The organism is Streptomyces sp. NPDC058663, from assembly GCF_042716745.1.
In the GTDB taxonomy this organism is placed as follows: Bacteria; Actinomycetota; Actinomycetes; order Streptomycetales; family Streptomycetaceae; genus Streptomyces.
On record NZ_JBHXRV010000030.1, the window covers coordinates 1 to 93053 of the forward strand.

Here is a 93053-nt window from a genome sequence, read left to right on the forward strand (position 1 = left end):
CGGTCGGCCTCGCGCACGCGGCGCGGCTCAAGCGCGACGACGTGGTGACGACCGTCGACAGCTCGACGCCTTCGCGCCGGGTCAGATGGGGGAGCAGCATCGACGTCGCGTAGTTCCCGGCGCCGACGAACGCCAGGCGCACCGGCGTACCCGCGGGCCTGCCCGCGGCCGGCGCCGTGCCGCCGCGGCGCACGGTGGGCACGGCCACCGCAGGGGCCTTGGCCTCCGCCGTGGGTGCGGGGTACTGGAACAGCACCGCGACGGCCTTCAGCTCACCCTCCTTCAGACGCCGGTAGGTCTCGGCCGCGTCGTCGAAATCGGCGATGTGGGAGATGAGCGGCTCCACGTCGACGCTGCCGCGGGCGGCGAGGTCCAGGAAGCACGCAAGGTTGCGGCGCTCCGTCCAGCGCACGTAGCCGATCGGATAGTCCCGCCCCTGGAGCTCGTACTCCGGGTCGTAGCGCCCGGGGCCGTAACTGCGGGAGAACCGGACGTCGAGCTCCTTCTCGTAGTACGCGTTCCACGGCAGGTCCAGCCTGCACTTGCCGATGTCGACGACCCGGCCCCGGTCCCGGCTCAGCCGGGCGGCCAGTTCGACGGGCTGGTTGCTGTCGCCGCCCGCCGCCAGGTACACCTGATCGGCGCCGTGCCCGCCGGTGAGCTCGGCGACGGCGGCCTCCACGGTCGAGGACCCGGGATCGCCGCAGGCAGCGGCGCCCAGCCGCTCGGCGAGCGCACAGCGCACCGGGTCGGGATCGGCCCCCACGACCCGTACGCCCGACGCGGTCAGGAGCTGCACCACCAATTGCCCGACCAGCCCGAGGCCGACGACCAGTGCCACCTCGCCGAGCTGCGGTCCGCCCTGGCGCACGCCCTGCAGCGCGATCGACCCCACGGTGGCGAAGGCCGCGTGCCGGGGGGCGAGGCCGTCGGGCACCGGGGCGTAGAGGTTCTTCGGCACCCAGTTCAGCTCGGCGTGCAGTGCGTGCTCGTTGCCCGCGCAGGCCACCAGGTCGCCGGCCTTGACGTCGTCGACCCCGGCGCCGGCCTGCTCGACCACCCCGCACAGCGAATAGCCCAGCGGCGTGTACGAGTCCAGCTTGCCCATCACCTTGCGGTACGTGGCGGGCACCCCGCCGGCGGCCACGCTCTGCACCACCTTGGCCACCTGGTCGGGGCGGGAGCGGGCCTTGCCCAGCATCGACATCCCGGCCTCGGACACCTTCATCAGCTCGGTCCCCGTGGAGATCAGCGAGAAGGCGCTGCGGACCAGCACCCCGCCCGGCTTGCACGCCGGTTCCGGCACGTCGAGCACGGCCAGCTCGCCGCTCTTGTAGTTCTGTACAACCTGCTTCACCCGAACTCCTCAGATTTCCCGCGCCGTTGTCCGCGTGCTCCGACCGGAGGTCGCGTCGCGGTACCAGTACTCAAGGGTCAGTACGTGCCACAGATGCTTGGAGAAGTCCCGCTGCCCGGCGGCGTCCTGGGCGACCATCCGCGCCAGCGCGTCGCGCCGCAGGAATCCCGAACGCACCAGCACCCCGTCGTTCACCACCTCGCGCACCAGCGGCGCCAGGTCCCGGCTCATCCAGGCCCGCAGCGGCGCGCTGAACAGGCCCTTGGGCCGGTACACGATCTCCCGGGGCAGGACCGAGGAGGCCGCCTCCTTGAGGACGGCCTTGCCCTGCCGCCCGGCGATCTTGCGGCTCCCGGGCACCGCGAACGCCGCCCTCACCACCTCGACGTCCACGTACGGGACCCGCACCTCGGTCGACGCCGCCATGCTGGCGCGGTCCGTGTAGGCGAGGTTCAGGCCCGGCAGGAACATCCGGGCATCGGCCAGACACATGCGGTTGACGAAGTCGTCGAGGTCGTTGTCCTCGTAGACGTCGGCGTGCTCGGTCAGCACGTCGTCGACCGTGACCGCCAGGTCCGGGTTGATCAGGGCGAGCAGTTCCTGCCGGTCGTACATGGTGTAACTGCGCCGGAACGCCGTCTCCTGCGGCAGTTCGGCGAAGGACAGGAACCGCTTCGCGAAGCGCACCGACCGCAGCCCCCTGCGCGACGTGGCGACCGGCAGCCGGTCCACGACCCCCGACACGCCCCGCCGCAGCGGGCGCGGGACGCGCTGGTAGCGCAGGGCCAGCAGATTGGCCAGGTGCTTGCGGTACCCGGCGAACAGCTCGTCGGCGCCCATCCCCGACAGCATCACCTTGACCCCGGCCTCCCGGGCCGCCTGACAGATCAGGAAGGTGTTGATGGCCGCGGGGTCGCCGATCGGCTCGTCCAGGTGGTACGTCATCTGCGGCAGCAGGTCCAGGACGTCCGGGGCGATCTCGATCTCGTGCAGGTCGACGCCGAAGCGCGCCGCCACCTGCCGGGCGTGGCGCAGGTCGTCCGGCATCGCCTCGAACCTGGCGTCCTCGGCGCGGAACCCGATCGTGTAGGCGGAGATTCCCGGCCGGTCCCGGGCCGCCAGCGCGGTCAGATAACTGGAGTCGAGACCGCCGGAGAGGAACGTCGCCACGGGGACGTCGGAGAGCAGGTGGCGGCGGGTGGAATCCTCCACCACGGCGGCCAGGTCCGGCACTTCTCCGCTGAGGGCCCGCTCCCGGCCCTCGGCCGCCACGTCCTTCAGCTGCCAGTAACGGCCCCGCTCCACCCGGCCGTCCGGCCGGCACCGCAGCCAGCTCCCGGGCGGCAGTTTCTCCGCCTCACGGAACGCGCACCGTGAGTCCGGCACCCAGTAGTAGAGGAGCGAGGCCACCAGCGCCGCATGGTCCACCTGGAGCGGCTCCCCGGTGGCGGCGGAGAGCGCCTTGAGCTCGGAGGCGAACACCAGCCCCTCGCCGCGCCGGATCAGGAACAGTGGCTTGACGCCCAACTGGTCGCGCGCCAGGACCAGTTCGCCGGTTCGCTCGTCGAAGATCCCGAACGCGAACATGCCGCGCAGCCGGGGCAGGCAGTCGGTGCCCCAGCGCCGCCAGGCCTCCAGGAGCACCTCGGTGTCGGAGGTACCGCGAAAGCGCACCCCGGCGCCGGCCAGTTCGGCGCGCAGCTCGGGCGCGTTGTACAGCTCGCCGTTGTACGTGAGGGCGAGACCGCCGGAGACCATCGGCTGGGCGCCGGTCTCCGACAGGTCGACGACCGACAACCGGCGGTGCCCGAGCTGTACTTCGCCGGCATCGAAGGAGTGCCCGTACCGGCCCGCTCCGTCCGGCCCGCGATGCGCGAGGGTGTCGGTGAGCCGGTCGGTCACGGCCTTCCCGTCCGGCCACCGGTATGTACCCGCTATGCCGCACATGTCCTACCGCACCTCCTGCTCGTTGTCCGGGACCTGTGTGCCCGGGGCCCGTGCGTCCGGGACCCGCGCGGTCCGGTCCTGCCGACGCTCCGTCCGGTGCGGGCTCGTCCCGTTCAGCCGGGACGGCCGCTTGTTCCTGCCGCGCGGCGCCAAGTGCGCCCCGTCCCACAGCGTGCCGTCCGTCCTGTCGCCCGGGTCGGGGTCGATCAGCACCACACCGATCACCGCAATGCGCTGGTCGGCGAGCTGCCGTGCCACGGTGTGCAGCCATGCGGCGCTGCCGTGCCCGGCCCGCACCACGAGCACGGCCCGGGAGCCCAGGTGGCGCAGGTCGGTCCACGCCGTGCCGGGCGCCACCGAGCCGGCACCGATCCACAGTCCCTCCCGCGCCGGGGCGGGGGTGCTCGTACCGTCGACCACCGCCGGGTCGCCCGGCTTCGGCCTGCGGCCCGCGAGCTGCCGGCCGGGCAGTCCGTCGACGACGGTCACCGGCCCCTCCGCCGCCAGTGCCCCGGCGAGGCCGAGGGCGAGCTCGCCCGTGCTGCGGGCGCAGCCGAGTTCCAGCAGCGCCACCGGTTCGGCGGAGCCGCGTACGGTACGGGCGAGCGTCGCGGTCAGGCGGGCCCGTGCCGCCCGCTTCCTGCGTCGCCGCCACAAGCCGGGCCCGCGGGGCAGCTCGGCGAGGACCGAGGCGCCCAGGTTCGCCGCGATGTCCCGGCGCAGTACGGGGCGGTCCGCCACCACCGCGCCGACCGCGGCCAGCGCGAGCCCCAGGAACAGCCCGAGGGCGAGTCCGATGCCGGCGTGGGTGAGAGCGGCCCTGGGCACGGAGTGGCGCACCGGGCGCGCGGCGTCGACGACCTGCGTCCCGGCGACGACCGCGGGCCTGCCGGTGCGCGCCTCGGCGGCGCGCTGGTCGAAGTCGGCGATGCGCGAAGTGAGTTCGGCCCGGCGGGCGTAGAGGGTCTCCACCTCCGCAGAGTCCTCCGGATCGGTCCGCGGCGGCCGGCCCGCGATCGACTTGTTGACCCGGGCGAGCTCCTCCCGCATGCGGTCCCGCTGTGCGAGCAGGGCGTCCGCCTCGGCGTCCGCCGACTCCCGCATCCGCCGCACGTGGTCCGCGACGAACGCCTCGGCCAGCGCCTTCGCCCGCGCCACCGCCTCCACGTCGCTGCTGCCCGTCACCTCGATCCGGAGCAGGTTGTTGGTCAGGCCGGTACCCAGGTAGTCCTTGAGGAAGTCCTCCGGCTTCTCCGCGGAGCCGAGCGCCTTCAGGGCCGCATCCGCGATCCGGGTGGTCCCCAGGAGCTCGACGTCGGTACGGATCAGCGTCCCGGTGTCGTTCGGCTGGTCCTCCCGGTGCGCCACGAGGACCGTGGTCGTCGCGGTCGGCGGCTTCGGCATCAGGACCGCGAGCGCGGCACCTGCCAGCAGCCCCAGGAGGGCCGTGGAGTACCACAGGCGGCGACGCCTGCGCACCGCCACCAGCAGCGCCTGGAGGTCGAAGAGCGGTACGGCCGCCGGCGGTTCCTCCGTCGTGCGCGTCGTCACGCCGTACCTCCCGCCGCGTGGCTGCCGACCGTGAGCGCCGGCTTGCCGTCGTCGCCCGGGGGAGTGCCGGCCGGCTGGGCCGCAGGGGCCCGGACCGGGCCGGCGACGACGACGCCCACGACCTCGTGCCCGCCGTCCGCACACGCTCCGGCGATGCCGGTGAGCTCGTCGGCGCTCCAGCTGCCCGCACTGAGGACGACCAGGGCACCCGACTCGGAGTCGCGGTCCGGCACCAGCGGCCGGTCCACCGCGACCTCCACCACCCGCAGTCCGGGCAACCCCCCTCGCACGGAGCCGTCGGCTCCGGTGACGAGCTGTCCCGCTGCCCGGCGGGCGGCCTCGTCCCCGCCCGGTACGACGACCAGCAGCCGCCCGGCGTCCGGGACCAGGTCCCGGAGACGGGAGCACACCCGCTGGAGGCGGAGCCTGCGGCCGGCCTCGTCGCCGGAGCTCCACGGACCGGGCACGTCCCACCGGGTGTCGACGCCGAGCAGCCGCTTGATCCGGGCCCGCTTCCCGGAACTCTCCGGCCGGAGCGCGCCCTGCTCCTCCGGCACGTCGACAGTGCCCAGGAGCGCCGTGCCCAGCGCCGCGGCGGCCTCCGGTCCGGTACGCAGCCGGCGGTCGACCCGGGCGGCGGTGAGATGCCCGACGACCGTGAGCAGGAAGAAGAGCAGCGCCCCGGCCGCGACGAGCTGCCCCCGCGTCGGCGGCGTCTCACCGGTCGGCCGGGCGGCCGGTCCCATGACGACCATGGCGACCCTGTCGTTCGCAGGGCCGGCCTCCTCCAGCTTCGTCATGGCCTCTTCCAGCGACGTACGCAGTTTTTCCAGTGCGGTGCGGGCCTGCACGCTCTCCACCGTCTGCCCCTGTCCGGCCCCGCCGGCCAGGTCGGTGATGCGGCGGTTGGTCTCCTCCACCCGCTGCCGCAGCGCGTCGAGCCCGGAGGGCGCCTCGGTGCTGCCCCCCGCGATCCGTACCGCGAACGCGACGAACTGCTGGGCCAGTTGATCGGCGAGCCGCTGTGCCCGCTCCGGGGTCCCGGCCGTTCCCAGGAGCGCGATGATGTTCCCGTCGGCGGCCTTGGCGCTCACCTGCTCGCGCAGCGCCTCACCGTCGACCCCCTCCCAGCGGAGCTCGGCGGCCACCCGGTCGACCACCGACGAACTGGTCGCGATGTCCACCTGTGTCAGCAGCTCGCGCTGCTCCCACTGCCCCGGCAGCAGGATCGACGCCGAGGCGGTGTAGCGCGGCGGGAACAACACCACCGAGACGCCGTGGCCGACGAGCGCTCCCACGACGGTGAGAACCGCCAGCAGCCGCCACCGCATGCGGAGAATCCGCCCGACCGTGGCCAGACGTATCGTGTCCTCGCTCAAGGGCGCGGCCTCCCCGGGGCCCGTGTCCGACGGCTCTTCGGCACCGGAGCGCGGTCGCGGCACGCGGCGGCGTAGGCGGCGAGCAGCGACGCCTGGGAGTTTTGCCAGGAGAGCTCACCGTTGATCCGCTCCTGGCCGGCCCTGCCCATCCGGGCCCGCCGTTGCGGATCGTCGAGGAGCAGCGCGATCAGCTTCGCGAACGCGGCCTCGTCGTTGGCGGGCGCGTAGAGAGCGGCGTCACCGGCGGAGACCCGTGCCTCCCGGAGGTCGAAGGAGACGACGGGCCGGCCCATCGCCATGTACTCCAGGACCTTGTTCATCGTCGACACGTCGTTGAGCGGATTGCGCGGGTCGGGGGAGAGGCACACGTCCGCCGTGGACAGGTACCGCACCAGGCCGTCGTCCGGAATCCGCCCGGTGAACTCCACCTGCCCGGTGAGCCCGAGCTCCCCGGACAGCTCCACCATCGCGTCGAACGCGTCACCGGAGCCGACGAACACCGCGTGCCAGTCGGTCCTCCCGAGCTCGTCGCGCAGCCGCGCGAGGGCCCGCAGCGCGTAGTCGACACCGTCCTGGGGCCCCATCACACCGAGGTAGCACAGCAGATGGGGCTTGCCACGCTTCAACTCCGGCTCGGGCGGCACCGGTCGGAACCGGTCGGTCGCGGGCGCGCTGCGCACCACGAAGACGTCCGCAGGGCGCATGCCACCGCGCCGCACCGCGACGTCCCGGTAACTCTCGTTGGTGGCGAGCACGATGTCGGCAGCCCGGTAGGTGAGCCTCTCCAGCGCGCACACCCCGCGGTAGAGCAGGTCCTCACCGCGGCCGAACCGGGAGAGGTACAGCTCGGGCACCAGGTCGTGCTGGTCGAAGACGAACCGGGTGCCATGCCGCTTCAGCCACAGGGCGGGCAGGAACAGCAGGTCGGGCGGGTTGCAGGCGTGGACCACGTCGACCGGTCCGACCCTGCGGGCCAGCCGCGCCGTGTGCCACAGCGCCGTGCCGTACTCCCGCAGGTAGCCGGCCGGCCCGCCGGTGGCCGCGCGCAACGGGTAGCGGTGGATGTGCACCCCGTCGATCACCGCCTCCGGTTCCGTGTCCCGCTTGCTTCCCCGGGGGCAGATGACGTGCACCTCCCAGCCCGCGTCGCGCAGGGTCGTGCACTCCTGCCACACCCGCCGGTCGAAGGGCACCGACAGGTTCTCCACCAGGATCAGCGCGCGCCTGCCGGGCCGGCCGCCGCTGTTCACGTCCTGGGACGAGGTGTCACCAAGCAAGGCCCACGTACCCCGGTTCGGTCCGGCGCGCGTCGGCGTCGGGAAGGTGGATGAGGTCGACGATCAGCGGTTTCCCGCCGTGGGGGAGTGCCGAGAGCACCGCAGGGTCCCTGGTTCCCACCAGGCACACCTCGGCGTGCTCCAGCACCTCGTCGACGGAGTCCGCGAGCAGCTGCGCGAGGTGCGGCAGCCGGGTCTCGATGTACTCGCGGTTCGCCCCCATCAGCCGGGACAGGCTCACATGGGCGTCGTGGATCTTCAGGTCGTACCCCTTGCCGAAGAGCGTCTCCGCCAGCTCCACCAGCGGGCTCTCGCGCAGGTCGTCGGTGCCGGGCTTGAAGGAGAGACCGAACAGGCCCACCCGGCGCTTGCCGGTGCGCTCGACCAGCTCCACCGCGCGCTGCAAGTGCGCGGAGTTGGAGGGCAGTACGTGCGCGAGGATGGGCACCGAGACGTCGGCCCGCTGGGCCGCGTGGACCAGGCTGCGCAGGTCCTTGGGCAGGCAGGAGCCGCCGAAGGCGAAGCCGGGCCGCAGATAGGCGGGGCTGATGTTCAGCTTGCGGTCGGCCAGGAACACGTCCATCACCTGGTGGGAGTCCACGCCGAGCGCCTGGCACACCGCGCCGAGCTCGTTGGCGAACCCGATCTTGAGTCCGTGGAAGGCGTTGTCCGCGTACTTGATCGCCTCGGCCGTCGGGACGGGTACCAGGAACACCTCGCCGGGCAGGGCCTCGTAGAGCGCCGCCACCACGTCGCCGCTCGCCCGGTCGAACTCGCCGACGACGGTCTTGGGCGGGTCGAAGAAGTCCCGCACGCTCGTGCCCTCGCGCAGGAACTCCGGGTTGACCGCGACGCCGAAGTCCACCCCCGCGGTACCGCCGACGGCCTTCTCCAGGATCGGCACCAGCAGGTTCAGGCAGGTGCCGGGGAGCATGGTGCTGCGGAACACGACGGTGTGCCGCCCGTCCCGCCCGGCCAGTACCGCACCGATCTGCTCGGTGACCCGCTCCAGATACGTGGTGCACAGACTGCCGTTGGGCTCCGAGGGCGTACCCACGCAGACCAGCGACACCTCGCTGCCGACGACCGCCTCGCGGACGTCGGCAGTGGCGCGCAGGGCTCCCGTCCGCACGACCTCGGCGATGAGCTCACCGATCCGTTCCTCGACCACCGGGGCCCTGCCGTCGTTGACCAGGTCGACCTTCACCTGGTTCACATCCACTCCGATGACCTCGTGACCCATGCTGGCCAGGCACGCGGCCGAAACGCAGCCCACATAGCCGAGCCCGAAAACGCTGATCCTCATGACCCCTCCGTCCCCTCGGGCAGGCCTTCCCGGCCTGTGAGCCCCACGCCGGGCGTCCGGCGGACTGTGCGCATCAGTACGCCCCGTGCCCGTGCAGCACCGCACGCAGGGTCTTCCACAAGATCACCGCGTCCAGCGCGAGCGACCAGTCCTCCACGTACCGCAGGTCGAGGCGGACCGCCTCCTCCCAGGGCAGGTCGCTGCGGCCGCTGATCTGCCACAGGCCGGTGAGCCCGGGCTTGACCAGCAGCCGCCGGCGGATGTCCGGGCCGTACGCGGCGGACTCCTCCGGCAGCGGGGGCCGCGGCCCCACGAGCGACATCGAGCCGCCGAGTACGTTGAAGAGCTGCGGGAGTTCATCGAGCGAATAGCGGCGCAGCACCGCTCCCACCCGGGTCACCCGCGGATCGCGGCGGAGCTTGAACAGCAACCCCGCGCCCTCGTTGCGGCCTGCCAGACCGGCGCGCTCCCCGTGGGCCCCGGTGACCATGGTGCGGAACTTGAAGATGGTGAACTCGTGGCCGCCCTTGCCGACCCTGCGCTGGCGGTAGACCGCCCCGCCCCGGCTGTCCGCCAGGACGAGCAGCGCGACGACGACCATCAGCGGCGCGAACAGCAGCAGCAGGATCGCCGCACCCGTCCGGTCGACGACCTCCTTGACGACCCGGTGGCCGCCGGTGAAGGCCGGCATGCTGACCCGCAGCAGCGGAATCCCGAGCACCGCGTCGATGTGCAGCCGCGGACCCGCCACCTCCATCAGCACGGGCGCCACGATCATCTCGGCGTCGCTGCCTTCGAGGTTCCAGGCCAGCCGCTGCAGCCGGTCGGGCGACCAGTGCGCGTCCGGGGTGACCGCGACGACCCGGTAGCCGTCCCGCCGGACGTGGCCCGCGACGTCCGCAAGCCGGCCGACGACCGGCACCCCGTCGAGGTGGGCGCCTTCGAGCCCGAGACCGTCCGTGGTGCACACCGCGTCCACCCGCCAGCCGAGGTGCGGGAACCTGCGGGTCCGGGAGATCAGGTCGCGCACGGTGGCCGGGCTCCCGGCGGCGAGCACCGGACGCAGACAGCGGCCTTCCTTGCGCTGCTTGTGCAGCCACAGGCGCAGCAGGTAGCGCGCAGTCATGGTGACGAGCGCGATCGCGGGGATCGCGACGAAGATCCAGAGCTTGATGTTGCGCGAGGTGAGGGCGATCCCTCCGAGCGCCAGGACGACGGTCGCCGCGAACAGTGACCGGCCGAGCCGCCGGAACTCCTCGGCCCCCTGGCCGAGTACGACAGGCGCCCACGAGCGGCCCACCGCGAGCGCTCCCAGCACCAGGAGCTCGGTGCCGAAGGCGAGAATCACCCATTTCTCGTGCCAGTCGGCCGCGTCCCTGGCTCCGAAGAAGTTGCCGATCGCCATGGTGACGGTGGCGGTGGCCACGGTGTCGCTGGCGATCACGGTCCGGCGGTACCGCTGCTCCCAGTCGGTCGCCGGTCTGCTGATGGTCCCGTTCGCCAGGCGTCTGTGCGCCGACGCAAACGGGCTGACTAAATCCCCCTGTTGCACGGATCCCCCCAGGTCGACAGCGGTTCGACGCGTGCGCCCAGCACTGGTCCTCCCCCTCCGGAAGCCCCCCGGCCCCGGCCCTCCCCACGGGTGGCCCCCCGGCCCCCGCGCCGCGCTGTTCTCCCGTACGAAGAGGGCTCCGCGCCTCCCCGTACGCGTGCTCGCACCACTTCAGCGCTAGGGGAACAATCCACCCCGGCGACAGCGGACCCGGAGGCACTGCACGGGTCCCGAGGTACGCGGGGGCCCGTGGAAACGCCGGCTCCGTGTGCGGTTCTGCTGCCGAGAATCCCTGACGGGATCCAAGAATCGATTCCCCCCGAAGTCTGACGCCGATGACGCGATGTACGGCAGTCCGTGGCGCCGGACCTATTGATCATTAACTGGTCGCTTCCTGCCTCAACAGCCGAAGCAGGGTCAATCTAGACCATGGGGACGAGGATGAAGAGGGGATGTGTGAAATTCGTGACCAACCTTTGAGGGTGGGTGCACCAGTCGTCGAGGACCTGCGGGTACGGGACACGGATCACGTCGCCGCACCCGCGATTTCCGGCCGGTTGGCCGTGCGGCACCCCCCTGGGAGGCACGCCCGCAGGCCCCTTCGGGGACCACTTCACCGCCCCGGGGATCACTCCTCCTTGGCGAAGACGAGCACCTCGGTGGAGGCGACGCCCATCGGGGCCGTGAAGCCGGCCTCCAGGGAGCAGCCGAGCGTCTCGAAGAGGTCCTCGACGGTCCGGCGCGGCATGGCGGCGGGGTAGGAACCGTGACCCGGACCGCCCTGCGTCGCCCAGGCCCGTACCGCTTCCGGGGCCAGGCAGTTCTCCGTCATGACATCGAAGACGATCCGGCCGCCGGGCCGCACGACACGTGCCATCTCCAAGAAGTAGCGGCAGGCGCAGAGGAAGGTCACGGTGTTGAAGACCTTGTGTGCCTGTACGAGGTCGATGCTGGCGTCGGGAGTCGGGGCGAGACTGGCCCCCGCGGTCGGCCTGGCCACCACGCCGTAGGTGTCCACCAGGTAGCCGGCCCACGGCGCCGCCGTCTCGTAGATCTCGTAGCGCTCCGGCGCACACTCCTTCAGCGTCTTCTCCAGGTACCGCCCGGACCCGGGGCCGATCTCCAGCACCGTCCGCGGCCGGCCGGCGTAGACACCCAGAGCGCTCAGCTTGTCGATGGTGGACTGCGTGGCCCCCGGCGTCCCGTTCATCACCTCGTCGATGTGGTCACCCACCGACAGGCCGGCCGCCCGGGCGGCCCGCATCGTGGCCTCGAACGGAAGGAAGTCGTCCACGCCCGCACGGTTGTTGGTGCTGCGCACGATGTCGAACCCCGTACGTCCCAGGAGCCGCTTGACTCCCGTCTTCACCACGGACGTTCCCCTGCTCATTGCCCTCATCAGGAATGACCCCCCAGGTCGTCTCCAGCGTCGGCGTCAGCATAGGTACGCGGATGCCGGGGCGCAGTGGGACGCCGATTTCGTTACGAGGCCGCCGGGGCCTCTCCGGCTGCCCTTGGGCGGGGGAGCCGAGCCAGGTGCGGACCGCGTCCGCGGCCGTGTCCGCGTGCTCCTCGGTGCTGCTCCGGTGGTTCACCCCGCCCGGGCCATCGGCTACGGTCCTTGGCTGTGAACCGTACCGAGCGTCTGTACGCACTGGTGGAGGAGTTACGGGCGGTCTCGCCCCGGCCGCGCAGCGCCCGCTGGCTCGCGACGCGCTTCGGCGTCAGCACCCGCACCGTCGAGCGCGACCTCAGCGCCCTGCAGCAGTCCGGTGTGCCGCTCTACGCCGAACCGGGCCGCAGCGGCGGGTACGTGGTGGACAAGGACCACACCCTGCCGCCCCTGACCCTCACCCCTGCCGAGGCGGCATCGCTGGCCGTCGCTCTGCACCGGCTCTCCGGGACACCGTTCGCGGCGGACGCCCACGCGGCACTGCGCAAGGTGTGCGCCGTCATGCCGCAGCGCGAACGCCAGGCAGCGGGCGAACTCGCCGCCCGGATACGGCTGGCCGGACCCCCCGACCCGCCGTCCGCGCTCCCGCACACCCTGTGCGAGGCGCTCTCCGCCCGCCGAGTGCTGCACCTGCGCTTCGCCGACGAGCAGGGAGAGGTCACCGACCGCACCGTCGAACCCCTGGGCCTCATCGAAGGCGACCCCTGGCATCTCGTCGGCTGGTGCCGGCTGCGCTCCGCCGTGCGGGCCTTCCGCCTCGACCGCATCCATGAGGCGCGGGCACTGGAGGAGACCGCGGAACCACGCCCGGCGGACCTTTCCGCCCTGGATGCCTACGGCGGCGATCTCGTACCGCTCGACGAGCTCTACGGTTTCGCTCGAGCCGCCGCAGGGAGGCCCAAACACCGACAGGGGGGTGTCGCCCCCGGCCCGGAGGGTGGGTGACCACGTACCGACCCTGGAAGGCACCCATGTCTGAGACGACGATCCCCCTCACCGACAACGCGCCCCTGACCCGGGACGCCGGCACCCGGCTGGTGGAGAGCTGGGCGGCGCTCTGGAACGGAGAGGTCGCCCTCGCCGAGAAGATCCTCGCCCCCGGCTTCCGGCTGTACTTCGCGGACGACTTCGACGGCAAGGGCTCCGCCCACACCTTCGGCAAGGACGAACTGACCGGGTTCATCTCGGTCAACACCCAAGCCCTCACCGGCCTGACGTTCGCCGCCGAAGCCGCACCGCTGGTCGACACCGAACGCGGTGAGATGGCCTGCCGGTGGAGCGAGAGCCACACCGATGGCAAGGACATCGTCGTCAAGAGCGGCATCGACATGTTCGCGGTCACCGAAGGACGGATCTCCGCCGTGTGGTCCCTCACCGGCAACCACCGCTTCGCGTCCTGACGCCGACCGGCTGCCACGGAACTCCGACCCGGCGGCGACGGCCCGCACCTGCCCGCAGGAGAGTGCGGGCCGCCGGCCGGCCCAGCGGGTACGCATCCCTCAGACTCCCGGGGCGCGTACGGGAACCACCGTGACGCACGGCTGTGTGCCGACGTCACCGACCTGCTCAAGGCCCGCGCCTTCTCGGCGCGGCTGTCCCTGACCCGTGCCGAGGCGTTCGGCGCATGAGATCGCGGAGCTGTTCACGGTGGGCGCCTTCGCCACACCGGGTCCTGGGACGACGCCCAGGCACTGGCCGGCGCAGGGGCCCACCTCGCGGCGGAGACCGGACAGTTGGACCTGCGGGCCTCGCGCTCTCTACGCCGGCCCGCACGGAGGCCGCCCGACAACGGGCCCGGGAGTGCGCCGAGCACGCCCGCCGATTCGGCCGGCACATCGTAGGACGCGGTGCGGGGCTCGTCAGCCCCTCCGTCGAAGCCGCACTCGGTCTCCTCGAACTGGGACTCGGGAAGAGGTGCCCGCGCCGCCGCCACCGTGCCGTGCTGCATGCGGTCAGCTGCTGGTGCCGAGAGCTGCTGCGGGCGTTCCGTGGGGCACGGGCGGCGTGCTGGCGGGCCGCCGGGATCAGCGAATTCCCGCGTTCGCCGGGATCAGCGAATTCCCGCGCGGCGCAGGCGTTGCCCGAGCTCCGCGGTGGCCCGGGTGAGCAGGTCGCCGACGCGCTCGACGTCGTCGTCGGTGACCTGGTCGACGGGCATGGAGCAGCTCATCGCGTCGGTGGCCGGGATCCGGTACGGGATCGCCGCGGCGACGCACCGCACCCCGAGGCCGCCCTCCTCGGTCTCTGCGCCGTAACCGCGCTCGCGGGTCAGGGCGCACTCGGCCTGGAGGGCTTCGACCGAGGTGATCGTGTTCGGGGTCAGTGCGCTCAACGGATCGCGCAGTACGGTTTCGATCTCGTCCTGCGTCAGCTCGGCGAGCAGCGCCTTCCCGAGGGCGGTGGCGTGCGCGGGCAGGGTCCGGCCGACACGTGAGACCAGATGCGTGGACCTGACCGACTCGCGGGTCTCCAGATACACCACCTCCGCGCCGATGCGACGGGCATAGTGCGCGGTGAACCCGGTTTTCTCCCGGACGAGTTCGAGCGCCTCCGTCGCGTAGGGGACCACGGGGTCGCGATCGAGATACGCCGTGCCACAGATCAGCGCCCGGACCCCCAGGCGGTATCGCCCGGTGGTGGAGTCGACCTCCAGCCACCCGGCGTCGAGCAGCGTGCGCAGCAGCCCGTGCAGGCTCGACCTGGGGAAACCGGTGCTCGCCTGCAGTTCGGACAGTGACAGCCAGACACCGTTGGCCGCGAAGGTCTCCAGCAGGTCGATGGCGCGACGCGCCGATTTGACTCCTGCCGGCTCGACGCCGTTCTCGCTTGCCGGGGTTCCCACCTTCTGCGGCACGGGGCGCTTCTCCATCCAGCCGTTGACACGTACGTCACACCACATTAACGTCCCGGGACAGCATTCCCAAGCATGAACATGTATCACAGTCATGAATATAGTTCATATACGTGAACAAGGTGAGTGGTGCGCTCATGACCCTTCAAGAACGAGAGAGAGCGACAAGTTGATGGCACTGCCCGACACAGAGCTCGACGGTTTGCTCGCGTTTCCGCTCACCCCCTTCACCGACGACCTCGCCCTGGACCTGGCCGCCTTCTCCGAAACGGTCGAGCGGCACGTCGCAGCCGGTGCCGGAGCGCTGTTCATCGCCTGCGGGACAGGCGAGTTCAGCGCGCTGGCGGCCGACGAGCAGGCCGCCCTGCTGCGCAGGGCGCGCGACGTGGTCGCCGGCCGGGTGCCGGTCTGGGTGGGTGCGGGAGGCGGCGCGGCGACGGCACGGGCCGGGGTCGCGGCGGCACAGGAAGGAAACGCCGACGGCGTTCTCCTCCTGCCTCCTTACCTCGTGTCCGGGCCGCCGTCGGGCCTCGTCGACCACGTGCGTCACGCGGTGCACGACACCACCGTCCCGGTCGTCGTCTACCACCGCTCCAACGGCGCGTTCACCCCGGAATCCGCGGTCGCGCTGCTCGACATCCCGTCCGTGGCCGGCCTCAAGGACGGTGTCGGCGACGTCGAGCTGATGACCAGGATCGTCACCTCGATCCGGGGCTCGCAGGCCCCACGGGCCGAGAACTTCCTGTTCTTCAACGGCCTGCCGACGGCCGAGGTCTCGGCCCGCGCGTACCGGGCGATCGGGGTTCCCCGCTATTCGTCGGCGGTCCACTGCTTCGCACCGGAGATCGCGGTCCGCTTCCATGGCGCGCTCGCGGCGGGGGACGACAAGACCGTCGACGCGCTGCTGGCGGGGTTCTACGTGCCGCTGGTGGCGCTGCGGGACGAAACCCCCGGTTTCGCGGTCTCGTTGGTGAAGAGCGGCGCACGGCTGCGGGGCGACAGGGTCGGTGGTGTCCGGCCCCCGCTCGTCGAGCCCACGGCGGAACAGGCCGACCGCCTGGAGAAGATAGTCAAGGACGGCTACGCGCTGCTGTCCGCACTGGACGGGGTGCGCTGATGAAGGTGCTCGATGCCGTCCTGACCCCGGTCGCGTTCCGCGATCCGCCGCTGCTCAACGCGATGGGCGTGCACGAACCGTTCGCGCTGCGCGGTGTGGTCGAACTGCGCTGCGAGGACGGAGTGGTCGGTCTGGGCGAGTCCTACGGCGACCTGGCCTTCCTGGACCAGGTGCACAAGGTGCTGCCGGAACTGACCGGCCTCGACGTGTTCGACCTGCCGGCACTGCGCCGCACCGTGACGCGGGCACTGGGCGGGGCCGTCTTCTCCGACGAGCACGGCCTCACCGGCGGCTTCTCGGTGAGCAAGACCGTCGCCGGCGTCTACTCGCTGTTCGAGGTCGCCTGCCTGGACGCCCAGGGGCACCGACTGGGCCGCCCGGTGGTCGACCTCCTCGGCGGACGCGCGCGCGACGCGGTCGACTTCTCCGCGTACCTCTTCTACAAGTACGGGGCCCACCTGGACGCGGAACAGGACGTCTGGGGCGAGGTGCTCACCCCGGACGCGCTGGTCGGCGAGGCGAAGCGGATGATCGGCCAGTACGGCTTCCGGTCGATCAAGCTCAAGGGCGGCGTGCTCGACCCCGGCCAGGAGACGGACGCGATCCGCGCGCTGGCCGACGCCTTCCCCGGCCACCCGCTGCGCATCGACCCGAACGCGGCCTGGACGGTGGAGACCTCGGTCCGGGTCGCGCGGGAACTGGACGGCGTCCTCGAATACCTGGAGGACCCGACCCCGGGCATCGAGGGCATGGCGAAGGTCGCCGAGCAGGCGGGCATGCCGCTGGCCACCAACATGTGCGTGGTGCGCTTCGAGGACATCCAGCCGGCGTTCCGGGCCGGCGCCGTCGGTGTCGTCCTCTCCGACCACCACTTCTGGGGCGGTCTGCGCGACACCCAGGCGCTGTCGAAGACCTGCGAGGCCTTCGGCGTCGGACTGTCGATGCACTCCAACAGTCACCTCGGCATCAGCCTCGCGGCGATGGTGCATGTCGCTGCGGCGACCCCGCACTTGACGTACGCCTGCGACACCCACTGGCCGTGGCGCGGCGTCGACGTCGTCGTGCCGGGCGCCCTGGAGTTCCGCGACGGCGCGGTGACCGTGCCCGACACGCCGGGCCTGGGCATCGAGCTGGACCGGGACGCGCTGGCCAGGGCCCACGAGGACTACGTCCGGTGCGGGCAGACCAAGCGGGACGACGTGACGTACATGCGCAGGTTCGTCCCCTCGTTCGACCCCCGCCCGGCCCGGTGGTGAAGCGGTGCGTGTAGTCGGTTACGCCTATCCGTGGGACGTCATCGACGCACCCGGTTTCGTGGACAGGGCGCGGGAACTCGGGGTCGACGAAGTGGCCGTCGCCGTGTCCTACCACAGTGCCCGCGCCGCCACTCCCTGGTCGCCCGCGGGCACTTCGGTCCTCGCCCGGCACGCGGCGCTCTACCGCCCGGTGCGCCAGGAGGCCTGGCAGGACGCCGCGCTGCGTCCGGCGGCAGCGGGCTGGGCGTCGGTTCCCGACAGTGCGGGAGACGCCGTCCGCGTGCTGAACGCGGCCGGACTGCCCGCCGCCGCGTGGCTCGTGCTCACCCACGACTCCCGGCTGGGCACGCGGTTCCCCCAGTACGCCGTACGCAACTGTTTCGGCGAGAGCTACCCCTGGGCGCTGTGCCCGTCGCAGCCGGAGGTCCGGGCCTACGCGGCGACACTGACCGCGCAGTGCCTGGAAGGGCTCGACCTCGCATCGGTGGTACTCGAAGCCTGCGGCCGGCTCGGCGCGGTCCACCAGCACCAGCACGAGAAGACCGACGGCGTCTGGTCCCCCGCTGCCGCCCGGCTGCTCTCGGTGTGCTGCTGCACGGCCTGCGCCGACGGCTGGGCCGAGTCCGGTGCGAGACCCGAAGACTTCCGCGACGCCCTGCGGACCGAAGTCCGCCGCCTGGTGGACGGCGCCGATCTCTCCGCCACCGCGGACGAGCTGCCCGCCGAGCTGAGGGCCACGCTCCTGCACACCCGGCAGCGGGGCACCGACCGGCTCAGGCGCGGTGTGCTCGCCGCGGTCCCGCCCGGCACCAGGGTCGTCCTGCACGGCTCGCTCGACCCCTGGGCGACCGGGGCACTTCCCGGCCTGACTCCCGACGCGGCCGCTGACGCCGACGCCGTGGTGCTGCAGAACTGGACACCCGGCCGGGCCGGCTCCGACGCCGTCGCGCAGGCCCGACGACAGCTCCCGCCCACCGTGGACGTCGGCAGCTACGTGACCGCGGTGTCGGCCGACCCTGTTCCCGACATGCAGGCGTACGTCACGGAACTGGCCGCGGCCGGTGCCCGCGAGCTGCACCTCTACCACCTCGGGCTGGCGGGCCCCGGCCGCAGGCCGGACATGCTCGCCGCCACGAACGCCGCGTACGCGTCACGAAGGAACGGCTCATGACCCAGGACACCGATTCCGCCACCTTGGCGCGCGCGTTGCTGCCGGACGCCCTGCGCGACGACAACCCGTGGCGTCGCCCGCGCCGCACGGACGGTCGGCGCCGGGCCGCAGGCCGAGGCCGGTAGGGCCGGCCCGGACGGGCCTCGGCCCAAGTCGGCCCCAACGGAGTGCCATGTCAGGCCAGGGAAGCGGCGTGGGCGGGGTTGATGGCGTGCTGGAGCGGCAGGCCCTGGGTGAGGCGGCGGAGTTCGTCGAGCACCAGCAGCCCGAGGCGGTGGCGTTCGGCGCCCATCGCACCACCGATATGGGGCGTCAGGACAACGTTGGGAAGGTCGAAGAGTGGCGAGTCGTGGGCCGGGGGTTCCGGGTGGGTGACATCGAGCACGGCGGTGAGGTCGGGCCGGGCCCGCAGCACCCGCGCCGCGGCCGTCTCGTCGACCAGCGCGCCCCGCGCGGTGTTGATCAGCGTCGCGCCCTCGCCCATGGAGTTCAGCAGCCGGGCACCGACCGTGCCGCGGGTCTCGGCCAGCAGCGGTGCGTGGAGGCTGACGACGTGGCAGGTGCCGAAGAGCTCCTCGATGCCCACGAGCCGCGCGCCCGCCCGCCGGGCCGTCTCCGGGGAGGCGACGGGGTCCGTGGCGACGACGTCGACCTCGAAGCGGCGGAGGTGGTCCGCGACGAGCCGTCCGATGTGCCCGAGCCCCAGCAGGCCCACCCGCGACCGGTAGGCGCCCGGCACCGCGATGTCGCGCGGGAACCGGCGGCTGCTCGCCACGTCCCGCGCGACGCGGTGCACCTGCTTCAGCCCGAGGAGAACCTGGGCGAGGGTGTACTCCGCCACCGGGACGGCATTGGCCGCGGCCGCGGAGACGATCGGTATGCCACGCTCCCAGAAGGCGGGCGTGGTCAGGTGCCGGACGGATCCCGCCGCGACGAGGACGGCCCGCAGCCGAGGGGCATGCCCCAGGAGGGCGGCGTCGAGTACGGGCGCGCCCCACCCGGTGAGCAGGACGTCGACGTCTCCCAGTACGGAGGGGTCCTCGGCGAGCTGTTCCCGGGTGAGAGGCGGTCCCTGCCGGTCGACCAGCCGGTCGATCCCGGCCATCGCCTCGGGCGGATAGACGTCGGCCCGGCGTTCCTCCTCCATGACCAGAAGGGCTGTCGGTGCGGTGGCCGGCTCGTTCATGTCGGTTCTCTCCTCTGCCTGTCCACTGATGGCCGATCGACCCGCCCGGCCCACGGCCCCTGGTCGGACGCGTGGGTAAACGTCCGGCCTGATGTCGCGTTCCGGCGTGGCTTGTTGACCACTACGGCCAGGCGGTTCGCAGGGACCATACATCGGATCACTGAAATGTCATTGCCCGAATACTTGGTGATCTGTCCTCGTCGTCGACGGGAATCTTCATATATTCATCGGACTGTTGACCGCTGATACGGGCCCCGTTACCGTCCCAGCAAGCGCTTTCCAGGCCAACTGTGCAGCCGCGAAACAGGAGTTGTCATGCAGAGATCGCGATGGATCGGTGCGGGTGTTCTCGCCTCGTCATTGGTCCTCACCAGCTGTACCTCCGGGCCCGCGGGAGTGGATGCCAAGCAGAACTCCCGCGCGACCCTGGAACTGTGGACCAGGACGACACCGGGCGGACCGGGGGAGAAGGGGGCGCTCAAGCTCGCCAAGGCCTTCGAGAAGGCCACCGGCCACAAGGTCGAGGTCACGGCCATCTTCGACGACTTCGAGACCAAGCTGCAGCAGCGGGCCGCACAGAAGAACCTGCCCGACCTCGTCATGAACGACGTCACGCAGCTCGGGGCGATGCACACCCAGGGCCTGCTCAGGGAGATAGACCTGGGGAGGATAAAGAACAGCAAGGACGTCATCGGGCAGGGCCTGGACTCCGGCAAGAGCGTGGACGGCAAGCAGTACGCCCTGCCGTACTCGGCACAGGCGTCCGCACTGCTCATCCGCAAGGACTGGCGACAGAAACTGAAGCTCGAAGCACCCCGGAGCTGGGACGACTTCGCCGCGATGGCCAAGGCCTTCACCACCCGGGACCCCGACGGCAACGGCAAGCAGGACACCTCCGGCCTCGCCGCCCCGCTCTCCACCAAACGCGGCTACGCCTCCTGGTACTTCTCCAACTTCCTGTGGGCCGCGGGCGGGGACTTCATCACCGAGGCCGGCAAGGGCACGTACAAGCCGGCGATGACCGCCAAGGCGTCCGTCGAGGCCATGCGGTGGTTCCGGGACCTCGGCTGCAAGGACAAGTCCGTCCAGCCGGGTTCCGTGACCATGGACACCCCGCCGACGAACGAGACCTTCGAGGCGGGCAGGACCGGCATGTTCGTCGTCGGGCCGTACATGCTGCCCCGATTCGACGAGACCCTCGGCAAGGACAAGTACGAGGTCGTACCGATGCCCAAGGGACCCAAGGACGCCACGGTCCTCGCCGAGGGCGGTTCCGTCTACCTGATGGCCGGCTCCGAGAACCGCGCCGGACAGGACGCCTTCGTCGACTTCGCCATCTCCGCCCAGGGCCAGAAGATCGGGATGGAGGGCGACACCGGCTTCGTCGTACAACTCCCCGTCAACAAGACGGTGAACATCTCCCAGGTCCGTCCCGACCCCCGCTGGAAGACCTACTCCGAGGTGTATCAGGACACCGGCCGCTACGCGCCCTCCATCCCGAACTGGACCCCGGTGCGGCAGGCGACGGCGGACGCCGTGAACGCCCTGATGGCCGACTGCGGACTGGATCTCACGGCCAAGCTGGGTGAGCTCGACAAGCAGCTCGCCGGCATTCTCAAGGAGCAGGGGATCGCCGCGTCATGAGCCTCGACCAGGCTGATCCGGCCGCCCCTGCGGCGGCCGGCCCCGGCCCCCGCACGGCGGGCGGGCGGGGCGCGGCGGCCGCCCTCCGCCGGAGGAACGGCCGCAGAGCGGGCCGGTGGTGGACACCGTGGCTGTTCCTCGCTCCCGCTCTGCTGCTCTTCCTGTACTTCAAGTTCATCCCCATGATCAGCGCGCTGACCATGTCCTTCCAGGAGGTCCAGCCCTACCTGGGAAACAAGTGGGTCGGCGCCGAGAACTACGTCACGGTGCTCCAGTCCCACGGCTTCCGTGACGCCGCGTGGCACACCGTCGTCCTCGCCGCCGGACAGACGGCCGGCTCGATGGCTCTCGGCCTCGCCCTCGCGCTGCTGATGGAAGGGCAGAGCCGCCGTCTGGGATTCGTGCGCTCCGCCGTGTTCCTCCCGGTGGTGGTGCCCATCGCGGTCGTCGCCGAACTCTGGCGGATCATGTACCACCCGACCGAGGACGGGATGCTCAACTCCCTTCTCGGCCTGGTGGGGTTCGGCCCCTCGGGGTTCATCAACGACCCCGACACCTCGATTGCCTCCCTCATGCTCACCGGCATCTGGCGGGGCGCCCCCTACGACATGATGATCTTCCTCGCCGGTCTGGCGAGCGTGGACCGCGGTCTGTACGAGGCCGCCAAGGTCGACGGCGCGTCCCGGCTGCAGCGGGTGTGGTACGTCACGGTTCCCGGGCTGCGCTCGGTGTTCTCGATCCTGTTCATCCTCGCCGCGATCCGCGGACTGCGGGTGTTCACCGAGGTGTTCCTGCTGACCAACGGTGGGCCCGACGGATCCACCGAGGTCGTCATGACCCTCATCTACAAGCTCGGACTGGAACAGAACCGGCTCGGCGTCGGCGCGGCGGGGGCCGTCCTGCTGTTCGGCGCGACCCTGATCCTGACCGTCGTTGTCCAACTGCTGCGGCGGAGGGAAAGCAAATGACCGTGCCGACCGAGACCGCGCTGGGCCTGACCGAGAGCCGCAGCGCCGGCGGGCGGGTCCTGAAGGCCGTCCTCTACCTGCTGGTCCTGATCGTCTTCGGCGGGCCGCTGCTGGCCCTGCTCGTCAGCGCCTTCGGCCACGTCAAGGATCCGACACAGCTGAGCGTCGTCCCGTCGGGAATCACGCTGGACAACTTCCAGGTCGCCTTCGACCAGGGCGTGCTCGGCTACCTGCTGAACTCGTTCTTCGTGGTCGGCTTCGGACTGCTGCTCCAGGTGGCCGTGTCCGTCCTGGCCGGATACGCCCTGGCCAGGAAGGTCTTTCCCGGCATGACGCTGGTGCTCGTCGCCATCCTCGCAACGCTGATGCTGCCCGAGGAGATCCTGGCCCTGCCGCTGTCCCTGATCCTCGCCGACCTGCCGGTATTCCACTTCAACCTCATCGGCACACTGGCCGGAATGATCGTCCCGCTGGGCGCCTGGGGATTCTCCATCCTGGTGATGACCGAGTTCATGAAGGACGTGCCACGGGAGCTGGAGGAGGCCGCCCGCATCGACGGTGCCGGCGACCTGCGGATCTTCTTCCAGATCATCCTGCCGATGTGCAAGCCGGCCCTGGGCGTCATCGGGGTCTTCGGCTTCACCATGATCTGGGACCAGTACCTGCTGCCCCTCCTCGTCTCCACGGACGCCTCGTCCTACACGCTCCCGCTGGCACTGCGGACCCTGCGGATCGACCCCGACGTCACCCCCGGCGTGGTGCTGGCCGCAGCCCTGCTGGCCCTGCTGCCGTCCGTGATCGTCTTCCTCTTCTTCCAGCGCTCCTTCGTCAGCGGCCTCTCCTCCGGCGCTCTGAAGGGCTGACCCTGTCTTCTGTCCTGCGGCCCCCGAAGGGCCGGCCCCGCACTCCGTCCTCCGGTCCCTGAAGGGCCGGGCCCGCAGCCGCAGCGTTCCCCGCGCCACGGCCCGGCCGGACCGTCGCCGCACATCCGGTACCCGTAACGCGTCCCCCGATCCCACCCCCCCGTACCACCGGCAGCTTTCCGGCGCACCCCACCGGCACCGGACGGCGACCACAAGGAGCGATACCCGATGACCCCGCACACCGACTCTCCTCCGGCGCCCCTGCCCGGGGCCCCGGCCACCGGAGAAGCGCCGGAGACCACCTGGTTCACCACCGCCCGGTTCGGCATGTTCGTCCACTGGGGCCTCTACTCCCTCGCAGCCCGGCACGAATGGGTCAAGAACCGGGAGAAGCTGACCGACGAGCAGTACCAGGTCTACTTCGACCACTTCGACCCCGACCGCTACGACCCGGTCCAGTGGGCCAGGTCGGCCAGGGCCGCGGGCATGCGGTACGTCGTCCTGACCGCCAAGCACCACGACGGTTTCTGCCTCTGGGACAGCGACCTCACTGCATACAAGGTCACCAACACCCCGTACGGCCGCGACCTCGTCGGCCCGTTCGTCGAGGCGTGCCGCGCCGAAGGGCTCAAGGTCGGCCTCTACTACTCGCTGATCGACTGGCACCATCCGTCGTTCCCCGTGGACGGCACCCATCCGCAACGCGACGACGAGGAGTTCAAGGCCGCTCACGCCGACCGGGACATCCGCGACTACCAGCGCTACCTGCACGGCCAGGTCCGCGAACTGCTGACCTCGTTCGGGCGCGTCGACTACCTGTTCTTCGACTTCTCCTACGCCGGGCGCAGCTGGTGGGGCGGCAAGGGGCCCGACGACTGGGACTCCCCGAAGCTCCTGGAGACGATCCGTGAACTCCAGCCGCACGTACTCGTCAACGACAGGACCGGTCTGCCCGGCGACTTCGTCACCCCCGAGCAGTACCAGCCCTCGGGCCCGATGACCCAGGACGGGCGCCCGGTGCTCTGGGAGGCCTGCCAGACCCTCAACGGGAGCTGGGGCTACGACCGCGACAACCTCGACCACAAGAGTGCCGACCTGCTGATCCGCATGCTCGTCGACGGGGTGTCCAAGGGCGGCAATCTCCTGCTCAACGTGGGCCCCACCGGCCGCGGTGAGCTCGACCCGCGCGACGCCGCGGTCCTCACGGAGGTCGGCCGGTGGACGGAGCTGCACGAGAGGTCGGTCCGCGGCTGCGGCCCGTCCCCGTACACCGCCCCTGCCGACTGCCGGTACACCCAGCGCGGCGACCGGCTCTACGTCCACCTGTTCGCCTGGCCGCCGCGTCATCTGCACCTGCCCGGCCTCGCAGGCAGGGTGCGCTACGCCCAGCTTCTCAACGACGCGTCCGAGATCGTCCGGATCCACATCGACCCGGACCGGCCCGCCGTCAACACCGAGATGGGCGGACAGCCCGCCGGGACGCTCACCCTCCAGGTCCCGGTCCGGCGCCCCGACACCCCCGTACCCGTCATCGAACTGTTCCTGGACACCTCGGCCGACCGCGCCGACGGCTGAGCCCGACCCCGATCCACCAGCTCACGGAGGCACCATGCAACGACGCACGTTCCTCAGAGGCACCGCGGCCGGAGTCGCACTGGCCGCCGCCCCCGTCGGAGGACCGGCGGCCGTCGGCGCGACGGCGGCCCCGGCGGCGGTCGGCTCACTGGACGAACTCCAGGCCGCGATCGACCGGGCCCGCCCGGGAGACCGGATAGTCGTGGCCGACGGCACCTACACCGTCCCGCCGGACCGGCCCCTCACCATCCGCAACAAGCGGGGCACCCGGCGCGCGCCCGTGACCATCGCCGCCCGCACCCGCGGCGGAGTCGTGCTGAACGGCGCGCAGAGCTTCGTCCTCGCGGCGTCCCGGCACATCACCCTCAGCGGCTTCTCCTTCCGGCAGAGCAGCACCCTGGACGTCCCCCCGGACTGCTCGCACATCAGGCTCACCCGCAACGACTTCCAGCTGGCCGACATCGAGGGCCTGCACTGGGTGATGGTGCGCGCGGACGACAGCGTGGTCGACCACAACCACTTCCACGGCAAGAGCACACTCGGCATCTACCTGGGCATCGAGGGCGCGGGCGAGGACGGGATGGCCCAGCGCGTCCACGTGTACCGCAACCACTTCTCCGACCACAGCTTCGCCGGGTCCAACGGCGGCGAGCCGATCCGGCTCGGGGTCAGCCCCCGCGCGCTGTCCAGCGCCCACGCAGTCGTGGAGTACAACCTGTTCGAGCGGGCGAACGGCGACCCGGAAGCGATCTCGGTGAAGTCCTCGGACAACACCATCCGCTACAACACCATCCGTGACAGCCTCGGCGGGATCGTGCTGCGGCACGGCAACCGCAACCGGGTGGAGGGCAACCATCTCGTCGACGGTACGGAAGGCGTGCGGATCTACGGCAACGACCAGGTGATCGTCAACAACTACCTCGCGGGCCTGTCCGGTCGTGCCATGGTGATCGGCAGCGGCTCCCGGCGCGACCACGTGCCCGGCGAGACGCCCGCCGAGCGCCGCGGCAACGACGCCCCCGACCGGATCCTCATCGCGTACAACACCCTGGTGAACAACCAGGGCACGCTCTCCGGCGAGAGCCACCGCCCGCACGAGCCACGGGACGTCACCGTTGCCGACAACCTGCTGGTCGCGGACTCGGGCCAGCTGGTCGCGATGGCGAACACCGTGCGCTTCACCTGGTCGGGCAACCTCCTGTGGGGCGGCGCCGACGACGGCAACATCCCCGCCGGCGGCGGTACCCGTACCGACCCGAAGCTGGTCGCCGGCCCGGACGGCATCCTGCGGCCGGCCGCCGACAGCCCGGCGATCAACGCCGGCACGCTCCGGTGGCCGCCCGTCACCCGCGACATCGACGGGCAGCCGCGCGGCTGGGCCCGGGACGTGGGCGCGGACGAGTACTCCCGCCGGGCCCCGAGGCGCAGGCCGCTGACCGCGGCAGACGTCGGCCCGCAGGCCGGCTGAACAGGCCGGCCGGTCCACCGGCTGACCACGCCGGTCGGTCCACCGGCCGAGTACGCCGGTCCGTCCACCGGCCGCGCCGTCCACCGGCCGCGCACGCCGGTCCGTCCACCGGCCGCGCCGTCCACCGGCCGCGCACGCCGCTCCGTCCACCGACCGCGCACGCCGCGCCGTCCACCGGCCGCGCACGCCGCTCCGTCCACCGACCGCGCACGTCCGTTCGCACCCCGGAGGGCCAGGACCCGCTGACCCGCCGGTACCTTCCCGTCCCCACAGGAGGCACCATGCAACGACGCACGTTCCTCAAAAGCTCCGCCGTGGCCGCACTCGCCGCCGTCCCCCTCACCACCTCGCTGTCCGGGAGCGCATCAGCGGCCGACATACCGGTCTCTTCCCTGGCCCAACTGCAGAGCGCGATCAATGCCGCCGTACCGGGGGATCGGATCGTCGTCGCCGACGGCACATACACCGTGCCATCGGGGGGCGCCATCACCATCTCCGGCAAGCACGGCACCGCGGCGCAGATCACCATCGTCTCGAAGACCCGCGGCGGCGCCGTGCTCCGCGGCGCACGCGGCTTCGTCCTCAGCAATTCGAGCAACATCACCCTCAGCGGCTTCTCCCTGCGTCAGAGCACCACGATGGAGATACCGGCGAGCTGCTCGTCGATCCGGCTGACCCGCAACGACTTCCAGTTCGCAGACACCGGCGACAAGTACTGGGTCCTCGTGCGGGCGAACGACTCGAAGATCGACAGGAACCACTTCCACAACAAGACCACCCTCGGTGTCTTCCTCGTCCTCGACGGCCCCGGCTCGGACGATCCCCGCACGGGAGTCATGGCGCAGAACCTGCACGTCTTCAAGAACCACTTCTCCGACCACAGGTTCTCGGGGGACAACGGCGGAGAGGCGATCCGGCTCGGAGTCAGTGGCCGTGCACTGTCCGACGCCAAGGCGAAGGTGGAGTACAACCTGTTCGAGCGGTGCGACGGAGACCCCGAGGCCATCTCGGTGAAGTCCTCGGGCAACACCATCCAGTACAACACCATCCGTGACAGCCGCGGCGGGATCGTGCTGAGACACGGCAACCGCTCGACGGTGCAGGGCAATTACCTGATCGACGGCGAAGACGGAATACGGGTCTACGGCAACAACCACCTGATCGTCAACAACTACCTCAGCGGGCTGTCGGGCAATGCTCTGGTGATCGGCAGCGGATCCACCCGTGACCACCATCCGGACGAATCGGAGGAGGAAAGGAGGGGCAACGACGCCTGCGACGGTGCGGTGATCGTCCACAACTCCCTGCTGAACAACACCAAGACGCTCTCCGGCGAGAGCAGGGCCTACGAGCCGCGGAACGTCGTCGTCGCCGACAACCTGCTGGTCGCCAACTCCGGCAGCCTCGTCGCGATGGGAGCCACAGCGGGTTTCACCTGGCGGAGCAACCTGCTGTGGGGTGATGCCGCCAACGGCAACATCCCCTCCGGCGGCTTCACCCGGGCCGACCCCCGGCTGGCCGCGGGCCAGGACGGTGTTCTGCGACTGACATCCGCAAGCCCGGCGATCGGCGCCGCCACCCTGGGCAACCCGGCGGTGGCCGACGACATCGACGGGGATCCGCGCGGAAGTGCACGCGACATCGGCGCCGACGAGTACGCGACAACACCCGCGCTCCGGCGCCCGCTCACCGCCGCGGACGTGGGCCCGAACGCGGCATGACCGGCCACCGGTGAAGGGGCGGGCGTCCGGATACGGACGCCCGCCGACGGGCCCCGGAGGATGCACGTGTGCACGACAACGGCAGGAAGGCAGTGGAGTGACCGAGGAGAAGAATTACGGTGTTGCGGACGGGTCCCCGAGCCAGCCGCCGGAAGTCGGCCCCGACGTCGGCGCGATCCGACTCGGCCTGTGCTCGGTCACCTTCCGCCGGCTGCCCGCCGCCGAGGTCGCGCGGTGCGCGGCGGACGCGGGCCTGGAGGTGGTCGAGTGGGGAGCGGACGTGCACGCGCCGCCCGGGGAACCGGACTCCGTCCGCGCGGTCCGTGACGTTTCCGACCGGCACGGGCTCGCCTGTTGCTCGTACGGTTCGTACTTCCGGGCCACCCCGGGCGAAATGACCCACTTCCCGGCCGTCGCCCGGGCCGCGGTGCTTCTCGGTGCGCCGCGGGTACGGGTCTGGGCGGGCGGAACCGGATCGGCGGCCACCCCGCCGGACGAGCGGCACCGCGCCGTGACCTGTCTGCGGGAGGCGGGCCGGATCGCCGCGGACCACGGACTGGAGCTGGCAACGGAGTTCCACCAGGGGACGCTCACCGACACCGTCGCGTCGACCCTGCGACTGCTGGAGGAGGTGGGCATGGACAACGTCCGTACCTACTGGCAACCGCCGCTCGACGCACCCGACGAGGAGGCGCTGGCGGGGCTCGCCGAGTTGGGCGACCGGGTCACCGCCGTGCACGCCTTCTCGTGGTGGCCGGGCAACACCCGGCTGCGGCTGGCCGAACGGGAGAACTTGTGGGCCGCCGCGCTCCGCCGGCTCGCCGGTCGCCGCGTCGAGGCGTTGCTGGAGTTCGTGCCCGGCGACGATCCCACCGTGCTGGGGCGCGAGGCCGGGACGCTGCGCCGCGCCGCAGCACAACGACCGCTTCCACAGCCGTAGTCGACCGGCAAGCGGGAGAGCGATGATCTTCTCGCCCCCAGTCCTTTCACACGACGCCAGGACGGCAGACATGCCCCTCAACGAAGACGACACGCTCCTGTTCATCGGAGACTCCATCACCGACGCGGGCCGCGACCGGGCAGATGCCGTGTCGCTCGGCAACGGATACGTCCACGAGATCGCGCGGACCCTGCGCGACCGGACGCACGCCGGGCCCGGACCCACCCGAAGCCGGTCACCCCGGATCATCAACAAGGGACTCAACGGCAACCGCGTGTACGACCTCGCATCCCGCTGGGCCACCGACGTCACCGACCTCCGGCCCACCGTTGTCACGGTCAAGATCGGCATCAACGACACCTGGCGGCACTACGACAGCGGACTCCCCAGCCCGGTCGACGAGTTCGAAGCATGCCTCGACCGCCTCCTGGCGGGCACCGCGCAGACCATCGCCGCACGGCTGATCGTCATCACCCCCTTCCTGCTGCCCGTCACCCCGGAGCAGGAAGGCTGGTTCGAGGACCTGCTGCCCCGCACCGAGGCCGTCCTGCGCGCCGCCCTGGGGAACGGAGCCCAGGTGGTCCGCGCGGACCGTGTCCTGAACCGCGCGGCACAGGAACACACCGCGACGGAACTGGCCCCGGACGGCGTCCACCCGAGCCCCCTCGGCCACCGGCTGATCGCCGACGCCTGGCTCGCCGCGTTCGAGGGGCGCACTCCCGGCCCGCGCCGGTAGCGCCCCGGCGCCCTCGGAGGATGCTCCGCCCTCCCGGCCGGCCCGAAGGGGGCAGGGCCGGCCGGGGTCACCGCTCCCTGCTCCACCCGGCGGTGCGGGAATACGCGTCGAGCAGGTCCACCACGAACACCAGGGTCGAGCCCGCCGGGATCAACGCCGTGGGCGACTGGTTGCCGTAGCCGAGACGAGGAGGAACGACGATCTCGCGCCGACCGCCGACCCTCATCCCCCGCACCCCCCGGTCCCAGCCCTTGATGACCTTGCCGCCGCCCAGGGCGAACTTGTACGGCTCGCCCCGGTCCCAGGAGGCATCGAACTCCCTCCCGGACTCGAAGGTCACCCCGACGTAGTGGACCCTGACCACCATGCCGGACTTCACCTCGGCCCCGTCCCCGACGACCAGGTCCCGCACGGTCAGCTCGCCAGGAGCCTCACCCTCCGGAACGCGCACCTCGGGCTTCGCCAGCTCACCCATCGCAACCTCATCACTCCCGTCCGGAACCCCCGCACGGACCAGCCGGCCCCATGGACTCCCCATGCGGCAGCTGGCCACGCTACCGAGAGCGCCGTTCGAGACGTTAAAGGAGGCCCATCTTCCTGGTGGAGTAGCTGACCAAAACGTTCTTCGTCTGCTGGTAGTACAGCAGCTGCACTCGGGTTGACCTGCGGAAATGGAACCCTGCAAGGCTTTGGGGCGGGGACTGGTCCGGGGATGGTCCGGATCTTGGTAGCTACTGGCCCGTGCGGCAGGGGCGGTTCGGAGGGGGAAAGTCCGTGGGAGCGATCGGGAGAGTGGAGGACGCTCTCACGGGTGGCCCGTTCTACCGACTCCAGTCGGTGGGCGCCGCAGAGCCACACGGCGAGATAGAACCGCGCGGGCGTCACGCATGGCGATCCCCGACAGCGAACGCGAAGAGCTGCAACGGCGCCACCACGCCGCCTTAGAAGTTGCTACCGCACCAATGCGCACCGTGGCTGGTAGTCCTTCTTCCCGCGCACCGGCGTCCTGAGGACACTGCTGCATTTGTCCGTCGGAGGAAGTGGCGCCATGGCCCGACGTAGAACACATCGCTCCGCGCCTGCCCGGCCTGTCGGTCGGCGGGAGCGGGCCGGTGCGAGGTGGGGGGCCTGGGGTCCGGCCTGCCGTCGAGCTATCGGCTCGCCTGCGCCGTCATCCGGCCCCCCGGCCGGCGCCTGTTCATGGCAGGGGGCGGGAGCAGGTGGAGGTGTTGACATAGGCGAGGCCGTCGTAGTCCTGAGTGGGCGCGGTCGGGGCGTGGTGCAGCCGGTAGGTGAAGCGTGGCACGTTGGCGCCGAAGCTGCGATGCCTGTGCTGCTTGCCCAGCCAGTCCCGTACCTCGGCGGTGGCGGTCCGCGCGGCGCGCAGGTCGATGAGGTGGTCGCCCGGAACAGCCTGAGCGAGCTCGGCCTCCAGCGAGCCTGCTCCCAGCCTGCTGATCCGGTGCGGTACGGCGGGCCGGTGCATGTTGCGGCCGCGGCGGGCCCGGAACGCGCCCGCGCCGAAGAGCATGCCCAGGGCGTAGTAGGCGTCGCCGTAGCGCTGGTGCAGGTGGTAGCCGAGGGCGGGCACGCCGGGCATGTAGTGGCCCCGGGAGATATGGCCGTTGTGCGCCCAGACCACGACCTTCTCCTCGCTGCTGTCGGCCGGATCGGCCGCTTGGGCGCCGTCGGCGACGGCGCTCACGGCTTCGGCCAGGTACCGGTCGCGGGCGGTGAACAGGCGTGCGTCGAAGGGGAGAGTGACCAGGTCCGCAGACCTGACCAGCACGCGGGCGTGGTCGATCGCCACCTCGGTCTCCGCGGCGCCCACCTTCGCGGTGAACTCCGCCTGCCGGTCGGTCAACAGGCCCAGCAGGCGCTCGGCCGAGCCGCGGAGCGCCTGCTGCGGGTCGGGGCGGCTCCCCGGCCGGGCGGTGCTGAGCGGTGCGAGCGCGGACTGCGTGGCCGCCGCCTCCGTCGGCGCGACCCGGCGGAGGAAGTCGGTGACGTACGCGACGGAGGCCCCGGAACGCTGTGGGTCGATGCCGACGAATCGCACCCGACGGCCGGGCGCGGCACTCTGGTTGTGCGCACGCATCCAGACCACCAGCGCGCGCATCTCCTCGGTGTGCCAGGTCCAGAACCCGAGACGCCCGATCAGCTCCGCAGGGTCGCCGTCACCGCCCTGGACGTAGCCGTCCACGGCCCGGGCGGCGGATTCGCTCGCCTCCAGCGCCAGTGTGGTGAAGCCGACTTCTGTGACGAGGAACTCCACGATCCGGTGCTTGAGCTGGAAGAACTCACGGGTTCCGTGCGTGGCTTCGCCGAGGCCGACGATGCGCGCCTCGGACAGGGCGGCACCGAAGGGCACCAGGTCCTGGCATTGCCCGCCCGCGGTGAGGCGCTCCAGCCGCCAGGCGTGCTCCGCCAGCCATTTCGTCACGCCCTGCGGCGTCGGTGACTTCCCATGGCGAGTTCCCACGGTGACTTTCCCCTCTCCCCGTCACTCCGTCCGGTCAGCGGTGTCGCATCCCGACCTCGGTCAGGATGCGGCGTAGATCCTCCGCCGCCGCACCGTAGCCGTATGTCGCGGCCACACCGGAGAGATTCAGGACGACTTCGTCGACCCCGGCATCCTCGTACGCGCGGAGTCCGTCGCGGATCTCCTCGGCCGAACCATGGAGAAATGTGCCCGAATCAACCAGGGCACGCGCGCCGAGATACGGCTGAGAAGCATGCATCCGCAGACCGGCCTGCCGCAGCATGTCGGTGTAGTGCGCGGTGCTGAGATGAGCCTTCGCTGCGGAGAGCGCAAGCTGATAGGGGTTCCGGCCGCGCCCCGCCAGGGCCGCGTGCACCACGGTGGTCATCCGGGGCACGGCTCGGCCGCGCTGCGCCGCGCCCTTGGCCATGGCGGGCAGCAGTACGTCCCGGACGTAGGCCGGGGGCGTCATCCAGCTGATCGCCACGTCGGCGGCCATCCCCGCGGCCCGCGCCAGTACCGGCCGCAGCACGCCAAGACCGAGCTCCACGCCGGGGTGGTCGAGGGGGGGGAGCAGGGGTGCGGTGCCCGGTTCCGTACCTGCGGGGGAGGCGTCCTCGTCGCCGAGGAACCGTCGCATCGCGTCCAGGTAGTCGACACACGCGGCGCGCGGGCTCGGGTAGGGCTCGCCCCGCAGCTCGGCGGTGAAGTCCGGAGCTCCGGGCCCGACGCCCAGCACGGTGCGGTGGCTGGTCAGGCGCGATAGCGAGCGTGCCTGTACGGCGGCTTCGAAGGCGTGCCGCATCGGCATCAGCACGACGCTCGTCCCGACGGGGATGTCGAAGCCGCGGCCGGCCAGGTAGGCGAACATCTGGTGCGTTTCCAGACTCAGCGACTGTCCCTGCCACAGCCGCGCGGCGTGCCCTTCCTTGACCAGCTCCGCGAAGGGAACAAGGCTCAGCGGGTCTTTCGCCATAGTGGGAAAGATGATGGAACAGCGCATGTCGTCATCCCTGTCCGGCGGCCCGAGGCTCGGCCTCGGGGGTCGCGGTCTCGGTCGCGGTCTCGGGAGTGTCGTCGGCTCCGGGCCGGCCCTCGGAGGTGTAGCCGGCGGCCTGGAGGTTGAAGAGGTAGGCGTAGGTACCGCCGAGCTTCATGAGCTTCTTGTGCGAGCCCTCCTCGATCAGCTTGCCGTTCTCGATGACGATGATCTTGTCTGCGATGCGTACGGTCGAGAAGCGGTGCGCTATGAGGAGTGAGGTTGCGCCCTCTGCGACGGTGCGTAGCCGGCCGAAGATCTCGGCCTCGGCGGCCGCGTCGATGGCGGCGGTCGGTTCGTCGAGTACCACGATCGGGGCTTTGCGCATGAACGCACGGCTGAGTGCGATCTTCTGCCACTGGCCGCCGGAGAGCTGGTGCCCTTCCTCGAAGTGGCGGCCGAGCATGGTGTCGTAGCGGTGGGGGAGAGTGTCGACGGCCGGTGCGATACCGCCGGCCTGCGCGGCGCTGTGAATGCGTGCGTCGTCCGTCAGGGAGTCGACGTCGCCGAATCCGATGTTCTCCCGGACCCGCATCTCGTACCGGATGAAGTCCTGGAAGATCACGCCCATGTTCCGCTGGAGCTGCTCGATGTCGTACTCCTCGATGGGTACGCCGTCGATCAGGATCTGTCCGCTGGTCGGCTCGTAGAGACGGGTGAGCAGCTTGACGATGCTCGTCTTCCCGGCGCCGTTCCGGCCGACGAGCGCCATGCACTCACCCGCCGCCAGCCGAAAGCTCACATCGTCCAGGACGAGTTTGTCCGTACCCGGATAGGCGAAGCTGATGTGGCGGAACTCGATGCCCTTGGTCAGCTTCGTGGGGAAGTCCCGGCTGCCACCGGTGATGTCGTGCTCCGGCATGTCGAAGAAGTCGAAGAGGTTGCCGAGAAAGAGGGTGTCTTTGTAGAGCGTAGAGAAGCCGAGCAGCATGCTGATGGCGGTCACCTGGATCGTGCCGATCGCCTGGAGATAGCCGGCGAGCTGGCCGATCTGGCCGGAGCTGATCGAGCTGTGGATGGCCCAGATGATCGCTCCGGAGGATGCGCCGACGCTCAGGGTGCCGAGCAACCCGGAGAGTAGCGACTGCCGACGGGCCAGTCCCCTGTCCACCCGGAAGAACTTCTGCACGAGCTCGCGGTACCGGTCGACGAGCGTGGGCGCCAGCTGGAAGAGACGGACCTCCTTGAAGGAGTGGTCGGTGGTGGTCAGGTACTGGTAGTAGAAGAGGCGCCGCCGCTCGGGTGCCCGGGCAAACTCAATCTCGAACGCCTTGTGTGCGTAGACCATGTGGGAGATGGCCGCGGGTATGGGGGCGAGCAGGATGAGCAGTGCCACCCAGGGACTCCAGATGAACAGGACCGAGCTCACCGAAACGATGGTGATCAGGTCGCGTCCGGCGTCCAGGAGCTGGGAGAACAGCTGATAGATCCGGCCTCCGTTGCTCTCCTGAAAGGCGCGCTGAAGCTTGTCGTAGGAGTCGGCGCTCTCGTACTGCTGTAGCTCCAGGCGCGTCCCCTTGCGCATCACGCGCTCACCGATCTTCGTGGTGAGCTCCAGCCTGAGCAGGGAGTCCAGGTACTGGACACAGGTGCCGAGCAGATGGCTGGTGACCGACAGCACCAGCAGCAGCACGGCGTACCGGAGCGCTTGGTCCCGTGCTGCCTCCGCCCCGCCGATCGCGTCCGCGACGGCCTGCACGGCCGCTGCGGTCAACGCGATCTGGATGCCGGGCACGGCGGCGGACAGGATCGTCACGACGGTGTACGCCGTGACCCGTACACGACTCAGCTGCCAGAAGAGCCGCATCACGCGGAGCCAGATCATCGCTGCCCCCCTGCCGCCAGTCGGCCGCGGATGGCGCGAAGGGTCTGGCCCCAGAGCCGATGGCAGTGTGTCTCACGCTCGAGATCTACTGGGAGGAGCCGGTTGATCTGCATATGGGCCAGACTGCCGAGCACCTCGTCCGCGGTGCCGACCAGAGTGCCGCTTGCGGTTGCCGCGCGTACGGCATCGGCGACCTCGGTGACGGCGGCGGCCTGGGGGGCGAGAAGCTCGGCGAGTCGGGTACGGTGCCGTGCTCCCTCGGGGTGGGTGAACCGCTCCCAGGGGCTGAGGAGTTCACACAGGTAGTCGCGGTTGTCCCGGAACTGCCTACGGGCGGCCTGGTCCTCCTTGACGTGGCTGATCCGGGTGGACCGCTCCATGAGGGGCATACCCCATTGGTCGTGGAGCATGTCCAGCACGGCGACGCCGAGAAACTCCGGTTCGAGGCCGAGTTTCGCAGCGATGATCCCCGCGGTCACCTCGCTGTTGGCGGTGAAGAGCCGCTCCACGGCGTCGAACGTCTCCACGCCGCCGTACCGGGCCACCTCGGGGGCGTAGCTGGACACCGCGAGGTCCCGTGCGAGGCCCTGCGTGACGATGTCGCGGCCCCAGCCGGCGAGTGCGGCGAGGAGCTCTGCCGCGGCCGAACTCCGCGCGCGGATACGCAGATGCGGGAACGGGTCGGCGTAGCGCAGGTAGAACCAGCGGTCCAGCAGGCCGTGTGCGCGTAGCTCGGCCATGACCGCGCGCAGCGGACCCGTGATGATCTCGTCATGGCGCTCGGGCGCGGCGTAGAGCTTCAGGAACGTCCATTCACCTCCTGGCAGGTGGCGTTGGACCGGCACTTGGGGGGCGCGGGAGACGGCGTCGCGCGTCACTCGTCCGGCGTCCTTGGCGATGACCGGAACGACGAGCTCCTCAAGGTAGGTTCGGCCGTCCTCGTCGCTCAGCCAGGTGTGGTCCGGGCCCGGCAGCATCTCGTGCAGCACGGCCGCCGGCTTGGTGCGGAGTTCGGCGCGCAGCTCCTCGACACAGCGGGGGTTGTCGAGGTCGAGCAGCAGTCGGTTGTCCCCGTCCACCAGGAAGACGTAACGCGGCACCTGCCAGCGGGCGAACCAGCCGTCCAGGTCGTCGCGTTCCTGCTTCGTGATCTGCCACTGGGCGCCACGCAGCACGATCCGGCCGCGTGTGACCCGGGGCAGGAAGGGGGACGATTCAAGCACTCCCCAGTAGAAGCCGGTCGGCAGCACATAGCCGTCCAGTGACACCTCGATCAGGAACCGCGCCACGTTCGGCGCCAGCGCCGGACTCAGCATGTGGTGCTGCGCGACCACGACCTCCCGGTCGAGCCGCTGGGACCACAGGTAGAAGCGGCGGTTCGTGGTTCCGACGAGAATGTCGTCGAGCGGGATCGTCCGGTCCTCGGCGACGGAGGGAGCGGTGTTGATCGGAATCTCGTGCGGCCGGACGCTCGGTCGGACCGCGACGTTCGCGGCCCTGCCGTACGACGGGAGATAGGCGAGCTCCGCGTACGCCACCTCGGGGCTCAGCCGCTCCTCCTGCTGGGCGAAGTCGTGAAGCAGCCGTAGCGAGGGTTCGTCGATGAGATCGTGGAAGCGGCCGAAGGTCCGGCCGCCATGCGCAAGCCCGTCGGAGCGCAGGACCGCACGCCACTCCCCGGCGTCGACCGCCCCCCGGTTGGCGGCGGCGATCTGTAGATAGGCGTCCATGACCGGCGGCCAGACCCCACTGTCCGAGCGCGGCGCGATCCGGTCGAGCCAGGAGTCGGTGAGCTCGACCTCCTGCGCGCGCTGCCACCACGCCTCCTGGGCGAAGCCGAGCAGCGCCTGGTCCCTGCGGCTGGCGTCCGGCTGCGGTGCGGATGGCAGCTCGATGCTGCGTTGGGGCATGGTGTAAGTGGGCGGGGCGTCGAGACCCTGGTCGGCGCTGAGGAGTTCGAGCACCGGCACGCGCGTACCGGCCCCGTAGGTCTCGTCGAACTCCTCGCGGTAGCGCGTGAGATGGTGCGCGCCCCCCAGCGTCGTGGACAGCCGCATCAGTACGTCCACGGCATCTGCTGCGGCTTCCCCGACGGACGCGTTCAGGTGGGGGGCGCGCAGGTCGAGTGAGGCGTCGGCCTGATAAGGCTGGCCCCGGTGCTCCGGCAGCAGTGCGTCTTGGGCGGCCTTGAGCCGGCGTAGCGAGGCGACATCGTCGGCGCGCTCGGCCAGTTCGGCGACGCCGCGCAGCCGGTCCGCAGCCTCGGTGGCATGCGGTACGTCGGCCAGGGCCTTCAACACATCCTGCTCCGGGCGGGCCGCAGTCTGCGACGGTCGTAGATCGCCAACCAGGAACCCGAGGTCCCAGAGCTGGCGGACCAGACCTTCGACTGTGTCGATGCTTTCCTGCGGGAAGGCGGCGGCGAGTTCGTCGACTATCCGCTGGTACGGGAGGGAGCCGACCGCGGCGGCCCGTACCGCGTCGACGGCCGGGGTCGCCCGGATGCGCACTGCCCTGTTATCGCCCTGACCGTACTTGTCCGCCTGCGGCAGGACGATCCGGTCACCGGCCCGGTGGGCCATCGGGTTCAGGCGGACCGGGAGGTGCCGCAGCAGCTCTGGGTCCTCTTCGACCTCCTTGAGCCACGACAGCAGCCAACTCATGTCGGTACGCACCCGCAGCCGCTTGAGCGCCGGGCTGCCGAGGCGCAGCGTGCTGCTGGGGCCGAAGGTGCCGATCGCCACACCGGAGAACGCGCCGAACGGCGTGGGCCTGGTGGCCATTCTGATGAGATAGCGAAGCAGCCGCGAGCGCACCTTGGCCGCCCGCTTCGGGCTGAGTTCGTCCAGGCCACGGTCCAGGGTTGCGGTCAGGTCCTCGCTCGCCACGAGCAGGGCACGTCGTACATCCGGCCGCTGCGCGAGTCGTAGCACCTTCTCGTCAGTCTGGTGCGGGTCCTCCATCAGGTCGAGGAACTCGGCGAACGGCAGTGCGGGAGTGCGCAGCATGAAGAAGCCTGCGGGTGTGTAGGTGGTCATGTTTCACCTCGCGAGGAAGAGGCGGAACCAGCTGGGCCGCTCAGCACCCAGCGCGGCCAGCAGCGTCAGCGCCACGCCGGTGGCACCGGTGAGCAGGGTGGGATCGTCCACCAGGACACCCGGCTCGTCCTGGTCGGCGAAGAGCAGGGGCCGCTGCGGGTCGGCATAGTCCAGCAACTCCTCGGTGAGTCGTGGCAGCGCCGCTCGGGCCGCGGCGCTCCACGGCGCCAACTCGAGGCACATCATGAGGAGTCCGGCGTGTCCGTGGCAGAGAGTGGGCGACAGCGGGCGCGTCTGGGCGGTGCGCTGCAGTACGGCCTCGAACGCCTCGACGGCCAGCTTGCGCAGACTGTCGTCGCCCAGGCTCTCGGCGACGGTCAGCAGGGCACCGGCGACCCCCGCGGTGCCGTAGCACCAGGCGAGCTGGTCGCCCGCGCACGAGAAGGTGAGTTCCGCACCCTCCGCGCTGACGCCGGTGCCGTCCGGCCAGACCGGGCCGTACTCGTCGGAGTGTGGCTGGGCGACGATCCAGGTGGTCAGGGTGTCGATGGCGGCCCGGTGTCCCGGCCTGCGCAGACCCGCGCGCCAGGCCACAGCCAGCGCGGCGGCGACCCCTGGCATGCCGTGTGAGAGCCCCAGGTTCAGATAGCCGTGGGGCCACTTCTCCCGGTAACTGGGCAGGGGTGGGTAGACCTCGGGGGTGAGCAGCCAGCGGTGGGGGGTGGCAGGGGTCCGGGCCGGGCCGGTGAGCCAGATCAGGTAATCGAGCAGCCGCTCGGCCGCCTCGCGAATCCGGTCCGTCGGCTCCTCGACGGAGCTCAGATAGGCCAGTATCCCGGCCGCTCCGGTGATGAGGTCGTAGTCGAGGTCGCTGACCGCTCGCTCGACCCTCGGGTAATCGGTCTCGAGCACCTGGTCGGCCAGTTGCTCGTGCAGTCGGTCGAGGCTGGGGCGGAAGCGTGGTTCCAGCCGCACGCATTCGGCCACCGTGAGCGCGAGACCACTGGTGCCGGCGAAGAGCCCCGGACCGCTCAGCGGTTCGATGGAGGTGGCAGCCACCGCTTCACGGATGTGGTGGAACGCTGTGTCCAGGCTGCTCAGGCCGGCCGAAGCAGCGTAAAGGTGCAGCAGAGTGGCGCCGGCCTGTCCACTGCTGACACTGGGTGGGTACCAGGCAGTTGGCTGGGGAGACTGCTCAGAGCTCCGCAGCACGAGCTCGGTGAGCTGCGTGGTATCCGAGGTTAATTCCGTCACGTGAGTGACCGTGCGCCGAACTCGTTCCGCCAGTAGGCCGTCTTCCAGCCCGATCCAGCTGTCAGTAGTGTCAGGGACGCGTGGCATCTTTCTTCCTTGTCTCATGACGGGGCTCGGAGGCCATGGCGGTGGACGGGTGCTGCCGTGTCAGCATCACGGCAGCACCCGTCGCATTGCTCCGCGCCCTGGATTACCGCGGATTACTGCGGATTACTGCTCGGCGCGGCACAGGGCAGTGCAGACAGTGGTGCAGTTGCAGGTGCAGGTCGGCTTGCAGGTGACGCGGGTGCAGACCAGCCGGGTCGCGACGGTCGAGATAGACGGCGGACCGAGCTCCGGGTTACCGGCCTTCGGCGTGTTGACCTGAGCGTCCAGGTCGAATGCGTCCGACATGTTCATTCCTTTCGATCATTGTGGGAGAACCCGCACAGCATCGGCGCGGGTGCGTGAAGGTTGTGCTCCACGCTCGAAAGAAATGCTCACTCAGGCGGCGGCGGAGCGCCATTGTCGTCTGCGACAGTCTTTCCCACGGCTGCCGACGCATGGTGCTGCTCGGATGGAATCGAGTGGTGGGTGCTTAGTTCGGTATGGAAGTAATAAGCTGCCAGGCAGGCCGCCATCCTGGAGTCGGTTTCGAGTTTCTCCATGATGGCGGTGAGATGTGCGCGGACCGTGCGTTCGGTAACTTTGAGCTGGTCGGCCATCCACTGGTTGGACGAGCCCTCGGACAACAGCGTGAACACCTCGCGCTCCCGCGGGGTCAGCCTGTTGACTCTCTTCAGCGCATGCTTCCACTTCGGCTCATCAATGGCCGTGGAGTGCCCGCACCCACAACAGTCCTTCGATTGGTGCACGGCCGCCTGCCCGAGTATGACTTGATCTGCTCGCATAATTCCCCCTGAATTTCCATGCGAAGTGCTGCGACCGGGACTGAGGGCCAGGAGGGTCTGTCCTGGTGTTGCCCCGGTTCGGAGGTTCCCGAGATACGGGAAATGCCGACAAAGGGTCAGATGGTTCTCATGAGAGGAATACCGATCACGGTTGCTCCCAGGGAAAGGGGCATTCAGTGCGCTGCAGGGCCAGTGGATGACCGATCAGTCCGTGTGCTTCTTTGAGCGGCAGGACAGCGCACTCCAGGCCTAGGTCTTCGCCGTGATCGCCCAGGGCCGTCGTGACACGTACGACACCGCAGCGGCGCAGACTCGGCAGTACCGCGGAGGCGACCCGTGAGGCGGACAGCCCAAGCCATCGTCCGAGTTCGCCAGTCCTGATCTCGACTCTTCCCGTGGTCGCTGGCGGTACGCGCAGCCAGCATGACCGCGGCAGCCGGACCGCATCGGGTGCCCGCGTCGATTCGGGTCCGTTCAACCACGTACGCACGGTCCCCGCCAGGCGCGCGGGCATCCCGGCCTAGCCAGCAACAGCCGTGTGTCCAGGGCGACCGTGGCTCTCCCACACCGCCCGGCGTCACCGTGGCCGGTTGACACAGGGCACAAGGCTCGCTGCTGCCACGGTGGTGGGACGGCTTCGCAGGTGTTCTGGCTCCGTCTCCAGGACGGCTGACTCTCCGGAGGACGGCAGCCGGTTGGCGAGTTCGTGACCAGGGCAGGGCTGACAAACGGCAGCACCGTACTGCACCATGTGTATGCCTTCCTAAGTAATCGTGTGCGGGAAGGAAAAGCCCTTGAGGGCTGGCTCGGTTCGCGAGAACCGATGTGTCCGATCTTTGCGATCGGGCTTCGTCCGGCGACACACGCCGGGCGGTGATGCTGGGGCCGCATGTGATCAGGTGTTGGCGCACTTGGTCCACGGCCGGGTGGCAGCAGTCTCTCGACGGGACTGCTGCCGCGCTTTCATCAGTCCATGATGCGGGGCCTCCTGCGGGTACCGGGAAGGCTCATGGCTGCCGCCTGGAGTCGGATGCGATGACCGAGTGGGTATCGGGGGGAATCAACCCGCCGACAGCCCCTTGAGCACACGGCGTCGGGAATCCCTTCCGCGGCCAGGCGGGCCGGGCCAGGCGGGCCTTCACCGGGCGTTCCAGCAAGTAGAAGAGCAGAGCGGATAGTTACCGAGGCATCGGAGGAGGTTCGCCCTCACCCGGATACCTCGTGCCACCTGTGGGTCGGTACGGCACACGGTCGGCGGTTCAGTTCCACGGTTCCCCCGTCGTTTTGGTGTTCGCGTGTTCCTGTGGGTAGCGGTCCCGTCCGCTTACTCGTCGATCCGAAGGTCCGGGAGCGCCTCGCTGCGGATGAGATCCTCCACGATGCCGAGCACGGCGCTGCGGGCCTCCGGCGAGAGCTGCCCGGCACGCAGCGCGATCTGCTGGACCCCGTGGCCTTCCCTGAGGTGGAGCCACCGTTCCTCATCCACTGGTGCACTGTCCCCGGTCGTCTGCGCGCCCTCGAATGTGCGCAGACGGCGCTCCGTGGCGAGCACAGCAGGATCGTCGTCCGGTTTGAGGAAGTAGTCCGCGTGGTCGACCCCGAAGAACTCCGCCAGGCGCTGTGCCTTCTCCACCGACGGCATTGACTTCCCACTGCGCAGGTTTCGGATGTACTGCCCGCTGACCCCGACGTACGCAGCGATCTCCGTATCGGTGAACCTGCCCTTGTCCTCCAGGCGAGCCGCTTCGACCAGGCGCTGCAGGCGGCGTCCGAACAGACACGCGGCATCAGTGCTTGGGAGAGGGCGTCTTGGTGCCTTCGGTCGATACAGGGACATGACAATGGATCGTAGGCGGAGTTGGTCAAGCTGCGGAACCCGGCATCAACAATAGTTTTGCCAGCGCGTTGACAATGGCAAGAAACCATCGCCTCCCGGGGAGGAGCTCCTGCCATTCGTGCCTCGAAATACCCGAGGGCAACTGGGCCGTGGCTGAGATCCGTGCCCGGCCCTGCGTTTCATTGAAGCGTGTACTGATGGATCCGTGATGCGACCGACTGGTGCAGCGCATGTACCGACTTGCCCGAACTGGGCCACGGTCCTAGTCCAGTGATCCTCTGCGCCCCCCTCCGGGTCGCGCCGCCAAGTCGCGCGAGGCCATTGCTGGTTGCCCATCGAGTCGACCAACGTACTGTCGAGGTCACTACCTTGAGGCAGCGAGGTCGGGAGCGCTTACCAGCTTGCGGCTCCTTCCTGTGCGCGGCGCAAAGGGAGTGTCAGGACTCCATCTCCGTGATCCGTTGCTCAAGAAGCGCGATCTTTCCGTCCAGCGGGTTCGCCATGCCCGGCCAGAGGTCGGCCTTGAGGATGAGCTGGACTCGGGGGGCTTTGGCGGCGACGGCTTCAGTGGCCCGTTTGACGACGTCCATGAACTCGTCCCACTCGCCTTCCACCATGGTGTACATCGAGTCTGATCGGGTCCGAAGCCCCGATTCCCTGATGATCTTGACTGCGTCGGCGATGTAGTCGGCAACGTTCTCCTCGACTCCCATCGGGGTCAGAGCAAATGCGATGAGCACGGCACTCCCATCTGGTACTAGGCCGGACCGGCCAGCGATGTGTGATAGGCACGGACAGCCGGCGATTGATATGCGGCGGCGATGTGCAGCAAGTGGCCGATTTCCTCGGCAAGGTCCTGTGCTCCGTCCCCAGCGAGGTTTGCTTTCTGGGCCTGCGGCGTCTGGCCCACGCGCCGAGCATGCACGGCGGCAACCAGCCAGTAGGCGGAGACGTATGCGTCGACCAGATGCGCCTGCACATCAGCGTCCTCATCGGCACGTCGCCGGATCTGGTCGAGAGTGGCCGAGGAGACGTAGGAGCGCAGCACGATCATCGCGTCTCTGATCTCGATCACTCGTCGGTAAAGCCGCAGTTGCAGCGGTACAGCCGCGGCACGCAGCCGAGGTCCCCCAACGAAGACCACATCCGGGGTTGTGCCGGTCAGGTCCCGCCACAGCAGTTCAAGACCGCGATGCGCGCTGCGGTACCGCCACCACTGACGCAGGTGAGCGAGGAGGGGCAAGGCAGCCCCGGCTGCCATGAACAGCGCTTCGATGCCCGTGACGGGTGAGAAAATGGGCGCAAAGACCGTCGAACGGGTCACCAGATAGGCAAGCTTGAGCACCCACAGCAGTGACGCCAGGAGGATGCCGGTGCCGAACAGGCGTAGCGCGCAACGCAGGAGTCGGGGAATGTCACGGCGGCCGTAACTCCAGCATACGAACCCACAGGTGGTGTCCGCGAGCAGGTGGAAGGCAAAGAAGACCCACCAATACGCATCGGGCACACTCGGGATATCACTGGAAGGCGCTATCTGGTTTCGGGCGTGCGGTGGCCCGCCAAGATCCAGCAGGACCAGCGTGCCCATAACCAGGACGGCGATACCGAACACAGGGATCGTGTGGCGCCGGCGTCCGGCTGCCTGAAGGATGAACCACAGAACAGCGGCAGCATCGAGGATGCTCACCAAGTGCTTGGTCAGGTCGATCCAGTGGGCGTTGGGCACGAGCCGTGCCAGGACTTCGGTGACGGGTTCGAGGTGCATCGACATCGCCACCGCAATCATGACGATCGCGAACCACAGCGGCCGCTGCTCGCTTCTGCGCAGGGCCTGCGGTGTCCGGGCGATCGCCACACTCCACAGCGCGCCGATGCCGATGTTCTCTAACCACGCGAGCATGGCGTCCCTGCACGACGCACACCACTCAGCCCCATCGCGGACTCCAACCCGGCCAGCATCCCGGACAGCAGCGTCGGGGCGGGGATGCGACCGATGCTCTCCAATACCAGGGTGGCGATCATCTCTGCCTCCTGTTCCTGGAGATCGGAGTACCGCGAGCGGGGAAGCACCTGCCGGATCGACTTCGAATCCGCCAGATTGATCCGGCGGTACAGTCGCTGGTCTCCGCCGCCTGAGCGGTGGCCACACACCAGGTGCCCGATCTCGTGCAGGATGATGTGTTCTTGATGCAGCGGGCTTGTCTGGGCGTCGTACAGGACGTAGTCACCGCTGTCGGTAGCCAGCCAGATACCTGTCGGCATCTCGGGGACTGTCGGTGTGGGCAAGGGGCGCAGCTCCAGCGGGCGGCCTCGGTCCGTGGCCAGCCGGGTACACAGTTCCGTGACGGAAAATGGATCAGGTAATGGGAGACCGTCGATCACATGCTTGCACCGACGGTGCAGACGTCTCCAGTACATCTTTGTCCGCTCTTCCAGGATCGTCGGGGCTGAAGGACACATGACCCAATACCCGCGGTCTCTTGCGGTACCCAGAAGCCGCTAGCCCTACCACATCCCACTCGCCTCAGCCACGAGTGAGCCTAGAGCGTCGTAGGATCCACCGCTAGAGATCATTAATGGTTGGGGTTACGGGGGTTCGAGACCCGTCAGCAGGGCCAGAACCCCCAACATGAAAGATCTCTGGCTAAGCGTCCGTACGATCTCCGGCACGCGGGGATCTCGTTCTGGCTGTACTCCGGTGTCGACCCGGCTGAGTGTGCGCGGCGTGCCGGTCAGACCATCGAGGTTCTCTTCCGCCACTACGCCAAGTTCCTGGAGGGCGTTCGGGAACAGGCCAACCGGCTCATCGAGCAGTCGATGCAGGAATGGGACCGCGTCAATCAGGGCGGCACGCCTGAGGCGTGTGATTTTGGTCCGTGACTGGTCCGGAAGGGCTGGTCAGAGGTGGGATGCCAGTGGGAGGAACTGGGAGTTACGCCTCAAACCGATACTAGTGTATAGAGGGTCGACAGAGGGGCGCCTGACGGGGAAAACCCCAGGTCAGGCGCCCCGTTTCGCGCGTTTAGAAGAAACCGAGCTTCTTCGGCGAGTACGACACGAGAAGGTTCTTGGTCTGCTGATAGTGCTCCAGCATCATCTTGTGCGTCTCACGACCGATGCCCGACTGCTTGTAGCCGCCGAACGCCGCGTGTGCCGGGTACGCGTGGTAGCAGTTGGTCCAGACGCGGCCCGCCTGGATCGCGCGTCCCGCGCGGTACGCCGTGTTCATGTCGCGGGTCCATATGCCGGCCCCGAGGCCGTACAGCGTGTCGTTGGCCGTGGCGATCGCGTCGTCGAAGTCGGTGAAGGAAGTGACCGCGACGACCGGGCCGAAGATCTCCTCCTGGAAGACACGCATCCGGTTGTCGCCCTCGAAGATCGTCGGCTGGACGTAGTAGCCACCCGCCAGCTCTCCCTCGTACTCGATCCGATGGCCGCCGGTCAGAACCTTGGCACCCTCCTGCTGGCCGATGTCCAGATAGGAGAGGATCTTCTGGAGCTGGTCGTGGGAGGCCTGGGCGCCGATCATCGTGTCCGTGTCGAGGGGGTGGCCCGGCTTGATGAGTTCCGTGCGGGCGATCGCCGCCTCCAGGAACTCGCTGTAATGGCCACGCTGGACCAGCGCCCGCGACGGGCAGGTGCACACCTCGCCCTGGTTGAGCGCGAACATGGTGAAGCCTTCGAGGGCCTTGTCGCGGAAGTCGTCGTCCGCACTCCAGACGTCGTCGAAGAAGATGTTGGGGCTCTTGCCGCCGAGTTCGAGGGTGACGGGCTTGATGTTCTCGGAGGCGTACTGCATGATCAGCCGCCCCGTGGTGGTCTCTCCGGTGAAGGCGATCTTCGCCACGCGCGGACTGGATGCCAGAGGCTTGCCCGCTTCCACGCCGAAGCCGTTGACGATGTTGACCACGCCGGGCGGCAGCAGATCCGCGATCAGACTCATCAGGAAGTGGATGGAGGCAGGCGTCTGCTCGGCGGGCTTGAGGACCACGGTGTTTCCCGCGGCGAGTGCCGGCGCCAGTTTCCAGGTCGCCATGAGGAGGGGGAAGTTCCAGGGGATGATCTGCGCGACGACGCCGAGCGGCTCGTGGAAGTGGTAGGCGACGGTGTCCTCGTCGAGCTCGCTGAGCGTTCCCTCCTGTCCGCGCAGGACCCCCGCGAAGTAGCGGAAGTGGTCGATGGCGAGGGGGATGTCGGCGGCCAGCGTCTCGCGGACCGGTTTGCCGTTCTCCCAGGTCTCCGCGACCGCCAGTTCCTCCAGGTGCGCCTCCATCCGGTCGGCGATCCTCAGCAGGACGTTCGCGCGCTCGCCCGGCGCGGTGCGCCCCCAGCCGGGAGCCGCCGCGTGCGCCGCGTCCAGGGCGAGTTCCACGTCCTCGGCGGTGCCGCGAGCGATCTCGGTGAAGGTGCGGCCGTTGACCGGGCTCGGATTCTCGAAGTATCCGCCGCGCACCGGGGCCACGTACGCGCCGCCGATCCAGTGGTCGTAGCGCTCCTGGTACGAGACGATCGCGCCGCCGCTGCCGGGTGCGGAGTATCGGGTCATCGCATGGCCTCCCTCGGACGTGCCGCCCCTCGTCGGACGTCACCCCGGGGACGCTAGAGCGGCCGACGTTGCAACCCCGTTGCAGGTGCCGCGGCCCGCAGTTCCCCGTCGAGTGCGCGCACGCGCGCGTGCACCGAGGGCCGCTGGGCCGCCGACGTGACGGAGGCGAGCGCCCGCCACGCCGGCAGGTCCTCCTCGCCCCACGGACTGGACACCCAGTCCGCGAGCAGCCCGGGGTCCGCCCGCGTCACCAGCGCCGCCCGCAGCTCCCCCTCCAGCCTGCGCCGCAGCCGTACGACAGCGGGCGCCTGCGAACCCGGCAGCAACGGCCCCCGGTACGCCCCCATGGCCGCCGCCACCGCACCGGAACCCAGGCGGCGGGCGACCGTCGTGAAGTCCGCGTCCACGGGCACGGTCAGCCGGTACGGACGCGAGCAGAGCAGGCCTGTCCCCAACAGGCGGCGCAGCCGCGACAGTTCGGCCCGCAGCGTCACCGGTCTCGCCGCCGCGTCCTCGTACAGCCCGCACAGCAACTCGTCCCCCGAGAGGCCCTCGGGGTGGCGGGCGAGCAGTACCACGATCTCGCTGTGCCTCCGGCTGAGGCGCACCCGCGATCCGCCCGCCACCAGAACCGCCTCGTCGCGCCCCAGTGCGAACAGTGCCGCGGCGCCGCCCCCGGCGGGAGGCGGGGGCGCGAGCAACGCCAGTTGGGATTCGGCAGCGCGGGCCACTGCCTGCACGAACGCCAGACTGTGCGGATGCGCGAGGTTGTCCCCGCCGGTGATGTCCAGAGCGCCGAGCAGCTGCCCCGAACGCGGATCGTGCAGGGGGGCGGCGGCGCACGTCCACGGGTGCACCGGCCGCAGGAAGTGTTCGGCGGCGAACACCTGGACCGGGCGGTCCAGGGCGAGTGCGGTGCCCGGGGCGTTCGTGCCGACGGCGTTCTCGGACCAGCGGGCACCCGGTACGAAGTTCATCCTGCCCGCACGCTGCCGTGAGCGTGCGGGCCCCTCCACCCAAAGCAGCCGCCCCTGTGCGTCGCAGACCGCCACGAGGTGCTCGCCGTCCCGCGCGTACGTCCCCGTCAGTTCGCGTACGAGAGGCATCGCACGGGCCAGCGGATGGCTCTCGCGGTACGCCGCCAGGTCGTCGTCCGCCAGCTCCACGCACGCGTGCCCGTCCGGGCTGACCCGGGCGCGGGCCGAACGGCGCCAGGAATCGGCCACCACCGGGCGCACCGGCCGCTCGACCCTTCCCGCCGAGGCGAACACCTCGTGCGCCCGCCGCAGAGCGCCCAGCCGTCGCCGCGGGTCGGCTCCCGGCTCCAGCGCCACTTCTGTGTCGGTCAACTCGGCCTCCCCGGCGAAGACTTCGGTCGGCTGCGGCCGGGCGGCAGCTCGTCGGGAGCGGGTGACCTCGGGACTGCCCGGCGTGTACGGTCTGCCCGCCCGGCCCATCGTCGTGGCGCGGGGGAGCGGCGGCAAGCGTTTCGCCGGCCGCTGGGTGGCGGACGTAGGCGTCCGGGCAGCCTCGGAGCGGCAACCGGATGCGTGCCCGGCCGTCTCGGAATGGCAGCCGGTTGCGTGCCCGGCCGCCGGTACGAGCGCCTCATCCGGACGCAGGGCTGCCCCTCCCCGTCCGGCACGATCCGTCGGACAGTCCCTGGCCCGCCGACTCAGCCGTCCGTCTGGGCCGCGATGATCAACTCTTTCATCAGCTCCCGGCTCAGCTCGGGGTCGTCCTCGAAGGGAAGCCAGTCACGCCCGCACCGGCACCGCATCCGCACCGGGTCGCCCCACCTGCCCCCGGCGGAGAACCCGGTGACGGCCGCGCAACCGGGGCAGGCCATCGGTCCTTCCCCCGCCACCACGATCGGTGCGAGCATTTCGATCGACCACGGGTCCAGCAGCTCGAACTCGTCCACAACGGCGCGCCTACCGGGGCGGGATCTCGCCGAGATCGGCGCTCAGCGTGCGCAGATCGCCGGGGGAGATCCCGCTGAGCCCGGACACCTCCTCGAGGTCGGCTCCGGCTCGTGCGGACGCCACCGCTTCGGTCTCGACGTCGGTGCGGGCCGCGGCGAGCGCGGCCTCGGCCTCGCGCAGCCGCTGCACGGCGAGTTCCAGCGACGCCAGGTTCTTCTCGGTTTCCATGAGGCGGATAGTGGCACGGGAGCGCAGCGAACGGCCAACCGGCGGCCACCCGCCCACCGCTGCTCAGCGGCCTGCCGGGGTGCTGCCGCGACAACCGTCGGACGGCGGCCCGCACCAGCCCGCGCGGGTGCCGGCCCGCACATCCGGAATGTTGCGCTCTGACGTGGGGCGCGAACCAACTCGCGTACAGGGGTCGCGGACTGCCCCCGTACGGCCGACCCTGGAGGGTATGGCCACGCCGCCCGTACCACCGCAACAGCCGCCCGTACCACCGCAACAGCCATCCGGAAACCCGCCCCCAGGGGGCTACGGCCCGCCTCAAGGACCACCCCCCGGGCCGCCCGGCGGCTACGGGCCGCCGACCGCGGGCGGCGGAGCCGGCGGTCCATGGGGAGACCCGCCGTCGGGCGGACCGCCACAGGGTCCCGGCGGCCGTCGCCCCCTGGTCCTCGTGCTCGCCGTCGTCCTCGCCGTCGCAGCCGTCGTGGCGGTCGTCCTCGTCGTGACCCAGGACGGAGGGCCGGGAAAGCCGGGCCGGCCCGCACCCAGCAGCTCCAAGCCGGGACCCTCCTTCGGTCTGCCGAGCGAGTTCCCCACCGGTTTCCCCACCCTGCCGTCGGACTTCCCGACTTCCCTGCCCTCAGGCTTCCCGACGAAGCTTCCCAGCGGCTTCCCGACGGACCTCCCCGGCCTGCCGTCCGATTTTCCGTCCGACTTCCCCTCCGGCCTTCCGTCCGACCTGGAGTCCTTCCTGCCCTGACCGCAGGGCCCGGCCCCCCGGCCCCTGCCAGTGCGCCCTCCGGGCCCGTCCCCGTACACGTCCCGGTCCCGTCCCGGTATCCGCATCCGGTCGACGGGCCGCCCCCGACGCCGGGCAGAAGACGAAGCGGAGGTGTACCCAGCACCCCCGCCGCAAGGGGGCCGGCCCCCCAGGACCCGGGGGTTAGCTCCATTACCCCGGGCACATCACGTTCCGTAGCCTCGTGAGGAGACGGGTGCCGCGATCGCCGCATGCGCTTTCCAGAGACCGGAGTCCAGCCATGCCCCATGCCGTGCCCGCCGCCCCCGTGCGGCCCGCCGCGACCGCGTCGGGAAGCGACTTCGCCCCGCTCCTGCAGGCGGTCCGAAGCCAAGGGCTGCTGGAGCGCCGTCACGGCTGGTACGTCGCACGTATCGCGGTCGGCCTCCTCTCGCTCGCGGCCGTGGCCACCGGCCTCGTGCTGCTCGGCCACACCTGGTGGGTGCTCCTGCTCGCCGTTCCGTTCTCCGTGGTGTGGACCCGCACCGCCTACCTCGCCCATGACGCCTGCCACGCCCAGATATCGAGCAGCCGGCGCACCAGCAGGTTGCTCGCCCTGACCCACGCCAACCTTCTGCTCGGTATGAGCCAGGCCTGGTGGCACGAGAAGCACTCCCGGCACCACGCGAACCCCAACCACGTCGACAAGGACCCGGACGTCGGTGTCGGCGCCCTCGTGTGGACCCAGCAACAGGCCGCGGGCCGCGAGGGGTTCGCCCGCTGGCTCGCCCGCCATCAGGCCGGGCTGTTCTTCCCCATGCTGCTGCTCGAAGGCTTCGCCCTGAAGCTGTACGGGTTCCAGGACCTGCGCCGCCAGGGCCCGCGCGAGCGCAGGACCGAGGGTGCCCTGCTGGTCGCCCACCTCGCCCTGTACGCCACACTGCTGCTGACCACCATGGCCCCGCTGACGGCACTCGTCTTCGCCCTCCTGCACCACGCGCTCTTCGGCCTCCAGCTCGGCATGGCCTTCGCCCCCAACCACAAGGGCATGGAAATGGTCGACTCCGACGGCGAACGCTGGGGCCACCTGCGCCGCCAGGTCGTCACCTCGCGCAACGTGCGCGGCGGGCCGCTCACCGACTGGTTCCTCGGCGGCCTCAACTACCAGATCGAACACCACCTGTTCCCGAACATGCCGCGCGCCCACCTGCGCCTCGCCCAGCCCCTGGTCCGCGCCCACTGCGCAGCGGTCGGCCTGCCGTACGCGGAGACCGGACTCATCGCCTCCTACCGGCAGGCACTGAGCCACATGCACGAGGTCGGCGAGCCCCTGCGCACCGGAGACGGCACCGGGCCCCGCAGTGCGGATTCGCGTACGGGCTCGAGTACGGCCGGTACGGAAAAGTCCCCGGCCACCCCGCAGGGGTGAACCGGCGGCGCCGGGAACCGTGACGGCCCGGCGGGCGTTGTCAGAAGCAGGAGCGGCAGCTGCCGCGGAGGAGGCGTCGAAGATGTCGAAGAGCGCAAAGGTCGCAACCGGCGGTGTCGTGATCGGCATCGCCCTCATCTGGATCATCGGATTCTGGCCCGCGCTGCTGGTCATGGTGGGTGTCCCGGCCGCCGCCTACCTGATGCTGGACAAGACCCAGCGCCGCAGGCTGCAGAGGATCAGGCGCAAGGAACTGGGCCGCTGACCCCCGGTACGCCCCGCTGACCCCGGGTACGACCCGCCGGCCCTCTGGGAGCGCCCCCGTATACGCTCGGACGTGATCACTCGTACGGGAGTAAAGGGGAGCTTTCGCGTGGGAGCGACAGTCACGGCGGTCAGCAGCAACGGCACCTACTCGTTCACCAAACCCAACCGCGACAGCATCACCCTGCTGGCCGGCCTCGGCGTCGAGGGTGACGTCCACGCGGGAGTGACGGTCAAGCACCGCTCCCGCGTGGCCCAGGACCCCACGCAGCCCAACCTGCGCCAGGTCCACTTCATTCACCAGGAACTCTTCGCCGAGGTGCGGGAAGAGGGCTTCGAGGTGGCCCCCGGCCAGCTCGGCGAGAACGTCACCACCCGCGGCCTCGACCTGCTCGCACTGCCCGTGGGCACCCTCCTTCGCCTGGGTGGTGAAGCGGTCGTGGAGATCACCGGTCTGCGCAACCCGTGTGTGCAGATCGACGGCTTCCAGCACGGCCTGCTCAAGCAGGTCACCGGCCGGGACGCCGAGGGCAACATCGTCCGGAAGGCCGGAGTCATGGGTGTCGTGCGCACCGGAGGACCGGTCCGCCCCGGGGACCCCATCACCGTCGAGCTTCCGGCCGAACCGCACAGGCCGCTCGAACGCGTCTGACGCGACAGGCCCGCCCAGGTAGCGGCCGTCTCCGACAGGGCCGACTCGTCGGAGGCGGCCGAGGGTATACCGGTCACAGCCAGCGGGCCGGCCCGCCAGCGAGCCCGCCAGCCGACCCGCCCGCCGTGCCCCGGGCCGCGCCCGGGGCCGAAGCCCGCCGCCGCGCCCCTACGGCTTCGGCCCACCTCACCGCCTCGCCCCTGGCTGCGGCCCGCCCCGGAGCCGGACGCTCCGCCCGTCAGGCCGGCCGTACCGCCATCCTGTCCAGTGACTCCAGCAGCCCGGGCAGCTCCCGGCCCCGGCCCACCGGCAGGACCTCTCCCGGCTCCTCGTCCAGCAGCAGGAAGGCGAGGTCGTCGGTCCTGGCGACGAAGGACCACCCGGGGCCATCGGCCCGCAGCGTACGGGCCTCGCTGCTGGCGAACGCGGACCGCACCCGGCCCACCGGTGGCGGCTCGGCGACGTATCCGTGCAGCTCGTCCATCACCCGGCGCACCCCCGGATGCAGCTCCCCCTCGGCGCCCTCGAACGCAGAGGTTCCGCTCTCCTCGTCGAGCTGCCCGCGCCACGTGGCCCACTGCCGGGCTATCTCGTCCGCACCCAGCCGACGCTGCGCAGGACCCCACTGCCCGGTGTCCGGCGCCGTCAGGACCGGACCGGCCCCGTCCGGATCGTCGACATCCGGTACGGGGTCGTGCGGGGCCGGGACGCCGGGCGCGGCCACCGAGAGGGCCAGCGGCCAGCCGGGCAGGGCCGCCACGACCGACCGCTCCGGCGGTGACAGGTCGTACTCCATTCCGCAGTCCCAGGATGCGACGGCCACCGCGACGAGCGACACATCGTCCACGGCCACGGTCCAGCGTGCACCGGTCGAGTCCTGGCCGAGCACCAGCCCGTACCCCTCGCCGAGCGGCTCCAGGCCGAGGGCGGCACACGCCGCGGGAAAGTCGTCCCCGAGGACGCTCGGGAACTGGGCGGGTGTCAGCAGCACCGCCGTGAGCACAAACAGCTCGTCGTCCCCGTCGGCGTCCTGCTCCCCGGGAGCACCCTCATCGCCGACAGCTTCGTTCCCCCTCACCGCACCCTCCCCAGATGATCGGCCGTCGGCGCAACTTAACCTGCGAGTAACCGGCGCGTCGAGACCCGTGGACGGGAAGCAGGGGCCGCCGCGTCGGCACAGGGCCGAGGCCCGGCCGGACGAAGCGGGGGAGCGGCTCAGACGGCGGGCAGACCCAGCAGGCTCCGTGCCACCTGCTGCGGGCTCTCGTCCCGCTCGCGCGCGAGGGCGATGACCGCCCGGCAGGCCAGCTCGGTCACTCCGAACGACAGAGCCTCCGGGGACACCCACCCGGCCGCCTCGTCGCTGAGCTGCTCGTCGTCCTCCGCGCAAGCCGCCACATACACGGCGGCCGCCTCGAAGAGGTTGTGCCCCCGTCCGGCTCTCGGTGCCACCGGGGATCCCGGCCGCAGCGGCTCCTCGAGCGAACGGAAGAATCCCTTGATCCTGTCGAGCACGCGGACCACATCCCCGTGAGCAGTAGATCGGCGGACAACTCAAGTGTGCCCCCGGCCAGTAGAGTTGAGCCTCCGTCAACAGTGCGTAACTGACGGGAGGCAGCAACGCGACGGCAGAGGGGTGGTACGTGGTGAAGCGATACGACCGGCTCAAGCAGATCCAGCAGCTCGATCCGGAGCGGGACTTCCTGCGGATCTACCGGATGACCGCCACCTGTGAATTCCCCTGGGACTTCGCGAGAGCGCTTGAGCTCGCGCTCTACCGCACCTACGCGGTCCCCAGCATCGGCCGGCTGCTCGCCGAGACCACGGAGTTCACCGCACGCACGCAGAAGCGCTACGACGACACCGCCCTCCTGCTGGACGCGATCGTGGAACACGGCTTCACCAGCGAGCAGGGCCGTACCGCCGTCCGCCGCATCAACGCGATGCACCGCAGCTACGACATCAGCAACGACGACATGCGCTACGTCCTGTGCACGTTCGTCGTCGTACCCAAGCGCTGGCTCGACAGCTACGGCTGGCGCAGGCTGTCCAACCACGAGCTGCGCGCCTCGGCCGCGTACTACCGCACCCTCGGCGGCCACTTGGGAATCCGCGACATCCCGAGGACCTTCGAAGAGTTCGAGCACTTCCTCGATACGTACGAGACGGACCGCTTCGGCTGGGACGAGGGCGGACGCAAGGTCTCCGACGCGACGCTCGACCTGATGGGCTCCTGGTACGGGCCACTGGCACCGCTCGTCCGCGGTGCCGCCCTCGCCCTCCTGGACGACCCGCTGCTGCATGCCTTCCGCTACGACCGGCCGCACCCGGCGGCCCGTACCGCGGCCCGGGGCGCACTGCGGCTGCGTGCGCGTGCCGTACGTCTGCTGCCGCCCCGCCGTTCCCCGCACTACGCCCGCCAGAACCCCGAGATCAAGGGGTACCGCACCGGCTACGAGGTCGCCGGTCTCGGCACCTTCCCCGGGGCGGGCGGGGGCGGCTGCCCCGTGCCGCACGCGCACCGCACCCCGTAATCCCGGGCGCTCAGGGACGGGGGTGTCACTGCGCGCGGGACGCCAGCGCCAGGAAGCGACTGTCCTCGTCGGCGTAGGAGAGCAGGCGCCAGCCCGAACCGGCGAGCAGCGGGCGCAGATTGGGCTCCGCGCGCAGGTCGTCGGCGGTCAGCCGGCGCCCCTGCTGGGCCGCGAGGGCGGCGCGGCCGATCGGGTGGAACAGGGCGAGCAGCCCGCCGGGACGCACGGTCCTGGCCAGTTCGCGCAGGCCGTGCCCCGGATGCGGAAGGTGCGCGATCAGCCCGGCGGCGAACACGCCGTCCAGAACCTCCGCCCCGAGCGGCAGCCGCGTCACGTCGGCCCGCAGGAGCAGGGCGTGGCGGTCCCGCCCCGCCGAAACCGCCTCGTCGAGCATCTCCCGCGTCAGGTCCGCCCCCAGCACCGTCCCCGCACTCCCCACGGCGGCGCGCAGGTGGGGCAGGGCCCGCCCGGTGCCGCAGCCCGCGTCGAGCACCGTCCCGCCCGGGGGCAGGCCCATGGCGGCGACGGCCGCCTCGAACGCGGGCCCGTCGTCGGGAAAGCGCATGTCCCACCGGGCGGCGCGGGCACCGAAGAACTCCTGAACCTGTGTGTGGTCATCAGCCATGGCCCCATGATCCCCCGCTGGTGCGCACGATCGGGCCCACTTCGATCGGCGCCGACAAGGTTCCCGCCACAATCCGTCTGCTTTCGAAACCCAGCCGGGTGCCGCGCAGCGCCGGGACTACCGTCCGGACTCCACGGGGCACCACGCGCCTCCGCCGGAGCCGGAGAGAGCCACGGATGATCGAGCATCAGAGGGCCGCCGAAGGAAGCACCCAGTGGTACGACGCAGAGGCGGGGCCCCTCGTACGGCCCTACGCGCGGACCGGCGTACGCGAGGCCGGGCCGGGCACGGCAAGCGGGGCGCAGCCCGGGGCGAGTGCCCCCGGCGACCCGGCCGGCGCCTCCCTCCCCCCGGCGTCCGATGCCCCGCCCGGCACACGCCTCGACCTCGTCGCACAGATCTCCGCGACTGCCGGCGCGGGAGAGCCCGACCCCGCCCTGCTGAGCCATGTGCACCACACCCTGCTCGGCCACTGCCGCGCCGCGACGCAGACCCTCGCGGACCTCGCAGCGGCCACCGGTCTTCCCACCGGCGTCGTACGCGAACTGGTGGACGACCTGGCCGGGGCCGGTCTGGTGACGTGGCCCGGACCCGTCCGCCCCACCCAGCTGCCCGCGGAACTTCCGCTCCAGGAAGTCATCGACGGCCTGCGAGCCCTGTGACGCCGGCTCAGGGCCGGACCGCGCGCACCTCGCCCCGAACGACGAAGGAAGCAGCCCCATGTCCACAGAGCACACCCCCGGCACGCACACCGCCCGTCCACAGGTCCCAGCCGAAGAGGCCGACGGCGCGGACGTTCCCGAGCCGGAAGGCGCACCCCTCGCGCTGAAAATACTGGTCGCGGGCGGTTTCGGCGTGGGCAAGACCACGCTGGTCGGATCCGTGAGCGAGATACGCCCGTTGCGCACCGAGGAGATCCTCACCGAGGCGGGCGCAGGCGTGGACGACACCACCGGTCTCGACCACAAGGCGGCGACGACCGTCGCCATGGACTTCGGGCGGATCACCATCCGGACCGGACTCTCCCTGTACCTGTTCGGTACTCCGGGACAGGACCGTTTCTGGTTCCTCTGGGACGACCTCTCGCAGGGCGCACTGGGTGCCGTGGTGATCGCCGACACCCGCAGACTGGCCGACAGCTTCTTCGCGGTGGACTATTTCGAGGACCGCCGCATCCCCTTCGTGGTGGCGGTCAACTGCTTCGCGGGGGCCCAGGCCTACGGTGCGCGCGAGGTCTCCCGGGCACTCGACCTCGACCGCGGCACGCCCGTGGTGCTGTGCGACGCACGCGACCGCGACTCCGGCAAGGAAGTGCTGATCCGGCTCGTCGAGTACGCGGGGCGCGTGCACACCACCCGCATGCTGGAAGCGATGGCCTGAGAGGCCTGCACCGCCCCGCACAGGACACCCCGTACTCCCTCAAGTCCGCCGTGATCCGGATCTGCTTGCCGCTGCGCCAACTGTGGGTAAGGCTTGCGGACGACCAGGGGAACACGGGGAACAAGGAATCGGGGAGAGCCGAAACATGGCGCTGAACAAGGGACTTGACTGGCTGCTCGACGACCTGACCAAGCGGATCCACCACATCCGGCACGCACTGGTCCTGTCCAATGACGGGCTGGTGACGGGCGCCAGTGCGGGACTGGCACGGCCGGACGCCGAACACCTCGCCGCCGTCGCTTCGGGGCTGCACAGCCTGGCCAAGGGATCGGGACGGCACTTCGGCGCGGGAAAGGTGCGCCAGACCATGATCGAATTCGACGAGGGCGTTCTCTTCGTCACCGCGGCGGGGGACGGTAGCTGTCTGTGCGTACTGAGCGCGGCAGAGGCCGACTTCGGGCAGGTGGCGTACGAAATGACCCTGCTGGTCAATCGGGTGGGGGAGCACCTCGGGGTGGCGGCCCGGCAGCCGGGAATCTGACCTGTCCAAGGGTGGGGCGGGTGTACCGGTGTGCCCTGCCGGTGAGCCCGCCCTGCGCGAACGGGGCCCGCCGGGAGTTGTCCACAGGGGGTTGTCCACAGGCCGGGCGTGATCTGACACACAGAGCTACCGTCGTCACTGAGAGTATTCACATCTCCCGGGGAGGACTGTCATGGCCGTCAAGGAAACGCCACAGGCCGTGGTGAAGGAAGCGCGGCAGGTCGTCGTGAAGGAAGCGCGGCAGGCACACGGTACCGTCACCGCGGTCCGCGCGGCGCAGGAACTCGGCCTGGACCGCAGCGAGTTCGGACTCGCGGTGCAACTCGGCCGTATCCGGACCGTTCCGGACTGCGGGGGCGGACGGCGCCGAGTCACCTGCGAGGAGATCGACCGGCTGAAGGAACTGGAAAAGGGGGCCACGCCACTGAAGGTGCGGCTGAGGACCGCCGGAACCACCGAGGCAGCCGCGCTGATGGGCATCGGCGCGTTCCGCTTCACGGCGCTCGCCCGGACCGGATACCTCAGCCCGGCCAGGTTCTACCTCAACCGGTACAGGGCCGTCGTCTGGCTCTATCTGGCCGAGGAGCTGTCCGACTTCAAGGCGCGCCATCCCGAGCTGCTGACAGGGAAGTACCCGGATGCCATGCGCACGTCCCTCGACGCGGGTGCTGACCTGAGACCGCGGAACTGGCGCAGCAGGCGTCTCGGGCAGCTGCTCAGCCGGACCGACGATCCCTGGGAGCAGGCCGCGATCTTCAGCTCCTTGCTGGCTCCGGAGGAGCTGGCGAAGGTGGTGCGGGACCCCTCCGAGACCGCCCACCTGGCCGGACTGCGGTCCGGGCTCACGATGGCCGAACCCACCGGTGTCGCCGCCAGGGAGGTCGCTCGGCGGCTCTTCGTGGCGCAGGACCGCGACGAGATCGAATGGGTAGGGGCGGGTCTGACCCTGTCGCTGCAGGAGGCACGGGCACACCGGCCGCTGCCCGGCCCGGCCGGTGCGCCCCCGCCCGGTGAGAACCTCGGGCCTCGCGCGTCCGCCGGGCTCGCCCGTGCGAGCGGCGTCCCCTCCTGGTGGTGCCGGGGCATCGGGCGGACGGTGCTCAGGAGCTGCGGCGACCTCGGGCGTACGGTGCGCAGGAGTTGCCGCGGTCGGCGGGGCCGGGGGAGCGGAGTCGCAGCCGGAGCGGGCCGGGGATGAGGCAAACTGGGGAGCGTGTCGTCTCCTCGCCGTGTCTGCCCCGTGTGCCGTCGTGAAATCGCGGTCGTCGCCGCCCGCTTCGCCCGCCACGACCCACCCGGGGCGCGCGGCACGACCGAGTTGATCTCCTGCCCGGGGTCGCGGACCACAGCGCCCCTCGGAGCGGCCGTGCAGCCGTCCCTCGACGGCTACGCGCCGCCCGACTTCCCGGGTCAGCTGCCGCTGTTCTGACCGTCGAGATAGACCCACTGCCCGTCCACGCGCACGAAGCGGCTCAGTTCGCGCTGGCTGTCCGCCTGCCCTTCGTGGACGTAATGGGCGCGGAACTCCACGGTCCCCTCCTGGTGGAAGGCGCTGCCGCCCACGGCGCCCAGGATGTCGAGCCCGGTCCACCGCTGGTCCGGGTCCAGGTCAAGGGTGGCGGGGCGGGTCGAGGGGTGCCAGGTCCGCAGCAGGTAGCCCGCGTCGAGCACGACGAACGCGCTGTAGCGCGAGCGCATCAGCCGCTCGGCTGTCGGCGCGCCGGCCTCCCCGCGGTGGAATCGGGCGCAGCACTCGCCATAGGACTGCTCACGCCCGCAGGGGCAGGGCGCGGCGGGGTCGGACTTCGTACGGGAACGAGGCATCTTGGACATGCCCCCATCCTCTCCGACGGCCGGCCGGTGCTCGGGCTCCGCCCTGACCCGGGCCCCGGCATGGGCCCACCCCTGACGCGGGCCGCTGCTTCGGGTCCTTGCTGCGGCCCCGCCCTGATCCCGGCCCTCTGCCCCGGCTCCCTCTCATGATCAGGGCGAGGCGCCTGTTCCGGCCCACCCTCTCCCGCGGCCTCCGGGGCGTGCCCCGGTGTCGCAAGGCCCTCAGAGCCCGCCCCGCAACTGTTCCCACTCCCGCCGTTCGCGCTTTGTGGGCCGTCCCGCCCCCCGCTCGCGCACGCCTGCCCCCAGTGCTTCCTTCGGCGGGCGCGGTGCGCTCTTGTCCACGTACGCCTCGGCCGCAGGCACCGGGCCGACCCGCTTGCGCACGAGCTGGGACACGAGGACGACGCGCTCCCAGCCCTCCTGGCGCACCCGGATCTCGTCGCCGACCTTCACGGACTGCGCGGGCTTGGCCCGCTCTCCGTTGACCCGCACGTGCCCGGCCCTGCACGCGGCGGCAGCCGTCGACCGTGTCTTCATGAGCCGCACGGACCAGATCCAGCTGTCGACCCGTACGGTTCCCGCATCCGAAGCCATACGGCCACCCTAATGCCGTACCGCAAGCGCCTGCCGCAGGGCCTCCAGTGACGGCTGTGCCGCGGTGCGGCAGGAAGGCACCAGGTGCGCGAAGCTCAGGAAGCCGTGCACCATGTCCTCCTGGAGATCCAGCTGCGCGGGTACGCCCGCGTCGCGCAACTGCTGAACGTACGCCGTCCCCTCGTCGAGCAGCGGGTCGTTGCCCGCGACGAGGACGTACGCCGGGGCCAGCCCCGACAGATCAGCGGCCAGCGAGACCGCGCCGTAGGGGACGGCGTCCTCGCGGGAGATGACCCGGTAGTGGTGCCGGTGGAAGAACGCCATCGCTTCGGTGCCCAGCATCGGCGCCGTGGCGAACCGCCTGCGTGAAGGCGTGACGTCCAGCCCCGTCGCCGGATACCAGAGCAGCTGGAAGACCGGCTGGGGCAGGCCCCGGTCGCGGGCCATCAGGCACACGGCTGCCGAGATGGAGGCGCCCGCACTGTCCCCGGCGACTGCGACCCGGGCCGGGTCTCCGCCCCACTCCTGCGCGTGCTGCCGCACCCACGCGTACGCGGCGCAGCCGTCCTCCAGCGCGGCCGGGAAGGGATGCTCGGGCGACAGCCGGTAGTCGACCGACACCACGATCGACCCGCTCTCCTCGGCCGTCGTACGGCACAGCGCGTCGTGGGTGTCCAGGTCACCGACGACGAATCCGCCGCCGTGGCAGAAGACGGTGACCGGCAGTCCCGCGTCGGCCGACGGGTAATAGACGCGCACTGGGATCTCACCCGCGGGCCCGGGAACGCTCCGGTTCACGACCCGCGGCAGCGGGGTCACGACCGGCAACATGGCGAGCGCGGCTGCCGACTGCTTGCGGAACGTGCTCGGATCGAGAGACCAGTCGACCGGCGGGATCTGCTCGAGGAACTGCTGGAGTGCGGGTTCGATCGGCATACGTCGCTCCCTGTCGGCCCGTCATGGAGGAGCCGAATGTACGTGCGTCATGCACCAGGGGGAAGGGGCGTACGCCGTGGCCTCCCGCCCGCAGGAATCCCGGGGAGCGGCTACGCGGGCAGCCGGTTGGGGTGGGACATCCTGCGTGCCGCGCGCAGCAGGCCCTGGATCTGCGGCCCCGCCTGGTCGGCGTCGGTCACCGGGGTCGGGAATGCCAGCCGTACGTCGGTGTGCGAGCGCGGGCACTCCAGCCGCAGCGTGATGCCGTACCGGTCCATGGCAAGCGGCATGACCCGGGTCGGCTTGGCCGTCCTCGGCGTGCGGACGAGCCGCAGCAGCAGCGGAATCAATTCGGCGTGCGCATCGAGGAGATGGGTCAGCATCCCCGCCTCGCAGGCTGCCAGCGGGTCCGGAGCGAGAGCTTCCAGCTCCTCCAGGGTGACGAAGTCCCGCCCGTCGGCATCCTCGATGACGGCCTGCCCGAACTCCATGCAGGTGCTCTCGTCGGAATCGGTCACGCGGTACGGGCCGGCGAGCAGACCGGTGACGGTCACCCGTGCCCGGACCCGGTCCCGTACCGGCGTGGGAGCGATGTCGGTGAACTCCAGCCGGACCGGGATGCGTTCGCTGCCCGGCCCGGGAGGGAGGTGCGGCGTGGGGGCGTGGATGTGGATGCGGCTCATGACTCCCGCTCCGTCGAGCCTGCGCACTTCGGTGGACAGGCCCTCGCTGACGACGGTCATCGAATGCGCGGCGGCCAGTACGGACCGGACGCGTTCGGCACTGGTCGGCTGCGGGGTGCGGGAGCGGGGCAGGCGCATGCGGAATCTCCAGGAGGGCAGCGGTGGGGAACACCAGGCTGGGCTACTTAGGTAAGCCTAACCTAATGTGATCGCGGATGGGAGGACCCGCCGACGACCCGAACCGAGGAGTCCCTAACCCGCCCCCGCGCTCCCGGGTCCCGCACCGAGGAACCCGCACCGAGGAGCCCCGCCCCCAGGAGCCCGCACCGACGAACCCCGCACCCAGGAGCCCGCACCGAGGAACCCCGCCCCCAGGAATCCGAGGCCGCCTCGCTCTTACTCGAAACGCGAGGTGTCACCCGCCCCGCGGCGGACGATCTCGGCCTCGCCGTCGGAGAAGTCCACGACAGTGGTCGGAACCGTGCCGCAGTCCCCGGAGTCGATCACCGCGTCCACCACATGGTCGAGACGCTCCTTGATCTCCCACCCCTGTGTCATCGGCTCTTCCTGGTCGGGCAGGAGCAGCGTGCTGGACAGCAGCGGCTCGCCGAGTTCGGCCAGCAGTGCCTGCGCGACGACGTGCTCGGGGATCCGCACGCCCACGGTCTTCTTCTTCGGGTGCAGCAGCTGGCGGGGCACCTCCTTCGTTGCCGGGAGGATGAAGGTGTAACTGCCTGGTGTGGCTGCCTTGATGCTGCGGAATACCTTGTTGTCGAGCTGCACGAACTGGCCGAGCTGCGCGAAGTCATGGCACACGAGAGTGAAGTGATGACGGTCGTCGAGATTGCGGATCGACCGGATCCGGTTGATGCCGTCGCGGTTGCCGAGCTGGCTTCCCAGCGCGTAACACGAGTCCGTCGGATACGCGACGAGCGCGCCGGACCGGATGCTGTCCGCCACGCTCTTGATCGTGCGCGGCTGGGGGTTTTCAGGGTGTACGTCGAAATACTTCGCCATTGGCCGAGTCTAGGCGATCACCGTACGAAGGCGGTCGACGGCCCGGCCCGACGCCGCCGGAAACTGGTTTTCGGGCGCCGGACCGCCTGTTGAGAGTGCGGCTCATGCCCCTCAGTTACCGGCGGTTCGCCGCACCGGCCGACACGGACGCCCTCGTCGGCTTCCTGACCGGAGAGACCTGGCCCTTTCACAGCACGCCGGTGCTGGACGCGGACTCTGTACGGCGGCGCTGTGCGGAAGAGGGCCCCACCGCCCGGGACAGCAGGGTGTTCCTGGTGAGGGACAGCGGCCCGGCCGACGCAGCGGGCAAGGAAGGGGGGAGTGCGGAACTCGTCGGACTGATCCGGCTGTTCGACCTTGCCGACCCCGCACCGATGTTCGATCTGCGGGTCGGGGCCGCGTACCGGGGGCGCGGCGTCGGGAAGGCCGCCCTGTCCTGGCTGACGCACTGGCTGTTCAGCGGGTTCCACGACATCCGGCGTATCGAGGGAACCACCAGGCAGGACAACGTCCCCATGCGACGTACCTTCCTGAGCTGCGGATACGTCAAGGAATCGCACTACAGGGAGTCCTGGCCCGCCGCTGACGGCAACCTCCATGACGCGGTCGGGTACGCGATTCTGCGCAGAGACTGGGAGTCGGGCACGGTCACGGCCGTGGACTGGCACGACGACACCGCGGCGGTGCGCCGGCCCGACGAAGCCCCCGCGGCGGCTCCCGCAGGCCCCACGACGCCGGAGGACGGACCGACCCCGGGTCCGTAGAGTGCGTGGTCGCGGCCCGGCCCGGCGCTGTGCGGGTAATCCCACTCACCGGGCGCGGACCCGTCGCGTGCCACTCGACCCCGACCACAGGAGCGCAAGTGTCCGACCCCGTCCCCACGCACCCGTACCCCGACAGCCGCTCCGCGGAGGGCACGCCCGCACCGCACGACCTGCTCGCCCCGGTGCTCGGCTTCCTGGGCACCTGGCACGGCCGCGGTGCCGGTGAGTACCCCACCCTCGCCGAGGGGTTCACCTACGCACAGGAAGTGACCCTCACTCACGACGGCCGCCCGTTCGTCCGGTACGAGGCACGGGCCTGGCTCATCGATGCCGAGGGAACCGCGCTGCGCCCCTCTGCCCGGGAGAGCGGCTGGTGGCGGCTCCAGGCAGACGGCAGGGTGGAGGCCCTCATCACCCAGCCCACCGGGATCGCGGAAATCATGGTCGGCCGCGCGGACGGCCGCACGATCGACCTCACGACTCACGAAGTGGCCCTCGCCCCCACCGCCAAGCAGGTCGACGCCACCCGCCGCCGCTACACCCTCGCCGATGACGGGACGCTCGGCTTCGCCCACGACCTGGCGGCGGTCGGCCAGAGCCTTCAGCACCATCTCTCGGCGCAGTTGCACCGCCAGGCATAGGAGCGACGCGCGCGCCGCAATACCGGTCCCCGGCGGAGCGGGCGGTGACACTGGGCAGCCCTACGCTCCGGCCCGAAGCCGGCCACCCCGGAGGTACTCGTGAGCCAGCCGCGCCACCACCGCGTCCAGGTGCGCAGGATCTACGATCCTCCCAGCCACGACGACGGACAGCGGATCCTCGTCGACCGGCTCTGGCCCCGGGGCGTGACCAAGAAGAACGCACACCTGGACGAGTGGCTCAAGGACGTCACCCCCTCGACGGACCTGCGCCACTGGTTCCACAGCCACCGGGACGCCTTCGAGGAGTTCACCGGGCGCTACGAGGCCGAACTCGAGGCCCCGGACGCCGCCCGCGCGCTGCTCCACCTGCGCGAGCTGGCCGCCCGGGGCCCGCTCACCCTGCTCACCGCGGCCAAGGACCCTGACCACAGCCACACCTCGGTGCTCCTGCGACAGCTGTAAACCACCGCCCGCCACTCGAGCCCGTGTGCGGAACGTGCATCTTCCTGTCCGAGGCCCGTGTGCGGAACGATCGTCGTCTCCCTGCCCCAGGCCCGTGCCCGAAAACCGCACTCCCCGCCCGCGGCGCGGGCCACGGGCGGGGAGACGGACCCCGGCCGCGGTCCGGCGGCCGGTCCTTGACGGGCACTCAGCGGCCGAGCCCCCTGTCGAGGGCGCGCATCAGCTCGCCGTCGCCGGTGTCACCGTCCAGCGACCACGCCATGGCACCCCCCAGGCCCCGGGCCCGTACGTAGGCGGCCTTGGTGGTCAGCACCAGCGGATCGTCGTACGTCCACAGGGTCGTGCCGTCGAACAGCCAGGCGTGACCGCGCAGCAGGTCCCGGTGGACCTTGAACCTGCCCTCCTGCACCAGGGGCTTGAGCTCCTTGTAGTCCGCGTACCCGGCCGCCCACTTGGCGGGGGCGGGGCCGGCGGCGGGCTTGCCGAGGCCGTTGCCACCACCGGTCACTCCGGTCCAGCCCTGGCCGTAGAACGGCATGCCCACGACCAGCTTGCGGGCGGGCGCGCCGCGCTCCAGCCAGGACTCCACCGTGCCGTGCACGCTGAAGTCGTTCCGGGCGAAGAGCGCGGACTGCTGCGCCGTCTTCTTCTCACCGCTGACGTGGAAGTCGTAGCCCTGGAGGTTGACGAAGTCGAAGTCCTTCATGATCTTGCGGACCTCGAAGCCCGCGTCGATCTTGTCCTCGGCGGTCGGCACGAACGCGGACAGCTCGTAGTGCTTGCGCTGCTGCTTGCCGTAAGCATCGAGCTGGCTGCGGAACTCCCGCACCAGCGCGGTGAAGTTCTGCTTGTCCTCGGGGCGGTGGACCGTGTCGGCGTCGCCCGCCGATCCCGGCCACTCCCAGTCGAGGTCGATGCCGTCGAACACCCCGGCCGCGGCCCCGTCACCGCCGCGTGCGCCGTCCTTGGGCAGGTTGCCCTTGATGTACAGGTCGATGCAGGAGGAGACGAGCGCCTTGCGTGAGGCGGGAGTGAGCGCGGCGTCCGAGAAGTGTGTCGACCAGCTCCAGCCGCCCAGCGAGATGAGCGCCTTGAGGCCCTTGTGCTTGGCCTTGAGCTCGCGGATCTGGTGGAAGTTGCCGGCGAGGGCCTGGGTGTCGGTGTCGGCCACGCCGTCGACGGAGGACGCGGCGTCCAGCGGGCGCTGGTAGTCGGCCCACGGGTCGCTCTCCCCCGGGACCGGGGTGAGGAAGCACTTGCCCGACTTGTCGACGTTGCCGAAGGCGTAGTTGAGGTGGGTGAGGCGCTCTGCCGTTCCGCTGGTGTCCAGGTCCTTGACCTGGAAGTCGCGGCCGTACACACCCCATTGGGTGAAGTACCCGACCCGCTTGAGGGAGGGCGAGGAACCGTGATCCGCACCCTGCTGCGAGGCAGTGGGTGCGGGCGGCGGAGCGGCGCTCGCTGAGGGAGCCGCAGTGGCGAGGAGCGAAGTGACGCAGGCGGCGGCCACGAGTGCCGACCCTTTCAGAAGTCTTCGACGCATGCGTGGACGCTATTGGTCTGGACCAGCCGGGGTCAAGAGGTGTTCACGAGGGCGGTGGGTGGCTTCCGTCGCCGAGGAGATCGCCCAACTCGGCCGCGTACAGCAGGGCGGGGTCGAATTCCATCCCGGCGAAGTGCCCCGCGAGTTCGAGGGACAGCACGCCGTGCAGACGGGTCCAGAAGGACAGCGCCCGGTGCAGAACCTCGGGCGGGGCGGGATGGCCGTCGGCCCACTGCCGGTGTCCTTCGAGGTGTGCGGTGAACGCCGTGCTCGAAGCCGGCCTCGTGATGCGCGGCGGCACCGTGGCGCACGCGTCCAGCAGCAGCCCCATGACCTCGGAGGAGATCGCGGTGGTGTCGTCGGGGGCGTGGTAGCCGGGAATGGGTGTGCCGTAGAGGAGCAGGTACCGCTGCGGGTCGTCCAGGGCCCACCGGCGCAGTACGAGAGCCAGTTCGGCAGGCCCGGCCCCCGGGCCGGCAGCCCTCTGGAGGGTGTCGGCGAGGCTTCGGTAGGCATCCCTGATCAACTCGGTGAGCAGTTCGTCGCGACTGGCGAAGTAACGGTAGAGGGCCGGTCCGCTCATTCCCATTCGCTTGGCGATCGCGTTGAGGGAGAGAGCCGACGCGCCCGCCGAAGCGATCTGCTCCCAGGCGTGCTCCTTGACCTCCTCGCGGACCTGTGTGCGGTACCGCTCACGCGGGGTCTTCGCGCCGGAATCCGTCACGGTATGCCACCCGTTCTGTGTCTGATCGCGCCGCCGACAAGCCCGGCAGCTACAAGCTCACAATTTAGTGAGAGGTTATCACCCGCGCCCTTGACGGTGCGCTCTCGCGGCAGTTACAACTTATAACTAAAGCGAGAGCGCATCGCTCGATGTGTCTCACAGTGGAGGTCGTCATGAACGTCGAAGGACTGGTCGAGATCGTCCTGCCGGGCGAGGTCGAGCCGGAAGGGCTCGTCGTCAGGCACGGGAGCGTCCCGTCCCCGGGGCCGCACCAGGTCATGATCAGGATGGAGGCGACCGGAGTCTCCTTCGCCGAACAGCAGATGCGCCGCGGCAGGTACTACGACCAGCCGGCCTTCCCGTTCGTGCCCGGCTACGACGTCGTCGGCACGGTGCAGAAGACCGGCGAGGGCGTCGACGCGGGCCTGACGGGCACTCGCGTGGCGGCACTCCTCAAGGTCGGCGGCTGGGCCAGTCACCTGCTGGTGGATGCGGCGGACACGGTTCCGGTGCCCGACGGCGTCGGCGCGGCGGAGGCGGAGACCCTGGTGGTCAACGGGATCACCGCCTGGCAGATGCTGCACCGCAAGGCCCGTGTCCGCGCGGGGCGGACGATCCTGGTGCACGGTGCCAACGGCGGCGTCGGGTCCGTCCTGGTGCAACTCGCTCGAGCCGCAGGCGTCCAGGTCATCGGCACGGCCTCCGCCCGCCACCACGCCGCCCTGCGAAAGCGGGGCGTGGTGCCCGTCGACTACCGCACCGAAGACGTCCCCGCCCGGGTCCGTGACCTCGCGCCCCGCGGCGTGGACGCCGTCTTCGACCACGTCGGGGGCCGGAGCGTCATCGACTCCTGGCGCCTGCTGGCCCCGGGAGGCACGCTCGTCTCCTACGGCACTGCCTCGACCCGCGACGACCGCGGATCCAAGCAGTGGCCCGTACTCAAGATCCTCGGCCGGGTGTGGTGGTGGAACATCCTGCCGAACGGCCGCAGCGCGTACTTCTACAACGTCTGGGCGGGCCGCGCCCTGGCCAGGAACCGCTTCCGGGACCGGCTGCGCACGGACCTCACCCAGGTTTTCGCTGCCTTCAGGCGCGGAGACGTCACCGCCCAGATTGCCGACAGCCTTCCACTCGTGCGGGCCGGCGACGCCCTGCGGCTGGCCGAGTCCGGCACGGTCGCCGGGAAGGTCGTGCTCCACCCGTAGGGCCGGCCATGCCCGCCACGCGCACAGAGCCTGTGCGCCCACCCGCACAGAGCCTGTGCGCCCACCCCACCGCACAGAGAGCCTGCGCCCCCCGCACAGACCCTGTGCCGCTTCCGCACACACCCCGCAGGACCATCAGGAGAGGAACACCCATGTCCCGCACCCGCACCACCGCCCTCGCGCTCGCCCTTGTCGTCGCCGGCGTCACCGCGGCTGCCGCCCCGGGAGCCACTGCCACCCCCCCCCGGGGCTGCCCACCACCCCACCCCCGCCACCTGCCGGGGCGAAGGCGTCGACCCCACCGCGCGCATCCGCTACGAGTCCGACATCCTGATCAAGGCTCCCCTGGCCACTGTCTTCGAGCTCCAGACCGACGTGGAGCGCTGGCCGTCCTGGCAGCCGCCCGTCAGGACCATGGAGCGCCTCGACTCCGGGCGGCTGCGCAGGGGCTCGCAGTTCCGCTGGACCACCCCCGCACCGCCCACCCCGAGCACACCCGCCACCACCATGCAAATCACCTCCACCGTCCGGCAGTTGAAGCAGGGCTCCTGCATCCTGTGGAGCGGGCCCGCCGTGGGCGAGGGGGCACGTATCGACGAGGGCGTACACCTGTGGACGTTCCAGAAGGTCAGGGGCGGCGTCCGCGTCCGGACCGTGGAGACCTGGAGCGGCGAGCAGGTCGAGTCGTTGCCGAACGCGACCGAGTTGCTCGGCGGCGGACTCGAAGCATGGCTGCGCGACCTCAAGACCACCGCCGAGGCCCGCACGGCGAAGCCGGGCACGCCGAAGCCCGGCACGGCCGCACGCTGACAGAAGGCCGGGCGCGCCGCGCGGGGGAGCGGCCGGGCGGGGGGCTTCCGGGCGAAGCGCCCCGCGACCGTGGCCCCGAGCGACCGCAGACCCCGAGCCACCGCGGGGCCCGGCCGAGCGACTGCAGGCCCGGCCGAGCGACTGCGGGGCCCGGCCGGGCAACCGGTCCAGGCCGCCGCCTCCTGCCGATGTCCTGCCCCGGCGTCCTACTTCTTCGGCTCCTGGAAGCGGCCGAACATCTTTGTCAGGGCGCCCAGCGGCGACCCGTCGGCCTTGGGCCTGGCCGGTGCCGGGACAGCGGGCCGGGGCACCCCGTCGCCCCCGTTGACCTCGGCCAGCGCGGCATGCGCCGCCTCGGCGGCCTCCCGGTACCGGTCGCGGGAGACCGTCATCGCCTCCAGCGCGTCCGCGTAATGGGTGACCATGTGCTGGGCGTGAGCCAGTTCCTCGTCGGGTGTGAGCAGGTGCCAGCCCTGGCGCAGCTGGGTCAGCGCCTGCTCGGCCTCGGCCGACAGCACCTGCGGAAGGGCCGCGAACTCCTTGATCCTGTCGAGGAGTTCGGTCGGAGTGGAACCGTCCAGGAAGACATTGCGCACGGTGAAGCGTTCCGCGTCCTCGCCCGCGCTGCGCGTCGCCGTGGGCAGTACGACGGCGCCGCCGCGCGGCAGTCGCACGCTGAGCTCCCGCTTCACGGCGAAGTCGGCGATCTGCGCCTGTTCGGGGGTGGCCCTGTGCTCGACCACCTGGTGGCGCAGACTCGGCGGCAGGAACGCCGAGACCGGCCGCTGCCCCAGCGCGTCCGGTGTCATCGCCTCGTGCACCACGAGGTGGAGGTACCAGCTCTGCCGGGTGCATTCGCGCAGCCGCAGTCTGAGGTCGTCGTCGTCCTTCGGCAAGTGGTTCGTCGCCCGCAGCCGCACGCCCGTCACCGCCGTGTCGTGGTCCCAGGCGATCCGGTCGCTGTCGGGCCAGAACATGAGCGCGGGCGAAGGCCAGTACGCGTCCCAGCTCTGCTCCGCCTCGGCGGCGAGCACCCAGGCCACGCCCTCGCCCTCCTTGCGCCGCCCCGCGGGGTCGAACGTCGTCAGCTGCGCACGCACCGTCACGTCGTCGCCCACGCGCCAGCGCGCCTCGAAGAGCCGGCGTGCCGAAGGTCCGGGGTCGGCGGATCCGTCGCGAGGATGCATGGCGGTGGAGCGGGCCGCCTCGACGGGATCCAGTTCCAGGAAGTCGTCGAGCACACCCGCGGCCCGCAGGGCGATCAGGTTGCGCCGGACGTCCTGCTCCGGCTCGGGGCCGGGATGGCGCCCGCGCGCCAGCCACGCGGTGGCGGGGACGGTGGTCGTGGAGCTGCTGTTTTTCGCCATGGAGTCGTTCTGTGAGGGGGCGGGGCCCGACCAGTATGCGCCGTGCACCCGTCAGGGGAAGCAGCGCCCCGGCCGCGGCGGCACCGCGTACCTACCCCGGTTCCGGGAAACGACTCCCCCCGAAGGAGCGAGGGCCCACGGGCTCAGCGCACCGGGTACTTCTTTCAGGCCAAGTGGTACTTCCGCGTGGGCGGCCGGGTGGTACGGCAGAGGTGGAGGGGGCCGCCCACCGGGGGCCCCCTCCACATGTCCGTGCAAGTGCTTCGGTCAGTCGGACCGCCTCAGGAGGACGGCGTCCGGTGAGCGCGGGCCACTGCCGCCCCGATGGCGTCCGCCATCCGGGCCGTGTGCGGCGGACGGACGATGCCGTAGTGCGTGGTGTCGAGCACCTCCGCGCCTTCGACGAGCGTCAGCACTGCCTTCCACTGCACGAGTTGACCGTCGGGGGAGCCGAGACCGGGGAAGCCCTCCACCGGCCGGTTCGCCAGCCACAGGTGCGTCGGCGTGTCCGCCAGTTGCGGCGGGGAGTGCCGGGACATGGCCGCGAGGTTCGCCCGGCAACAGCGTGCGAGCCGTTCGGCGTACGCGCGCACCGCGGGACTCTGCGCCTGGGCCGTCCCCGCCCCGTTCTGTCCGCCGCCGTGTGCCAGCTCCTGCAGGAAGACCGCCTCGATTCCCTCCTCGTCGTACGAGAGGAAGCGCGGCGCCGCGTCCGGCGGCGGCGGGTCCAGCAGATGGAGCCCCTCGGCCGGGCGGCCCGCCGCCTCGGCCTCGGCGGCCATGGCGTGCGCCACCCAGGCGCCGAACGACCAGCCGGCCAGCTGCCACCGCCACGGGCCGTGCGGGAAGCGCTCCTGAAGTGCCGCGCGGTACCGGCCGGCGCGACCGGCCAGGGACCGGGCCCCACCGGACGAGGGCTCCTGGGTGCCGTCGCCCCGCAGTGCGGGATCGGCGATCAGGCAGACCGTCAACGCGGGGTCCAGGGCCGACACCAGGCTCCGATAGGCCTGGATGTCCCCGCCGACCGGATGCACCAGGCACACCAGATCGTCCCCGGAGCCCTCCTGCCACACTTCCAGCACGACCCGGTCCTGGCCCTCCGCGGACTCTCCAACCCGGTTGCCCCGGGACCCCGAAGGCTCACCGGACCGGTCCTGGGACCCCGGGGGCTTCCCGCCCCGGGCACCGGACTCCAGGGGTGCCGGGCGGTCCGGGGCGACGACCGGCGGACGCCATGCCCGCGCAAGGATTTCGTTGAGGCTCACGCGATGGCTGAGGTGGGCGAGCTCGATGCTGATTCCGTACTCGTCCTCGACCTTGGTGATGAGATCGATCATGGTCAGGGAGTCGGCGCCGTAGTCGTACAGGCTGACCTCGGGGTCGAGCTCCGCCGGGGCGAGCCCCAGCCACTGGCACAGCCAGTTCAGAAGCCTGGCGGCCGGGTCGGCACCGGTGCCGGGTGCGGAACCGGCGGAGGTGCTCGGGACGGGGGTGTGTGCGGAGGCGGACGCGGCCTGCGGCGCCGGAGCCGCGTAGAAGACGGGAGCCCGGTCGACGGCCGTTGCCGACACCATGAGGTGGGGCAGGGGGAGCCGCAGGGCCCGGGCGAACAACCGCTGTCCCTCCGCCGCCGTCAGACCGACCGACAGATGGGCCTGGTGGCGGGCGTCCGTGTGCAGGGCGCGCTCCGCCATGCCTCCCTCGCGCCAGATGTCCCAGCCGATGGAGAGCCGCACCGTGGACTCGTCCGCCGCCGGGGAGTACCGGGCGAAACCGTCGAGCAGTCCGTTCGCGGCGGCGTAGTCGAACTGGCCGACGCCTCCGAACAGCGCGGACATCGACGAGCAGTACACCGCGAAGGCCGGCCGGTGACGCGTGATCAGCTGCTCGACCAGCAGGGCGCCGTGCAGTTTGGCAGCCGTCGTCGCGGTCATCGCGGCGGCGTCACGCCGGACCAGCAGGCCGCCGCCCGCCACGCCCACTGCGTGCACCACCCCGTCGATCCGCGGCGCGCAGCCCTCCAGCCGGGCCAGTACGGTCTCCGCGGTGGCCGTAGCCAGATCGGCCTCGACCAGATTGACCCGGTCCGACCAGGCATCCAGGTCCTGCGGCAGGCGGGCGTGCCGTGCCACCAGCACGACCCGGCAGTCCACCTCCGTGAGCAGGTGCGCCGCGAGTGCCCGGCCGATGCCGCCGGTACCGCCGAGGATCACGTACGTCGCCCGGGCGCCGGGCACTCCGCCGGGCGGCAGCGCGGACAGTGGCCGCTCAGGCGGCAGCCGGGTGGACGGGGACGCCTCGACGGGCAGCAGCGGAGACGGCCCGGCCTCCCCGGAACCGGACACCGGCAGCAACGCCTGACGCCACCAATACCCCTGCCGGAGCGCGATCCGGCGCTCCGGCGCGGGAGTCCCGCCCAGCGTCCCAGCAGTCTCCGACGATCCGCCCTCCCCGTCCGGCACTGCCCCGGCGAGCAGTCCCGCCACCAGGGGGGACCACCGGGACAGTTCGCCGTCCGGCAGATCGAGCCACCGGCCGTCGACCTCGCACTCCTGGCCCGCCACCGCTGCCGCTCCCGCCAGCAGCCCCAACTCCGGCCGCAATACCGGACCTTCGACCGGCTGAGCACCGTAGGAAAGCCACCAGGGCCGCAGGCGCAAGAAGCCGGGGAAACCGGCCGCCGCCCGCAGCAGAGCGGCCGGGGCGTCCAGGCAGGCCCACCGCGCCCGCGCGAGAGCGGCCGCGTCGACCGGACCCCGGGCGGCGAGCGGCAACGCGTGCAGCCAGTCGACACTTCCGCCGCCCGTCCCGCCTTCGCCCGTCCCGCCCTCGCCCGTCCCGCCCTCGCCCGTCGCGGGCAGCAGGGCGTCGAGCAGCAGTCGCAGCGAGCCGGGATCGGCCGGGTCCACCGCGTACAGGTCTTCGCCCAGCCGCCCGAAACCGTCGGCGGCCACCGCCTGAACCACCCGGTCGTACACCGCCTCGAACGACAGCAGCGCCCCGGGCGGCAGCGGCTCGGCCGTCACCGCCACCAGCAGCGCACCCGCACGCGGTACGGCGCGGGTGGTGGCGCGGCTCAGCCGTACCCAGTGCGGCTGGTGCAGCCACCGGGACTCCTCGACCCGCTCGGGCCATGCACCGTCCAGGGCCTCGCCGTCGCGCGGGGCGCCACGCTCGAAGTCGTACTCGGCCAGGGCGAAGGCGGGAGGCGGGAAGTCCCAGGGGGCCTGCGCCGGGCCCGTCCCCCGGTCGACCGCACGGCCCGCGAGCCAGGCCGAGACCTCATCGCCGTCCGCTCCGGAGCCGGTCGCGAGCGCCGACGCGCCGGCCCGCTGGGTGCCGCTCTCCGCGATCAGGGGCATGCCGGCCTCTGCGCCTCCTGCCGCGTCGGCGGGCTGTGTGCCACCCTCCGCGACCGTGCGCAGCCAGGTCACCGCCGCCGAAGCGTCGTCGCAGACCACGGCCACCCGCCAACGGTGTGACGGCCGCCCGGCCCGCAGATGGCGCAACACCTGGTCGTACGTGCCGGGACTGGCTTCAAGGTGGTCGGCGATGCGCGCGGCATCCTCGCGCAGCGCCCGCGGGCTGCTGCTGGAGAGCAGCAGACAGCGGGACTGGGCGGTCGACCGGCTTTTGTGCGGCTCGGGCGCGGCCCACGCGCCGCCACCCTCCGGCGGTACGCCCGGGGCCTCCTCCACTATCGCGTGCGCGTTGGTCCCGCCGATACCGAAACTGCTCACCGCGGCCACCCGCGGCCTGCCGGACGGCCAGGGTGCCGCCACGGTCGGTATGGAGAACGGGGCCGCGTCCCTACCGATCTGCGGGTTGAGCCTGCGGAAGCCCACTTGAGGTGGGATCACGCCGTGGTGGACCGCCAGCACGGCCCGTACGAGGCCGACGATCCCCGCAGCCGCTCCCAGGTGGCCGATCTGGCTCTTGACCGAGGCCAGCGCACAGCGATCCGCCCCGGCCGGGCCGAATGCCTGGCGCAGTGCCCCGACCTCGACCGGGTCGCCCAGCGGGGTGCCGGTGCCGTGCGCCTCCACGTATCCCAGGTCGGCGCCGGTACGGCCGCTGCGGCGCAGTGCGGCCCGGATCACCTCGCGCTGACCGGGCAGCGAGGGCGCGCTGTAACTGAGTTTGGCGGAACCGTCGTTGTTCACGGCGGAGCCGCTGAGCACCGCGTACACGGTGTCGCCGTCCCGCCGGGCGAGACGCAGCGGCTTGAGAACGACCACGCCCACCCCGCTCGCCCCGATGGTTCCGCTCGCGTCGTCGCTGAACCCGCGGCAGTGTCCGTCCGCGGAGAAGATGTGCCCGCTGCGGTGCGGATAGCCGTCCGTCAGCAGCGTGTCGACGAGCACTCCGCCCGCCAGCATCACCTCCGCGTCGCCCTGCCGCAGCAGCCCCGCCGCCACATGGACCGCCACCAGCGAACTCGCACAGGCGGCCTGGAGGGTGAACGCGGGCCCGGAGAGGCCGAGGTGATAGGCGACCTTGGTGGTGAGGAAGTCCTTCTCGTGGTGCAGAGCCAGCTGGAATCCGTCGGGGAGCCGCTCGGGATCCCCCTCCCGCAGCAGGGACTGGAAGTACGTGTTCTCGCCACAGCCCGCCACGAGTCCGATCGGCCCGCGCCGAGTCCTCTGCCGTCCGCGAGGCTCGTCACTCTCCCCTCTCTCCTCCTGTCCTTCCTGCGGTGCGATCCCTGCGTGGGCCAGCGCCTGGACGCAGCTCATCAGCAGGTGGCGCTGCTGCGGGTCCATCAGACGGGCCTCCTGCCGGCTGATGCCGAAGTGCTCCGGGTCGAACGACAGCAGCCCCGACATCTGACTGCGCGCCCCGACCAGCCCCTCGGCCGCGTCGAAGTGCTCCACGCCGCTGCCCCCGGTGCGTACCAGCTCCCAGAAGGCGGCCAGATCATCGGCACCGGGGACCCGAACCGCCATGCCGACCACGGCGATCGGCTCAGCGCCGGTCACGTCCGGAGCGCCGGCTGCGGGACATGACGGCTCGTCACTCACGGCGCTTCCCGCAATGTGTTGTTGGTCCAGGTAGGCCGCGAGACGGCGGACGGTCACGTGCTCGAAGAGGTCCGGTATGGAGAACTTCAGGTCAGGCTCCGCCGTACAGCGCAGATGGAATCGCATCAGGCCGAGGCTGGTCGCACCCGCATCGAAGAAGCGCTCGTCCGGCCCCACGGGCAGCCCCAGCACCGCCTCGAACAGCTCCGTGAGCCGGGCCTCGCGCGCCGACAGCACCGGCCGCACAGAAACGTCGGCGTCTGCTCGCGAGCGGAGCTCCTCGCCCGGCGCGTCGAGCGCGCTCCGCCGGTCCAGTTTGCCGCTCGGCGTGAGGGGCAGCCGTGCCAGCACGCGGAAGCGGTCGATCCGCACGTACGGGGGGAGCAGCGGCGCCAGATGCCGGACCAGCTCCTCGTGGTCCGGCGCCCGGGCGCCGTCACGCAGCTGCACGCAGGCGACGAGCCGCGCGCGCGAGCGCTCCTGCGCCGTTCCGCCCTGCTCCTTCTCCTCCCGTACGACCACCGCGTTGACGATCTGTTCGTGCTGGAGCAGGGCGGCCTCGATCTGGCCCAGTTCGAGGCGGTGGCCGCTCAGTTTGATCTGCTGGTCGTCGCGGCCCCGGTAGTGCAGGAGGCCGTCCTGGTCGAAATGCGCCAGGTCGCCGCTGCGGTAGAAGGTGCCCTGCCCCGGCAGGGTGACGAAGCGTGCTGCGTCGAGGGCGGGGTCGTCCAGGTAGCAGGGCGCGGCCATGGCGCCGCCGATGAGGAGGTGCCCGGGGCGCCCCGGCGGCAGCGGCAGGCCGGCGTCGTCGACGACACGCAGCCAGGCCCCCGCCACGGGGCTGCCGATGGCCGGACGCTGCGGCCAGCGGGCCGGGTCGCCCTCCAGACACAGGCTGCTGACCACATGGGTCTCGGTCGGCCCGTAGTGGTTGAACAGCCGGGCGCCGGGCATCCCCGAGAACCAGCGGGTGATCGCGTCGGTACACAGCAACTGCTCGCCGGCCGTGACCACTTCGCGCAGCCGGGACGGGAAACGCCCGAGGCGCACGCCGTGCTCGGCGAGCAGTTGCAGGGCCACGTACGGCAGGAAGAGACGTTCGACGCCCGCCGATTCGAGCTGCTCAAGCAGTGCCGGCGCGTCCTGCCGCCACTGCGGACGAACCAGATGGAGGCTGCCGCCGCCGCACAGCGTGCTGAAGATCTCCTGGAAGGAGACGTCGAAGGACAGCATCGAGAACTGCTGGGTGACGGCGGGACGGCCCAGGCCCCCCGCATCCTGCTGCCATTGGATCAGGTTGCACAGGGTGCTGTCGGGCACCTGCACACCCTTGGGCACTCCGGTGGAACCCGAGGTGAAGAGTGTGTACAGCGGCCTGGCCCGGGCGCGTGGCACCGGCGCGGGAAGCACGGCGCCGTCGCCCGTCGTGTCCGCAGCCAGGACGACGGGACGCCGCGGCAGCGAGTCCCCGGCAATGTCCGCGAGGCGATCTGGACCACCGTCCCCGTCGCCGCCCGCGCCGGGCGGCACCAGGACGCAGAGCGGCCGGACCGCGTCGAGGACCTGCCGCAGCAGGGCAGGAGGGTAGGAGGGGTCGAGCGGTACCGCGGTCAGCTGGAGCCGGGCCAGCGCGAGGAGCGCCACGACGTGCTCGACCGAGGGCGGCAGATGGAGCGCCACACAGGCCGGACTCCCGTCGTCCGGGCCGGGCAGGGAAAACTCCCGGGCGAGTTCACCGGCCAACCTGGCTGCCTGGTAATCGAGTTGCCCGTACGTGAGGCTGCTGTCACCGGACACCAGGGCGGGCGCGCCGGGGGAGCGGTGCACCTGCCGGGCGAAGCCCTCGGCCACCGTCGAGAAGGACAGGGGCACCGGGTCCGCGCGGCCCGGCTCGGGCAGTCGGCTCCGGTACGCGGTGACGAGACCGGCGAGGGTGTCGGCAGGCCCGGGGGAGCCATCGGCCTCCCGGGGGTGCGTCAGGCGGTCCAGACCCGCGCGGAACAGCTCGGCCATCGCCGCCACCTCGGCGGCGTCGAAGTACCGGGCGTCGTACTCCCACAAGCAGTCGAGTCCCCCGGCCGGGCCACCGATGGCATGCGGGGCAGGGGCGTCCGTGGACCCGCCGTGCGCGATCACGGACAGGGTCAGCGGACACTTGGCGGCCGCCGGTCGCAGCCAGCGCGGCCGTATCCGGCAGCCCGGCAGCGCCAGCGCACCGAAGTCCGTGTTCTCCAGGACGAACAGGAAGTCGAACGGCGTGTGCTCGGCACTGCCACCGGCGTCGACGAGAGCATCCGCCAGTGTCACGTCCTGGCAGTCCAGGACGGCCCTGGCCCGTGCGCCGATCCGCCGCACCTGCGTGAGCAGCGGCTCGTCCGCCGCCACCTCGACGGGCAGCAGCACGGTGTTGGCGAACATGCCCACCCCGGACTCGAACTCCCGCACCGGCCGATTGGCCACCGGCCCCGCCATGCGCAGCCGGGTGCGACCGGTGACCCCGTACAGACTCCAGGCGTACAGGCCCTGGAGGATCTGGAAGCGGGTGAGCCCGAGGTCGCCGCACAGCCGGTCGAGGCCGGCGCGGTGGTCCGGGGTCAGTACCGTGTGCAGCAGCTGTCCGGCGGGTCCCGTCAGCTCCGCGGTGGTACGGACCGGCTCCAGCGGGCCCGAGGGGTGGCGTGCGGTCGTGTCGGACGCCTCCCATTCCGCGTGCAGGGCACGGAGTTGGGCACGCCTGTCGCGGTAGGCCTCGTGCGGGAACCACTCGCTCTGCCAGGCGGCGAAGTCGAGAGGGGTCGGCGCGGCCGGCGCTTCGGAGGGAGTCTCCTGCGCCCGTGGATCCCGTGCTCCCACGGCCGCGGTGTAGTCGGCCGACAGTTCGCCGAACAGGACGTTCAGCGACCAGCCGTCGACCGCGATGTGGTGCAGCGACAGCAGCAGTTCGCCACCGTCCTGCCCGTCCTGCCCGTCCTGGACGCCGGGCGAGCACTGCCCGTTCTGCCGGGGCACCCAGCACGCCCGGAGGAGTTCCGGCCGCGAGAGGTCGAAGGGGTCGGTGAAGAGCGGGGCGGTGGCGATGTCGTCGCGCGCCCCGCCCCGGGCCGCCCCGGCGGCGGGCTCGTGCCAGGGGTCGTACGGCGCGGCCACCACCTGACGCAGCCCCCCGGGTGTGGCCTCGAAGGAGGTACGGAGTGCCGGATGCCGGGCCACCAGACCGCACAGGGCATGCCGCAGCGCGGGGACGTCGACCCTGCCCGCCACGCGGAACGCCAGCGGCACCTGGTAGGCGAGGGAACCGGGGTCCTGCTGCTGGAGCAGCCACAGCCGCTCCTGTTCGGCCGTGGCGGGTCCCCAGACGGCTCCGGCGGGGGCGGCCGGTGTCGGATACGGGCTGCCGCCCGTGGAGCCACCCGGTGTGCGCCCCGCGCCGATCACGCCGGCCAGTCCTGCGAAGTCCGAGGACAGGACGAGGCCCTGCGGCAGCTCGACGCCCCAGATCCGCCGCACTTCGAAACGCAGCCGCAGGGCCTTGAGGGAATCGCCGCCGACCGCGATCCAGCGGTCCGACACCCGCAGGCCCTCCACGCCCGTGACCGACGCGGCGAGGACCAGCAGCTCGCGCTGTGTGTCCGTGAGCGCGGCGGGCGCGTCCTGTTCGGCGCCGTGCGCCTCCGTGCCCCGCCAGGGCGCGTCCGTCCGGCTCAGCAGCGCGTCCCTGTCGACCTTGCCGTTCGCGTTCAGCGGCAGCTCGTCGACCAGATAGGTGTGGTGCGGGCGCATGTACGAGGGCAGCCCGTCGGCCACGTGCCGCGCGAAGTCCTCGTACGACAGCGGAGCGCCCAGCACCAGATGGGCCAGCAACTCGTTGACGCCGTGCGCGTCGCGCCGGGTGCACACGTATGCCTGCCGTACCGCGGGATGGGTGACGATGCGGCGCTCCAGCTCACCGGGCTCGATGCGGAAACCGCGCACCTTCACCTGCCGGTCGGCGCGCTCCACGTAGGAGTAGCGGCCCTCGGCGTCCCGGTGCACCAGGTCACCGGTCCGGTAGTGGCGGCGGGCCCCGCCGTCGTACCACGGCAGGGTCACGAACCGGCGCGCGCTCTCCTCGGGGAGGTTCCGGTACCCAGCAGCCAGCGCGTCCCCCGCCAGAAGGAGTTCGGCCGTCTCACCGGGCTCGGCGATCCGGCTTCCGTCGACCACCGCCAGCGCGTGAGTGCCGGGCAGCGGGCGGCCGATGGGGACCACCTCGCCGTCGAACTCCCGGGGGACGGGGTGGGACAGCGCGAACGTGGTGGCCTCGGTCGGTCCGTAGACGTTGTGCAACTGGGTGGAGCTGCCGCGGTTGTGCAGGTACCACCGCCTGATCAGCCGCGCGTTGAGCTGCTCGCCGCCCACCAGCACCTGGCCGACGCCGGAGAAGCAGTGCGGCACCTTGTCGACCACCGCGTTGAACAGCGCCGCGGTGATGAAGAGGACATCGATGTCCAGCCGCTCCAGCGCGTCCGCCAGCCCCTGGGGCTTCTGCACCGTGTCGTCGCCGAGGATCACACAGCAGCCGCCGGTCAGCAGCGGAACCCAGACCTCGAAACTCAGCGCGTCGAAGGCCGGGTTGGACGTGCAGGCGAAGCGCGCACCATCGGCCGCCACCGGCAGATATCCGGGCAGCGCGAGCCGCAGAATTCCGGCGTCCAACACCTCGACGCCCTTGGGACGGCCGGTGCTGCCGGAGGTGTAGAAGAGGAAGGAGGCACCAGGTGCACCGAAGGAACCCTGCGCGATCGGCGCTGCCGTCCCGTCGTGTGCCAGCAGTTCCCGCGCACTCAACGCGCCGACACCGTGCGGCAGTTCTGAGGCCGACGGCGCCCGGCCTTCCCCGTGCACCACCACCCTGCTCGACGAGTCGGTCAGGATGTGGCTGCGCCGGTCCGGCGGGCTCTGGGCGTCCAGCGGCACCACCACGGCGCCCGCCCGCAGGACGCCGAGCATCGTGCAGACCAGTTGCCAGGAGCGCGGCAGGCAGAGGGCGACGGCCTGGCCGGGGCGCACGCCGTAAGCGCGCAGTCCTGCGGCCACGGACGCACTGGCGGCGTCCAGCTCCGCGTAACTGAGCCGGCGGGGTCCGTCCACGAGAGCCGGTGCCGAGGGGTGGCGGCGGGCCCTGTCGAGCACGGAGGCGGCGAGGCCGGAGAGGGTGCCGGGGGTGGGGGAGAGGCCGCTCATGCCCCGGCCGCCTTTCCGGCCGACCGGTCCGCGGCGGCGGGCGGTCTGCTCTCCGTGCCGTCCGGCGTGCCCAGCTCGGCCACGATGCGCGCTGCCACCTGGGGCAGCTCCGCGGACTCCAGCATGTCCCAGTGACCGCAGGCCACCGGCTCGACGGCGCAGGCGCCGCCCGTACGCCGCTGCCAGAAGTCGCGCACCTGACGCAGTTCCTCCGGCGTCGCGCCCTCGGTCGCCTGCATCAGGACGGTCCTGGCCCTCGTCGCGGCGGCCACATGGCCGACGGTGGTCATCCGGTTGTGGTTGTAGAGGTGGAAGTACTGCTCGATCTGCGCGTCGTCGATGCCCGGATACATGCCGTTGAACTTGATCAGCTTGTCCCGGAACTCCGCCATGTCCGCGGGCACGACCTGTGTGCGCGCCTGCGGATCGTCGGTGCCCGGCGTGTCGAGGAGCACCACGCTCAGCCCTCCGCGGCCCGCCTCGGCCAGTCGGCGCCCCATCTCGTGCGCGACCAGCCCACCGTACGAAAGGCCTGTGAGGACCACCGGCCCCCCGGAAGCGAGCAACGGCCCGAGGAGAGCGAGGTACGAGTCGGCCATGGCGTCGACCGTGGGCAGGAACGCCTCTCCGGGGTTGACCCCGGGCGACTGGATGCCGTGGACGCCGACCGCATCGGGCAGTGCCTTGGCCAGCGAGAGATAGCAGAAGGCGGTGCCGCCCGCCGGGTGCACGCAGACGACCGTGGCACGGCCGTCACCCGGCCGGAAGGTCAGGAGGTTGCTCGGCGGCGCACCGTCCGCACCCCGGCGCAGCCGTCCGCCGAGCTCCTCGATGGTCGGGTGCAGCAGCAGGTCCCGGACCGGCAGCGACTGCCCGAACTCCTCGCGCACGGCATGGGCCAGTTTGATCGCGGAGAGGGACGTTCCGCCGATGTCGAAAAAGCTGTCCCGAATGCCTATGTCGGGGTGCAGCAGCAACCGCTGCCATATCTGATACAGGGTCAACTCAATGTGGTCGCGCGGGCTTTCCTGGTTGACCTGGGCGGGGCGGGCGGCCCGGGAGAGGCCGAGCACGGCAGTGCGGTCCAGCTTTCCGTTGGAGGTCTGCGGCAAACTCGGCAACTCGACGAAGAACGCCGGGATCATATGGCTCGGCAGCCGCCGGGCGAGCGCGGCCCGCCACTGGGCGGCCGCACGCGGGACGCCACTCGCCTCCGGCCCGCCGACGGCGACGGCCGCGACGAGGTACGCCTCGCCGCTCGCGTCATGGTCGGCGAGCACCGCCGCCCCGGTCACACCCGGCTCGTCGAGCAACGCCGCCTCGATCTCACCGAGTTCGACACGGAAGCCGCGCAACTTGATCTGGTGGTCGCCGCGCCCGACGTACATCAGGTCTCCGCCGGTCAGCCACCGCACCAGATCGCCGCTGCGGTACATGCGCTCGCCGGGCACGAACGGATCGGGGACGAACCGCTCCGCGGTCAGCTCCGGACTGTTCAGATAGCCGCGTGCCAGTCCCGCACCCGCGATGTACAGCTCACCCGTCACACCGACCGCCACGGGCTCACGCCGCTCGTCAAGGACGTAGGTCCTCATGTTTGTCACCGGTCTGCCGATCGGGGCCTGCCGGGCGAGCGGCCGCGGCCGCAGGTAGGCGGTGCAGTAGAGGGCGGTCTCGGTCGGCCCGTAACCGTTGAGCACACGCAGCCCCGGCAGCGCCTGCTCCATCCGGTACAGGCTCTCCTCGGGCAGCGGCTGCAGCCCGGTGCGCACACACCGCAGCGCCAGCCCGCGCAGCCGCTCCTCGGGCGCCTCGCAGATCCACTTGACGAACGCGGGCGGCAGCAGCACGTCCACGATCCGGTGCTCGGCCAGCCACCCCATCAGCGCCTCGGGATCACTGCGCACATCGTGCGGTACGAGATGCAGCACGCCGCCGGTGGTCAGGGGCAGCAGGAGCTCCTGGACCGAGGCGTCGAAGGAGAACGAGGGCCACATCGCGGACGGCAGCCCAGGCGTCGCGCCGAATTCCGCCAGCCAGTGGTCGAGGAGGTTGAGGATGCCGCGGTGGGTGGCGGCCACCCCCTTCGGCCGGCCGGTCGAACCCGAGGTGTAGATCACGTACGCCAGATCCTGAGGCCGGGCGGCAGCCCCGGGGAGGGGGACTCCCGCAGGCGCGGCGGCTTCCGGAGGCACGGCGGTTTCGGCCAGCGGCGCGGGTTTGGGCATCGGGGCGGTTTCCGGAGCCGCCGGGCCCCGGGCCGCGCTCTCGGCCTCCAGGTCTTCCAGCGACAGCCAGCCGTCCTGAGATGCGGCGCAGTTGCTCAGCACCAGGGCCGCACCGGAATCCGCCACCATGTCCGCCAGCCGCTCCGCGGGCAGTGCGGGATCCAGTGGGAGGTACGCCCCGCCCGCCTTGAGCACACCCAGAATGCCGACCAGCATGTCCACGGAGAGGTCCGTGTGGAGAGCGATCACCCGGTCGGTGCCCACACCCCGGGAGACCAGGGCGCGCGCCAGCCGGTCGGCGCGCAGGTTCAGGGTGGCGTAGTCGAGCTGCTCGCCCCGGTGCACCACCGCGATCTGCTCGGGGCGCGCGCGTACCTGGTCCTCGAAGCGTTCGACCAGACCGGCCCCGTTGCCTGCCCGTGCGGTGCCGTTGAACCCTGACACCACCTCCTGGCGCTCCTGCGGGTCAAGGAGCGAAAGCTCCCGGGCGAGCCGGCCGGGGGAGCCGGCCATCTCGCTCAGCACCTGGCGCAGGTGCCGCACGTACCGCTCGGCGGTCGTCGCGTCGAACAATGCCGCGGCGAAGCCCAGGGTTCCGGTGATACACCCCTGTCGCATCCCCAGAGTCAGCGTGAGGTCGAACTTTGCTGGCGCATAGGGTATGTGACGTTCCGTCAGTTCCAGGCCCGGCAGCTCCCAGCCGCCTTCCTCCTCGGTGTCACGCCAGGCGAACATCACCTGGAACAGCGGGGTGCGCGCCAGGGACAGGGGCGGTCTGACCAGGGCGAGGACTTCCTCGAAAGGGAGCTCCGCGTGTTCCTTGGCACAAAGCGTCACTCTCCGCACCCGTCCGACCAGCTCGGCGACGGTCGGTTCGCCGGAGAGGTCCACGCGCAGTGCCGACGTGTGGGTGAAGTGTCCGATCAGAGCGTCCCACGGGCCGCGTGCACGGCCGGCGGAGGGCGACCCGACCACCACCTCCTCCTGCCCGGAGTGCCGCGACAGCACCACGGCCCAGCCCGCGAGCACGGCCTCGGAGACGGAGCAGTGATGCCGGTCGGCGAACTCCACCAGCGCCGAGCCGAGTTCGGGATCGAAGCGAACGGGTACCTGCCCGCCCCGGTAGTCCTGCTCGGCGGGTCGCGGCCGGTCGGTCGGCAGTTCCAGCAGCTCGGGCACCCCGGCGAGTGCCTGCTGCCAGTAGGCGCGTGAGGAGTCGGCTGCGACGCCCTCGTCCAGCCAACGCCGCTGCTCCGTGACGTAGTCGGAGTACTGGCGGGCAAGCGCGGGCACTGCGGCCGAACCGTCAGGGTGCGTGCCGTCCGGCCGGACGGCCGGCGGGCTGAAGGAGGCGTACAGCGCGCCGAGTTCCCGCCGCAGCACCTCCAGCGAGCGCGCGTCCGCCGCCACCTCGTGCAGCGTCAGGAGCAGTACGTGACGGTCCTCGGCGAGCGCCACCAGACAGCCCCGTAGCGGCGGGTCCGCCGCCAGGTCGAAAGGCGCCTCGGCGAACCCTCTTTCCAACACCGCGAGTTGTTTCTCGGCCTCCGGGTGTGCCGTCAGGTCGCGCACCGGAAGCGGGAAGCCCGTCCCCGCCGGGTCGATCTCGCGGCGGGGTGCACCATCCGCCACGACCAGCCGGGTGCGCAGCACCTCGTGCCGGGCGACCAGCATGTCGAGCGCACGGCCCAGTGCCGACCTGTCGAGCTCCCCGCGCAGCTCCACGGCCAGGGGCAGGTGGCAGGCCTCGCCCGCGCCCTGGATCTGGGCCAGGAACCACAGCCGCCGCTGTGCGCAGGACAGCGGTGCGACGGGGCTCCCGGCAGGGCCCGCGGCGGGACGGCGCCGGATTTCGGACAGGGAAGGGCGGGACTTCGGGTTCGCGGTCAAGGCCAACTCTTCTACGTAGCGGGAGCCGCCGTCGGCCGTACGAACGCGAAGCGATAGCCACACCGTCGACCGGTCCGGCCTTCCACCGGATCATGATCAACGCTTGCGATCCTGTCAACAGTCCCCGTCACTGCCCGGCGTGAGCCCCGCCCGTGGGTGCGGGCGGGGTCCAGCGACGGGTGCGGGACGGTGCGGACGACACCCCGTAGTCCTTCTTCAGCTCCTCGGGGATGGCGTAGTGCATGACGCGCCCCCGCGTCAGTGAGGACAACTCGAAGACCGACACGAGGTGGCCGAGGCGGTCCAGGGCCCAGGCGCCGAAGGGGGAGTGGTCCTCGATCGTCTCCAGGACCCCGAGCAGGTGGGGGACGGCCTTGACGACGGTGTCGAACGGGGTGCGGGGCACTTCCAGCCACTCCGCGCAGGTGTCGCCGACGAGGTGGCGGATGAGGGCGGAGACGATCGGATCCAGCACGGTGCCGGGCACGACTTCCTCGTAGAGGTCGATGAGCTGCCGGGTGAGCTGCACGCCCTCCGCGGACGGCCCCATGTGCCGGAGCATGTACAGGTCGAGGAAGCGGCGGGCGTCCTGGAGGTCCCGGGGCACCGCAGTCTGGTCGACGCCGAGCATGGCGCCCACCACGCGCCAGGCGTAGTAGTAGGCCTCCGCCCCCTCGGTAGACATGTGGATGCCCAGCCGGTGCAGGCTGTCCAGGACGAGCAGGGAGAAGAACATCTGCCCGCCGATCATGTCCTCCTGACAGATCGGCACCCCCAGCGAATCCGCGTCCCAGCGGTCCTCGCGGCGGAGGTGATGCCTGATGGAGGCGTGCAGCAGCCGGACCTTCTGCGCGGCCGGAATGAAGCGGCTGCCCGCCTCGAAGGCATCCGGCTGCATCAGGTAGACCGTGAACTGGCCGGTCTCCGCCATCCGCTTGGAGGGGTAGTTCAGCCCGTGCGACGCCGACAGCAGCTTCGCCACGTGCGGGACGACGTAACAGGCGGGCATGGAGGCGAAGGAGAGCGCGGTCGAGATGTGCACGTTGTTGTCGATGAAGAAGAGCCGGGCCCTCTCCATTTCCTCCCAGTCCACCCAGTCCGGGGGCACACTCGTGGCTTGCAAGTACTCCCGGGCCACGTCCGGCAGACCGTCGGGCAGGGGCGTGCCGACGGTGGAGACGTACCGCATCAGGGCGTTGAACTTGCCCACCTCCCCGCGCTCGAAGAGTGTGGCGACCGTGGCATCGGCGAGTTCGTCGCCTGCCTGCCGCAGTGCGTCCATGGAGGCCTCGGTCCGGCTCATGGCGGTACTCCTTCTCCAGTGAAGTCTTCGGTGATTCCGGTGATTCCGGATGTTCCGGTGCGGGCGGTGCCCGTGGTGTCGGCCGTGCGGGCGGAACTCGTGGTTGGCGTCCGTACGGGCGGTACTTGCTGTGTCGGCCGTGCGTGCGGTGCTGCGCGTGCGGACTCTCAAGACCTGCGGACCGCCGCCGAGTGCGCCAGTGCGGTGAGCGCCCCGGCCGCCGCCGGGGGCATGCTGAGCTCGTCGAGCGCGCGCAGCGACTCCTCCACGCGTACCGCGATCAACTCCTCGACGCGCTCCGGCGCCCGCAGTCGGCGCATCACTTCCCGCACCGCCTCCGCCGACCCGCCCCGGCCCTCCAGGCCGTCCCCGCTGTCCCGGCACTTTCCGCCGAACAGCTCCCCCAGCAGCCCGCGCTCCTCCTCCCCGGCCAGCCGCCAGGTCTCCGCGAGCAGGACGGTGGGCCGTCGGCCGTGCACGTCGTCGACGTCGGCCTTCCCGGTGAGCGCCGGATCACCGAACAGGCCGAGGAGATCGTCCCGCAGCTGGAACGCCTCGCCCAACGGCAGCCCGTACGCCGAGAATCCCTCGCGCAGCCGCTCACTCGCCCCGGCGAGCGCGCCCCCGATCAACAGGGGCTGCTCCACCGTGTACTTGGCGGTCTTGTACCGGACGACCTTCAGCGAGGCCGCCGTATCGGGTTCGGCTCCGGTGTGCAGGATCTCCAGGCACTCGCCCGCCACCAGCTCCCGGGCGAGCGCCGCCCAGAGGGGGCGGGCCCGGCCCAGATAGGCGGCCGGCAGTCCGCTGGTCACGAACAGCTGCCCGGCGAGCGACATCAACAGGTCCCCGACCAGCATGGCCAGGGACCGGGCCGCCGCACCGGGCCGGGGATGCTGTGCCACGGCGGCGCGCAGCGCCATGTGCGCGGTGGGCCGGCTGTGGCGCAGGGGGCTGTCGTCGATCAGATCGTCGTGCACGACCGCGGCAGCGTGCACCAGTTCCATGGCGGCGGCCGCCCGCAGCAGGGCGTCGCTGTCCGGCTGCCCCGCCGCCCGCCAGCCCCAGTAGCAGAACGCCGCGCGCAGCCGTTTGCCGGTCGCGGCGGCCTCTTCGAGCTCCTGGGCCACCGGCCCCAGCGCGGGGTCGATCTCCGCCAGCAGGTCGCTCTCCCGCAGGACGAATCCGCGGAGCACCTCGTCGACGCGCGCCCGGAAGCCGGCCGCCTCCCACATCTCAGCGGTCATCGACGGCCCGCCTGGCCAGCGACTGCTGGGCGAGCGTCTCCAGGTACGCGGGCGGTGCGGCCGCGTACCTGTCGAGTACGAGGCGTCCGCGCGCCATCAGGTCCCGCTCGGCCTCCGTCGCGAGCGCGGCGGCGTCCGAACGCCGCATCAGCCCGCGCGCGGCCCCGAGCGCCGAGCCCGCCGTGCGCACGGCGAGGTCCGCCAGCCCGACCGCCAGCAGCACCACGTGGCCGTCCGGGCCCGCCTGGTCTTCCGTGTTCCGCGTCATGTCCACCCTCAACCCGTGGCGCACCGGTCGCGCACCGCTCGGCCCAGCGTCGGGCCGCGACCGCGGTGGCAGCAGGCGAACTCACCAACGAGTGATCACTTCGCTGGCGCGTACTAACCTGGTCAAAGTTGACTAGACGGGGCTGGGCGGGAAACGAGGTGTGCGGATGTCGGCAATCCGGCTGCTGGTGCTGGGGGCCGTGCGGCAGCACGGTCGGGCGCACGGCTATCAGGTCCGCAACGACCTGGAGTACTGGGGTGCCCACGAGTGGTCCAATGCCAAGCCGGGGTCGATCTACCACGCGCTGAAGCAACTGGCCAAGCAGGGCCTGCTGTTCGCGCACGAGGTCGCGCCGAGTGCGGTTGGCGGGCCGCCCAGGGTCGAGTACGAGATCACGCCGGACGGCACGGAGGAGTTCCTCGAGCTGCTGCGCGCGTCCCTGACCGCGTACGACCAGAAGACGGACATGCTCTCGGCCGCCCTGGGGTTCATCGTCGACCTGGAGCGGGACGAAGCGGTCGCCCTGCTGGAGGAGCGGGTGCGCGGCCTCCAGGCCTGGCGGCGGGCCGTCACCGAGCACTACACGCCCGAGAGCGGCCCCGAATCCCTGGGTCACATCGGCGAGATCATGCACATGTGGGTGCACTCGGCTGACGCGGGCGCCGAGTGGACGCAGGGGCTCATCGAGCGGATCAAGGGCGGAGCGTACTCCTTCGCGGGCGAGGGCGGTGAACCCTTCGTGGGGGTGCTCGCCGATGGCCAGGTGAACCCGTACGCGGACAGCTGAGTCCCCGGGCGCAGGGGGCCCGGCGCTCGGGCGGCTCACGCTAATCAAGTTTGACTAGCGTCGAAGAACGGTGTACCTTCGCGGTCGTAGTCAAGTTTGACTAATTGGGGTGGAGGGGCTGCATTGACCGACGCGTTGGTCGTCGAAGGAGTACGCAAGCGCTACGGGAGCAAGGTCGCCCTGGACGGTCTCGACCTGACCGTGCGGGCCGGCGCGGTGTTCGGGGTGCTCGGGCCCAACGGGGCGGGCAAGACCACCGCCGTACGCATCATGACCACCCTGCTGCGCGCGGACGAGGGCCGGGTGCGGGTCGCCGGGTACGACGTGCGCAAGGAGCCCGCGCAGGTGCGGCGGCGGATCGGGCTGCTGGGCCAGCACGCCGCGCTGGACGAGGAGCTGAGCGGCCGGCAGAACCTGGAGATGTTCGGCAGGCTCTACCACCTGGGGGCCCGCGGGGCCGGGGCGCGGGCCGACGAACTGCTCGCCAGGTTCGGCCTCGCGGACACCGGCCGCAAGGCGGTCAAGCAGTACAGCGGAGGCATGCGCCGGCGGCTTGACCTCGCCGCCTCGCTCCTCACCGATCCGGACGTGCTGTTCCTGGACGAACCGACCACAGGGCTCGACCCCCGCGGCAGGGCCGAGGTGTGGGGAGCGGTGCGCTCGCTCGTCGGGGGAGGCACCACCGTTCTGCTGACCACCCAGTACCTGGAGGAGGCCGATCAGCTGGCCGACCGCATCGCGGTCATCGACGGCGGGGGAGTCATCGCCGAGGGCTCGGCGGACGAGCTCAAGGCGAAGGTCGGCGGCGACCGCATCGACATCGTCCTGCACGACAGGTCCCAGCTCTCCACCGCCGCGGCCCTGCTGGGCTCCGGCGCCTCGGTGGACGAGGACCGGCGACTGGTGAGCGCACCGGTGGTCGACCGCATGGCGGCCCTCACCACGGTCGTCCAGGCGCTGGCCGGGGCCGGGATCGTGGCCGAGGACATCGCGGTGCGCAGGCCGACGCTGGACGAGGTCTTCCTGCATCTGACGAACGGTCCGGCGCAGGACGCGACCGCGGCGACGAAGGCCCGGACGAAGGAGGACGTGTGATGTCCGCAGGTTACGCGCTGTCCGACTCCTGGACCCTCACCCGCCGCGAACTCGCCCACTGGGCACGGCAGCCGGTCCAGGTGGTGGTGGGCCTGGTCTTCCCCGTGATGCTGCTGCTGATGTTCGGCTTCCTGATGGGCGGTGGAAAGGGCCTGGCGGGGGAGTACGTCGACTTCCTCGTCCCGGGCATGCTCGCGCTGACCATGGTCTTCGGGCTCGACGCGACGATGCTCGCGGTCACCCAGGACCTGAACAGGGGAGTCGTCGACCGCTTCCGCTCCATGCCGATGACGTCGGGCGCGGTGCTGGTCGGCCGGAGCGTCGCGGACATGCTCCAGTCCGCAGTCGGCCTGGCCGTGATGATCGCAGTGGGATACGCGGTCGGCTGGCGCTGGCACGGCGGCCCGGCGGCCTTCCTGGCAGCCGTGGGGCTGCTGCTCCTGCTGCGGTTCGCGATGCTGTGGCTCGGCATCCAGCTGGCGATGGTGGCGGGCAAGCCGGAACTGGTGCAGGCGGTGCAGATCCTGGTCTGGCCGCTGGGCTTCCTGTCCAACGCCTTCGCGGTGCCCGAATCCATGCCGGCCTGGCTGGGGGCGGCCGTGGAGTGGAACCCGCTGTCGGCGACGGCGACGGCGGTGCGCGAGCTGTTCGGCAACCAGACGGGGGCGGCGACCTCCTGGGCCGCCGAACACGCCGGGCTGCTGGCGGTGGCCTGGCCCGTCCTGCTGATCGCGGTCTTCTTCCCCCTGGCGGTCCGCCGGTTCGCCCGTCTCAGCCACTAGCACGCCCGCGTGGAGCCACTGCCCCGAGGCAGCGGTTCCACGCGGACGCAGCGGCACCTGTGGCGTGGCCGGTCAGCGGGTGGCGGCCATGCGCGCCGAGGGACGGGGCGTCGCTGTCCAGAACGAGTTCGCTGTCCGCGCACCCACCGTGCGAGGCCGGTGCACGCGGCACGTCGAGCAGCCGTACCCAGAGCCGGCCGCCGGGCCCGGCCAGTCCCGGCGGCCGAGAGATGAATCCTTTTCGCCCACCGCCGCCTCTCGTACCCGTACCGGCCGCCCGGGCCGGTGGATGTGGGAGGAACACACCATGATGACGGTGATCATCGCCGTGGCCGCCGGCCTGCTGATCTGCCTCTGTACCGTGACGCTGCTGAAGCGCAGGAGCCGCAGCCGTGGCTGACGCGCGCCGCTCACCGCGGCAGACCTTCGGACACGGGTGGGGCACATGAACCGCAGTCACCGCTGGCCGGACGACCGGCTGATCAGGGCGGCCCAGGACGGCGACATCCCCTCGCTGACCACCGTGGTCATGGAATCGCAGCCCCACGTGCGCCGGTTCGCGCGTTCGCTGTGCGCGACACCGCAGGATGCCGAGGACGCCGCCCAGGAAGCGATGATCATCCTCTACCGGAAGATCGGCACGCTCCGTGCCTCCGGGGCGCTCGCCTCCTGGATGTACCGCATCGTGCGCAACGAATGCCTGCGCCAGCTGCGGTTGCTCGCCTCCTCGACGTCCCCCGCCGAGGAGGCCGACGGTGAGCCAGTGCCCTCCGCGGAGAAGTCGGCCCTGCGGCGCCTGGACGCCGAGCGGGTCGCCGTCGCCGTCGGCAGCCTGCCCCGCGACCAGCGGCAGGTGCTGATCATGAGAGACGTACAGGGATACCCGGGCCATTACGTCGCCAGGTCGCTCGGTCTGAGCAACCCGGCCATGAAGTCGAGACTCCACCGGGCACGAGCCGCCCTGCGTCAGGTGCTGGCGGCCGGCGAGGAAGCAACCGAAGGAGAGGGCCGGTCATGAAGACCGCCGACGTCGACAAACCGGACCGCTCGGCCCCCGACTTCGCCAGTGCCTCCGTCCCGAGGCACCTGGTGCGCGGGCTGCTCGGCTTCGGGCTGATCATCGGGTCGATCGCCCTGGTGCCCGTCGCGGGCCCCGTCACCTTGCTGGCCGCGCCTCTGGGACTTGTGGCCTTCAGAGGATGCCCGACCTGCTGGCTGATCGGCCTCGCCCAGACCGTCTCCCGAGGCCGCCTGGAGCGTGCCTGCAAGGACGGCGCGTGCACCTTGACCAGGGCGGCACCCGCGCCCTGACGAGGGCAGCACCCGCGCCCTGACCGGGGCGCTGCCTGGCGCTCCGGCCGTCCTGCCCGCCGGGGCACACCACTGACATGGCCCCGCCGCCACCGTTTCCGGCGGCAGCGGGGCCGTTCACGTCGCTGCGGGGCACACCTGCGCTACGGGGCACTCACCGCTGTCGCGCCGGCACCCCGGCTCTGCACGGGGAGGGGGGACTCCTGCGGCGCGGCACCGGCGTCCGGGCCCGTGGCGGACCACCGGCCGTCCGCTCGCTGTTCGGCCAGCCCGCAGCGGGACAGTCCGTCCAGATGCTTGGCGACGGTGCGCGCCGTGAAGCCGACCGCCTCACTGAGGGCCTCCGTCGTGGCCCCCTGATCCCTGCCGTCGCGCAGACAGTCCAACGTGCGCTGCGCGTGCCGGCTCAACCCGTCGACGGGCGGCAGGGCGGCCTCGGCGGTGGTTCCCGCGGCGTCCGCCGGCGGCCGTGCGGCGACGACGGGACTCCGCTCGGCCAGCGGCTTGCGGGCTGTGCGGTCGGTGCGCCGGTCGGCGGGGGTCACGGGACGGGGAGTCCGGTTCACCCGACGGTGCTTGCGGCCCTTCTGCTTGCGCTTGCTGCTCGTACGGCTCAACACGATCTCCTTCGGTGTACGAACGGTCACTCGATTCAACGAGGCAGTCCGCGCGGGGAGTCGACTGTTGACGCACCTTTTTGCACAGTCACCGAACCGGGTCAACGCCCGGCGACCGAGCGGCAGCCGCCGGAACGCGGCCGCGGAAGGGTGAGCGTCACGGGCCGCGTCGCGGTCCGGCGGACAACTCGATGGCGGACCTCGGGAGTTGCGCCTGACAGAATGTCCGACATGTTGAGTTCTGTGAAATCCGAGGCCGCACTCCGGCGGTCCGCACGCATATCTGTCGACGTACTACTGGTGCTGGTGATGGCCGCGGTGGCCCTCTGGCTTGTAGGCCGGATGTGGTCGGTGGTGTGGCCGGTTGTCGTTGCCCTGCTCCTCACCACGCTGACCTGGCCGCTGGCGCGGCTCCTGCGCGGGCGCGGCTGGCGGCCCGCCCTGGCCGCTTCCCTGGTGACCGTGCTCTTCCTGCTGGTCTTCCTCGGCACCGTGGCGCTGATCGCGGTACCGGTCGCTTCCCAGTCGGGGCAGTTGGCCGACGGAGTGGTCTCGGGCCTCCAGCAGCTGCGCGAGTGGGCCGCCGGGCCGCCACTGAACATCGGCGACGACCAGATCAGCAGCGCCTTCGACTCGGCGGTCGAGCGCATCCAGAACAGTGCCGGCACCATGGTCACCGCCTTCGGCACGGGCGTGAGCACGGTGGTGAACGGCCTGGTCACCGCGGTGCTGGCGCTCTTCCTGATGTTCTTCTTCCTGAAGGACGGCCCGCGCTTCCTGCCGTGGCTCGCCCGGCAGCTGCCCGGCCGCCTCGCCACCGACGTCCCGGCCGTGGCCGAGAGCTGCTGGGCCACGCTGGGCACCTTCGTCCGCTCCCAGGCGCTCGTCGGCCTGCTCGACGCGGTCTTCATCGGCATCGGTCTGTGGGTGCTCGGGGTGCCCCTGGTGCTGCCGCTGGCGGTGCTGACATTCGTCTCCGCGTTCGTGCCGATCGTGGGTGCCTTCTTCGCCGGCTTCGTCGCGGTGCTCATCGCGTGGGTGTCCAACGGCCCGACGGACGCGCTGATCGTGCTCGCCATCATCGTCGTGGTGCAGCAGCTGGAGGGCAACGTCTTCCAGCCGATGATCCAGAGCCGTGGGCTCGGGCTGCACGCGGCGGTGGTGCTGATGGTGGTGGTACTCGGCGGAAATCTCGCCGGGGTGGTCGGCAGCCTGCTCGCCGTACCGGCGGCCGCGCTGGCCGCGGTGATCTGGGCGCACATCCGCTCCCGGCTGGGCGAGGCGGAGGTGCCGGCGGACACCGCGGGCGCGCCGGAAAACGACGGAATCGCGGCCCCGGGCCACGGGGCGGTCTGACGGAGGCCTCAATGCCGGTGGGCCGGCCCCGGGGAAGCGGGGCCGGCCCACCGGCAGGCTGATACATGCGCGCGGTCGATCCGCGAGACGTGCGGAACGTCCTCAGTCCTTGAGCGCGTCCTTGGCCTTCTCCTTGGCCTTCCGGGCGTCGCCCTTGGTCTGCTCGCCGCGGCCTTCGGCCTTCAGGCGCTCGTTGCCCGTGACCCGGCCGGCCGTCTCCTTGGCCTTGCCCTTGGCCTGCTCGGCCGTGGCCTGTGCCTTTTCGTCCGCTGCCATCACAATCAACTCCCTGAATTCGTTCTCTTTGGGGCTTCGACGGGGGCTTCGCTGCCCTCAGTCCGTCGCTTGTCCCCGATGGAAGATCTAAAACAGCGAATTGCAAAAACTTTCGTATGCTGGTGTGAGAAGCAAAAGACCGACGGAATGCGCTTTCCCGAAGTTCCTCCGGTAAACGGGCCCAACGACAGGTGTACGGGGTACCGGACCGGGCAATCGGTGGCTCGGAGGTTGATGACCATGGTTCCCCTGCTTCTCGTCCTTCTGCTCGTACTGATCCTCTTCGGCGCGGGATTCGCCGTCGAGGCCCTGTGGTGGATCGCGATCATCGTGCTCGTGCTGTGGCTGATCGGATTCCTCGCCAGGCCCAAGGGCGGGAACGCCCGCTGGTACCGCTGGTAAAAGACGCAGCTGAACGGAGCTGCCGACGGCGGGGGACCCGGCCAGGCCCCACCCCCCGGGGCGCCCCCCCCCCCCCCCCCCCCGCCGGGCGCCGCCCCCCCGGCCCGCGACCCACCCCC

81 protein-coding genes are annotated in these 93053 nt (G+C 71.0%); 37 read left to right on the forward strand and 44 right to left on the reverse strand.

What is annotated here, in order from left to right; translation table 11 throughout:
• The 8 genes from ACFWVV_RS21990 to ACFWVV_RS22025 all read right to left on the reverse strand — a co-directional run.
• Positions 1 to 1357 (reverse strand): zinc-binding alcohol dehydrogenase (locus tag ACFWVV_RS21990; RefSeq protein ID WP_384422764.1); only part of this gene is annotated, 1357 nt, incomplete at its 3' end.
• A 9-nt stretch (positions 1358 to 1366) separates the two neighbouring features.
• Positions 1367 to 3304 (reverse strand): asparagine synthase (glutamine-hydrolyzing), encoded by a 1938-nt coding sequence (gene asnB, locus ACFWVV_RS21995; RefSeq protein WP_384354455.1) that lies wholly within the window; start codon positions 3302 to 3304, stop codon positions 1367 to 1369.
• Positions 3305 to 3307: 3 nt separating this feature from the next.
• The gene (locus tag ACFWVV_RS22000; protein ID WP_384354453.1) at positions 3308 to 4855 is read right to left on the reverse strand and encodes a Wzz/FepE/Etk N-terminal domain-containing protein; all 1548 of its coding nucleotides are present in this window, start codon (positions 4853 to 4855) and stop codon (positions 3308 to 3310) included.
• Positions 4852 to 6234: a polysaccharide biosynthesis protein gene (locus tag ACFWVV_RS22005; RefSeq protein ID WP_384354451.1), complete on the reverse strand. Its 1383-nt coding sequence runs from the start codon at positions 6232 to 6234 to the stop codon at positions 4852 to 4854. The genes ACFWVV_RS22000 and ACFWVV_RS22005 overlap by 4 nt, the downstream gene beginning before the upstream one ends.
• Positions 6231 to 7511 carry a glycosyltransferase family 4 protein gene (locus ACFWVV_RS22010; protein WP_384354449.1) on the reverse strand — a complete coding sequence of 427 codons (1281 nt, stop codon included), beginning with the start codon at positions 7509 to 7511 and terminating at the stop codon, positions 6231 to 6233. The genes ACFWVV_RS22005 and ACFWVV_RS22010 overlap by 4 nt, the downstream gene beginning before the upstream one ends.
• Positions 7501 to 8817 (reverse strand): nucleotide sugar dehydrogenase, encoded by a 1317-nt coding sequence (locus ACFWVV_RS22015; RefSeq protein WP_384354447.1) that lies wholly within the window; start codon positions 8815 to 8817, stop codon positions 7501 to 7503. Before ACFWVV_RS22015 ends, ACFWVV_RS22010 begins: the two co-directional genes overlap by 11 nt.
• 73 nt (positions 8818 to 8890) lie before the next feature.
• Positions 8891 to 10369 carry a sugar transferase gene (locus ACFWVV_RS22020; RefSeq protein ID WP_384354445.1) on the reverse strand — a complete coding sequence of 493 codons (1479 nt, stop codon included), beginning with the start codon at positions 10367 to 10369 and terminating at the stop codon, positions 8891 to 8893.
• A gap of 628 nt (positions 10370 to 10997) precedes the next feature.
• The gene (locus tag ACFWVV_RS22025; protein WP_384354443.1) at positions 10998 to 11759 is read right to left on the reverse strand and encodes a methyltransferase domain-containing protein; all 762 of its coding nucleotides are present in this window, start codon (positions 11757 to 11759) and stop codon (positions 10998 to 11000) included.
• Between the two features lie 237 nt (positions 11760 to 11996).
• On the opposite strand from ACFWVV_RS22025, the gene ACFWVV_RS22030 reads away from it, so the two are divergent.
• Both ACFWVV_RS22030 and ACFWVV_RS22035 read left to right on the forward strand, forming a co-directional pair.
• Complete coding sequence (locus ACFWVV_RS22030; RefSeq protein ID WP_384354441.1) at positions 11997 to 12767, forward strand: helix-turn-helix transcriptional regulator; 771 nt, start codon at positions 11997 to 11999, stop codon at positions 12765 to 12767.
• Positions 12768 to 12793: 26 nt separating this feature from the next.
• On the forward strand, positions 12794 to 13222 hold the full coding sequence (locus tag ACFWVV_RS22035) for a hypothetical protein (protein ID WP_384354439.1): 429 nt from the start codon (positions 12794 to 12796) through the stop codon (positions 13220 to 13222).
• A 650-nt stretch (positions 13223 to 13872) separates the two neighbouring features.
• Here ACFWVV_RS22035 and ACFWVV_RS22040 read toward each other — a convergent pair.
• Positions 13873 to 14691 (reverse strand): IclR family transcriptional regulator, encoded by an 819-nt coding sequence (locus ACFWVV_RS22040; RefSeq protein ID WP_384354437.1) that lies wholly within the window; start codon positions 14689 to 14691, stop codon positions 13873 to 13875.
• A 154-nt stretch (positions 14692 to 14845) separates the two neighbouring features.
• Between ACFWVV_RS22040 and ACFWVV_RS22045 the strand changes: the two genes are divergently transcribed.
• From ACFWVV_RS22045 to ACFWVV_RS22060, 4 genes are read left to right on the forward strand one after another with little or no spacing between them, the layout of a single operon-like run.
• Positions 14846 to 15790, forward strand: a complete 945-nt coding sequence (locus tag ACFWVV_RS22045; protein ID WP_384354435.1) for a 5-dehydro-4-deoxyglucarate dehydratase — start codon at positions 14846 to 14848, stop codon at positions 15788 to 15790.
• Positions 15790 to 17046: a glucarate dehydratase family protein gene (locus ACFWVV_RS22050; protein WP_384354433.1), complete on the forward strand. Its 1257-nt coding sequence runs from the start codon at positions 15790 to 15792 to the stop codon at positions 17044 to 17046. The genes ACFWVV_RS22045 and ACFWVV_RS22050 overlap by 1 nt, the downstream gene beginning before the upstream one ends.
• A gap of 4 nt (positions 17047 to 17050) precedes the next feature.
• On the forward strand, positions 17051 to 18217 hold the full coding sequence (locus ACFWVV_RS22055) for a hypothetical protein (protein WP_384354431.1): 1167 nt from the start codon (positions 17051 to 17053) through the stop codon (positions 18215 to 18217).
• Positions 18214 to 18342, forward strand: a complete 129-nt coding sequence (locus ACFWVV_RS22060) for a hypothetical protein (protein WP_384354429.1) — start codon at positions 18214 to 18216, stop codon at positions 18340 to 18342. The genes ACFWVV_RS22055 and ACFWVV_RS22060 overlap by 4 nt, the downstream gene beginning before the upstream one ends.
• Positions 18343 to 18392: 50 nt before the next feature.
• Here the strand turns inward: ACFWVV_RS22060 and ACFWVV_RS22065 are convergent, their stop codons facing one another.
• On the reverse strand, positions 18393 to 19403 hold the full coding sequence (locus ACFWVV_RS22065; protein WP_384354428.1) for a hydroxyacid dehydrogenase: 1011 nt from the start codon (positions 19401 to 19403) through the stop codon (positions 18393 to 18395).
• A gap of 315 nt (positions 19404 to 19718) precedes the next feature.
• On the opposite strand from ACFWVV_RS22065, the gene ACFWVV_RS22070 reads away from it, so the two are divergent.
• The 8 genes from ACFWVV_RS22070 to ACFWVV_RS22105 all read left to right on the forward strand — a co-directional run bounded on the left by ACFWVV_RS22070 (position 19719) and on the right by ACFWVV_RS22105 (position 29318).
• Entirely contained in the window at positions 19719 to 21047 is a 1329-nt protein-coding gene (locus tag ACFWVV_RS22070) for an extracellular solute-binding protein (protein WP_384354426.1), read from the forward strand.
• Positions 21044 to 22015, forward strand: a complete 972-nt coding sequence (locus tag ACFWVV_RS22075) for a carbohydrate ABC transporter permease (RefSeq protein WP_384354424.1) — start codon at positions 21044 to 21046, stop codon at positions 22013 to 22015. The genes ACFWVV_RS22070 and ACFWVV_RS22075 overlap by 4 nt, the downstream gene beginning before the upstream one ends.
• The gene (locus tag ACFWVV_RS22080) at positions 22012 to 22878 is read left to right on the forward strand and encodes a carbohydrate ABC transporter permease (protein WP_384354422.1); all 867 of its coding nucleotides are present in this window, start codon (positions 22012 to 22014) and stop codon (positions 22876 to 22878) included. The genes ACFWVV_RS22075 and ACFWVV_RS22080 overlap by 4 nt, the downstream gene beginning before the upstream one ends.
• A 228-nt stretch (positions 22879 to 23106) precedes the next feature.
• The gene (locus tag ACFWVV_RS22085; RefSeq protein ID WP_384354420.1) at positions 23107 to 24453 is read left to right on the forward strand and encodes an alpha-L-fucosidase; all 1347 of its coding nucleotides are present in this window, start codon (positions 23107 to 23109) and stop codon (positions 24451 to 24453) included.
• A gap of 34 nt (positions 24454 to 24487) precedes the next feature.
• Complete coding sequence (locus ACFWVV_RS22090; RefSeq protein WP_384354418.1) at positions 24488 to 25921, forward strand: chondroitinase-B domain-containing protein; 1434 nt, start codon at positions 24488 to 24490, stop codon at positions 25919 to 25921.
• Positions 25922 to 26202: 281 nt separating this feature from the next.
• Entirely contained in the window at positions 26203 to 27642 is a 1440-nt protein-coding gene (locus ACFWVV_RS22095) for a polysaccharide lyase 6 family protein (RefSeq protein WP_384354416.1), read from the forward strand.
• A gap of 97 nt (positions 27643 to 27739) precedes the next feature.
• Positions 27740 to 28582 (forward strand): sugar phosphate isomerase/epimerase family protein, encoded by an 843-nt coding sequence (locus ACFWVV_RS22100; protein WP_384354414.1) that lies wholly within the window; start codon positions 27740 to 27742, stop codon positions 28580 to 28582.
• A gap of 70 nt (positions 28583 to 28652) precedes the next feature.
• Positions 28653 to 29318: an SGNH/GDSL hydrolase family protein gene (locus ACFWVV_RS22105; protein ID WP_384354412.1), complete on the forward strand. Its 666-nt coding sequence runs from the start codon at positions 28653 to 28655 to the stop codon at positions 29316 to 29318.
• 67 nt (positions 29319 to 29385) lie between these two features.
• Here ACFWVV_RS22105 and ACFWVV_RS22110 read toward each other — a convergent pair whose 3' ends face one another.
• From ACFWVV_RS22110 to ACFWVV_RS22165, 12 genes are all read right to left on the reverse strand, one after another.
• Positions 29386 to 29793 carry an FKBP-type peptidyl-prolyl cis-trans isomerase gene (locus ACFWVV_RS22110; RefSeq protein ID WP_384354410.1) on the reverse strand — a complete coding sequence of 136 codons (408 nt, stop codon included), beginning with the start codon at positions 29791 to 29793 and terminating at the stop codon, positions 29386 to 29388.
• A 723-nt stretch (positions 29794 to 30516) separates the two neighbouring features.
• Entirely contained in the window at positions 30517 to 31761 is a 1245-nt protein-coding gene (locus tag ACFWVV_RS22115; RefSeq protein WP_384354408.1) for an erythromycin esterase family protein, read from the reverse strand.
• A gap of 73 nt (positions 31762 to 31834) precedes the next feature.
• Positions 31835 to 32776, reverse strand: a complete 942-nt coding sequence (locus ACFWVV_RS22120; protein ID WP_384354406.1) for an LLM class flavin-dependent oxidoreductase — start codon at positions 32774 to 32776, stop codon at positions 31835 to 31837.
• 31 nt (positions 32777 to 32807) lie between these two features.
• Entirely contained in the window at positions 32808 to 34664 is a 1857-nt protein-coding gene (locus ACFWVV_RS22125) for an ABC transporter ATP-binding protein (RefSeq protein ID WP_384354404.1), read from the reverse strand.
• Complete coding sequence (locus tag ACFWVV_RS22130) at positions 34661 to 37702, reverse strand: lantibiotic dehydratase (protein ID WP_384354402.1); 3042 nt, start codon at positions 37700 to 37702, stop codon at positions 34661 to 34663. Before ACFWVV_RS22130 ends, ACFWVV_RS22125 begins: the two co-directional genes overlap by 4 nt.
• 3 nt (positions 37703 to 37705) lie before the next feature.
• Complete coding sequence (locus ACFWVV_RS22135) at positions 37706 to 38956, reverse strand: lanthionine synthetase C family protein (RefSeq protein ID WP_384354400.1); 1251 nt, start codon at positions 38954 to 38956, stop codon at positions 37706 to 37708.
• Positions 38957 to 39166: 210 nt separating this feature from the next.
• The gene (locus ACFWVV_RS22140; RefSeq protein ID WP_384354398.1) at positions 39167 to 39349 is read right to left on the reverse strand and encodes an FDLD family class I lanthipeptide; all 183 of its coding nucleotides are present in this window, start codon (positions 39347 to 39349) and stop codon (positions 39167 to 39169) included.
• 86 nt (positions 39350 to 39435) lie between these two features.
• Positions 39436 to 39846, reverse strand: a complete 411-nt coding sequence (locus ACFWVV_RS22145; RefSeq protein WP_384354396.1) for a response regulator transcription factor — start codon at positions 39844 to 39846, stop codon at positions 39436 to 39438.
• A gap of 1324 nt (positions 39847 to 41170) precedes the next feature.
• Positions 41171 to 41683, reverse strand: a complete 513-nt coding sequence (locus ACFWVV_RS22150; protein WP_384354394.1) for a helix-turn-helix domain-containing protein — start codon at positions 41681 to 41683, stop codon at positions 41171 to 41173.
• Positions 41684 to 42120: 437 nt separating this feature from the next.
• A complete protein-coding gene (locus ACFWVV_RS22155; RefSeq protein ID WP_384354392.1) occupies positions 42121 to 42423 on the reverse strand; it encodes an MTH1187 family thiamine-binding protein in 303 nt (100 codons plus the stop codon).
• A 17-nt stretch (positions 42424 to 42440) separates the two neighbouring features.
• Entirely contained in the window at positions 42441 to 43583 is a 1143-nt protein-coding gene (locus tag ACFWVV_RS22160) for an MAB_1171c family putative transporter (RefSeq protein WP_384354390.1), read from the reverse strand.
• Positions 43568 to 43945 (reverse strand): hypothetical protein, encoded by a 378-nt coding sequence (locus ACFWVV_RS22165; RefSeq protein WP_384354388.1) that lies wholly within the window; start codon positions 43943 to 43945, stop codon positions 43568 to 43570. The genes ACFWVV_RS22160 and ACFWVV_RS22165 overlap by 16 nt, the downstream gene beginning before the upstream one ends.
• A gap of 318 nt (positions 43946 to 44263) precedes the next feature.
• Here ACFWVV_RS22165 and ACFWVV_RS22170 point away from each other — a divergent pair, with 318 nt between their 5' ends.
• On the forward strand, positions 44264 to 44563 hold the full coding sequence (locus ACFWVV_RS22170; protein ID WP_384354386.1) for a hypothetical protein: 300 nt from the start codon (positions 44264 to 44266) through the stop codon (positions 44561 to 44563).
• 142 nt (positions 44564 to 44705) lie between these two features.
• Here ACFWVV_RS22170 and ACFWVV_RS22175 read toward each other — a convergent pair whose 3' ends face one another.
• From ACFWVV_RS22175 to ACFWVV_RS22190, 4 genes are all read right to left on the reverse strand, one after another.
• Positions 44706 to 46229, reverse strand: coding sequence for an aldehyde dehydrogenase family protein (locus tag ACFWVV_RS22175; RefSeq protein ID WP_384354384.1), 1524 nt, complete (start codon positions 46227 to 46229; stop codon positions 44706 to 44708).
• 53 nt (positions 46230 to 46282) lie between these two features.
• Positions 46283 to 47578 (reverse strand): GAF domain-containing protein, encoded by a 1296-nt coding sequence (locus tag ACFWVV_RS22180; protein ID WP_384354382.1) that lies wholly within the window; start codon positions 47576 to 47578, stop codon positions 46283 to 46285.
• A 326-nt stretch (positions 47579 to 47904) separates the two neighbouring features.
• Entirely contained in the window at positions 47905 to 48153 is a 249-nt protein-coding gene (locus tag ACFWVV_RS22185; protein ID WP_384354380.1) for a hypothetical protein, read from the reverse strand.
• A gap of 10 nt (positions 48154 to 48163) precedes the next feature.
• Positions 48164 to 48382 (reverse strand): hypothetical protein, encoded by a 219-nt coding sequence (locus tag ACFWVV_RS22190; protein WP_384354378.1) that lies wholly within the window; start codon positions 48380 to 48382, stop codon positions 48164 to 48166.
• A 451-nt stretch (positions 48383 to 48833) separates the two neighbouring features.
• Here ACFWVV_RS22190 and ACFWVV_RS22195 point away from each other — a divergent pair, with 451 nt between their 5' ends.
• The 4 genes from ACFWVV_RS22195 to ACFWVV_RS22210 all read left to right on the forward strand — a co-directional run bounded on the left by ACFWVV_RS22195 (position 48834) and on the right by ACFWVV_RS22210 (position 51466).
• Positions 48834 to 49142 (forward strand): hypothetical protein, encoded by a 309-nt coding sequence (locus ACFWVV_RS22195; protein WP_384354376.1) that lies wholly within the window; start codon positions 48834 to 48836, stop codon positions 49140 to 49142.
• Between the two features lie 280 nt (positions 49143 to 49422).
• Positions 49423 to 50550, forward strand: a complete 1128-nt coding sequence (locus ACFWVV_RS22200; RefSeq protein ID WP_384354374.1) for a fatty acid desaturase family protein — start codon at positions 49423 to 49425, stop codon at positions 50548 to 50550.
• 82 nt (positions 50551 to 50632) lie between these two features.
• Complete coding sequence (locus tag ACFWVV_RS22205) at positions 50633 to 50815, forward strand: hypothetical protein (RefSeq protein ID WP_384354372.1); 183 nt, start codon at positions 50633 to 50635, stop codon at positions 50813 to 50815.
• Between the two features lie 108 nt (positions 50816 to 50923).
• Complete coding sequence (locus ACFWVV_RS22210) at positions 50924 to 51466, forward strand: MOSC domain-containing protein (RefSeq protein ID WP_384354370.1); 543 nt, start codon at positions 50924 to 50926, stop codon at positions 51464 to 51466.
• Positions 51467 to 51704: 238 nt separating this feature from the next.
• Here ACFWVV_RS22210 and ACFWVV_RS22215 read toward each other — a convergent pair whose 3' ends face one another.
• Positions 51705 to 52544, reverse strand: coding sequence for a hypothetical protein (locus ACFWVV_RS22215; protein WP_384354368.1), 840 nt, complete (start codon positions 52542 to 52544; stop codon positions 51705 to 51707).
• Positions 52545 to 52681: 137 nt separating this feature from the next.
• Positions 52682 to 52936 (reverse strand): hypothetical protein, encoded by a 255-nt coding sequence (locus tag ACFWVV_RS22220; protein ID WP_384354459.1) that lies wholly within the window; start codon positions 52934 to 52936, stop codon positions 52682 to 52684.
• A gap of 173 nt (positions 52937 to 53109) precedes the next feature.
• Between ACFWVV_RS22220 and ACFWVV_RS22225 the strand changes: the two genes are divergently transcribed.
• On the forward strand, positions 53110 to 54000 hold the full coding sequence (locus ACFWVV_RS22225) for an oxygenase MpaB family protein (RefSeq protein ID WP_384354366.1): 891 nt from the start codon (positions 53110 to 53112) through the stop codon (positions 53998 to 54000).
• Between the two features lie 25 nt (positions 54001 to 54025).
• Here the strand turns inward: ACFWVV_RS22225 and ACFWVV_RS22230 are convergent, their stop codons facing one another.
• Complete coding sequence (locus ACFWVV_RS22230; protein ID WP_384354364.1) at positions 54026 to 54625, reverse strand: class I SAM-dependent methyltransferase; 600 nt, start codon at positions 54623 to 54625, stop codon at positions 54026 to 54028.
• A gap of 176 nt (positions 54626 to 54801) precedes the next feature.
• On the opposite strand from ACFWVV_RS22230, the gene ACFWVV_RS22235 reads away from it, so the two are divergent.
• From ACFWVV_RS22235 to ACFWVV_RS22255, 5 genes are all read left to right on the forward strand, one after another.
• Complete coding sequence (locus ACFWVV_RS22235) at positions 54802 to 55287, forward strand: DUF742 domain-containing protein (RefSeq protein ID WP_384354362.1); 486 nt, start codon at positions 54802 to 54804, stop codon at positions 55285 to 55287.
• A gap of 58 nt (positions 55288 to 55345) precedes the next feature.
• Positions 55346 to 56005, forward strand: coding sequence for an ATP/GTP-binding protein (locus ACFWVV_RS22240; RefSeq protein WP_384354360.1), 660 nt, complete (start codon positions 55346 to 55348; stop codon positions 56003 to 56005).
• Between the two features lie 145 nt (positions 56006 to 56150).
• Positions 56151 to 56546 (forward strand): roadblock/LC7 domain-containing protein, encoded by a 396-nt coding sequence (locus ACFWVV_RS22245; RefSeq protein ID WP_384354359.1) that lies wholly within the window; start codon positions 56151 to 56153, stop codon positions 56544 to 56546.
• 172 nt (positions 56547 to 56718) lie between these two features.
• On the forward strand, positions 56719 to 57744 hold the full coding sequence (locus ACFWVV_RS22250) for a DUF6397 family protein (protein WP_384354357.1): 1026 nt from the start codon (positions 56719 to 56721) through the stop codon (positions 57742 to 57744).
• Positions 57745 to 57759: 15 nt separating this feature from the next.
• Positions 57760 to 57975, forward strand: coding sequence for a hypothetical protein (locus ACFWVV_RS22255; RefSeq protein ID WP_384354355.1), 216 nt, complete (start codon positions 57760 to 57762; stop codon positions 57973 to 57975).
• Here ACFWVV_RS22255 and ACFWVV_RS22260 read toward each other — a convergent pair.
• From ACFWVV_RS22260 to ACFWVV_RS22280, 5 genes are all read right to left on the reverse strand, one after another.
• Complete coding sequence (locus tag ACFWVV_RS22260) at positions 57957 to 58379, reverse strand: YchJ family protein (protein ID WP_384354353.1); 423 nt, start codon at positions 58377 to 58379, stop codon at positions 57957 to 57959. The two genes, ACFWVV_RS22255 and ACFWVV_RS22260, sit on opposite strands and share 19 nt — an antisense overlap.
• Positions 58380 to 58601: 222 nt before the next feature.
• Positions 58602 to 58976: an RNA-binding S4 domain-containing protein gene (locus ACFWVV_RS22265; RefSeq protein ID WP_384354351.1), complete on the reverse strand. Its 375-nt coding sequence runs from the start codon at positions 58974 to 58976 to the stop codon at positions 58602 to 58604.
• A gap of 9 nt (positions 58977 to 58985) precedes the next feature.
• The gene (locus ACFWVV_RS22270; RefSeq protein WP_384354349.1) at positions 58986 to 59912 is read right to left on the reverse strand and encodes an alpha/beta hydrolase; all 927 of its coding nucleotides are present in this window, start codon (positions 59910 to 59912) and stop codon (positions 58986 to 58988) included.
• A 110-nt stretch (positions 59913 to 60022) separates the two neighbouring features.
• On the reverse strand, positions 60023 to 60733 hold the full coding sequence (locus tag ACFWVV_RS22275; RefSeq protein WP_384354347.1) for a DUF2470 domain-containing protein: 711 nt from the start codon (positions 60731 to 60733) through the stop codon (positions 60023 to 60025).
• 258 nt (positions 60734 to 60991) lie between these two features.
• Complete coding sequence (locus ACFWVV_RS22280; protein WP_384354345.1) at positions 60992 to 61612, reverse strand: L-threonylcarbamoyladenylate synthase; 621 nt, start codon at positions 61610 to 61612, stop codon at positions 60992 to 60994.
• A 104-nt stretch (positions 61613 to 61716) separates the two neighbouring features.
• Between ACFWVV_RS22280 and ACFWVV_RS22285 the strand changes: the two genes are divergently transcribed.
• From ACFWVV_RS22285 to ACFWVV_RS22295, 3 genes are all read left to right on the forward strand, one after another.
• Positions 61717 to 62376, forward strand: coding sequence for a GNAT family N-acetyltransferase (locus tag ACFWVV_RS22285; RefSeq protein ID WP_384354343.1), 660 nt, complete (start codon positions 61717 to 61719; stop codon positions 62374 to 62376).
• A gap of 98 nt (positions 62377 to 62474) precedes the next feature.
• Complete coding sequence (locus ACFWVV_RS22290; protein ID WP_384354341.1) at positions 62475 to 63017, forward strand: FABP family protein; 543 nt, start codon at positions 62475 to 62477, stop codon at positions 63015 to 63017.
• A 99-nt stretch (positions 63018 to 63116) separates the two neighbouring features.
• Positions 63117 to 63479 (forward strand): DUF488 domain-containing protein, encoded by a 363-nt coding sequence (locus ACFWVV_RS22295; RefSeq protein WP_384354339.1) that lies wholly within the window; start codon positions 63117 to 63119, stop codon positions 63477 to 63479.
• Positions 63480 to 63666: 187 nt separating this feature from the next.
• Here ACFWVV_RS22295 and ACFWVV_RS22300 read toward each other — a convergent pair whose 3' ends face one another.
• Together ACFWVV_RS22300 and ACFWVV_RS22305 are read right to left on the reverse strand one after the other, a co-directional pair.
• Positions 63667 to 65022 carry a glycoside hydrolase family 18 protein gene (locus tag ACFWVV_RS22300; RefSeq protein WP_384354337.1) on the reverse strand — a complete coding sequence of 452 codons (1356 nt, stop codon included), beginning with the start codon at positions 65020 to 65022 and terminating at the stop codon, positions 63667 to 63669.
• A gap of 43 nt (positions 65023 to 65065) precedes the next feature.
• Complete coding sequence (locus ACFWVV_RS22305; protein ID WP_384354335.1) at positions 65066 to 65746, reverse strand: TetR/AcrR family transcriptional regulator; 681 nt, start codon at positions 65744 to 65746, stop codon at positions 65066 to 65068.
• Between the two features lie 173 nt (positions 65747 to 65919).
• Between ACFWVV_RS22305 and ACFWVV_RS22310 the strand changes: the two genes are divergently transcribed.
• A complete protein-coding gene (locus ACFWVV_RS22310; RefSeq protein WP_384354333.1) occupies positions 65920 to 66951 on the forward strand; it encodes a medium chain dehydrogenase/reductase family protein in 1032 nt (343 codons plus the stop codon).
• Between the two features lie 189 nt (positions 66952 to 67140).
• Positions 67141 to 67761 carry an SRPBCC family protein gene (locus ACFWVV_RS22315; protein WP_384422767.1) on the forward strand — a complete coding sequence of 207 codons (621 nt, stop codon included), beginning with the start codon at positions 67141 to 67143 and terminating at the stop codon, positions 67759 to 67761.
• 206 nt (positions 67762 to 67967) lie between these two features.
• On the opposite strand, the gene ACFWVV_RS22320 is transcribed toward ACFWVV_RS22315, so the two are convergent.
• From ACFWVV_RS22320 to ACFWVV_RS22345, 6 genes are all read right to left on the reverse strand, one after another.
• Positions 67968 to 69128, reverse strand: coding sequence for a hypothetical protein (locus ACFWVV_RS22320; RefSeq protein WP_384354331.1), 1161 nt, complete (start codon positions 69126 to 69128; stop codon positions 67968 to 67970).
• 281 nt (positions 69129 to 69409) lie between these two features.
• Positions 69410 to 79372, reverse strand: coding sequence for an amino acid adenylation domain-containing protein (locus ACFWVV_RS22325; protein WP_384354329.1), 9963 nt, complete (start codon positions 79370 to 79372; stop codon positions 69410 to 69412).
• Positions 79369 to 83490, reverse strand: coding sequence for an amino acid adenylation domain-containing protein (locus ACFWVV_RS22330; protein ID WP_384354327.1), 4122 nt, complete (start codon positions 83488 to 83490; stop codon positions 79369 to 79371). Before ACFWVV_RS22330 ends, ACFWVV_RS22325 begins: the two co-directional genes overlap by 4 nt.
• 127 nt (positions 83491 to 83617) lie before the next feature.
• A complete protein-coding gene (locus tag ACFWVV_RS22335) occupies positions 83618 to 84793 on the reverse strand; it encodes an oxygenase MpaB family protein (RefSeq protein ID WP_384354325.1) in 1176 nt (391 codons plus the stop codon).
• A gap of 167 nt (positions 84794 to 84960) precedes the next feature.
• On the reverse strand, positions 84961 to 86040 hold the full coding sequence (locus tag ACFWVV_RS22340; protein WP_384354323.1) for a polyprenyl synthetase family protein: 1080 nt from the start codon (positions 86038 to 86040) through the stop codon (positions 84961 to 84963).
• Positions 86030 to 86308 carry a polyprenyl synthetase gene (locus tag ACFWVV_RS22345; protein WP_384354321.1) on the reverse strand — a complete coding sequence of 93 codons (279 nt, stop codon included), beginning with the start codon at positions 86306 to 86308 and terminating at the stop codon, positions 86030 to 86032. Before ACFWVV_RS22345 ends, ACFWVV_RS22340 begins: the two co-directional genes overlap by 11 nt.
• Positions 86309 to 86474: 166 nt before the next feature.
• On the opposite strand from ACFWVV_RS22345, the gene ACFWVV_RS22350 reads away from it, so the two are divergent.
• The 5 genes from ACFWVV_RS22350 (at position 86475) to ACFWVV_RS22370 (ending at position 90283) form a co-directional block, all read left to right on the forward strand.
• On the forward strand, positions 86475 to 87095 hold the full coding sequence (locus ACFWVV_RS22350) for a PadR family transcriptional regulator (protein WP_384354319.1): 621 nt from the start codon (positions 86475 to 86477) through the stop codon (positions 87093 to 87095).
• A gap of 123 nt (positions 87096 to 87218) precedes the next feature.
• A complete protein-coding gene (locus ACFWVV_RS22355; protein ID WP_384354317.1) occupies positions 87219 to 88190 on the forward strand; it encodes an ATP-binding cassette domain-containing protein in 972 nt (323 codons plus the stop codon).
• Positions 88190 to 88972 carry an ABC transporter permease gene (locus ACFWVV_RS22360; protein WP_384354315.1) on the forward strand — a complete coding sequence of 261 codons (783 nt, stop codon included), beginning with the start codon at positions 88190 to 88192 and terminating at the stop codon, positions 88970 to 88972. Before ACFWVV_RS22355 ends, ACFWVV_RS22360 begins: the two co-directional genes overlap by 1 nt.
• A gap of 445 nt (positions 88973 to 89417) precedes the next feature.
• Positions 89418 to 89990 (forward strand): RNA polymerase sigma factor, encoded by a 573-nt coding sequence (locus ACFWVV_RS22365; protein WP_384354313.1) that lies wholly within the window; start codon positions 89418 to 89420, stop codon positions 89988 to 89990.
• Positions 89987 to 90283: a hypothetical protein gene (locus ACFWVV_RS22370; protein ID WP_384354311.1), complete on the forward strand. Its 297-nt coding sequence runs from the start codon at positions 89987 to 89989 to the stop codon at positions 90281 to 90283. The genes ACFWVV_RS22365 and ACFWVV_RS22370 overlap by 4 nt, the downstream gene beginning before the upstream one ends.
• Positions 90284 to 90426: 143 nt before the next feature.
• On the opposite strand, the gene ACFWVV_RS22375 is transcribed toward ACFWVV_RS22370, so the two are convergent.
• Entirely contained in the window at positions 90427 to 90900 is a 474-nt protein-coding gene (locus ACFWVV_RS22375; RefSeq protein WP_384354309.1) for a winged helix-turn-helix domain-containing protein, read from the reverse strand.
• A gap of 222 nt (positions 90901 to 91122) precedes the next feature.
• Here ACFWVV_RS22375 and ACFWVV_RS22380 point away from each other — a divergent pair, with 222 nt between their 5' ends.
• Positions 91123 to 92256 (forward strand): AI-2E family transporter, encoded by a 1134-nt coding sequence (locus ACFWVV_RS22380; RefSeq protein WP_384354307.1) that lies wholly within the window; start codon positions 91123 to 91125, stop codon positions 92254 to 92256.
• A gap of 102 nt (positions 92257 to 92358) precedes the next feature.
• Here the strand turns inward: ACFWVV_RS22380 and ACFWVV_RS22385 are convergent, their stop codons facing one another.
• The gene (locus ACFWVV_RS22385; RefSeq protein ID WP_384359065.1) at positions 92359 to 92532 is read right to left on the reverse strand and encodes a CsbD family protein; all 174 of its coding nucleotides are present in this window, start codon (positions 92530 to 92532) and stop codon (positions 92359 to 92361) included.
• A 240-nt stretch (positions 92533 to 92772) separates the two neighbouring features.
• Here ACFWVV_RS22385 and ACFWVV_RS22390 point away from each other — a divergent pair, with 240 nt between their 5' ends.
• Positions 92773 to 92934 (forward strand): DUF5670 family protein, encoded by a 162-nt coding sequence (locus tag ACFWVV_RS22390; protein WP_384359063.1) that lies wholly within the window; start codon positions 92773 to 92775, stop codon positions 92932 to 92934.
• Positions 92935 to 93053: the final 119 nt, after the last annotated feature.

Bases quoted from the DNA above. Each gene is read 5' to 3' on its own strand.
- asnB (WP_384354455.1), bottom strand. From the start codon at position 3,304: ATGTGCGGCATAGCGGGTACATACCGGTGGCCGGACGGGAAGGCCGTG.
- ACFWVV_RS22015 (WP_384354447.1), bottom strand. From the start codon at position 8,817: ATGAGGATCAGCGTTTTCGGGCTCGGCTATGTGGGCTGCGTTTCGGCC.
- ACFWVV_RS22025 (WP_384354443.1), bottom strand. From the start codon at position 11,759: ATGAGCAGGGGAACGTCCGTGGTGAAGACGGGAGTCAAGCGGCTCCTG.
- ACFWVV_RS22035 (WP_384354439.1), top strand. From the start codon at position 12,794: ATGTCTGAGACGACGATCCCCCTCACCGACAACGCGCCCCTGACCCGG.
- ACFWVV_RS22040 (WP_384354437.1), bottom strand. From the start codon at position 14,691: ATGGAGAAGCGCCCCGTGCCGCAGAAGGTGGGAACCCCGGCAAGCGAG.
- ACFWVV_RS22045 (WP_384354435.1), top strand. From the start codon at position 14,846: ATGGCACTGCCCGACACAGAGCTCGACGGTTTGCTCGCGTTTCCGCTC.
- ACFWVV_RS22050 (WP_384354433.1), top strand. From the start codon at position 15,790: ATGAAGGTGCTCGATGCCGTCCTGACCCCGGTCGCGTTCCGCGATCCG.
- ACFWVV_RS22060 (WP_384354429.1), top strand. From the start codon at position 18,214: ATGACCCAGGACACCGATTCCGCCACCTTGGCGCGCGCGTTGCTGCCG.
- ACFWVV_RS22065 (WP_384354428.1), bottom strand. From the start codon at position 19,403: ATGAACGAGCCGGCCACCGCACCGACAGCCCTTCTGGTCATGGAGGAG.
- ACFWVV_RS22070 (WP_384354426.1), top strand. From the start codon at position 19,719: ATGCAGAGATCGCGATGGATCGGTGCGGGTGTTCTCGCCTCGTCATTG.
- ACFWVV_RS22075 (WP_384354424.1), top strand. From the start codon at position 21,044: ATGAGCCTCGACCAGGCTGATCCGGCCGCCCCTGCGGCGGCCGGCCCC.
- ACFWVV_RS22080 (WP_384354422.1), top strand. From the start codon at position 22,012: ATGACCGTGCCGACCGAGACCGCGCTGGGCCTGACCGAGAGCCGCAGC.
- ACFWVV_RS22085 (WP_384354420.1), top strand. From the start codon at position 23,107: ATGACCCCGCACACCGACTCTCCTCCGGCGCCCCTGCCCGGGGCCCCG.
- ACFWVV_RS22090 (WP_384354418.1), top strand. From the start codon at position 24,488: ATGCAACGACGCACGTTCCTCAGAGGCACCGCGGCCGGAGTCGCACTG.
- ACFWVV_RS22095 (WP_384354416.1), top strand. From the start codon at position 26,203: ATGCAACGACGCACGTTCCTCAAAAGCTCCGCCGTGGCCGCACTCGCC.
- ACFWVV_RS22105 (WP_384354412.1), top strand. From the start codon at position 28,653: ATGCCCCTCAACGAAGACGACACGCTCCTGTTCATCGGAGACTCCATC.
- ACFWVV_RS22110 (WP_384354410.1), bottom strand. From the start codon at position 29,793: ATGGGTGAGCTGGCGAAGCCCGAGGTGCGCGTTCCGGAGGGTGAGGCT.
- ACFWVV_RS22120 (WP_384354406.1), bottom strand. From the start codon at position 32,776: ATGGCGAAAGACCCGCTGAGCCTTGTTCCCTTCGCGGAGCTGGTCAAG.
- ACFWVV_RS22125 (WP_384354404.1), bottom strand. From the start codon at position 34,664: ATGATCTGGCTCCGCGTGATGCGGCTCTTCTGGCAGCTGAGTCGTGTA.
- ACFWVV_RS22130 (WP_384354402.1), bottom strand. From the start codon at position 37,702: ATGACCACCTACACACCCGCAGGCTTCTTCATGCTGCGCACTCCCGCA.
- ACFWVV_RS22140 (WP_384354398.1), bottom strand. From the start codon at position 39,349: ATGTCGGACGCATTCGACCTGGACGCTCAGGTCAACACGCCGAAGGCC.
- ACFWVV_RS22145 (WP_384354396.1), bottom strand. From the start codon at position 39,846: ATGCGAGCAGATCAAGTCATACTCGGGCAGGCGGCCGTGCACCAATCG.
- ACFWVV_RS22150 (WP_384354394.1), bottom strand. From the start codon at position 41,683: ATGTCCCTGTATCGACCGAAGGCACCAAGACGCCCTCTCCCAAGCACT.
- ACFWVV_RS22160 (WP_384354390.1), bottom strand. From the start codon at position 43,583: ATGCTCGCGTGGTTAGAGAACATCGGCATCGGCGCGCTGTGGAGTGTG.
- ACFWVV_RS22165 (WP_384354388.1), bottom strand. From the start codon at position 43,945: ATGCCGACAGGTATCTGGCTGGCTACCGACAGCGGTGACTACGTCCTG.
- ACFWVV_RS22175 (WP_384354384.1), bottom strand. From the start codon at position 46,229: ATGACCCGATACTCCGCACCCGGCAGCGGCGGCGCGATCGTCTCGTAC.
- ACFWVV_RS22190 (WP_384354378.1), bottom strand. From the start codon at position 48,382: ATGGAAACCGAGAAGAACCTGGCGTCGCTGGAACTCGCCGTGCAGCGG.
- ACFWVV_RS22200 (WP_384354374.1), top strand. From the start codon at position 49,423: ATGCCCCATGCCGTGCCCGCCGCCCCCGTGCGGCCCGCCGCGACCGCG.
- ACFWVV_RS22205 (WP_384354372.1), top strand. From the start codon at position 50,633: ATGTCGAAGAGCGCAAAGGTCGCAACCGGCGGTGTCGTGATCGGCATC.
- ACFWVV_RS22230 (WP_384354364.1), bottom strand. From the start codon at position 54,625: ATGGCTGATGACCACACACAGGTTCAGGAGTTCTTCGGTGCCCGCGCC.
- ACFWVV_RS22235 (WP_384354362.1), top strand. From the start codon at position 54,802: ATGATCGAGCATCAGAGGGCCGCCGAAGGAAGCACCCAGTGGTACGAC.
- ACFWVV_RS22240 (WP_384354360.1), top strand. From the start codon at position 55,346: ATGTCCACAGAGCACACCCCCGGCACGCACACCGCCCGTCCACAGGTC.
- ACFWVV_RS22245 (WP_384354359.1), top strand. From the start codon at position 56,151: ATGGCGCTGAACAAGGGACTTGACTGGCTGCTCGACGACCTGACCAAG.
- ACFWVV_RS22250 (WP_384354357.1), top strand. From the start codon at position 56,719: ATGGCCGTCAAGGAAACGCCACAGGCCGTGGTGAAGGAAGCGCGGCAG.
- ACFWVV_RS22260 (WP_384354353.1), bottom strand. From the start codon at position 58,379: ATGTCCAAGATGCCTCGTTCCCGTACGAAGTCCGACCCCGCCGCGCCC.
- ACFWVV_RS22265 (WP_384354351.1), bottom strand. From the start codon at position 58,976: ATGGCTTCGGATGCGGGAACCGTACGGGTCGACAGCTGGATCTGGTCC.
- ACFWVV_RS22270 (WP_384354349.1), bottom strand. From the start codon at position 59,912: ATGCCGATCGAACCCGCACTCCAGCAGTTCCTCGAGCAGATCCCGCCG.
- ACFWVV_RS22275 (WP_384354347.1), bottom strand. From the start codon at position 60,733: ATGCGCCTGCCCCGCTCCCGCACCCCGCAGCCGACCAGTGCCGAACGC.
- ACFWVV_RS22280 (WP_384354345.1), bottom strand. From the start codon at position 61,612: ATGGCGAAGTATTTCGACGTACACCCTGAAAACCCCCAGCCGCGCACG.
- ACFWVV_RS22285 (WP_384354343.1), top strand. From the start codon at position 61,717: ATGCCCCTCAGTTACCGGCGGTTCGCCGCACCGGCCGACACGGACGCC.
- ACFWVV_RS22300 (WP_384354337.1), bottom strand. From the start codon at position 65,022: ATGCGTCGAAGACTTCTGAAAGGGTCGGCACTCGTGGCCGCCGCCTGC.
- ACFWVV_RS22310 (WP_384354333.1), top strand. From the start codon at position 65,920: ATGAACGTCGAAGGACTGGTCGAGATCGTCCTGCCGGGCGAGGTCGAG.
- ACFWVV_RS22320 (WP_384354331.1), bottom strand. From the start codon at position 69,128: ATGGCGAAAAACAGCAGCTCCACGACCACCGTCCCCGCCACCGCGTGG.
- ACFWVV_RS22325 (WP_384354329.1), bottom strand. From the start codon at position 79,372: ATGAGCGGCCTCTCCCCCACCCCCGGCACCCTCTCCGGCCTCGCCGCC.
- ACFWVV_RS22335 (WP_384354325.1), bottom strand. From the start codon at position 84,793: ATGAGCCGGACCGAGGCCTCCATGGACGCACTGCGGCAGGCAGGCGAC.
- ACFWVV_RS22340 (WP_384354323.1), bottom strand. From the start codon at position 86,040: ATGACCGCTGAGATGTGGGAGGCGGCCGGCTTCCGGGCGCGCGTCGAC.
- ACFWVV_RS22345 (WP_384354321.1), bottom strand. From the start codon at position 86,308: ATGACGCGGAACACGGAAGACCAGGCGGGCCCGGACGGCCACGTGGTG.
- ACFWVV_RS22350 (WP_384354319.1), top strand. From the start codon at position 86,475: ATGTCGGCAATCCGGCTGCTGGTGCTGGGGGCCGTGCGGCAGCACGGT.
- ACFWVV_RS22360 (WP_384354315.1), top strand. From the start codon at position 88,190: ATGTCCGCAGGTTACGCGCTGTCCGACTCCTGGACCCTCACCCGCCGC.
- ACFWVV_RS22365 (WP_384354313.1), top strand. From the start codon at position 89,418: ATGAACCGCAGTCACCGCTGGCCGGACGACCGGCTGATCAGGGCGGCC.
- ACFWVV_RS22370 (WP_384354311.1), top strand. From the start codon at position 89,987: ATGAAGACCGCCGACGTCGACAAACCGGACCGCTCGGCCCCCGACTTC.
- ACFWVV_RS22380 (WP_384354307.1), top strand. From the start codon at position 91,123: ATGTCCGACATGTTGAGTTCTGTGAAATCCGAGGCCGCACTCCGGCGG.
- ACFWVV_RS22385 (WP_384359065.1), bottom strand. From the start codon at position 92,532: ATGGCAGCGGACGAAAAGGCACAGGCCACGGCCGAGCAGGCCAAGGGC.
- ACFWVV_RS22390 (WP_384359063.1), top strand. From the start codon at position 92,773: ATGGTTCCCCTGCTTCTCGTCCTTCTGCTCGTACTGATCCTCTTCGGC.